Source organism: Streptomyces sp. NPDC005402 (assembly GCF_040606575.1).
Lineage (GTDB): Bacteria > Actinomycetota > Actinomycetes > Streptomycetales > Streptomycetaceae > Streptomyces.
Genome location: NZ_JBEXFB010000003.1, coordinates 388770 through 501487 on the forward strand (window position 1 = coordinate 388770; position 112718 = coordinate 501487).

At 70.4% G+C, this 112718-nt stretch carries 105 protein-coding genes and 1 riboswitch (1 of these 106 only partly in view); of the genes, 45 read left to right on the forward strand and 60 right to left on the reverse strand.

The window, feature by feature from the left end; genetic code table 11:
- From ABZT02_RS07780 to ABZT02_RS07790, 3 genes are all read right to left on the reverse strand, one after another.
- A partial coding sequence (locus ABZT02_RS07780; RefSeq protein WP_356015283.1) for an NADH-quinone oxidoreductase subunit C occupies positions 1–733 on the reverse strand: 733 nt, incomplete at its 3' end.
- On the reverse strand, positions 730–1401 hold the full coding sequence (locus ABZT02_RS07785) for an NADH-quinone oxidoreductase subunit B family protein (protein WP_356015286.1): 672 nt from the start codon (positions 1399–1401) through the stop codon (positions 730–732). The genes ABZT02_RS07785 and ABZT02_RS07780, both read right to left, overlap by 4 nt.
- The gene (locus tag ABZT02_RS07790; RefSeq protein WP_037720639.1) at positions 1392–1814 is read right to left on the reverse strand and encodes an NADH-quinone oxidoreductase subunit A; all 423 of its coding nucleotides are present in this window, start codon (positions 1812–1814) and stop codon (positions 1392–1394) included. The genes ABZT02_RS07785 and ABZT02_RS07790 overlap by 10 nt, the downstream gene beginning before the upstream one ends.
- A 221-nt stretch (positions 1815–2035) precedes the next feature.
- Between ABZT02_RS07790 and ABZT02_RS07795 the strand changes: the two genes are divergently transcribed.
- The 5 genes from ABZT02_RS07795 to ABZT02_RS07815 all read left to right on the forward strand — a co-directional run bounded on the left by ABZT02_RS07795 (position 2036) and on the right by ABZT02_RS07815 (position 9663).
- Positions 2036–3256, forward strand: a complete 1221-nt coding sequence (locus tag ABZT02_RS07795) for a sensor domain-containing protein (protein ID WP_356015288.1) — start codon at positions 2036–2038, stop codon at positions 3254–3256.
- A gap of 112 nt (positions 3257–3368) precedes the next feature.
- On the forward strand, positions 3369–4712 hold the full coding sequence (locus ABZT02_RS07800) for a sensor domain-containing protein (RefSeq protein ID WP_356015290.1): 1344 nt from the start codon (positions 3369–3371) through the stop codon (positions 4710–4712).
- Positions 4713–5671: 959 nt separating this feature from the next.
- Positions 5672–6376 (forward strand): response regulator transcription factor, encoded by a 705-nt coding sequence (locus ABZT02_RS07805; protein ID WP_356015293.1) that lies wholly within the window; start codon positions 5672–5674, stop codon positions 6374–6376.
- A 286-nt stretch (positions 6377–6662) separates the two neighbouring features.
- On the forward strand, positions 6663–8591 hold the full coding sequence (locus tag ABZT02_RS07810; protein WP_356015295.1) for a 2-oxoacid:acceptor oxidoreductase subunit alpha: 1929 nt from the start codon (positions 6663–6665) through the stop codon (positions 8589–8591).
- Entirely contained in the window at positions 8584–9663 is a 1080-nt protein-coding gene (locus ABZT02_RS07815) for a 2-oxoacid:ferredoxin oxidoreductase subunit beta (protein WP_356015296.1), read from the forward strand. The genes ABZT02_RS07810 and ABZT02_RS07815 overlap by 8 nt, the downstream gene beginning before the upstream one ends.
- Before the next feature lie 138 nt (positions 9664–9801).
- On the opposite strand, the gene ABZT02_RS07820 is transcribed toward ABZT02_RS07815, so the two are convergent.
- Entirely contained in the window at positions 9802–10197 is a 396-nt protein-coding gene (locus ABZT02_RS07820) for a helix-turn-helix domain-containing protein (RefSeq protein WP_356015297.1), read from the reverse strand.
- A 91-nt stretch (positions 10198–10288) separates the two neighbouring features.
- Here ABZT02_RS07820 and ABZT02_RS07825 point away from each other — a divergent pair, with 91 nt between their 5' ends.
- The 4 genes from ABZT02_RS07825 to ABZT02_RS07840 all read left to right on the forward strand — a co-directional run bounded on the left by ABZT02_RS07825 (position 10289) and on the right by ABZT02_RS07840 (position 14057).
- Positions 10289–11143 (forward strand): SDR family oxidoreductase, encoded by an 855-nt coding sequence (locus ABZT02_RS07825; protein ID WP_356015298.1) that lies wholly within the window; start codon positions 10289–10291, stop codon positions 11141–11143.
- Between the two features lie 196 nt (positions 11144–11339).
- A complete protein-coding gene (rarD, locus tag ABZT02_RS07830; RefSeq protein ID WP_356015550.1) occupies positions 11340–12287 on the forward strand; it encodes an EamA family transporter RarD in 948 nt (315 codons plus the stop codon).
- A 147-nt stretch (positions 12288–12434) separates the two neighbouring features.
- Positions 12435–12887, forward strand: coding sequence for a VOC family protein (locus ABZT02_RS07835; RefSeq protein ID WP_356015301.1), 453 nt, complete (start codon positions 12435–12437; stop codon positions 12885–12887).
- A gap of 219 nt (positions 12888–13106) precedes the next feature.
- Entirely contained in the window at positions 13107–14057 is a 951-nt protein-coding gene (locus ABZT02_RS07840) for a M28 family metallopeptidase (RefSeq protein WP_356015303.1), read from the forward strand.
- A 15-nt stretch (positions 14058–14072) separates the two neighbouring features.
- Here ABZT02_RS07840 and ABZT02_RS07845 read toward each other — a convergent pair whose 3' ends face one another.
- The gene (locus tag ABZT02_RS07845) at positions 14073–15590 is read right to left on the reverse strand and encodes a hypothetical protein (protein ID WP_356015305.1); all 1518 of its coding nucleotides are present in this window, start codon (positions 15588–15590) and stop codon (positions 14073–14075) included.
- Positions 15591–15720: 130 nt separating this feature from the next.
- On the opposite strand from ABZT02_RS07845, the gene ABZT02_RS07850 reads away from it, so the two are divergent.
- Genes ABZT02_RS07850 through ABZT02_RS07860 form a run of 3 tightly spaced genes read left to right on the forward strand, consistent with a single transcriptional unit; the run spans position 15721 to position 18207 of the window.
- The gene (locus ABZT02_RS07850; RefSeq protein ID WP_356015307.1) at positions 15721–16212 is read left to right on the forward strand and encodes a DUF6668 family protein; all 492 of its coding nucleotides are present in this window, start codon (positions 15721–15723) and stop codon (positions 16210–16212) included.
- Positions 16209–17570 (forward strand): amidase, encoded by a 1362-nt coding sequence (locus tag ABZT02_RS07855; RefSeq protein WP_356015309.1) that lies wholly within the window; start codon positions 16209–16211, stop codon positions 17568–17570. The genes ABZT02_RS07850 and ABZT02_RS07855 overlap by 4 nt, the downstream gene beginning before the upstream one ends.
- Before the next feature lie 46 nt (positions 17571–17616).
- Positions 17617–18207 carry an NAD(P)H-dependent oxidoreductase gene (locus ABZT02_RS07860; protein ID WP_356015310.1) on the forward strand — a complete coding sequence of 197 codons (591 nt, stop codon included), beginning with the start codon at positions 17617–17619 and terminating at the stop codon, positions 18205–18207.
- On the opposite strand, the gene ABZT02_RS07865 is transcribed toward ABZT02_RS07860, so the two are convergent.
- The 4 genes from ABZT02_RS07865 to ABZT02_RS07880 form a co-directional block, all read right to left on the reverse strand.
- Positions 18197–19120, reverse strand: a complete 924-nt coding sequence (locus tag ABZT02_RS07865) for an ABC transporter permease (RefSeq protein ID WP_356015311.1) — start codon at positions 19118–19120, stop codon at positions 18197–18199. The genes ABZT02_RS07860 and ABZT02_RS07865 overlap by 11 nt on opposite strands.
- A complete protein-coding gene (locus ABZT02_RS07870) occupies positions 19107–20111 on the reverse strand; it encodes an ABC transporter ATP-binding protein (protein ID WP_356015312.1) in 1005 nt (334 codons plus the stop codon). The genes ABZT02_RS07865 and ABZT02_RS07870 overlap by 14 nt, the downstream gene beginning before the upstream one ends.
- Positions 20112–20144: 33 nt before the next feature.
- Positions 20145–21398 carry a sigma-E factor regulatory protein RseB domain-containing protein gene (locus tag ABZT02_RS07875; RefSeq protein WP_356015314.1) on the reverse strand — a complete coding sequence of 418 codons (1254 nt, stop codon included), beginning with the start codon at positions 21396–21398 and terminating at the stop codon, positions 20145–20147.
- Between the two features lie 270 nt (positions 21399–21668).
- Positions 21669–22679 (reverse strand): polyprenyl synthetase family protein, encoded by a 1011-nt coding sequence (locus ABZT02_RS07880; protein ID WP_356015316.1) that lies wholly within the window; start codon positions 22677–22679, stop codon positions 21669–21671.
- 251 nt (positions 22680–22930) lie between these two features.
- Here ABZT02_RS07880 and ABZT02_RS07885 point away from each other — a divergent pair, with 251 nt between their 5' ends.
- Positions 22931–24925: a CocE/NonD family hydrolase gene (locus ABZT02_RS07885; RefSeq protein ID WP_356015319.1), complete on the forward strand. Its 1995-nt coding sequence runs from the start codon at positions 22931–22933 to the stop codon at positions 24923–24925.
- 270 nt (positions 24926–25195) lie between these two features.
- Positions 25196–25368, forward strand: a riboswitch (cyclic di-AMP (ydaO/yuaA leader).
- A gap of 4 nt (positions 25369–25372) precedes the next feature.
- Entirely contained in the window at positions 25373–25855 is a 483-nt protein-coding gene (locus ABZT02_RS07890; protein WP_356015321.1) for a transglycosylase SLT domain-containing protein, read from the forward strand.
- A gap of 3 nt (positions 25856–25858) precedes the next feature.
- On the opposite strand, the gene ABZT02_RS07895 is transcribed toward ABZT02_RS07890, so the two are convergent.
- The 5 genes from ABZT02_RS07895 to ABZT02_RS07915 all read right to left on the reverse strand — a co-directional run bounded on the left by ABZT02_RS07895 (position 25859) and on the right by ABZT02_RS07915 (position 31387).
- On the reverse strand, positions 25859–26671 hold the full coding sequence (locus tag ABZT02_RS07895; protein ID WP_356015323.1) for an HAD family hydrolase: 813 nt from the start codon (positions 26669–26671) through the stop codon (positions 25859–25861).
- Positions 26672–27123: 452 nt separating this feature from the next.
- Positions 27124–28152 (reverse strand): LacI family DNA-binding transcriptional regulator, encoded by a 1029-nt coding sequence (locus tag ABZT02_RS07900; protein ID WP_356015325.1) that lies wholly within the window; start codon positions 28150–28152, stop codon positions 27124–27126.
- A gap of 30 nt (positions 28153–28182) precedes the next feature.
- Positions 28183–29061, reverse strand: coding sequence for a carbohydrate ABC transporter permease (locus tag ABZT02_RS07905; RefSeq protein ID WP_356015327.1), 879 nt, complete (start codon positions 29059–29061; stop codon positions 28183–28185).
- Entirely contained in the window at positions 29058–30053 is a 996-nt protein-coding gene (locus ABZT02_RS07910) for a sugar ABC transporter permease (protein WP_356015328.1), read from the reverse strand. Before ABZT02_RS07910 ends, ABZT02_RS07905 begins: the two co-directional genes overlap by 4 nt.
- Entirely contained in the window at positions 30050–31387 is a 1338-nt protein-coding gene (locus ABZT02_RS07915; protein WP_356015552.1) for a sugar ABC transporter substrate-binding protein, read from the reverse strand. The genes ABZT02_RS07910 and ABZT02_RS07915 overlap by 4 nt, the downstream gene beginning before the upstream one ends.
- A 370-nt stretch (positions 31388–31757) precedes the next feature.
- Between ABZT02_RS07915 and ABZT02_RS07920 the strand changes: the two genes are divergently transcribed.
- Positions 31758–32897, forward strand: a complete 1140-nt coding sequence (locus tag ABZT02_RS07920) for an arabinogalactan endo-1,4-beta-galactosidase (protein WP_356015329.1) — start codon at positions 31758–31760, stop codon at positions 32895–32897.
- A gap of 744 nt (positions 32898–33641) precedes the next feature.
- Positions 33642–34046 (forward strand): hypothetical protein, encoded by a 405-nt coding sequence (locus tag ABZT02_RS07925; RefSeq protein WP_356015330.1) that lies wholly within the window; start codon positions 33642–33644, stop codon positions 34044–34046.
- 2 nt (positions 34047–34048) lie between these two features.
- Here ABZT02_RS07925 and ABZT02_RS07930 read toward each other — a convergent pair whose 3' ends face one another.
- Together ABZT02_RS07930 and ABZT02_RS07935 are read right to left on the reverse strand one after the other, a co-directional pair.
- Entirely contained in the window at positions 34049–35251 is a 1203-nt protein-coding gene (locus ABZT02_RS07930; RefSeq protein WP_356015333.1) for an FAD-dependent oxidoreductase, read from the reverse strand.
- Between the two features lie 96 nt (positions 35252–35347).
- The gene (locus tag ABZT02_RS07935; RefSeq protein WP_356015335.1) at positions 35348–36607 is read right to left on the reverse strand and encodes an ATP-grasp domain-containing protein; all 1260 of its coding nucleotides are present in this window, start codon (positions 36605–36607) and stop codon (positions 35348–35350) included.
- Positions 36608–36860: 253 nt separating this feature from the next.
- Here ABZT02_RS07935 and fahA point away from each other — a divergent pair, with 253 nt between their 5' ends.
- From fahA to ABZT02_RS07975, 8 genes are all read left to right on the forward strand, one after another.
- Positions 36861–38096 (forward strand): fumarylacetoacetase, encoded by a 1236-nt coding sequence (gene fahA / locus ABZT02_RS07940; protein ID WP_356015336.1) that lies wholly within the window; start codon positions 36861–36863, stop codon positions 38094–38096.
- Positions 38097–38250: 154 nt separating this feature from the next.
- Positions 38251–39192, forward strand: coding sequence for a M56 family metallopeptidase (locus ABZT02_RS07945; RefSeq protein ID WP_356015337.1), 942 nt, complete (start codon positions 38251–38253; stop codon positions 39190–39192).
- A 236-nt stretch (positions 39193–39428) separates the two neighbouring features.
- The gene (locus ABZT02_RS07950) at positions 39429–40214 is read left to right on the forward strand and encodes a GntR family transcriptional regulator (RefSeq protein ID WP_356015338.1); all 786 of its coding nucleotides are present in this window, start codon (positions 39429–39431) and stop codon (positions 40212–40214) included.
- A 31-nt stretch (positions 40215–40245) separates the two neighbouring features.
- Positions 40246–40473, forward strand: coding sequence for a ferredoxin family protein (locus tag ABZT02_RS07955; RefSeq protein WP_018568287.1), 228 nt, complete (start codon positions 40246–40248; stop codon positions 40471–40473).
- Between the two features lie 16 nt (positions 40474–40489).
- Entirely contained in the window at positions 40490–41827 is a 1338-nt protein-coding gene (locus tag ABZT02_RS07960; RefSeq protein WP_356015340.1) for an ABC transporter substrate-binding protein, read from the forward strand.
- Entirely contained in the window at positions 41824–42687 is an 864-nt protein-coding gene (locus ABZT02_RS07965) for an ABC transporter permease (RefSeq protein WP_356015342.1), read from the forward strand. The genes ABZT02_RS07960 and ABZT02_RS07965 overlap by 4 nt, the downstream gene beginning before the upstream one ends.
- Positions 42671–43459: an ABC transporter ATP-binding protein gene (locus tag ABZT02_RS07970; RefSeq protein ID WP_356015344.1), complete on the forward strand. Its 789-nt coding sequence runs from the start codon at positions 42671–42673 to the stop codon at positions 43457–43459. Before ABZT02_RS07965 ends, ABZT02_RS07970 begins: the two co-directional genes overlap by 17 nt.
- 11 nt (positions 43460–43470) lie before the next feature.
- Positions 43471–46287, forward strand: a complete 2817-nt coding sequence (locus ABZT02_RS07975) for a fumarate reductase/succinate dehydrogenase flavoprotein subunit (protein WP_356015346.1) — start codon at positions 43471–43473, stop codon at positions 46285–46287.
- 62 nt (positions 46288–46349) lie between these two features.
- On the opposite strand, the gene recQ is transcribed toward ABZT02_RS07975, so the two are convergent.
- A complete protein-coding gene (recQ, locus tag ABZT02_RS07980) occupies positions 46350–48365 on the reverse strand; it encodes a DNA helicase RecQ (RefSeq protein WP_356015554.1) in 2016 nt (671 codons plus the stop codon).
- A gap of 248 nt (positions 48366–48613) precedes the next feature.
- Here recQ and ABZT02_RS07985 point away from each other — a divergent pair, with 248 nt between their 5' ends.
- Positions 48614–49156, forward strand: coding sequence for a hypothetical protein (locus ABZT02_RS07985; protein WP_356015348.1), 543 nt, complete (start codon positions 48614–48616; stop codon positions 49154–49156).
- A gap of 74 nt (positions 49157–49230) precedes the next feature.
- On the opposite strand, the gene nuoN is transcribed toward ABZT02_RS07985, so the two are convergent.
- From nuoN to ABZT02_RS08055, 14 genes are read right to left on the reverse strand one after another with little or no spacing between them, the layout of a single operon-like run.
- Positions 49231–50880, reverse strand: a complete 1650-nt coding sequence (nuoN, locus tag ABZT02_RS07990) for an NADH-quinone oxidoreductase subunit NuoN (RefSeq protein WP_356015350.1) — start codon at positions 50878–50880, stop codon at positions 49231–49233.
- Positions 50877–52448, reverse strand: a complete 1572-nt coding sequence (locus ABZT02_RS07995) for an NADH-quinone oxidoreductase subunit M (protein ID WP_356015351.1) — start codon at positions 52446–52448, stop codon at positions 50877–50879. Before ABZT02_RS07995 ends, nuoN begins: the two co-directional genes overlap by 4 nt.
- A 5-nt stretch (positions 52449–52453) precedes the next feature.
- Positions 52454–54418 carry an NADH-quinone oxidoreductase subunit L gene (nuoL, locus tag ABZT02_RS08000; protein WP_356015353.1) on the reverse strand — a complete coding sequence of 655 codons (1965 nt, stop codon included), beginning with the start codon at positions 54416–54418 and terminating at the stop codon, positions 52454–52456.
- Positions 54419–54432: 14 nt separating this feature from the next.
- The gene (nuoK, locus tag ABZT02_RS08005; RefSeq protein WP_003974374.1) at positions 54433–54732 is read right to left on the reverse strand and encodes an NADH-quinone oxidoreductase subunit NuoK; all 300 of its coding nucleotides are present in this window, start codon (positions 54730–54732) and stop codon (positions 54433–54435) included.
- A complete protein-coding gene (locus ABZT02_RS08010; protein ID WP_356015355.1) occupies positions 54729–55586 on the reverse strand; it encodes an NADH-quinone oxidoreductase subunit J in 858 nt (285 codons plus the stop codon). The genes nuoK and ABZT02_RS08010 overlap by 4 nt, the downstream gene beginning before the upstream one ends.
- Positions 55583–56233 (reverse strand): NADH-quinone oxidoreductase subunit NuoI, encoded by a 651-nt coding sequence (gene nuoI / locus ABZT02_RS08015; protein ID WP_356015356.1) that lies wholly within the window; start codon positions 56231–56233, stop codon positions 55583–55585. Before nuoI ends, ABZT02_RS08010 begins: the two co-directional genes overlap by 4 nt.
- Entirely contained in the window at positions 56226–57602 is a 1377-nt protein-coding gene (gene nuoH, locus ABZT02_RS08020; RefSeq protein ID WP_356015357.1) for an NADH-quinone oxidoreductase subunit NuoH, read from the reverse strand. The genes nuoI and nuoH overlap by 8 nt, the downstream gene beginning before the upstream one ends.
- Positions 57599–60127, reverse strand: a complete 2529-nt coding sequence (locus ABZT02_RS08025) for an NADH-quinone oxidoreductase subunit G (protein WP_356015358.1) — start codon at positions 60125–60127, stop codon at positions 57599–57601. The genes nuoH and ABZT02_RS08025 overlap by 4 nt, the downstream gene beginning before the upstream one ends.
- Positions 60124–61476 (reverse strand): NADH-quinone oxidoreductase subunit NuoF, encoded by a 1353-nt coding sequence (nuoF, locus tag ABZT02_RS08030; RefSeq protein ID WP_356015359.1) that lies wholly within the window; start codon positions 61474–61476, stop codon positions 60124–60126. The genes ABZT02_RS08025 and nuoF overlap by 4 nt, the downstream gene beginning before the upstream one ends.
- Positions 61473–62333 carry an NADH-quinone oxidoreductase subunit NuoE gene (gene nuoE / locus ABZT02_RS08035; protein WP_356015362.1) on the reverse strand — a complete coding sequence of 287 codons (861 nt, stop codon included), beginning with the start codon at positions 62331–62333 and terminating at the stop codon, positions 61473–61475. The genes nuoF and nuoE overlap by 4 nt, the downstream gene beginning before the upstream one ends.
- Complete coding sequence (locus ABZT02_RS08040) at positions 62330–63658, reverse strand: NADH-quinone oxidoreductase subunit D (RefSeq protein WP_356015363.1); 1329 nt, start codon at positions 63656–63658, stop codon at positions 62330–62332. The genes nuoE and ABZT02_RS08040 overlap by 4 nt, the downstream gene beginning before the upstream one ends.
- Positions 63659–63713: 55 nt before the next feature.
- A complete protein-coding gene (locus tag ABZT02_RS08045; RefSeq protein ID WP_356015364.1) occupies positions 63714–64481 on the reverse strand; it encodes an NADH-quinone oxidoreductase subunit C in 768 nt (255 codons plus the stop codon).
- Complete coding sequence (locus tag ABZT02_RS08050; protein WP_007383964.1) at positions 64478–65032, reverse strand: NADH-quinone oxidoreductase subunit B; 555 nt, start codon at positions 65030–65032, stop codon at positions 64478–64480. The genes ABZT02_RS08045 and ABZT02_RS08050 overlap by 4 nt, the downstream gene beginning before the upstream one ends.
- Before the next feature lie 14 nt (positions 65033–65046).
- Positions 65047–65406 carry an NADH-quinone oxidoreductase subunit A gene (locus ABZT02_RS08055; RefSeq protein WP_007383963.1) on the reverse strand — a complete coding sequence of 120 codons (360 nt, stop codon included), beginning with the start codon at positions 65404–65406 and terminating at the stop codon, positions 65047–65049.
- Positions 65407–66139: 733 nt separating this feature from the next.
- On the opposite strand from ABZT02_RS08055, the gene ABZT02_RS08060 reads away from it, so the two are divergent.
- Entirely contained in the window at positions 66140–66946 is an 807-nt protein-coding gene (locus ABZT02_RS08060) for a C40 family peptidase (RefSeq protein WP_356015366.1), read from the forward strand.
- Between the two features lie 162 nt (positions 66947–67108).
- Positions 67109–67756, forward strand: coding sequence for a peptide deformylase (gene def, locus ABZT02_RS08065; protein WP_356015368.1), 648 nt, complete (start codon positions 67109–67111; stop codon positions 67754–67756).
- Between the two features lie 13 nt (positions 67757–67769).
- On the opposite strand, the gene ABZT02_RS08070 is transcribed toward def, so the two are convergent.
- On the reverse strand, positions 67770–69056 hold the full coding sequence (locus tag ABZT02_RS08070) for a geranylgeranyl reductase family protein (RefSeq protein ID WP_356015370.1): 1287 nt from the start codon (positions 69054–69056) through the stop codon (positions 67770–67772).
- Positions 69057–69177: 121 nt separating this feature from the next.
- On the opposite strand from ABZT02_RS08070, the gene ABZT02_RS08075 reads away from it, so the two are divergent.
- Positions 69178–69702, forward strand: a complete 525-nt coding sequence (locus ABZT02_RS08075) for a GNAT family N-acetyltransferase (protein WP_356015371.1) — start codon at positions 69178–69180, stop codon at positions 69700–69702.
- Positions 69703–69812: 110 nt separating this feature from the next.
- Positions 69813–70130 carry a PASTA domain-containing protein gene (locus tag ABZT02_RS08080; protein WP_356015557.1) on the forward strand — a complete coding sequence of 106 codons (318 nt, stop codon included), beginning with the start codon at positions 69813–69815 and terminating at the stop codon, positions 70128–70130.
- Between the two features lie 18 nt (positions 70131–70148).
- Here the strand turns inward: ABZT02_RS08080 and ABZT02_RS08085 are convergent, their stop codons facing one another.
- Genes ABZT02_RS08085 through ABZT02_RS08100 form a run of 4 tightly spaced genes read right to left on the reverse strand, consistent with a single transcriptional unit; the run spans position 70149 to position 74828 of the window.
- A complete protein-coding gene (locus tag ABZT02_RS08085) occupies positions 70149–70844 on the reverse strand; it encodes a demethylmenaquinone methyltransferase (RefSeq protein ID WP_356015373.1) in 696 nt (231 codons plus the stop codon).
- Positions 70841–72178 carry an acyltransferase gene (locus tag ABZT02_RS08090; RefSeq protein ID WP_356015376.1) on the reverse strand — a complete coding sequence of 446 codons (1338 nt, stop codon included), beginning with the start codon at positions 72176–72178 and terminating at the stop codon, positions 70841–70843. Before ABZT02_RS08090 ends, ABZT02_RS08085 begins: the two co-directional genes overlap by 4 nt.
- The gene (locus ABZT02_RS08095; RefSeq protein WP_356015378.1) at positions 72178–74478 is read right to left on the reverse strand and encodes a bifunctional polysaccharide deacetylase/glycosyltransferase family 2 protein; all 2301 of its coding nucleotides are present in this window, start codon (positions 74476–74478) and stop codon (positions 72178–72180) included. The genes ABZT02_RS08090 and ABZT02_RS08095 overlap by 1 nt, the downstream gene beginning before the upstream one ends.
- A gap of 17 nt (positions 74479–74495) precedes the next feature.
- Complete coding sequence (locus tag ABZT02_RS08100; RefSeq protein WP_356015380.1) at positions 74496–74828, reverse strand: hypothetical protein; 333 nt, start codon at positions 74826–74828, stop codon at positions 74496–74498.
- A gap of 366 nt (positions 74829–75194) precedes the next feature.
- Between ABZT02_RS08100 and ABZT02_RS08105 the strand changes: the two genes are divergently transcribed.
- Positions 75195–76214 (forward strand): chitinase, encoded by a 1020-nt coding sequence (locus tag ABZT02_RS08105; RefSeq protein ID WP_356015381.1) that lies wholly within the window; start codon positions 75195–75197, stop codon positions 76212–76214.
- Between the two features lie 78 nt (positions 76215–76292).
- On the opposite strand, the gene ABZT02_RS08110 is transcribed toward ABZT02_RS08105, so the two are convergent.
- From ABZT02_RS08110 to ABZT02_RS08130, 5 genes are all read right to left on the reverse strand, one after another.
- Complete coding sequence (locus tag ABZT02_RS08110) at positions 76293–76931, reverse strand: hypothetical protein (RefSeq protein WP_356015383.1); 639 nt, start codon at positions 76929–76931, stop codon at positions 76293–76295.
- A 7-nt stretch (positions 76932–76938) separates the two neighbouring features.
- Positions 76939–78138: a cyclic dehypoxanthinyl futalosine synthase gene (mqnC, locus tag ABZT02_RS08115; RefSeq protein ID WP_355747665.1), complete on the reverse strand. Its 1200-nt coding sequence runs from the start codon at positions 78136–78138 to the stop codon at positions 76939–76941.
- 71 nt (positions 78139–78209) lie between these two features.
- Positions 78210–78950: an A24 family peptidase gene (locus ABZT02_RS08120; RefSeq protein ID WP_356015385.1), complete on the reverse strand. Its 741-nt coding sequence runs from the start codon at positions 78948–78950 to the stop codon at positions 78210–78212.
- The gene (locus tag ABZT02_RS08125) at positions 78947–80749 is read right to left on the reverse strand and encodes a serine/threonine-protein kinase (protein ID WP_356015387.1); all 1803 of its coding nucleotides are present in this window, start codon (positions 80747–80749) and stop codon (positions 78947–78949) included. Before ABZT02_RS08125 ends, ABZT02_RS08120 begins: the two co-directional genes overlap by 4 nt.
- A 42-nt stretch (positions 80750–80791) precedes the next feature.
- Positions 80792–81640, reverse strand: a complete 849-nt coding sequence (locus tag ABZT02_RS08130) for a menaquinone biosynthesis protein (RefSeq protein WP_356015389.1) — start codon at positions 81638–81640, stop codon at positions 80792–80794.
- 285 nt (positions 81641–81925) lie between these two features.
- Between ABZT02_RS08130 and ABZT02_RS08135 the strand changes: the two genes are divergently transcribed.
- On the forward strand, positions 81926–82129 hold the full coding sequence (locus ABZT02_RS08135) for a cold-shock protein (protein WP_356015391.1): 204 nt from the start codon (positions 81926–81928) through the stop codon (positions 82127–82129).
- A 137-nt stretch (positions 82130–82266) separates the two neighbouring features.
- Here the strand turns inward: ABZT02_RS08135 and ABZT02_RS08140 are convergent, their stop codons facing one another.
- Positions 82267–82818 carry an XRE family transcriptional regulator gene (locus ABZT02_RS08140; protein ID WP_356015393.1) on the reverse strand — a complete coding sequence of 184 codons (552 nt, stop codon included), beginning with the start codon at positions 82816–82818 and terminating at the stop codon, positions 82267–82269.
- A 68-nt stretch (positions 82819–82886) separates the two neighbouring features.
- On the opposite strand from ABZT02_RS08140, the gene ABZT02_RS08145 reads away from it, so the two are divergent.
- From ABZT02_RS08145 to ABZT02_RS08165, 5 genes are all read left to right on the forward strand, one after another.
- Positions 82887–83555: an AzlC family ABC transporter permease gene (locus ABZT02_RS08145; protein ID WP_356015395.1), complete on the forward strand. Its 669-nt coding sequence runs from the start codon at positions 82887–82889 to the stop codon at positions 83553–83555.
- Positions 83552–83866, forward strand: coding sequence for an AzlD domain-containing protein (locus ABZT02_RS08150; protein ID WP_356015397.1), 315 nt, complete (start codon positions 83552–83554; stop codon positions 83864–83866). Before ABZT02_RS08145 ends, ABZT02_RS08150 begins: the two co-directional genes overlap by 4 nt.
- A gap of 31 nt (positions 83867–83897) precedes the next feature.
- Positions 83898–84536, forward strand: a complete 639-nt coding sequence (locus ABZT02_RS08155; RefSeq protein WP_356015398.1) for a class I SAM-dependent methyltransferase — start codon at positions 83898–83900, stop codon at positions 84534–84536.
- A 131-nt stretch (positions 84537–84667) separates the two neighbouring features.
- Positions 84668–85243 carry a CGNR zinc finger domain-containing protein gene (locus tag ABZT02_RS08160; protein WP_356015400.1) on the forward strand — a complete coding sequence of 192 codons (576 nt, stop codon included), beginning with the start codon at positions 84668–84670 and terminating at the stop codon, positions 85241–85243.
- Between the two features lie 372 nt (positions 85244–85615).
- A complete protein-coding gene (locus ABZT02_RS08165) occupies positions 85616–86239 on the forward strand; it encodes a LysE family translocator (protein ID WP_356015401.1) in 624 nt (207 codons plus the stop codon).
- Here the strand turns inward: ABZT02_RS08165 and kstD are convergent.
- Both kstD and ABZT02_RS08175 read right to left on the reverse strand, forming a co-directional pair.
- Positions 86191–87975, reverse strand: coding sequence for a 3-oxosteroid 1-dehydrogenase (kstD, locus tag ABZT02_RS08170; RefSeq protein WP_356015404.1), 1785 nt, complete (start codon positions 87973–87975; stop codon positions 86191–86193). The two genes, ABZT02_RS08165 and kstD, sit on opposite strands and share 49 nt — an antisense overlap.
- A gap of 522 nt (positions 87976–88497) precedes the next feature.
- On the reverse strand, positions 88498–88914 hold the full coding sequence (locus tag ABZT02_RS08175) for an ATP-binding protein (RefSeq protein WP_356015406.1): 417 nt from the start codon (positions 88912–88914) through the stop codon (positions 88498–88500).
- A 117-nt stretch (positions 88915–89031) separates the two neighbouring features.
- Here ABZT02_RS08175 and ABZT02_RS08180 point away from each other — a divergent pair, with 117 nt between their 5' ends.
- Both ABZT02_RS08180 and ABZT02_RS08185 read left to right on the forward strand, forming a co-directional pair.
- Entirely contained in the window at positions 89032–89886 is an 855-nt protein-coding gene (locus ABZT02_RS08180) for a helix-turn-helix transcriptional regulator (protein ID WP_356015408.1), read from the forward strand.
- Positions 89883–90104, forward strand: coding sequence for a DUF397 domain-containing protein (locus ABZT02_RS08185; protein WP_356015411.1), 222 nt, complete (start codon positions 89883–89885; stop codon positions 90102–90104). The genes ABZT02_RS08180 and ABZT02_RS08185 overlap by 4 nt, the downstream gene beginning before the upstream one ends.
- Here the strand turns inward: ABZT02_RS08185 and ABZT02_RS08190 are convergent.
- Entirely contained in the window at positions 90052–91428 is a 1377-nt protein-coding gene (locus ABZT02_RS08190; RefSeq protein WP_356015413.1) for an FG-GAP and VCBS repeat-containing protein, read from the reverse strand. The genes ABZT02_RS08185 and ABZT02_RS08190 overlap by 53 nt on opposite strands.
- Positions 91429–91590: 162 nt before the next feature.
- Between ABZT02_RS08190 and ABZT02_RS08195 the strand changes: the two genes are divergently transcribed.
- Complete coding sequence (locus tag ABZT02_RS08195; protein ID WP_356015415.1) at positions 91591–93192, forward strand: peptide-N4-asparagine amidase; 1602 nt, start codon at positions 91591–91593, stop codon at positions 93190–93192.
- Positions 93193–93196: 4 nt separating this feature from the next.
- Here ABZT02_RS08195 and ABZT02_RS08200 read toward each other — a convergent pair whose 3' ends face one another.
- Complete coding sequence (locus ABZT02_RS08200; protein ID WP_356015417.1) at positions 93197–95116, reverse strand: AMP-dependent synthetase/ligase; 1920 nt, start codon at positions 95114–95116, stop codon at positions 93197–93199.
- Between the two features lie 221 nt (positions 95117–95337).
- Positions 95338–96624 (reverse strand): acetyl-CoA C-acetyltransferase, encoded by a 1287-nt coding sequence (locus tag ABZT02_RS08205; RefSeq protein WP_356015419.1) that lies wholly within the window; start codon positions 96622–96624, stop codon positions 95338–95340.
- A gap of 89 nt (positions 96625–96713) precedes the next feature.
- On the opposite strand from ABZT02_RS08205, the gene ABZT02_RS08210 reads away from it, so the two are divergent.
- On the forward strand, positions 96714–97994 hold the full coding sequence (locus ABZT02_RS08210; protein WP_356015421.1) for a 3-oxoacyl-ACP reductase: 1281 nt from the start codon (positions 96714–96716) through the stop codon (positions 97992–97994).
- Positions 97994–98953, forward strand: a complete 960-nt coding sequence (locus ABZT02_RS08215) for a MaoC/PaaZ C-terminal domain-containing protein (protein WP_356015423.1) — start codon at positions 97994–97996, stop codon at positions 98951–98953. The genes ABZT02_RS08210 and ABZT02_RS08215 overlap by 1 nt, the downstream gene beginning before the upstream one ends.
- Here ABZT02_RS08215 and ABZT02_RS08220 read toward each other — a convergent pair.
- From ABZT02_RS08220 to ABZT02_RS08250, 7 genes are all read right to left on the reverse strand, one after another.
- Positions 98946–99620 (reverse strand): TetR/AcrR family transcriptional regulator, encoded by a 675-nt coding sequence (locus tag ABZT02_RS08220; RefSeq protein ID WP_356015425.1) that lies wholly within the window; start codon positions 99618–99620, stop codon positions 98946–98948. The two genes, ABZT02_RS08215 and ABZT02_RS08220, sit on opposite strands and share 8 nt — an antisense overlap.
- A gap of 46 nt (positions 99621–99666) precedes the next feature.
- Entirely contained in the window at positions 99667–99981 is a 315-nt protein-coding gene (locus tag ABZT02_RS08225; RefSeq protein ID WP_356015427.1) for a DUF4229 domain-containing protein, read from the reverse strand.
- A 96-nt stretch (positions 99982–100077) separates the two neighbouring features.
- On the reverse strand, positions 100078–100602 hold the full coding sequence (locus tag ABZT02_RS08230; protein WP_356015430.1) for a GNAT family N-acetyltransferase: 525 nt from the start codon (positions 100600–100602) through the stop codon (positions 100078–100080).
- A gap of 58 nt (positions 100603–100660) precedes the next feature.
- Positions 100661–101311, reverse strand: coding sequence for a UdgX family uracil-DNA binding protein (locus tag ABZT02_RS08235; RefSeq protein WP_356015432.1), 651 nt, complete (start codon positions 101309–101311; stop codon positions 100661–100663).
- Positions 101312–101682: 371 nt separating this feature from the next.
- Positions 101683–102846, reverse strand: a complete 1164-nt coding sequence (gene mqnE, locus ABZT02_RS08240) for an aminofutalosine synthase MqnE (RefSeq protein ID WP_356015434.1) — start codon at positions 102844–102846, stop codon at positions 101683–101685.
- A gap of 47 nt (positions 102847–102893) precedes the next feature.
- Complete coding sequence (locus ABZT02_RS08245) at positions 102894–103349, reverse strand: Lrp/AsnC family transcriptional regulator (protein ID WP_037720768.1); 456 nt, start codon at positions 103347–103349, stop codon at positions 102894–102896.
- 67 nt (positions 103350–103416) lie between these two features.
- Positions 103417–104100 (reverse strand): UbiX family flavin prenyltransferase, encoded by a 684-nt coding sequence (locus ABZT02_RS08250; RefSeq protein WP_356015437.1) that lies wholly within the window; start codon positions 104098–104100, stop codon positions 103417–103419.
- Positions 104101–104180: 80 nt separating this feature from the next.
- Here ABZT02_RS08250 and ABZT02_RS08255 point away from each other — a divergent pair, with 80 nt between their 5' ends.
- Positions 104181–104774, forward strand: a complete 594-nt coding sequence (locus tag ABZT02_RS08255; protein WP_356015439.1) for a rhomboid family intramembrane serine protease — start codon at positions 104181–104183, stop codon at positions 104772–104774.
- Between the two features lie 79 nt (positions 104775–104853).
- On the opposite strand, the gene mqnP is transcribed toward ABZT02_RS08255, so the two are convergent.
- From mqnP to ABZT02_RS08270, 3 genes are all read right to left on the reverse strand, one after another.
- Entirely contained in the window at positions 104854–105756 is a 903-nt protein-coding gene (mqnP, locus tag ABZT02_RS08260; RefSeq protein ID WP_356015441.1) for a menaquinone biosynthesis prenyltransferase MqnP, read from the reverse strand.
- The gene (locus ABZT02_RS08265; RefSeq protein ID WP_356015444.1) at positions 105753–107210 is read right to left on the reverse strand and encodes a menaquinone biosynthesis decarboxylase; all 1458 of its coding nucleotides are present in this window, start codon (positions 107208–107210) and stop codon (positions 105753–105755) included. Before ABZT02_RS08265 ends, mqnP begins: the two co-directional genes overlap by 4 nt.
- Before the next feature lie 61 nt (positions 107211–107271).
- Entirely contained in the window at positions 107272–107694 is a 423-nt protein-coding gene (locus tag ABZT02_RS08270) for a hypothetical protein (RefSeq protein ID WP_356015446.1), read from the reverse strand.
- An 89-nt stretch (positions 107695–107783) separates the two neighbouring features.
- Here ABZT02_RS08270 and ABZT02_RS08275 point away from each other — a divergent pair, with 89 nt between their 5' ends.
- Complete coding sequence (locus ABZT02_RS08275) at positions 107784–108173, forward strand: PLD nuclease N-terminal domain-containing protein (RefSeq protein ID WP_356015448.1); 390 nt, start codon at positions 107784–107786, stop codon at positions 108171–108173.
- 87 nt (positions 108174–108260) lie between these two features.
- Positions 108261–109652, forward strand: coding sequence for a cytosine permease (locus tag ABZT02_RS08280; protein ID WP_356015450.1), 1392 nt, complete (start codon positions 108261–108263; stop codon positions 109650–109652).
- A gap of 7 nt (positions 109653–109659) precedes the next feature.
- On the opposite strand, the gene ABZT02_RS08285 is transcribed toward ABZT02_RS08280, so the two are convergent.
- The 3 genes from ABZT02_RS08285 to ABZT02_RS08295 all read right to left on the reverse strand — a co-directional run bounded on the left by ABZT02_RS08285 (position 109660) and on the right by ABZT02_RS08295 (position 111993).
- Positions 109660–110487 carry a hypothetical protein gene (locus ABZT02_RS08285; protein ID WP_356015452.1) on the reverse strand — a complete coding sequence of 276 codons (828 nt, stop codon included), beginning with the start codon at positions 110485–110487 and terminating at the stop codon, positions 109660–109662.
- Between the two features lie 98 nt (positions 110488–110585).
- A complete protein-coding gene (locus ABZT02_RS08290) occupies positions 110586–111563 on the reverse strand; it encodes a 2-oxoglutarate and iron-dependent oxygenase domain-containing protein (protein WP_356015454.1) in 978 nt (325 codons plus the stop codon).
- Positions 111544–111993 carry a nucleoside deaminase gene (locus ABZT02_RS08295; RefSeq protein ID WP_356015456.1) on the reverse strand — a complete coding sequence of 150 codons (450 nt, stop codon included), beginning with the start codon at positions 111991–111993 and terminating at the stop codon, positions 111544–111546. The genes ABZT02_RS08290 and ABZT02_RS08295 overlap by 20 nt, the downstream gene beginning before the upstream one ends.
- A 93-nt stretch (positions 111994–112086) precedes the next feature.
- Here ABZT02_RS08295 and ABZT02_RS08300 point away from each other — a divergent pair, with 93 nt between their 5' ends.
- On the forward strand, positions 112087–112718 hold the start of the coding sequence (locus ABZT02_RS08300) for a PucR family transcriptional regulator (protein ID WP_356015459.1). Its footprint extends 682 nt past the window's final position; 632 of the gene's 1314 nt are visible here — the first part of the coding sequence; it begins with the start codon at positions 112087–112089; its stop codon lies off the right edge, out of view.

A 112718-nucleotide genomic window follows, 5' to 3' on the forward strand; every position in this document is an offset into this window, starting at 1 on the left:
CAGAGGTACCTTCCGTCCCAGCCGCCCCAGACCCCTCCGCCTGACTCGCCGACCCCTCCGCAGCCGAACGCGCCCGCCGCACCGGGCGGTCGCCCGTGGGTCGGGGGGTGCGTTCTCCCGGTGTGCGGGCCGGGCCGCGGGCCGGGCGGGTGGGGGCCGGGGGGAGTTGGCCCTTGAGGGGGCCCCATTCGTTCGGGTCGGGGACTCCCGGGGGGAGCATCTGGCGGCGCTTGGGGCCGCCGTGTTCGGACTCGCCCGGTTCCTTGGCGCCGGGCCAGGCCTTGGCGACGCGGGCGGCCAGGACGAAGTCCTTGCGGAGGGGGTGGCCCTCAAAGGTCTCGGGCAGCAGGAGGTGGTCCAGGGAGGGATGGCCCTCGAAGGTGACGCCGAACATCTCGTGGGTCTCGCGCTCGTGCCAGGCGGCGCCCGCGTAGATGTCGACAGCGCTGGCCAGTACGGGCGTGTCGTGGGGGATCGTCGTGCGCAGGAGCAGGCGTCGTACCGGCGAGAGAGCTGCCACGTGGGCGGCCACGCGGAAGCCGGTGCCGGGTTCGTCGACGGCGCTGAGCCAGTCGAAGTAGGTGCAGCCCAGTTCGTCGCGGGCGACGCGCAGGGCGGTGAGCCAGGTCGCGGGCGGGACGTCCACCGTCAGGACCTCGTAGGACTCCTCGGCGGTGGCCTCGGGGCTGAAGAGTTCCTCGGCGGGGGCGGGGAGCCAGCCGACGGCGGTCACGGTGCGTCCCCCTCACCTGAAGTCGCCGGCGGTTTGACCAGCCCGCTCTGTAGTGCGGCCGCCGACGGGCGTGCCCCGGGCGTGCCGTACCGCTCCCCCAGCGACTCCCTCGCGATCTTCTCCTGGAGCTTCAGGATGCCCTGGAGCAGGGCTTCGGGACGGGGTGGGCAGCCGGGGACGTAGACGTCGACGGGGATGATCTGGTCGACGCCCTTGGTGACGGAGTAGGAGTCCCAGTAGGGGCCGCCGCAGTTGCTGCACGCGCCGAAGGAGATGACGTACTTCGGCTCCGGCATCTGTTCGTACAGGCGCTTCACCGCGGGTGCCATCTTGTCCGTGACCGTGCCGGAGACGACCATCAGGTCGGCCTGGCGCGGGCCCGGGGCGAAGGGGATGACGCCGAGGCGGATGAAGTCGTGGCGGGCCATGGACGCGGCGATGAACTCGATGGCGCAGCAGGCGAGACCGAAGTTGAAGACCCAGAGGGAGTACCGGCGGCCCCAGTTGAGGATCACCTTCATCGGCTCGGGGGCGAGGCGGGCGAGGGCGCCGAGCCGTTTCGGCTCCGGGAGCAGAACGGGCTGCGTGGCAGCGAGGTCGGCTGCGGAGCTCGCAGCGGACCCGGCCGCGGACTCGGCAGCGGAGGCGGCAGCAGGGTTCACGTCCATGCGAGGACCCCCTTCTTGTACGCGTACAGCAACCCCACGGCGAGGAAGCCGAGGAAGATGAACATCTCGACGAGGGTCGTCGCGCCGTAGCCGGGGGCAGCGAAGATGGTGGCCCACGGGAACAGGAAGATCGAGTCGACGGCGAAGATGACGTAGAGGAAGGCGTAGACGTAGTAGCGGACCTGGGTGTGGGCCCAGCCCTCGCCGACGGGGTCGACTCCGCACTCGTACGTCAGGAGCTTCTCCGGCGTGGGGACCACGGGTCGCAGCAGCCGTCCGGCGCCGAAGGCGACCGCGACGAACAGCACGCCGACGACGGCGAGCAGTCCGACGACCGAGTACGACTGGAAGTAGTCCGCCGCGACGACGGTCGGATCGACGACGGTTGCATCGACGACGGTCGGTTCCGGCACGTCCGCCCCTCACTCCCTGTGAGCACGCTGAACACAGTGGTCACGCTGAACACCACTGTTCGACGATCTGTACGCACGGGAGTCTAGGCCCTGATAAAGGGACGGTAAGCAGCCCGTCACCCAAGGAAAGCCATCCGGAACGCCGGGGTGGGGTTTTCCCCAGCAAGCCGCGGCGGTCCGCCTCATGGCGCGCGGCGGTCTCGCCCGGCACGCTAGCCCATATGACCGAACGCCACTCGTCCCCTGGCCGTGCCGTGACCACCGGCAGAGACGGCCGAACCGACGACGGCCGGCCGCCGCCGGCCCGTTTCGCCTTCGACGCGCACACCTGGAAGGAGATCGCGCACCTCCTCGCGAATCTTCCGGTGTCGATCCTCGGCTTCACCTACGTCGTGACGGTGCTCTTCACCGGCTTCTGGCTGACCTTCACGGTGATCGGGTTCCCGCTGCTCGCGGCGGGTCTGCTGGGTGCGCGGCAGCTGGGCAAGCTGGAGCGGGCGCGGGCCCGGGCGCTGCTCGGAGTGCGCGTGGACGAACCGAGCCGCCTGCCGTGGCGCACCAAGAACGACGACGGCTTCTTCGCCCGGCTGTGGATGGGGGTGAAGGACCCCGTGGGCTGGCGGACGGTGCTGTACGACTTCATCCGGCTGCCCTGGGGTGTGCTCACCTTCGTCATTACTCTGACCTCGTTGTTCGTGCTGTGGCCGGTGCTGCCGTTCATCGCGCGGGGCCTCGCCAACGTCGACCGGGCGATGGTGCGCGGTCTGCTGTCGCCCTCCGACGAGCTGGAACGCCGTATCGCCGAACTGGAGTCGGACCGGGGCGTCGTGGTGGACGCGGCCGCGTCCGACCTGCGGCGCATCGAGCGGGATCTGCACGACGGGGCGCAGGCCCGGCTCGTCAACCTGGCCATGGGGCTCGGCCTCGCGAAGGAGAAACTCCTGGAGGACCCGGAGTACGCGCAGGCGATGGTCGCGGAGGCGCACGGTGAGGTGAAGCTGGCGCTCCAGGAGCTGCGGGATCTGGCGCGGGGCATTCATCCCGCCGTACTGACCGACCGGGGACTCGATGCCGCGCTCTCGTCGGTCGCCTCACGCTGCACGGTGCCGGTGAAGGTGACCGCCGACCTCGACTCGCGGCCGGTCCAGGCGATCGAGGGGATCGCCTACTTCACCGTCTCGGAGCTCCTGCAGAACGTCAGCAAGCACAGCGGGGCGCGGTCGGCGTCGGTCGACGTGTGGCGGTCGGAGAACCGGCTGCTCATCCAGGTGTGGGACGACGGTCGCGGCGGCGCCAGGCTCGATGGCGGCACCGGTATGCGCGGGCTCGCGGAGCGCCTTGACGCGGTCGACGGGCTGTTCGTCATCGACTCCCCGCCGGGCGGGCCGACGGTCGTCACGGCGGAGCTGCCGTGGCGGGACCGGGTCCCGGGCAGGAGGTAGGGAAAACCCCCCTTCCAAGAGGCCGACGGCCTCCATGGTCCGTTGAGCTGCGGCCCAGCAGGGTGGAGGTACGACACCACAGGCGCGGGACGAGACAAGAAGGACGACGTCGATGGCCACGGACTACGGGTACGACAGTGGGCTCGGGTTCCCCGAGACGGTACGGCGGCACCGGGTGCCGGCCGGGCTGCGGGCGCCGTTCGAGGGGCGGACCTGGCGGGAGTTCGGCTATGTGCTGCTGAGCCTGCCGATCAGCATCGTGATGTTCACGTACGCCGTCACGATGATCTCGCTCGGCGCGGGCCTGCTCGTGACCTTCCTCGGGATTCCGGTCTTCGCGGCCGGGCTCGCCGGGTGCCGCGGGCTCGGGGCGCTGGAACGGGCACGGGCACGGGCGCTGCTGGGTCTCGAGGTCGGCGATCCGGAGCCGCTCCGGATGCGGAAGTCCGGGTTCATGGCGTGGATCGGGGCGGTGCTCAAGAGCGGGACGTCGTGGCGGACGCTGCTGTACTCCGTGGTGCACCTGCCGTGGGCGATCTTCTCCTTCGCCGTCGCGGTGAACTTCTGGGTGTACGGCTGGGCACTGCTGACGTATCCGCTGTGGTTCTGGGTCTTCCCGGCGTACGTCGGTCAGGACGGGCTTCAGCTCTACGGTGACGAGACCCACCACATCTATCTGAACAACCCGTTCGAGATCGGCGTGACCGCGCTGGTGGGACTGCTGTTCACGCTGGCCACGCCGTGGATCGTACGGGCGCTGACGACGGTGGACCGGGTGATGGTGCACGGGCTGCTGGGGCCGACCCGGCTGTCGGCGCGGGTGGTGGAGCTGGAGTCGGACCGAGGGGTCGTGGTGGACACGGCGGCCGCGGATCTGCGTCGGATCGAGCGGGATCTGCACGACGGTGCCCAGGCTCGGCTGGTGGCTCTGGCCATGGATCTGGGGCTGGCCAAGGAGAAGCTCACGGAGGATCCCGCCGCGGCCGCGCGGATGGTGGACGAGGCGCACGGCGAGGTGAAGACGGCGCTCCAGGAGCTGCGGGATCTGGCGCGGGGTATCCATCCGGCGGTGCTGACCGACCGGGGGCTGGACGCGGCGCTGTCCTCCGTCGCCTCGCGCTGCACGGTGCCGGTGCAGGTGGAGGTGGATCTGCCGGCCCGGCCGGCGCCGGCGATCGAGGGGATCGCGTACTTCACGGTGTCCGAGCTGTTGCAGAACATCAGCAAGCACTCCCGGGCGACGTTCGCCGCAGTGGATGTGTGGCGGGTGGAGAACCGGCTCATGCTGCAGGTCGTGGACAACGGGGTGGGCGGGGCCGATGTGTCCTCCGGGTCCGGGCTCACGGGGCTGGCGGAACGGCTGGACGCGGTGGACGGGATCCTGGTGGTGGACTCGCCGGTCGGGGGACCCACACGGGTGACGGCGGAGTTGCCTTGGCGGGGGGAAGGGGTGTGACGGGTTCTGCGTGAGGGGGCGGTGGGGTTGTTTTCGCCCCCGCCGCCCCTTACCCGTTCCCATCCCCAGGGGCTGCCGCCCCTTCGACCCCGCGGGGGGCCTGTGCCGTGTGACTGCTGCGCGGGGCCGCGCCGCGACGACTCCGGCCAGGGGCTCGGCCCTCTGCCCGGTGGGCTGTGCCACCGAGGCTCCCCCCTGCGGGGGCTCTGCCTGCGAGGCGCGCCCGGCTTCCGGCGAGGCGTCCGACTCGTCCGGCGGACCGAAGAGTGGCGGCGCCCGCACCGTGCGCGAGGGGCCGGCACTCCTCAGGGGTGCGGCAACCCAGGGGATCCGACACCCACACGGGACCCGGCACCCGCTGGGGATCCAGCACCCGCACGGGGCCCGGCACCCACTGGGGATCCGGCACCCGCACGGGGCCCGGCACCCACTGGGGATCCGGCACCCGCACGGGGCCCGGCATCCGCAGGGGATCCGGCACCCCACGACGTCCGGCACCCACACGGGGCCCGGCACCCGCTGGGGATCCGGCACCCACACGACGTCCGGCACCCGCTGGGGATCCAGCACCCGCTGGGGATCCGGCACCCGCACAAGACCCAACACCCGCACCGAGCCCGGCGCCCCCGTCTTCAGCGGGAGGCATGTGCCCCGCAGAGGGCCGGCGTACCCCCTCCGCAAGGGATCAAGGCGCCCCCAACCTCCGCGAAAGGCCGGCGCCCCGCGAGGGACCGGCACCCACCCTCCGCGAAAGGCCGGCGCCCCGCGAGGGACCGGCGCACCCACCCTCCGCGAAAGGCCGGCTGCCCTCCGCCCCCGGCGGCTCCGCGCCCGCGAACCTGGCCGGATTCCGATCCCGACCCCCCGCTTTCGCGGCTTTGTTCGGATTCCTGGGGGCCTATTCCCGTTGCCCTCGCCCGCCCGCATCCGAATGCTGGAATGCTGGACTTGTTCAGCGGATGGGCAGGCAGTGGGCTGGGGGGCCGAGAGTCGTGGAGGACAGGGTGCGGGTGGTCATCGCCGAGGATTCAGTGCTGCTGAGGGAGGGCCTGACCCGGTTGCTGACCGACCGTGGGCACGACGTCGTGGCCGGTGTGGGTGACGGGGAGGCGCTGATCAAGACCATCGGTGAGCTGGACGCCCAGGGCGAGCTGCCCGACGTCGTCGTCGCCGATGTGCGGATGCCTCCGACGCATACGGACGAAGGCGTGCGAGCCGCCGTACAACTGCGCAAGGCACATCCCGGACTCGGGGTACTCGTACTGTCGCAGTACGTGGAGGAGCGGTACGCCACCGAGTTGCTGGCCGGGTCCAGTCGCGGGGTGGGGTACCTGCTCAAGGACCGGGTCGCGGAGGTGCGTGAGTTCGTGGACGCGGTGGTGCGGGTGGCCGAGGGCGGCACCGCTCTCGACCCCGAGGTGGTCGCTCAGCTGCTGGGCCGGAGCCGGAAGCAGGACGTGCTCGCCCATCTCACGCCCCGGGAACGGGAGGTCCTGGGACTCATGGCCGAGGGACGCACCAATTCGGCGATCGCGCGGCAGCTCGTCGTGAGCGACGGAGCCGTGGAGAAGCACGTCAGCAACATCTTCCTGAAGCTCGGGCTGTCCCCGAGCGTCGGGGACCACCGACGGGTGCTCGCGGTGCTCACCTATCTGAACTCCTGATCGTCTGACACCGTGTCAGATGTCAGGACGGCGGTCGACGGGCGGGGACAGAAGGGCCGCTCGGGGCCGCCGGGGACCGAGAACCGAAGAACGATGAGGGAGCGTCTTCAAGGAAAGCGCCGGGGGGCGAGTAAATCGTGACAAGTCAGGGCTTTGAACCGTCTCAAAACGACGTTCATCATGCGAATGGCCGAGGGAAGGCGACCCCCGCGGTCGTAGGGTTGATCCTGGGAAGGCCTGCGGGAAGGCCGCTCCCGAACAGCCGCCCAGAGGGAGGTCCAGTTCAGTGACCAGTCAGGTCAGCAGCCCAGCGGAGCAGGCCGACGAAACCGTCGTGGGAGAGCAGCGCAAAGAGGCAGGCGTGAAGGACGTCCGCCGCCTCGACCGGGTGATCATTCGTTTCGCGGGCGACTCCGGTGACGGGATGCAGCTCACCGGTGACCGTTTCACCTCGGAGACGGCGTCCTTCGGCAACGACCTGTCCACCCTTCCCAACTTCCCCGCCGAGATCCGGGCCCCTGCCGGAACCCTGCCGGGTGTCTCCTCGTTCCAGCTCCACTTCGCCGACCACGACATCCTCACGCCCGGCGACGCACCGAACGTGCTGGTGGCCATGAACCCGGCCGCGCTCAAGGCCAACATCGCCGATCTGCCGCGCGGTGCGGAGATCATCGTCAACACGGACGAGTTCACCAAACGGGCGATGCAGAAAGTGGGGTACGCGGCCTCGCCGCTGGAGGATGGCTCGCTCGACGGTTACAGCCTTCATCCGGTCCCCCTGACCACGCTGACCGTCGAGGCCCTCAAGGATTTCGACCTCAGTCGCAAGGAGGCCGAGCGCAGCAAGAACATGTTCGCGCTCGGCCTCTTGTCGTGGATGTACCACCGGCCCACCGAGGGCACGGAGAAGTTCCTGCGGACGAAGTTCGCGAAGAAGCCGGAGATCGCCGAGGCGAACCTGGCGGCGTACCGGGCGGGCTGGAACTTCGGCGAGACGACCGAGGACTTCGCCGTCTCCTACGAGATCGCCCCGGCGACGAAGGCCTTCCCGGTCGGCACCTACCGCAACATCTCCGGGAATCTGGCCCTGTCCTACGGGCTGGTCGCCGCGTCCCGCCAGGCGGACCTGCCGCTGTTCCTGGGCTCGTACCCGATCACGCCGGCCTCGGACATCCTGCACGAGCTGAGCAAGCACAAGAACTTCGGGGTACGGACCTTCCAGGCCGAGGACGAGATCGCGGGCATCGGCGCGGCCCTGGGCGCGGCCTTCGGCGGGTCCTTGGCCGTGACGACGACCTCCGGTCCGGGCGTGGCCCTGAAGTCGGAGACGATCGGGCTGGCGGTCTCCCTGGAGCTGCCGCTTCTCGTCATCGACATCCAGAGAGGCGGGCCGTCCACCGGTCTGCCGACCAAGACCGAGCAGGCGGACCTGCTCCAGGCGATGTTCGGGCGCAACGGCGAGGCGCCGATGCCGATCGTCGCCCCCCGCACCCCGGCCGACTGCTTCGACGCGGCGCTGGAGGCGGCCCGGATCGCGCTGACGTACCGCACCCCGGTGATGCTGCTGTCCGACGGCTACCTGGCCAACGGCTCCGAGCCCTGGCGCATCCCGGAGCTGGACGAACTCCCGGACCTGACCGTGCAGTTCACGCAGGGCCCGAACCACACCCTGGACGACGGCACCGAGGTCTTCTGGCCCTACAAGCGGGACCCGCAGACCCTCGCCCGCCCCTGGGCCGTCCCCGGCACGCCGGGCCTCGAACACCGCATCGGCGGCATCGAGAAGGAGGACGGCAGCGGGAACATCTCCTACTCCCCCGCCAACCACGACTTCATGGTCCGGACCCGCCAGGCCAAGATCGACGGGATCGACGTACCGGATCTGGAAGTGGACGATCCGCATGAGGCGCGCACGCTGGTGCTGGGCTGGGGATCGACGTACGGACCCATCACGGCGGCGGTACGACGGCTGCGGACGGCCGGTGAGTCGATCGCGCAGGCGCACCTGCGCCACCTCAACCCCTTCCCGCGCAACCTGGGCGCGGTGCTGAAGGCGTACGACAGGGTCGTCATCCCGGAGATGAACCTCGGGCAGCTCGCCACGCTCATCCGGGCGAAGTACCTGGTCGACGCGCACAGCTACAACCAGGTCAACGGCATGCCGTTCAAGGCCGAACAGCTCGCCACGGCTCTGAAGGAGGCCATCGATGGCTGAGACGTCCACGGAAGGCACGGGCACGATCGAGGCACTCTCGCTCGTCCCCAAGGCCGAGGCACGCCAGAGCATGAAGGACTTCAAGAGCGACCAGGAAGTCCGCTGGTGCCCCGGCTGCGGTGACTACGCGATCCTGGCCGCCGTGCAGGGCTTCATGCCGGAGCTGGGGCTGGCCAAGGAGAACATCGTCTTCGTCTCGGGCATCGGCTGCTCGTCGCGGTTCCCGTACTACATGAACACGTACGGCATGCACTCCATCCACGGGCGGGCGCCGGCCATCGCGACCGGCCTCGCGTCCTCGCGCCGGGATCTGTCGGTGTGGGTGGTCACGGGTGACGGAGATGCCCTCTCCATCGGCGGCAACCACCTGATCCACGCCCTGCGCCGCAACGTCAACCTCAAGATCCTGCTGTTCAACAACCGGATCTACGGGCTGACCAAGGGCCAGTACTCCCCCACCTCCGAGGTCGGCAAGATCACGAAGTCGACGCCGATGGGCTCGCTGGACGCCCCCTTCAACCCGGTGTCCCTCGCGATCGGCGCGGAGGCGTCCTTCGTGGCCCGCACGGTGGACTCGGACCGCAAGCACCTCACGTCGGTCCTGCGGGAGGCGGCCGCCCACCCCGGCACCGCGCTGGTCGAGATCTACCAGAACTGCAACATCTTCAACGACGGCGCTTTCGAGGCCCTCAAGGACAAGCAGCAGGCCGAGGAAGCGGTGATCCGCCTGGAGCACGGGCAGCCGATCCGCTTCGGGGCGGACCTGTCCAAGGGGGTCGTGCGGGATGCGGCGACGGGTGACCTGAAGGTGGTGCCGGTGACGCCGTCGAACGAGGCGCAGATCCTCGTCCACGACGCCCACTCGCCGTCCCCGACGACAGCTTTCGCCCTGTCCCGCCTGGCCGACCCGGACACCCTCCACCACACCCCGATCGGGGTCTTCCGGTCGGTGGACCGGCCCGTGTACGACACGCAGATGGCGGAGCAGCTGGACGCGGCGATCGAGCAGAACGGCAAGGGGGATCTGGGGGCGTTGCTCGCGGGGGGCGACACCTGGACGGTCGTGGGCTGAGCGGCGCACGGCATGCGGAGGGCCCGGACGCGACTCGGCATCCGGGCCCTTTCCCGTTGTGCGGCACCGTCATGACGCCTCACCCCCATCGGTCGAGCTCCGGCGTGCAAGCTCGGACCAACGGTGGAAAGGGAGCGCTCAGGCGCCATTCCTCGCCGCGTCGTACGCCTCGCGCGCCCCCTGCACCGCCCCCATCCGCCGCGCGGTCCACTCCGCGAGGCCCCGTACCTGTTCCGCCGCCTCCCGGCCCAGGTCGGTCAGGGAGTAGTCCACCCGCGGCGGGATCACCGGCTTGGCGTCCCGGTGGACCAGGCCGTCCCGTTCCAGGGTCTGGAGGGTCTGGGTCAACATCTTCTCGCTCACCCGGCCGATCGCCCGGCGGAGTTCGCTGAAGCGGTGCGGCCGATCCAGGAGATGCATCAGGACCAGGACGCCCCAGCGGCTCGTCACGTGCTCCAGGACGAGGCGGTGGGGGCACATCGCCTCGCCCGTCGCCGCCGCCTCCGTGAGGGTTCGCTCATTACTTACCGTCATGCCAGTACCTTACTTCAAAGTGGGTACTTTCGCAGAGTTAGCGCCTCCTCTAGGGTTAGTGCCAACGCACCCCACAAGGAGATCGCACATCATGAGCATCGTTGTCACCGGAGCCACCGGACACCTCGGCCGTCACGTCGTCGAGCAGCTGCTGGAGAAGGTTCCGGCCGAGCAGGTCACCGCCGTCGTCCGCACCCCCGAGAAGGCCGCCGACCTCGCGGCGAAGGGCGTGAAGATAGCGGTCGCCGACTACAACAGCCCCGAGACCTTCGACAGCGTTTTCGCGGCCGGCGACAAGGTGCTGCTGATCTCCGGCAACGAGTTCGACAAGGGCCGCCCCGCCCAGCACCAGGTCGTCATCGACGCCGCCAAGGCCGCGGGCGTGGCGCTCCTCGCGTACACCAGCGCACCCGGCACCCTGACCGCCGCGCTCGCCGACGACCACCGGGCCACCGAGGAGGCTCTGCTCGCCTCCGGTCTGCCCTACTCGCTGCTGCGCAACGGCTGGTACAACGAGAACTACACCGAGAACCTCGCCCCCGTCCTGGCGTACAACGCGGTCGTCCAGGCTGCCGGTGACGGCCGTGTCTCCACCGCCTCGCGCGCCGACTACGCGGCCGCCGCCGTGGCCGTACTGACCGGTGAGGGACACGAGAACACGACGTACGAGCTCGGCGGCGACGAGCCCTGGGGCTTCGCCGAGTACGCGGCCGAGCTGAGCCGGCAGACCGGCAAGGAGATCGCCTACAACGCCGTCCCCGTCGAGGCGTACATCGAGATCCTGACCGGTGCCGGGCTGCCCGCGCCCTTCGCCGGGATCCTCGCCGGTGTCGACGCCTCCATCGAGAAGGGCGAGCTGGTCGTCACCTCCGGCGACCTGGCCCGGCTGACCGGCCGTCCGGCCACCCCGATCTCCGCGTCGATCGAGGCCGCGCTCAAGGGCTGATACTCCCCTGCCCCTGCCCCAGCGGGCCCTCGGCGCCTCCACCCCCGCCTGTCATGACCGTATAGCGATACGGGCATGACAGGCGGGGGCGCTCGGCGTTACCTTCGTGCAGGCGAGGACAGTGCGAGGAGGAGAGTCCGTGAAGTCGAGGGGCGAGCGGCACATAGGTCTGCTGAACGGCTTCGCCGCATACGGGATGTGGGGGCTGGTCCCCCTGTTCTGGCCGCTGCTCAAGCCCGCCGGGGCCGCGGAGATCCTCGCCCACCGGATGGTGTGGTCGCTCGTCTTCGTCGCCGTCGCGCTCGTCGTCGTACGGCGCTGGGCCTGGGCCGGGGAGCTGCTGCGGCAGCCGCGCAAGCTCGCGCTGATCACCGTCGCCGCCGCCGTCATCACCGTGAACTGGGGCGTCTACATCTGGGCCGTCAACAGCGGTCATGTGGTCGAGGCCTCGCTCGGCTACTTCATCAATCCGCTCGTCACCATCGCGATGGGTGTGCTGCTGCTCAAGGAACGGCTGCGGCGGGTGCAGTGGCTGGCGGTCGGGGTGGGCGCCGCCGCGGTGGTCGTGCTCACCGTCGGCTACGGGCGGCCGCCGTGGATCTCCCTGACCCTCGCCTTCTCCTTCGCCACGTACGGCCTGGTCAAGAAGAAGGTGAACCTCGGCGGGGTCGAGTCGCTGGCCGCCGAGACCGCGATCCAGTTCCTGCCGGCGCTCGGATACCTGCTGTGGCTGAGCGGCCGGGGTGACCTCAGCTTCGCCTCCGAGGGCCCGGGGCACGCGGCGCTGCTCGCCTCGACCGGCGTCGTCACCGCGCTCCCGCTGGTCTGCTTCGGCGCCGCGGCGATCCGCGTGCCGCTGTCCACGCTGGGGCTGCTCCAGTACCTGGCCCCGGTCTTCCAGTTCCTGCTCGGCATCTTCTACTTCCACGAGGCCATGCCGCCCGAGCGCTGGGCCGGGTTCGCGCTGGTCTGGCTGGCCTTGACGCTGCTCACCTGGAACGCCCTGCGCACCGCACGGACGGTGAGGAGGCAGATCAACGTGCCCGGCACCGCCATGACCACGGGCACGGTCGGCGCCGTACGGACGGCGGAGAGCCTGGCCTCGGGTCCGGAGCCGCTGGACTCGCCCGCCGCCAGGCCGTAGACGGCCGTCACCGCCGAGATCCCGATCGCCGAACCGAACGGCTGCGGCTCACCGAGGCGCGCCGGGAGATCGACGGGGTCGGTCGGCGGATGCCGACACTGAGTATGAGCGGGGCCGCTGTCAGTGGTCGCCGCTATAAGTGACGGTATGACACCCGTGCACTGGAAAGTCGTGATCGACGCCGAGGACCCGCACGCCCAGGCCGACTTCTGGGCCGCCGCACTGCACTACGAGACCGAGGACAACGACGCCCTCATCCAGCGGCTCCTGGAGCTCGGCGCGCTGCCACGAGAGGCCACCGTCGAGTACCACGCCCGTCTGGCCTTCCGGGACCTGGTCGCCGTACGGCATCCGGACGACCCGTACGACAAGGACAGCGGGACGGGGCTCGGACGGCGGCTGCTCTTCCAGCGCGTACCGGAGCCGAAGACCGTCAAGAACCGGCTCCACCTCGACCTGCACCCCGGGGAGGGCAGACGTTCGGCCGAGGTGGAGAGGCTGACGGGACTCGGGGCGAGCGTGCTGCGCGAGGTGAGCGAACCGTCGGGGGCGTGGGTGGTGATGGCGGATCCGGAGGGGAACGAGTTCTGCGTCCACTGATCGTCGGCTGATGCCCGGTTGATCTCCGTTTGATCTCCGGTTGATCTCCGGTTGATCTCCGGTTGATCTCCGGTTGATCCTTACGGTCCCGGTATACGAACTCCCGTGACCGGATTCCGCCCTTGACGATGAGTCAACCTCAGCTTCACCATCCAGGCACCCATTCACTGTGGAATCCCTGTGCCTTCAGGGATTCCCACGGAATTCGGAGCCCCCCACATGAAGCTCTCGGTTCCCGGACGCGTCACGGCCACCGCCGTCGTCGCCACCGTCTCCCTCCTGGCCGGCGGATCCATAGCCGGCGCGGCCCCCGCGGGTCAGCCCGCGGTGGCCGCGGCCCCGGACATCCCGGTGGCCAACGTGAAGGCGCATCTGACCCAGCTCCAGTCCATCGCCACCGCCAACGGCGGCAACCGCGCGCACGGCCGCGCCGGTTACAAGGCCTCGCTCGACTATGTGAAGGCCAAGCTGGACGCCGCCGGCTTCACCACGACCGTCCAGCAGTTCACGTCCTCAGGGCGCACCGGCTACAACCTCGTCGCGGACTGGCCGGGCGGCGACACCAGCCAGGTGATCATGTCCGGCTCGCACCTCGACAGCGTGACGGCGGGCGCGGGCATCAACGACAACGGCTCCGGTTCGGCGGCAATCCTGGAGACCGCGCTCGCCGTGTCCCGGGCCGGCTACCACCCCACCAAGCACCTGCGGTTCGCTTGGTGGGGCGCGGAGGAGCTGGGCATGGTCGGCTCCCGCTACTACGTCAACCGCCTGTCCACCACGGACCGTTCGCGGATCAGCGGCTATCTCAACTTCGACATGATCGGCTCGCCGAACCCCGGCTACTTCGTCTACGACGACGACCCGGCCATCGAGAAGACCTTCAAGGCGTACTACGCCGGCCTCGGCGTCCCGACCGAGATCGAGACCGAGGGCGACGGCCGCTCCGACCACGCGCCGTTCAAGAACGCGGGCGTGCCGGTGGGCGGGCTGTTCAGCGGCGCCGACTACGTCAAGACGGCGGCGCAGGCGGCCAAGTGGGGCGGCACCTCGGGGCTGGCCTTCGACCGCTGCTACCACTCGTCGTGCGACACCACGGCCAACATCAACGACACGGTCCTGGACCGCAACAGCGACGCGGTGGCGTACGCGGTGTGGGAGCTGTCGCAGTAAGGGGCCTTCTCCGGGCTACTGGTCCGCGTTCCGGGCGCGTTCCGCGAGGCGGAGCATCCGGGTGCGGGCCGACTCCAGCTTGTCGACGTCCTCGGCCGCCGGGCCCTCCCCGGCGGCCAACTCCGTCCACAGGGTGAGCAGTTCGCGCCCGAGGGCCAGGCCCCGCAGCGGATCCCGTACGGCCTTCCACGCGGTGGCCGCGCTCTGCACGTTGCCGTAGGCCGCCTCGGCGTCTCCGGCGCGGTGGTGGATGTCGGCCAGGTCGAGGGAGATCTCCATGGCCTGGACGGGCTCGCCGCCCAAGTAGGCAATGTAGGCGGCGAGTTCACGCACCCGCAGCACATCGGGGTGTTCGGCGCCCAAGGTCTCGGACGCCTCGCCGACGACCCGCTCCGCCAACTCGGCGGCGACGTCGGTCCGTCCCTCCCGCACGGCCTCACTGATCCGCCCGACCGGCTCCGCGAGCACCGCGCTCTCGTCGACCACCAGCCCCTCCCCCAGGACGGCTTCGCCCACGGCGTCGAACCCTCGCACGGGCGTCGGCCTGGGACCGGGATCGTCCAGGAGCGGGACCGGGTCGATGAGGGGGGCGGCGGACCGCGGGGCGGGGGAGGCCGACGGAAGCGGCTGGGGCCCGACGGCGAAACCGGCCGACGGAAGGGGCATGGGCTCGGGAACGGGGCCGGGGGCCACTGGTTGCGGCGTCGGCGTCGGCGCGGGGCCGGTCTGCGGCGGGACAGGCGTATGAACCGGACCGGCCTGCGGGGCCGTCCGCGTCGGCGCGGGGCCGGTCTGCGGCAGGGGCCTGGGCGTGTAGGCGGGGTCGGTCGGTGAGAGCGGGGCCGGGGTGGAGGCCTGGCTCTCGTCCATCACGGGCGGCGGGCCGAACTCGCCCCTCGGGGGTACGGCCGTCCCCGGAGCGTGAACCGGGGCCGGGCCGGTGGCCTGGGGGTCCGGCAGCTGTCGTAGGACCTGGGTCGGGAACGGTTCGGCGTCCGTCGGCTGCGGCTCGGGCAGATCCCGCGGCCGGAAGGTGGGGACGGGATCCCGCGTGGCCTCGTCGAGTGACCGTAGGAGATGGGTGGGCCCCTCGTGCGGAGCGGAGGCCGCGGACGGCCAGACCGTCTCCGCCGGCTCCTCGCCCGCGTCGGACGGCATCGGCCATTCGCCCTGCTCGGACGGGATCGCCGTGGACGCTCCCTGCTCGGCGGCGGCAGGGGTCCGCAACGCCCCCTCCGGGGGAGCCATCCGTACCGGCTCCGCGGTGAAGCGGCTGGCGCCGTCCGTGGTGACTTCCAGGGGGACCACGTAGCCGATGCGGGCGTCGTGGATCGTGGCGTGGACGGGATGGCCGGCGGTGCGGGCGAGGTGGTGGAGGTGGGTCAGGACGGTCTGGTGGAGTTCCTCGCCGGGCGGCGCGGTGACCGGTGTTCCGGCCACCGTCGCGGACTCACCCGTCAGGGGGACGCGGACGTCGATCGGGGTCGCCCCCCGCTGCTGGTCCCGCTTCTTTTCGCGGCTGAGTCGAGACATCTCATCCCTCACGGTCGTGCACGTACTGTCGAGTCTCTCCGCTCGCCCCCGGTTCTCACGTCACCGTGATGTCACAGGCCTGTTCCAGGAGGTGCGGGGCGGGTGGGATGGCAGGGTCGGGGGCGCGGACATGCGAACCGACGTGCGGCGAGAGGTGGAGAGCGTGCAGCAGGGGCCGGAGATCTGGATCCGCGGGCCGGTGGCCCCGACCGGGAGGCGGTTCGCGTGGGTCGGCACGCACGGCGGCGCCGGCGTCTCCACGCTGGCCGCCGTCTACGGCGGCCACGACAGCGGACGTGACTGGCCCGGCCCCGGCGCACCGGCCTCCGTCCTGCTCGTCGCCCGTACGCACGCCGCGGGCCTGCTCGCCGCCCGCCGCGCCCTGGAGCTCTTCCGGCGCGGCGAGCACCCGCGGGGGCTCGACCTCGACGCGGTCGTCCTCGTCGCGGACGCCCCCGGCCGGCTCCCGCGCCCGCTCAACCAGCAGGTCAAGGAGATCGAGTCGGCGGTCGACGTGTACCGCGTGCCCTGGGTCCCCGCGTGGCGCCTCGGCGACCTGACCGGGGCCCCGCCCCGTGGAACCGAGGCACTGGTCCGCCTCACCCGAGCCCCTGCCCCGTGACGGCCACCGCCTCGCTCTCCGCCGTGGACCTGGCTTCGGCGGTACGTTCGCGCTCGCTGCGGGCCGTGGACGTGGTCGCCGCCGCCCTGGAGCGGATCCGGCGCGTGGATCCGGAGCTGTGCGCGTTCGTCGAGGTGTGGGAGGAGGAGGGGCTGCGGCGGGCACGTGAGATCGACCTCCGCGTCGACGCGGGTGAGCGGCTGCCGCTCGCCGGGGTGCCGATCGGGGTGAAGGGGCGGCACGGGCTGCGCGGTGCGGCACCGCTTGTCGCGGCCGGGTGCGTACCCGTCGGCGCGACCTCCGTGCCCGGTCCCGGAACTCCCTGGCAGACCTGGGGACTCGGCGCTCACGGCCGTACCGTCAACCCGTGGCGCGCCGACCGCACGCCGGGCGGTTCCTCGGCGGGCTCCGCGGCAGCGGTGGCCGCGGGACTCGTCCCGATGGCGACCGGGAGCGACGGGGCAGGGTCGGTACGCATCCCGGCGGCGTGGTGCGGGGTGATCGGCCTCAAGACCACGAACCCCGGCCACGGGGGCCGCCATGGCGTCGGACACAGCGTCGGACACGAGGGCGGGGGCGTCGAGCGCCTGGGCCGCCACGCCGACCACGACCGCACCGGCACCGACCCCACGCGGGCCGTCTTCCCTCGCCCCGGGCTCACCGCCCCCGGCATCCTGGTCCGCCACGCCTGTGACGCGGCCGCCTACTGGCAGGCGGTCTCCGACGACGGAAACGGGGACGGCGAGGACGGGGACGTGAGCGGCGGGAACGTGAGCTGCGGCGACGGGCTCGGAGGCGGAGGCCGCACCGAGCCGCCCCCCGCCCTTCCCCCCGCCACCCTCTGGTCCCCCGACCTCGGTTTCGCCGACCCCGACCCCGGGATCGTCCGGATCGCCCGCGCCGCGGCAGGGCGGCTGGCCGACGCCGGGGTCGTACGTCCGGCTCGGACCCGCACCCCGCCGCGCCTGCACGACCCCGCCCCCGCCTGGCTCGCCCTGCGTACCCCGGGCTCCGATCTGCGGGACGCCGACCGGATCCGGGCCGCCAACGACCGCCTCCTCGACGAGATCTTCGCCGGCACCGACCTGCTGCTGACGCCGACGACCCCCTGCCCGCCGCACGGCCACGAAGGCCCCGGCAACCGCTATTCCACCGCGCTCACCTGGGCTTTCAACCTCAGCGGGCACCCGGCGCTCAGCCTCCCGGCCGGCCTCGGCCCCGACGGCTGCCCGGTCGGACTCCAGCTCGTGGCCCGGCACGGCGGCGAGGCGCTGCTGCTGGAGGTGGCACAGGCGGGGGGCGGCGGCACAGGGGGGCGCCTGAGGCCCCCCTGGACAGATACTTGCGTACGCATATAATGCATGTGCGAGTACTTACCGTACGCCGATCAGCCAGGAGCTCCCCATGACACGCCGTTTCCTGTTCGTGCTCGGCAGCAGCCGCAGCGACGGCAACACCGAACTGCTGGCCCGCCGGGCCGCCGAGCAACTGCCCCCGGATGTCGAGCAGCAGTGGATCGACCTCACGGAGCATCCGCTGCCCGACTTCGAGGACCTCCGCCACGACACCGACCACGTGCGTCCGACGATCGGGAACACGGCACTGCTCTTCGACGCGACGCTCGCGGCGACGGACATCGTGATCGCCTCCCCGCTGTACTGGTACTCGGTCTCCGCGCACGTCAAGCGCTACCTCGACCACTGGTCGGGCTGGCTGCGCACGCCGGGCGTCGAGTTCAAGGCGACCATGGCGGGGCGCACGCTCTGGGGTGTCACCGCGTTGGCGCACCAGGAGTTCGAGGTCGCCGACCCGCTGGTCGGCACCCTCAACAACTCGGCCGCGTACCTGGGGATGCGCTTCGGCGGGGTGCTCCTCGGCAACGGCAGCAAGCCCGGTGACATCCTGCGGGACACCGATGCCCTTTCCCGCGCGAAGACCTTCTTCGACCAGGAGGCTCCGCTCGCGCGGTTCCCTTACGAGCAGGTCAGGCCGTGATGTCCCGCGTCGTGAACCTCGCCCACGCCGCCGAGCCGAACACCCCCGCGTACAGCGCCTGGAGGCCGAGGTTCTTCACCAGGTCGTCCCAGTAGACCGGCTCACGCATGAGGTCGGCGAAGGACAGCCAGTAGTGGGAGAAGAAGTACGGCTGGAGGGCGTGCAGTTGGGGGATCTGATCGAGGATCTGGACCGTGATCAGCAGGCCGACGGTCGTGGCCATCGCCGCGATGCCGCTGTTCGTGAGCGTCGAGACGAACAGGCCGAGGGCCGCCACGCCGGTCAGTGAGGCGGCCACGACCATGGCGATCAGCAGGGCCCTTCCCAGGCCCTCCGCGAAGGTGATCCGGGTGCCGGAGATCGTCGTCAGGTCGCCGAGCGGGAAGAGGACGGCCCCCACCGTCAGTGCCGAGAGGGCGACCACGAGGGTGGCGACCAGGCAGAACGTCATCACCGTCGCGTACTTGGTGAGGAGCAGCCGGGTGCGGCCCGCCGGGGCGACCAGCAGATAGCGGAGGGTGCCGGCGTTGGCCTCGCCCGCGATCGCGTCGCCCGCGATGACGCCGATGGACATCGGCAGGAAGAAGGGGAGGGTCGCGGCGAGGGCGGTGAAGACCAGGAAGAGGCCGTTGTTGGTGATCTGGGAGATGAAGGCCGGTCCGCCACCGCCGCCGGACGAGGAGCCGTCGCTGGTCTCGATCTTGACCGCGATGCCCACGAGGATCGGGACTGCTGCGAGTACGGCGAGCAGGGCGAGGGTGCGCCAGCGGCGGAATGTGGTGAGCAGTTCGTTGCGGAAGAGGGTGCCGTAGAAGGTCGTACGGCGGCTTGCGGTCTGTGGGGGCTGGTCGCGCCCCGCGGCGGAGCCGCAAATCGATACAGCCCCGCGCCCCTTCAGGTCAACCCGCGACATCGAAGCCCTCCCCCGTCAGTGCCACGAAGGCGTCCTCCAGAGAGGCCCTCTCCACTGCGAAGCCCCGCACCCGCACCCCGGCCCGCACCAACGCGGCGTTGATGTCGGCCAGTTCGCTGTCCGGAGGGTCGGAGGTGACCCGGTCCTCAGCCACCACCACATCGCCGACTCCCTGTTCCTTCAGGACCCTCGCCGCGTCCGTCGGGTCCGGCGTCGTCACCACCAGCCTCCCCCTCGCCCCCGCCGCCAGGTCCGCCACCGAACCCTGGGTGATCAGCCGGCCCCGGGCCATCACCGCCGCGTGGGTGCAGACCTGTTCGATCTCGTCGAGGAGGTGGGAGGAGAGGAAGACGGTGGTGCCGTCCGACGCCAGCTCCCGCACCAGGGAACGGATCTCACGCATGCCCTGCGGGTCCAGGCCGTTGGTCGGCTCGTCCAGGACCAGGAGTCTGCGGGGTTGGAGGAGGGCCGCGGCCAGGCCGAGGCGCTGTTTCATGCCCAGCGAGTACGCCTTCGCCTTCTTGCCGGCGGCGGCCGCCAGGCCCACCCGGTCCAGGGCCGCCGCCACGCGGGTGCCCCGGGTGCGCGGGTCGGCGGTCGGGTCCGCGGCGTCGTAGCGGACGAGGTTGTCGCGGCCGGAGAGGAAGCCGTAGAGGGCCGGGCCCTCGATGAGCGCGCCGACGTGCGGGAGTACGGCCCGGGAGGCGCGCGGCATGGGCCGGCCCAGGACGCGCGCGGTGCCGGAGGTCGGTTCGATGAGGCCCATCAGCATGCGGATGGTGGTGGTCTTGCCGGAGCCGTTCGGGCCGAGGAAGCCGAAGACGCTGCCCGCCGGGACGGTCAGGTCGAGACCGTCCACGGCGAGCTGTCCGCCGCGGTAGCGCTTGGTGAGGGCGCGGGTGTGGATGACGCTGCCGTCCGCACCCACGTCACCGCCTGCGCCGTCACCCGACCCCTTCGGATCCGGTTCCGTGGCGGACGGCTGGTCCATCGGCTCCCTCGATTCGTCGTGCCGCGCGGGGACCTACTTCGCCGCGTCGGCCGCCTTCACCAGCGTGTCCTTGGTGACCGCGCCGACGTAGACCTTGCCGTCGTCCGTGATCAGGGCGTTGATCAGGCGGGTCTTGAAGACGGTGCCCTTCCCGAACTCTCCGGAGACCTTGTCGCCGAGCGAGTCCAGGAAGCCGCCGACGTCACCGCCGACCTCGGAGCCGGACGGGACGCCCTGGCCGCCGGTGTCGAAGGTGGCGATGGAGTCCCAACCGTCCCCGATGACGTTCAGACCCTCGGGGCCGCCCTTGCCGAGTTCCTCGCCGGAACCCTTGCGCTGGTCCTTGCCCTGCTCCTTGCCCTGCTCCTTGCCGAAGCCCTCCGAGTGCCCGGGTGCCTTCGACGTGTCCCCCTCCTCGACCTTCGCCCCCTTCGGCGGGGTGAAGTCGAAGGTGGAGGCGGCCGGCCTGGTGAAGCTGACCTGGGTGAAGCCCGCGTCCACGACGGCCGCGCCGCCGCTCGCCGGCGTCAGCGTGAACTTCAGCGGCAGCCCGGTCTTCGAGTCCACGGCCACGGTGATCTGCCCGACCGTCGAGCCGTCGTCCTTGGGCTTGATGACCAGGCGGTAGGCGTCCCGGCCCGCGACCTGCGCGGTGCCCTCCACCGTCACCGACGTGGTCTTGTCGGCGGCCTTGAGGGCGTCCTCGGCGAGGTCCTTGGGCGTGGCCGGGAGCTCTTCCTTCTGCTTCCCGTCGCTCTCGGAGGCCGTGGTGTGGAAGACCGAGTTGGACTTGCTGTCGTAGCCCCAGACGTCCTTGCCGTTGTGGATGAGGCTGTACTCGGCCGCGTTCTCCAGCAGCGAGACCTTCTGCCTGTCCTCGCCGTCGGCCGCGACGCGCAGCGTGTGCGTGCCGGAGGCGAGTTCGGTGAGCTTGGTGGACGGGTCGGCGGACGAGCCGTCGCCCGATCCGGAGGGCCCGGCGGCGGAGCCGAGCGAGCTCTCCAGGCCGCCGAGGTCCGGCAGACCGAGATCCGTGGTGATCTTCACGGTGCCGGACAGCTGCTGTACGTCCGACGCGGCGATCTTCTCGATGAGTTCCTGTGCGCTGATCTTCGGCAGGTCGGGGTCGCCCGAGTCGGCGAGCGCCGGGACCAGCCCGATGGTCGCCGCCGCGATTCCCACCACCGTGGCCGGCACGACGTACCGCGCGGCCTTGCGCCGGCGCGCGGAACGCAGCTCTTCGGCGTCCGCGGCGGTCACGCTGTCGTCGGATTCGTACGGTGCCATGTGTGCCTTACCTCCGTCGTCGGCGGCGGCTGTCAACTCCCGTGCGTCCACCCGTAGCCGCCATTCTCACCCGAATCGGTGAGGATTGGTGTTTTCCGTGGTGTCCATCTGACCAAATCGGCCATGAGGATGCGTCAGCCCTCGGGGCCAACTCCGCGTACACCTGGGGTATGACACGACATGCGGACGCCCCCTACGACCCGTAGGGGGCGCAGCCGCCGATGAGCGGGCTCTTACCATCACGACGGCCACGCACAGTGACGCACGTCACTATCCGGCGCGGTGGACCACCGCGTCGCACAGCTCCATCAGGGCCGCCCGCGCGTCGCACTCCCGCAGCGGGGCCAGGGCCGCGCGCGCGTCCTCCGCGTAGCGCACGGTGTCCCGGCGGGCCTGCTCCAGCGCGGGGTGGGTGCGCAGGGCCGCCAGCGCCTGTGCGTGCCGGGCGTCGTCCGTGAGGTCGGAGTCGAGCAGCTCGCACAGGGCGATGTCCTCGGCCAGGCCGAGCCGGGCCGCCCGCTCCCGCAGCCGCAGGACCGGCATCGTGGGGATGCCCTCCCGCAGATCCGTGCCCGGCGTCTTGCCGGACTCGTGGGAGTCGGAGGCGATGTCCAGGACGTCGTCGGCGAGCTGGAAGGCGACGCCGAGGCGCTCGCCGTACTGGGTCAGGACGTCCACGACCGTCTCGTCGGCGCCCGACATCATCGCCCCGAAGCGGCACGCGACCGCGACCAGCGAGCCCGTCTTGCCGCCGAGCACGTCGAGGTAGTGCTCGACCGGGTCCCGGCCGTCCTGCGGCCCGGCCGTCTCCAGGATCTGGCCGGTGACCAGGCGCTCGAACGCCTCCGACTGCACCCGGACGGCCTCAGGCCCGAGGTCGGCCAGGATGTGTGAGGCGCGGGCGAACAGGAAGTCGCCGGTCAGCACGGCCACCGAGTTGCCCCAGCGGGTGTTGGCGCTGTCGACGCCCCGCCGGACCTCGGCCTCGTCCATGACGTCGTCGTGGTACAGCGTCGCGAGGTGGGTCAGCTCCACCACCACGGCCGACGGCACCACGCCCGGCGCATAGGGGTCACCGAACTGGGCGGCGAGCATCACGAGCAACGGCCGGAAGCGCTTTCCGCCCGCCCGCACCAGATGCTGGGCGGCCTCCGTGATGAAGGGGACCTCGCTCTTGGTGGCCTCGAGCAGTCCCTCCTCGACAGCCGCCAATCCGGCCTGGACATCGGCTTCCAGAGCCTGGTCCCGCACGCTCAGCCCGAACGGCCCGACGACGGTCACGAGGGGTCTCCTGTCTGCTGGTGTCTTCTGGCGGTCACGCGGAATGTCGATAGGTCGCTGCCCTCACTCAAGTCAGCGTATCCGGTCACCTTTGGATCACCGATAGCGCCCGCCCCGTCCATGCCAGGCGGTATCGGATCACGACCGGTATGTTTTTGATCACCTGAAAAGAACGGATATCTATCGATTTGTAGGGAAGTAGCCGCCCTCGTCGTGACACCCGGCGCACTGAAATCGACGGGACCCCACCGATGCGCATCCGTACGTCCTTCCCCCACGAGACGACCCACGACGACGTCCGCATCCCGCTCCCGGACGGGACGCTCCTGTACGCACGCGTGTGGCGACCCCTCACTCAGGAACCGGTACCCGCGATCCTCGAATACCTGCCGCACCGCCTCACCGACTGGACCGCGCCGCGCGACTGGCAGCGCCACCCCTGGTACGCGGGTCACGGCTATGCCTCCGTCCGGGTGGACGTGCGCGGGCACGGCAACAGCGAGGGCCTGCCGGGTGACGTGTACGCGGCGACCGAGCTCGCCGACGGGGTCGAGGTCGTCGACTGGCTGGCCGCGCAGCCCTGGTGCGACGGCCGGGTCGGCATGTTCGGCATCGACTGGGGCGGCTGCAACTCCCTCCAGATCGCGGCCCTCGCTCCCGAGCCGCTCAAGGCGGTCGTCACCGTCTGCTCCACCGACGACCGCTATGACAACGACGCGCACTACAGGGGAGGTTCCGTCCTCGCGGTGGACATGCACGCGTGGGCGGCGACGATGCTCGCCTTCGTCTCCCGGCCCCCTGATCCGCTCCATGTCGGCGACGCCTGGCGGGACAGGTGGCTCGAACGCCTCGACGCGGTCGAGCCTTTCGTCCACACCTGGCTCGGCCACCAGACCCGCGACGACTACTGGCGGCACGGCAGCGTCCGCGAGGACCACGGCGCGATCGGCGCGGCGGTCCTCGCGGTGGGCGGCTGGCACGACCCGTACCGCGACACGGTCCTCCGGCTCGTCGAGCACCTGCCGGCCGACCGCGTACGCGGACTGATCGGCCCCTGGTCCCACCAGTACCCGGACCGCGGCCTGCCGCCCGGCCCGGCGATCGGCTTCCTCCAGGAGACCCTGCGCTGGTGGGACCAGCACCTGAAGGGCGTCGACACCGGCGTGATGCGGGAACCGCTCCTGAGGGCCTACGTCAGCGACTCCCACCCCCCGGCCACGGCCTACGCCACCCTGCCCGGACGCTGGGTCGGCGAGCCGGCCTGGCCTTCCCCGCACGTGACGACGGTGTCGTACGGCCTTCAGGGTGCCCCCGTCCTGGTCCGTTCCCCGCAGCACACGGGGGTGGACGCCGGCCGCTTCCTCCCCGTCGGGAACGACGCCGACCTGCCGCCGGACCAGCGGGAGGAGGACGCCCGCTCGGCCTGCTTCGAGTTCGCGGTGGGCGAGGAGACGTGGGTCCTCGGACGGCCGCGGGTGCGGCTCAGGGTGACCTCGGAGGTGTCGCGCGGCCAGGTCGTCGCGCGGCTCTGCGATGTCGCCCCGGACGGCTCGTCAACCCTGGTCACGCGCGGCGTGCTGAACCTCTCGGCCCGTCACGGGCGGGACCGGGCGGTGCCCTGGGAGCCGGGGGCCACGCAGGAGGTGGCCTTCGAGCTGAACGGCATCGGGCACGCCTTCCCGCCCGGTCACCGCATCCGGCTCGCCGTCTCCTCCGCGTACTGGCCGTGGATCTGGCCGCAGCCCGGGTCGCAGGCGGGATTCACGCTGGAGCCGGCGGGCAGCTTTCTCGAACTGCCGGTACGCGCGCGTGAAGTGAACTCGGCCATCGCCTTCGAGGAGGCGGAGCAGTCCGGTCCGCTGGGGGCCAACTCCCCCGCCACCCTTGACGAGCCCCGCCCCGAGCGGCTGGTCGTCCGTGACGTGGCCAAGGGCGAGTGGCGTCTGGAGGTCGGCCCCCGGCACGGCGGCACGCGCGCGTACCCCGACGGTCTGGAGTTCACCGAGGACGCGCGGGACACGTACACGATCGACGAGCAGGACCCCCTGTCCGCCCGCACCCGCTCGGACTGGTCGATCCGGCTGCACCGCCCCGAGCTCGCCTGGGACGTGACCGTCCGGACCCGCTCGGAGATCACCTGTGACGGAACGGACTTCCTCACCTCCGACGAGGTCGTCTGCACCGACGGCGGCGAGGTGGTCTTCCACCGGACGTGGGAGAAGCGGATCCCACGGACGGCCGGTTGAACATGAGTTGAGCCTTCTTGCCCGTTTTACCCCTCTTGCGCTCGACTGTGATGTGGCCCACTCGTCCGGGCGGATCGGCATGAATGCGGAATCTGTCGATCCGCCTTTTGCTGTGCGCGAGTTGAGGCTTGGCGAACGCAAAGGATCAAGTGCCCCAAATGCCTCTTACCAAGGTCAATAGGCACGGCATGTGAATTCGCCACTTGTTCCGGACATGTGCTCTCGCATACGTTCCCGGCCTGTCGGGCGGACGCCGAATCCTGCCACCGCCCACAACACCCACCGAGAACCACGGCAGGAGCGGGGGAACCAGGTAAGTCGCCGGACCGGTCGTCTTCGGACATACCGGTACGGCTTGGGGTGAAGTCACGCCTTTCGTCGGCGTGGCCGGGCATCTCCCGCCCGAACCCGACAGCTCACCTCGCAGGCGACGGAGAGGAACTTCGCATGTCTGCTGCCGCTCAGCACCGCCGTACCCGTACCAGCCGTCTCGCCCGCAAGCTCGCCGTCGCCGGCACCGGAGTCGCCGTCCTCGCACTGCCGCTCATCGGCGCGACCAGCGCGTCCGCGGCCACCCCGACCGTGCAGACCGCCACCACGCTCGGCTACTCCAACACCCTCGACGGCTGGATCCGGGCCTCCCTCGCCGTCATGGCGGAGCACGGGATTCCCGGCTCCTACGACGGCATCTACCGCAACGTCATCCGCGAGTCCTCCGGCAACCCCTACGCCATCAACCTCTGGGACTCCAACGCGGCCGCCGGCACGCCCTCCAAGGGCCTGCTCCAGGTGATCGACCCGACCTTCAACGCGTACCACGTGGCCAACACCTCGTGGGACCCGTACGACCCGGTGGCCAACATCACCGCGGCCTGCAACTACGCGGCCCAGCGGTACGGGTCCATCGACAACGTGTTCGGCGCGTACTAGGGACTACGCCCGCGGGAAGAGTCTTTCGAGGACGACGGCGATGCCGTCGTCCTCGTTCGACAGGGTCACCTCGTCGGCCACGGCCTTGAGTTCGGGGTGGGCGTTGGCCATCGCCACGCCGCGGGCCGCCCAGTCGAACATGGGGATGTCGTTGGGCATGTCCCCGAAGGCGATCGTCACCTCGGGCCCCAGGCCCAGGTGTTCGGCGGCCAGCGCGAGGCCGGTCGCCTTGGTGATGCCGCATGGCTGGAGTTCGACGGTCCCGGGCCCCGACATGGTGACCGTCGCCAGTGAGCTCACCACCGAGCGCGCCGTGACCGCCAACTCGTCGTCGGACAGGTAGGGGTGGCGCAGCAGCACCTTGCTGATCGGCTCGCGCCACAGGTCGTCGCGCCGGCCGACCCGCACGGCGGGCAGCGTCGGGTGGGGCATCAGATAGCCCGGCTCGATGAGCGTGAGCCCGTCGACACCGTCCTGGTCCACGGCCGCGTACACCTGCCCGACCTCGGCCTCGATCTTGCCGAGCGCGGTCTCCGCCAACTCCCGGTCCAGGGTCACCGACCAGAGCAGACGGTCCGCGCCGGCGTCGTACACCTGCGCGCCCTGTCCGCACACCGCGAGCCCCGTGCTGCCGAGGTCGTCGAGGAGCGGCCGCACTCTGGGCGCCGGCCGTCCCGTCACGACGAGATGCCGGGCCCCGCTCGCCGCCACCCGCGCCAGCGCGGTCAACGACCGGTCGGAGAGCGTGTCGTCGGCGCGGAGCAGCGTGCCGTCCAGGTCGGTGGCGATGAGTGAATATGCGGGGGAGGCGGCCATGATCAGAGAATACGGATGGTTGGCCCCTTCGACTCGACGCGAACCGGACGGCTGCCGCTTTCACATCCGTTGACGGCAGTTCCGGTTCCGGGGAGTGTGGCGGACCGGGTGCGCCGCGGGCGCGCAGGCCCGATGCGGCACCTCGCCTTTGCCGGATGGCCTGTTGGGGCTCACGCCGCCGCAGCCGGCGAAACCCGCCGGGGCACCCCGTGGCGGGAGCTGCCTGTCGGGCCACGGGGCCGGAGGCGGCGAGTCATGATCGGCCACGCCACGACCGGGGATGCGCCCCCTGTGGACCGGGTGCGGTCGGGTGGTGCGCGGCGGTCGGGAATGGCCTCACCCCGGCACGGCGACCGGTCGGCCCCCGTCTGCCTCACGCCACCCGGGCCTCGCTCCCGGCTTCCCCGCTTCCCTGCTCGCCGGCTTCTTCGCTCGCGGGCTTCCGCGCAGCGCTACGCCGAGGCCCGGACCACCAGTTCCGTCGGCAGGATGACGCCTGCCGTGTCCTCGCCCGCGATCTGGGCGAGGAGCATGCGGACCATCTCGGCGCTGATGCGATCGAAGGGCTGGCGCATGGTGGTGAGGGCGGGGGCGATGGCGGTGGCCGCCGGGGAGTCGTCGAAGCCGCCGACGGCGATGTCATCGGGGACCGAACGCCCCGCCTGCTGAAGGACGTTCACAACTCCCAGGGCCATGAGGTCCGAGGCGACGAACACCGCGTCCATGTCCGGGGCCTGGGCCAGCAGGCGGCGGGCCGCCCGTTCGCCGCCGCTGCGCCGGAAGTCGCCCTCGACGACGAGCGCCGGGTCGTAGGGCAGGCCCGCCTCGGCGAGCACGTCCCGGTAGCCGGCCAGCCGGTCGGGGCCGCCCGGCATGTCCAGCGGCCCGGTGACCATGCCGACGCGGCGGCGGCCGCCCGCGAGGAGATGGCGGACCATGTCCTGCGCGCCCTCCCGGTCGGCGGCGGCCACGTAACTCACCTTGGTTCCGCGCCCTATCGGCTTGCCGCAGACCACCAACGGGATCCCGGCGTCGTGCAGTTCGGCCGCGACCGGGTCACCGCTGTGGTTGGAGAGCAGCAGCACGCCGTCGACGTGACCCGAGGTGATGTACCGGGTCAGCCGGCGCCGGTCGTCGTCGCTCTCGGCCAGCATCAGCAGCAGCGGGATGTCGTGCTGGGCGAGCCGCTCGGTGCAACCCCGCAGCAGGACGTTGAAGTTGGGGTCCTCGAAGAACTTCTCCTGCGGCTCGGTCAGCAGGAACGCCACCGAGTCCGACCGGCCCGTGCTCAGGCTGCGCGCATGCCGGTTGACCACGTACCCGGTCTTCTTGATGGCGGCCTCCACGGACCGCCGCGCGGCGGGCGAGACGTAGTGGCCGCCGTTCAGGAAGCGGGAGACGGTGCCCCGCGAGACGCCCGCCTCCCGGGCCACGTCGTGGATGGTCGGTGGCTTGCGGCGTCCGTTCGCGCTGGTGGTCATGTTCCTCGTTCGTGAAATCGGGTGCGGGCCTCAGGCCTTGACCGCGCCGCTCATCAGGTCCAGCGACCAGAACCGCTGGATGACCAGGAAGAGCCCGATCAGCGGCAGGATCGCGAGCAGGCATCCGGTGATGACCAGGGTGTAGAGCGCGGGCTGCGAGGCGCCCTGGGCGAGCAGGGTGTACAGGCCGAGGGTGATCGGGAACTTCTCGTCGTCGGCGAGCATGACGAAGGGCAGCAGGAAGTTGTTCCAGATGCCGACGAACTGGAAGAGGAACACCGTGATCAGGCCGGGCATCATCATCGGTACGGCGATCCGCGAGAAGATCCTCCACTCGCTCGCGCCGTCCATCCGGGCCGCCTCCATGAGCTCGGCGGGCACCGACGCGGCCGCGTAGATGCGGACCAGGTAGACGCCGTACGGCGACAGGATCGACGGCAGCAGCATCGACCAGTACGAGTCGGCCATGCCCAGCTTGGACAGCAGCAGGTACTGCGGTACGGCGAGCACGATGGACGGCACCAGGACGCCGGCCAGGATCATCTTGAAGATGGCCTCCCGGCCGCGGAAGCTGTAGCGGCCGAGCGCGTAGCCGCCGGCGGCGGAGACCGCGGCGGAGAGCAGGGCGCCGAGACCGGCGTAGAAGGCCGAGTTGGCCATCCACCTCCAGAAGATGCCGTCCCGGTAGTCCGTCAGGTCGCTCAGGTTCTGGAAGAACCCGGTGCCGGGGGCGAAGGTGAAGGTGGAGAAGAGCTCCGACCGGTCCTTGGTCGCCGCGATGACCACCCAGGCGATGGGGATCAGGCAGTACAGGGCGCCGAGGAGCAGGACGATCGTCGGCACCCAGGCCGTACGCCGTGTCTTGGCGGCCTTGCCGGTGGTGTCGGCGGTGAGGGTGAGGGGGGTCATGCCCGGTCCTCCCGGGTGTAGCGGTCGGAGATGCGCAGCAGGGTGAAGGAGAGGACGAACGTGGCCAGGGCCAGGACGACCGCGGTGGCGGAGGCGCCGTAGATGTCGGACTGGAGGAAGGCCTTGTCGTAGATGGCCATCAGGGGGCTCCAGGAGCTGGGCAGGCCGTTGGTGAGCGGCTTGAGGGCCATCGGCTCGGTGAAGACCTGGAGGGTGGCGATCACCGAGAAGAAGAAGGTGAGCACCAGCGAGGGCATCACGATCGGGATCTTGATCTTCAGGGCGATGCTCAGGTTGCTCGCACCGTCGATCCTGGCCGCCTCGTAGATGTCCGGCGGGATGGCCCTGAGCGCGGTGTAGATGACGATCATGTTGAAGCCGGTGCCGCCCCAGACCGCGATGTTCGCGAAGGAGAGGTAGAGGTTGCCGCCATCGAACAGGTCGGGCTGCGGGAGGCCGAACTTGTCGAGCAGGTAGTAGAAGGGGCTGACGTCCGGGAGGTAGAGGAAGCCCCACATGAGGGCGGCGATGATGCCGGGGACCGCGTACGGCAGGAAGATCATCAGCCGGGCGAAGGACGCGCTGCGGGCCCTCGGCGTGTCCAGCATCAGCGCGAACAGCAGCGCGAGGCCCAGCATGGTCGGGATGACGATCAGGCCGTATCCGAAGGCGCGCAGGACGCTGTCGCCGAACTCGGAGTCCTTCAGGACGTCGGTGTAGTTGCCGATCCCGTTCCAGACCTGTGAGCGGGCGCCCTTGCCGAGGCCGATGCCCTTGACCTGGACCCTGTGCAGGCTCAGCCAGATCGCGTACCCGATGGGCACGACGGTGAAGGCGGCGAAGAGGGTGAGGGTGGGCACCAGGAACCAGTACGGTGCGCCGCGGCCACGGCGGCGGGGGCGGCTGGGGCGGACGGACTGGGCGGTGCCGGTGCCGTCCGCCAAGGGCCCGGCCTCGATGAGGTCGGCGCCCTTGAGCGGAGCGCTGGTCATGCCTCGGTCACCTCGAAGCCCTGCTTCTTCATGTCGCCGAAGGTCTTCGACTGCATGGTGGCGAGGGCGGAGTCGAACTGGGTCTCCTTCTTCGCCTTGCTGGCCTTGCCGAACGCGTCCTGGAAGGTGGTGTACGCCGTGTTGACGTTGGGGCCCCAGGCCGCGGTGGCCGTGGTCGCGGCGATCTCGCCGGCCGTCGTGTAGAAGTCCGCCTGGTTGGAAAAGAATTCCGGCGTGGTCAGGACGTCGCCGGACTGGCCCTTCGTCGCGGCCGGGTAGATCGCGACCTCCTTGACCAGGGCGGCCAGCGCCTCCGGGTCGGTGTTCAGCCAGGTGGCGAACTTGGCGGCGGCCTCGGCGTGCTTGGAGTCGGTGGAGACACCGGTGGAGGAACCGCCCCAGCTGCCGGTGACGTTCTCGCCGGACTTCCACTGCGGCAGCGGGGCCATGCGCCACTTGCCCTTGGTGTCGGGGGCGGAGGAGACCAGCACACCGGGCGCCCAGACGGCGGAGACCCAGGCGAGGTGGGTGCCCTTGTTCAGGGCGTTGTTCCAGGCCGGGGTGTACATCGGCTGGTTGTCGATGACGCCCTCCTGCACCAGGCCGCCCCAGAACTCGGTGACCTGCTTGGTGGCCGCGTCGTCGATGCCGACGGTCCACTTGCCGGCCGAGTCGACGGTCCACCACTTGGCGCCGGCCTGCTGGGCGAGGCCCGCGAACAGACCGGGGTCGTTGGCGGAGAACGTGGTCAAGTAGGCGTCCGGGACGGCCTTCTTGGCGGCGCGGGCGGTCTCGGCGAACTCCGTCCAGGTCTTCGGGACGCTGAGTCCGTGCTTCTTGAAGAGGTCCTCGCGGTAGTAGAACATCAGCGGCCCGGCGTCCTGCGGGATCGCGTAGAGCGCGTCCGTGCCGAGGGTGACCATGCCCCACAGGCCCTCGGCGAAGTCCGACTTGGTGTCGCCCGCGTACTTGGTGATGTCGGCCAGGACGTCGTTGGAGACCAGGGTCGGCAGGGACTGGTACTCGACCTGGATGAGGTCGGGGGCGTTGCCGGCCTTCTTCGCGGTGATCAGCTTGGAGACGATCTCGCCGCCGCTGGCCTGCTTGGACACGGTCACCGTGATGTCCGGGTTCTTCTTGTTCCAGATCGCGGCGACCTTCTCCATGTTCGGCGCCCACGACCAGTAGGTCAGCTTGACCGGCCCGCTGCTCCCGCCGGAGTCCTTGTCGTCGGAACCGCCGCAGGCGGCGAGGGTGCTGGTGAGGCCGAGGGCTGCGGCCCCGGCAAGGATGTTGCGCCTGCTGATCTGGCGGCGGTTGATCGACATCTTCATCTCCCCTGACATGGAACCAGCCGGTCTCGAAACGTCCCGCGTTCGCGGCAACCGCCGTGGGGGGAGGTTCTGCGGACGTGACCGAGAGGGCTGTGCGCGAGGGCCGCGCGGCTCTGTGATCGTGCACAGTAGAGAATTGTTTCGGCCCCTTGTCAATGGCGGAAGCTTGGGGTTACCTACTTGTTGCTCGCCGATGACAGGGGTGAGGGGAGCTGTGCACGATCACAGAAAATGAGGGTTTTCTGTGGTCGTCCGGCGATTCGCCGGCTCCCCTCACCCCACTCCTCGACCTTCCCCCGGCCCTCCCCCGGCCGCCGAAGTCACCGCAGAGCCGGTATCTCCGTGACCGTCCGCGAAAGGACCCCTTGACATGCGCAGACGCAGTGTTCTCACCGCTGCCGGAGCCGCCGCGCTGGCCGTTCCCGTGCTGGGGGCGGCACCGGCCGTCGCCGCACCGGCCACCACGCGGCGCGGCTGTCTGGACATCCGGGGCGTGGACATCTCCTCGCTGCCGAAGAACGAGGACCACGGGGCGGTGTACCGCACCGCCGACGGCCACCGCGCGGACCCCGTCCGCCTGATCGCCCAGGCCGGCGTCACGCACGCCCGCCTCAAGGTGTGGGTGAACCCGGCCGACGGCTACAACAACAAGGCGCACATCCTGCCGCTCGCCCGCCGCCTCAAGCGGGCCGGTGTCGGCATCTGGATCGACTTCCACTACTCGGACAGCTGGGCCGACCCGGCGCACCAGACCAAGCCGGCCGCCTGGGCGGGCCTGGACGTGGCGGGTCTGGCGAGGGCGGTGTACGACCACACGGCCGACGTCCTGGGCGCCCTGAAGCGGCAGGGCACCCCGGCCCAACTGGTGCAGATCGGGAACGAGTTGAACGGCGGCCTGATCTGGCCCGAGGGCAACTGGGAGCACTTCGACAACATGACCGCCTTCCTCAAGGCCGGTCTGAGCGCGGCCCGCGACACCACCCCGCGCGTCCGCACGATCCTGCACCTGGCGAACGGCGGCGACAACGGGCTGTACCGCTGGTGGTTCGACAACGTGGTGTCGTACGGCGTCGCCTTCGACATCATCGGGCTCTCGTACTACCCGTTCTGGCACGGCCCGATCGCGGACGCGGCCGCCAACATGGCCGACATCACCGCGCGTTACGGCAAGCCCTGCGTGATCGCCGAGACGGCGTACCCGTTCACACTGGAGAGCGAGGACGACGTCAACGACATCATGAACAGCCCCTCGCAGCTGACCGACGGCTACCCCGCCACCCCCGAGGGCCAGGCCGCCTGGCTGCGCACGGTGGCCGACCTCGCCGCCGGTGTCCCGGACGGGCAGGGCCTCGGCTACTGCTACTGGGAGGGCCTGTGGACCTACCGCGCGGGCAACGGCTGGGACCCGACGGACCCCTCCTCGGGCAACGCGTGGGAGAACCTGGCGCTGTTCGACTTCCAGGACAGGGCGCTGCCGGGGTTGCGGACGCTGGGGCGTTATCGGTCGTAGGCGGGGACGGGAGCGGGGACCGGGGGGCGTGGGGGGTAGCGGAGGGTAGCGGGCTTCCGCGCCTTGCCGGTCGTAGGCGGGGATCGCGCGGAGCAGCGGGCCGCCCGCCCCGGGGCGCCGGGGCCTTGGCGCCCGTACGTGAGGGCCGCGGGGCGGCCGGGCTACCGGGTCGGGGACGCCTCGACCTCCGCACCGGCACACGAGCAGCGCGGAAGACAGCGGGCCATCCCTCGCAGGCCGCCGGGCCTCGGTGCCCGTACGCGAGCAGCGCGGGGTGTACCGGGCCATCCCTCACAGGACACCTGGGCCCGGCGCCCGCACACGAACACCGTGCGGGGGGTCCGCACCACCCGACCCGGGACGCCCCGACCTCGGCGCCCGTACGCAAGGACCGCGGAAGGTAGCGGGCATCCCGCACAGGACACCTGCGCCCGGCGCCCGCACACGAACACCGTGCGGGGAGACCGCACCACCCGACCCGGGACGCCGCGACCTCCGCACCCGCACACGAGCAGCGCGGAAGATACCGGGCCATCCCTCGCAGGACGCCGGGGCCACGGCACCCGCACAGCAGCACCGCACGGGGAGACCGCACCACCCGTCCCGGGACGCCCCGACCTCCGCGCACCGCGGGGTGTACCGGGCTACACCCCGCACACGCCGGGCAGCTCCCTCGTGGGTGTGGCCGGGCGGCGGAATCGTGGAGGGCATCGAATCCCGCCCCGAGAAAGGGTTGGCCACGCCATGCGCCGTCGCCGTAGCTTCACCATCACCACCGCCCTGACCGCCGTCGCCCTCACCGCCGTCCTCGCCACCGGCTGCGACCCGAAGGACGTAGACAACTCCCTGGACTGCGTGTCCAACGCCGACACCATCGCGGACAGCATCAAGGCCATCCACGAGGCCGGCTGGGACGCGGTGAAGGACCCCTCGAAGACCGACGACTCCATCGCCACGATCGACAAGAACGTCGACAGGATCAACAAGGTCCAGGACGACTCGGGCGACAGCGAGGTCGACCGGGCCGTCAAGGATCTCGACAAGGCGATCGAGGACTACAACAGGTCCATCCTCAACGGGGACACCACCCCCGACTCGGGCAGGATCGACGCGGCCGCGGACAAGCTGAAGGACGTCTGCCGCTCGTGAGGTCAGCCGTGGGCCGCCGCCAGGTGCTGGGCGAGCCTCGGGGAGGCGAACTCCGTGCCGCACACGAAGCGCATCACCGGGCCGTAGGACGCCGCCGCCGGCAGGCCGGTGAAGTACAGGCCCGGCACGGAGGAGACGTATCCCGCGCCGAGCCTGGGCGTGCCGCGGCTGACGGCGAGCGCGGTGCGCAGTTCGTGCCCGAGGAAGTCCATCGCGGCGAGGTCGACGCGGTAGCCGGTGGCAGCGATGACGTGGTCGGCGGCGAGGCGGTCCGTCGTGCCGGTGTGGGTGAGGACGTCCAGGGCCGGGTGGCCGTCGGTCGTGTCCGCCTTGAGGATCCGGTCCACCTCGGTGACCTGGACCTTGCCCTCGAAGCGGTCGCGCAGCCACCACGCGCCGAGCGGGCCGAGGACCCGTCGGACCAGGTAGTGGCGGGCGCCGGCCGGGAGCCGGCGGTAGGGGTGCGGGTAGTAGCTCAGGGCCCACAGCGACCAGGCGCGGCCGAAGGGCGACTCGGGGCGCAGCCTCGGCTGATTCCACGGCGGTGCGCCGAAGTCCACGCTGCCGCGCCCACGGGCGACCACCCTGACCTGGGCGCCCGCCTCCGCCGCGAGGGCGGCCGTCTCCAGCGCGGACTGGCCGGCGCCGACGACGATCAGCTCCTTGCCCGAGTAGCGGGTCAGGTCGTGGTGCTGGGAGCTGTGGGAGAGCGGGCCGTTGGGGGCGGGTCCGTCGGGTGCGGCGGCGGCCAGTTCCCGGGGCAGGTGGGACAGGCCCGACAGACCGGTGGCCACGACGACCGCCCGCACGGTGAACGACTCCCCGGAGTCGAGCTTGAGCTGGAAGCCGCCCCGTTCGCTGCGGTCCACGGACACGACCCGCACCTGTTCCAGCTCGGGCACCAGCTTCTGCTGGAACCACTGGCCGTAGGCGATGAAGGTCTCCACGGGGACGATGTCCTCGTCCGTCACCAGCCGGGGGATGCCCGCCGCGTCGCAGTAGTCGACGAGGGTGTGCCCGCGCTGGGGCGCGTCGAGGCTGGAGGCGGCCGGCGTCGACTTGAGGAGCATGCCCGCGGGCATGTGGTCGCGCCAGCTGACCATGGGGTCGCCGAAGACGCGCACGGGGATGCCGCGGGCCCGCAGATGGGCCGCGGTCGACAGGCCGAAGGGCCCGGCGCCGATGACTGCTACCGGTTGGATCACGAAGTCCCTCCCCAGGACGTTCACTTCGTCACTTCGTGGTGGTGCCGCTGGTCGTGGTGCGGCTGTTCGTGGTGCCGCCTTTCACGGTGCCGCTGTTCAACTGGTCGTGCTGCCGCGGCGGTTGGTCCGCCAGAGCTGGTAGAGATGCTTCGCGCCGGGCCGCACGAAACGCCCGAGCATGGTGAGGAACGGCAGCGGGTCGTCACCCGCGAACCAGGCCAGCTCGGTCCCGCTGGGCCGCGTCGGCGCGTGCGGGGTCGTATAGCCGCTGCGGCGGTAGGCGAGCAGGGCGGGCAGGTCGATGTTCTCCACGACATAGCGGTGACCGGCCCGCTGTTCCCCCTCCGGAACGGTCCGCCCGGTGAGGTCCAGGTGCATGGCGCGGACGACGTCCACCCCCGACTCGCTCTCGAAGAGCCGGAACTGGGCGCCCATGCGGGGGTTGAAGTCGAGCAGTTTGTACTGGCCGTCGCGCCGGTCGAAGCGCAGGTCGAGGTCGATGATGCCGGTGTAGCCGATCTGTTTGACGAAACGTGCGGCGAGGTCCGCGAGTTCCGGGTTGTCGACGACGTACGCGTTGGCCGTCATGCCCGCGTGCGGCGGCCAGGAGCGCACCTTGACGCCGGTGAACAGGGCCAGCGGGGCGGAGTTGGCGTCGAAGTAGGCGTGCACGATCCAGTCCTCGGCGTCCTCTCGTGGCAGGTACTCCTGGAGGATCACCCCGGGCCGCTCGCCCCAGTCACGGGCGAGGGCGAGCAGCCCCTCACGGGTGGCGATACGGGTGGTGCCGCCCACCGCGGGTCGCCGGCGCCGTACGAACGCCTCGCGGTTCTTGGCCACCACCGGGAAGCGGGCCTTCTCGGCGAAGGCCACGATGTCGTCGTACGACTGCGGGAAGGCGGCCTGCGGGCTCGCGATCCCGTGTTCCGCGCACAGTTCGTGCAGGCCCTGTTTGCTGGCCAGCCGGCGGGTGAGGCCGGGCTCCACGCGCGGGAAGAGGAACCGGCCGAAGAGGTCGTTCTGGTGCTCGGCGATCAGGACCGCGGCCTCCTCGTCGGTCGGCACGAGGACGGCGGGGCGGCCGATGCGGCGCCCGATCCGGATGAGTCCCTCGACCAGCCGGCCCGGGTCCTCGGTGCCGGTCGTCGGCCAGACGAACGCGCGGGTGAGGTACCGGGAGGCGGCCGCGGGCGTGTAACGGTCCTCCGTGATGGCGTACATGGGCACGCCGAGGCGCCCCAGACTGCGGATCGCGCCGACTCCGCCGTGGTGCAGCGGGTAGTCGCCGAACTTGACGATCAGGGCCGGTACCTCACGGTCGGCCCGGAACGGCACACTGCTCGCGCTTTTGGCCACGGTCCCCCCACGCGTCCCCCCACGGACGCGATCCCACCCATCCCGTCCGTGCTCGCAAAGGACGCTAAGCCGGAAGGGAAGCCTCCGACCATCCCTTACCGGGACATTGCTAACTCTTTAGCCACATTGCTAGCACTTTAGGCACTCCCGTGACCGGCGTCCCGCCCGTAACGTGTGGCGCGACCACCCGGACCGCACCGTGTGCCGCGACCACCTGGTCCGCCCGGCATGCGCGAGAGTGAGGCAGCACCCCATGCCCCCCTTCGATGTCCCCTTCGACGTGCCCGAGGGCGACCCCTTCGGCGCGCACAACCTTCCGTACGGCGTCTTCTCGCCCTCGGGCTCGTCCGACCGGACCGTCGGCGTCCGGCTCGGCGCCCACGTCCTGGACGCGGGCGCGGCGGCGGCCGCCCTCGGCTCCCCCTATGTCTCCCTGCTCGCGCAGCCTTCGTTGGGGCCCTTGCTGGCCGCCGGCCGCACGGCCTGGTCGGACGTGCGGCGCGCGCTCACCGCGTGGGTGACCGTGCCGGCGCACCAGGAGGCGATCGCGGGCTTGTTCCACCCGCTGTCCACGGTCGACCTCCATCTCCCCTTCGAGGTCGCGGACTACGTCGACTTCTACGCCTCCGAGAACCACGCCCGAAACGTCGGCCAGATCTTCCGCCCCGACGCCGCGGACTCCCTGACCCCCAACTGGAAGCACCTGCCGATCGGTTACCACGGCCGCGCGGGCACGGTGGTGGTGTCGGGGACGGATGTCGTACGACCTTCAGGGCAGCGGAAGGCTCCCGCCGACGCGGCTCCCGTCTTCGGGCCGTCCGTGCGGCTCGACATCGAGGCCGAGGTCGGCTTCGTCGTCGGGGCGCCGTCCGAGCCGGCCCGGCCGGTCGGGCTCGGTGACTTCCGCGAGCACGTCTTCGGACTGTGCCTGCTCAACGACTGGTCCGCGCGGGACATCCAGGCCTGGGAGTACGTCCCCCTCGGCCCGTTCCTCGGCAAGTCCTTCGCCACGTCGGTGTCGGCGTGGATCACTCCCCTGGACGCGCTGGAGGAGGCACGGGTGGCGCCGCCGACGCGGACGCACGAGCTGCTGCCGTACCTGGACGACACCGCTTCCGACGTGGAGCCGGGGGGCTACGACCTGCGGATCTCCGTCGCGATCAACGGCCACGTGGTGTCGGAGCCGCCCTTTTCCACCATGTACTGGACGGCGGCCCAGCAGTTGGCGCACATGACGGTGAACGGGGCCTCGCTCAGGACCGGTGACCTGTACGGCTCGGGGACGGTGAGCGGGCCATCGGCGGGCGAGCGGGGGTCGCTGCTGGAGCTGACCTGGAACGGACGGGACGCGCTGGAACTCCCGGACGGGAAGCGGACCTTCCTGGAGGACGGGGACGTGGTGACGCTGTCGGCGTGGGCTCCCGGTCCGGACGGGGTCCGGGTGGGGCTGGGGGATGTGGTGGGACGGGTGGTGTCCGCGGAGGTGTGAGGCGTCCGGTGCTGTTCGAGTCCTGCCGCAGGGCCTCCGCTCACGGCATACTGGCGGCGGGCGGCCATACGTGGGACGACGTGTCGACCGCCCAGCAGCGCCTCACCACAGCCCCACCCTTCCCTGTCTCCGATCAGGATGCGGAGCCCGTGGCATGACACTCTGCCTGCTCCTGCTGAGCACCGTCGCCCTGGCGGCCGCCGTGCCGGTGCCGCGCGCGCTCACCCGGGCCGCGTGGCCCGAACGGGAACCGGTGGTCGGGCTGTGGGTGTGGCAGTGCCTGGTCGCCACGGTGCTGCTGTGCTGCCTGACGGCGCTGGTCCTCGGGGCGGCGGCGGTCTTCCACACGGTCCGCGACCATGTCTTCGCCCCCGCGCCGCCGGCCGTGACGGCGGCGTACGACCTGTCGGCCGCGCCGGTCTGGGCGGTCGCGTCGACCCTCCTGCTGGCGGCCGGCGCGGCCTGGACCACGGCGATGCTGGCCCGTGAACTGGTCGAGGCGCGGCGGCGCCGGGGCTTTGCCCGCGAGCATCTGCGGGAGCGGGCGCCGGATCTGCCGGCCGGGCTGGGGACGGCGACGCGCGGTCCGCTGCTGGTGCTGGAGGACGAGTATCCGGACGCGTGGTGGATGCCGGGGAACCCGCCGCAGCTGATCGTGACGACCGGCGCGCTGCACCGGCTGACCGACCACCAGCTGGACGCCGTCCTCACCCACGAGCGCGGGCATGCGCGGGCCCGCCACGACTGGCTGCTCCACCTGTCGACCGCGCTGGCCACGGGGTTCCCGCGGGTGCCGCTCTTCGCCCACTTCTGTGACCAGACGCACCGGCTGGTGGAGCTGGCGGCGGACGACACGGCGTCGCGGCGGTGCGGGCATCTGACGACGGCGCTGGCGCTGATCGAGCTGAACCAGCACCGGGGGGTGCTGTCGTGTGCGTCCAGTCACCGGTTGCTGGGTGAGCGGGTGGACCGGCTGCTGGAGCCGCCGCCGCGGTTGCTGCGCAGGCAGCGGGCGCTCACGTCCGCGACGGCTGCGCTGGTGCCGTTGCTGCCGTTGCTGATCGTTTTTGGGCCGGGGTTGTCGGCGCTGGCGTAGGGGTCGTTCGTCGGCTGTCGGCCGGTGGGGGTTGGTCGCGCCCACGCGGCGGAGCCGCACATCGACACAGCCCCGCGCCCCTGAGCAGGTTCACCGATCCCTGCTTTTCCCGGCAGGTGGCACATGTCACCCCACGGCCAAAGAAACCGCAGGTCAGCCGCAATACTGTCACTCCGTCAGGTGGCGCAACAATTCAGCAACACACGTTTTCCTACCAAGTAGGTATGGTTCCAGCCATGCCAGCCACCGACCGCATCCCGGACCACGCCGGACAGGGCGCGACCACCGTCGCCGCCCGTGCCCGGCGCCGGCTGCGCGCGGACCAGGCACGACAACTCGCCGACCTCCTGCGCCACCAGATCCTCACCAGTGGCTTCGAGAACGGCACCCTCCCCCACGAGACGACCCTCGCCGCCGACTACCGCGCCTCCCGCAACACGGTCCGCCAAGCCCTGGACCTGCTCCGCGCGGAAGGCCTGGTCGCACGCCTGCCCGGCGTCGGCACCGTGGTCGTCGGCCAGAAATACCCCCATGGCCTGGACCGTCTGATGGGTCTCGCGGAAACCCTGCGCGAACACGGCACGGTCACCAACGAGGTCCGCACCATGGGCCCCGCCCCCGCCCCGCACCCGGTGGCCCGGCGCCTCCAGGTCGACCCCGGCACCGACGTGCTCTACATAGAACGTCTGCGCCGTCTGAACGGCCTCCCCCTCTCCCTCGACCTCACCTACATCCCGCTCGACCTCGGCACCGCCCTGCTCGGCGCCGACCTGGAGAACACCGACGTCTTCCGCCTCCTGGAGGCGATCACCGGCCAGGGCCTCGGCCACGCCGAGATCACCCTGGAGGCGGTGAACGCGGACGCGCACTCCGCCGCCGTACTGGAAGCCCCGCGCGGCGCGGCCGTCCTCATGCTGGAACGCCTCACGCACCTCGCCGACGGCCGCCCGGTCGACCTGGAGTTCATCCGCTTCCGCGGTGACCGCATCACCATGAGCGGCCTGCTGCACCGCTCCCTCTGACCTCTTTCCGAGCCGTTTCCTGGAGACAGCCATGCCCTTGGCGCCCCAGCGGGCCGACGTGCCCGTGACCATCGACGAGTCGAAGTGCATCGACGGCTGCACCCTCTGCGTCGACATGTGCCCGCTGGACTCGCTGGCCATCGACACCAGCAGCGGCAAGGCCTACATGCACGTCGACGAGTGCTGGTACTGCGGCCCGTGCGCGGCCCGCTGTCCCACCGGAGCCGTCACGGTCAACATGCCCTATCTGCTCCGGTGAGAGGTCCCGAACTCCCGTGAAACACAAACCAGTTGTCGCCGCTCTGCTGTTGCTGGCGCCGCTGACGGCCTGCGGCAGCGCCCAGGCGGGCGACGGCTCCACGGTCACCGTCACCGTCGGCTACCAGTCCAAGACCATCAACACGGTCACCGCCGGCACCCTGCTGCGTTCCCTCGGCTACTTCGAGAAGGAGCTGAACGCGCTGCACGACGGCAAGACGTACAAGGTCGACTGGCAGGACTACGCCACGGGCGCCCCCATCACCGCCCAGATGACCGCCGGGAAGATCGACATCGGCTCGATGGGCGACTTCCCGCTCCTCATCAACGCGGCCCGCGGCAAGCAGCTCGGCAAGCCCACCCGCCTGGTCTCGGTCACCGGCTACAACCTGCGCGGCGGCCTCAACACCATCGTCACCTCCCCCGGCTCGAAACTCGCCTCGCTCAAGGACCTGCGCGGCAAGAAGGTCTCCACGAGCGTCGGCTCCGCCGCCGACGGCACCCTCGTGCGCGCCCTTCAGCGCGCCGGCATCGACCCGGACAAGGGCATCGAGAAGCTCAACCAGCAGCCCGCGGTCGGCGCTTCGGCCCTGTCGGCGGGCAGCACGGACGCGCTCTCCCAGTTCGTCGCCTGGCCCGGCCTGCTCACCTACCAGGGCAAGGCGAAGGCCCTGTACGACGGCGCCGAGCTGGACCTGCCGACCTTCCACGGCGTCACCGCCCGCGAGGACTTCGCCAAGCAGCGCCCGGCGGTCCTGGAGGCGTTCCTGAAGGCCCAGGCCGAGGCCACCGACTATCTCGACGACCACCCGGTCGCCGCCGCCGAGTCGGTCGCGAAGGCCACCGGCCTGCCCGCCGAGGTCGTCTACCTCTACAACGGCGACCACGGCATCGCCACCTTCGACCCGGCGGTCAAGCCCCAGCTGATCTCCGCGCTCAAGCAGGACGTCTCGGTGCTGAAGGCGGCCAAGCTGACCGGCGACATCGACGTGGACGCCTTCGTCGACGACCAGTACGTCAGGAAGGCCCTCGGCGCGGGTTACGCGGCCCGCCTCGCCTCGAAGCCGTCCGCCTCCGCGAGCGAGGTCTGGCCCAAGGGCGCCTCCACGACACAAAGCTTCAAGACACCGACGGAGCTGCTGAAGTACGTCTCCGCGCACCGGACCGGCATCCGCGCCGCCTACGTCCCCGACGCCACCACCGGCACCCTCTGGTTCGCCGACAAGGCGGTCTGGGTGGCCGACGGCGACCGGCTCCTGCCCTTCGTCGCCCCGGAGACCGCGCGGGCGTACCTCTCCGCGCACGGCGGCGCCCGGGTCGTCACGTACGCCGACGCGCTGGAGCGGGCGTCGTGAGCCGGTATGCGCTGAGAGCGGCCTCGCTGGCGGTCGCTCTCGGCCTCTGGCAGTTGCTGACCAGCCTGAACATCGACCTGTGGCTGCGCTTCTCGCAGTTCCCCACGGTCGCCGACGTGGCCCGCGCCTTCGCCGACCGGGTGTCCGGCCCCGACTACTGGACCGACCTCACCGACAGCCTCACCCGCATCCTCACCGGTTTCCTGCTCGCCGCGGTGCTCGGCGTCGCCACGGGCGTGCTCGTCGCGCGCTCCCGCCTCGCCGAGGACCTGCTCGGCTCGGTCCTGGAGGTCGTCCGCCCGATCCCGGCGATCGCCCTGGTCCCCGTCGCGATCCTGCTGTTCCCCTCCAACGAGCAGGGCATCGTCTTCATCACCTTCACCGCCGCCTTCTTCCCCGTCCTGGTCTCCACCCGGCACGCGGTCCGCGCCCTGACGCCGGTGTGGGAGGAGGCGGTGCTGACCATGGGCGGCGGCCGGTGGCGGATCCTCGCCTCGGTCGTCCTGCCGGGCGCCCTGCCCGGCATCTTCGGCGGACTGTCCGTCGGCATCGGCGTCTCGTGGATCTGTGTGATCTCCGCCGAGATGATCTCCGGCCAGTACGGCGTGGGCTACCGCACCTGGCAGGACTACACCGTCGTCAACTACGCGGGCGTCTTCGTCGGCATGGTCACCATCGGCGTCCTCGGCTGGCTCACCTCCACGGCCGTGGAGCTCGTCGGCCGCCGCCTGACGCGGTGGCTGCCGAGGACGTCGTACGTCGCCGCGACCCGGCCCAGGACACCGCGCGCCGTAGCCGCACCCCTTCGTGAGGGACCTGAATCCGAGGCCCAGGAGGCACGCGATGAGCACCTCGTCTGACACCGTCGTCGATACGGCCACCCAGGCACCGTCCGTCCCGCGCGGCACCCGCCTCGTCCTCCGCGACGCCACCCTCGGCCGCCCCGGCGCCCCCGTGGTCACCGGCGTCCAGCTGGACATCGCCCCCGGCGAGATCCTCACCGTCGTGGGCTCCTCCGGCTGCGGCAAGTCCACGCTGCTGCGCACCCTGGCCGGCCTCCTCCCGCTGCTCTCGGGCGGCGTCTCCCAGGACGGCCGCCCCCTCACCGGCCCCGGTGCCGAGCGCGCCCTGGTCTTCCAGGAGGACGCCCTCCTGCCCTGGCGCACCCTGCGCGCCAACGTCGAACTCCCGCTGGCCATCAAGGGCCTGTCACGCACCGAGCGCCGCACACAGGCCGAGTCCTGGCTGGCCCGGGTCGGACTCGCCGACCACGCCCGGCAGTTGCCGCACCACGTCTCCGGCGGGCAGCGCCAACGCGCCCAACTGGCCCGAGCCCTCGCGGGAGCGCCCCGTGCCGTCCTCATGGACGAACCCTTCGGCGCCCTCGACGCCCAGACCCGCGCCGGCATGCAGGACCTGCTGGTCGAGGTGCTCCGGGGCACGGGCGCGACCGTCGTCTTCGTCACCCACGACGTGGACGAGGCCCTGTTCCTCGGCGACCGCGTGGCGCTCCTCGGGGCCGGCCGCCTGACCGCCGTACGCGACGTGCCGCGCCCGCGCGACCGTACGGCGCACGACGATCCCGCGCGCGTGGCCCTGCGGCGCGACGTCCTCTCCTCGCTCGGAACCTGAAAGGCCCTCCGGTGACCACGCCCTCCCCCAACACGCCGCTCGAGATCCCCGCCCTCTCCGAGGCCGAGGAGATCCGCTGCGACGTCCTCGTCATCGGCGGCGGCACCGCCGGAACCATGGCCGCCCTGACCGCCGCCGAGCACGGCGCGAACGTGCTCCTCCTGGAGAAGGCCCACGTCCGCCACTCCGGTGCCCTCGCCATGGGCATGGACGGCGTCAACAACGCGGTCATCCCCGGCCGCGCCGAACCCGACGACTACGTCGCCGAGATCACCCGCGCCAACGACGGCATCGTCGACCAGTCCACCGTCCGCCAGACCGCCACCCGCGGCTTCGGCATGGTGCAGCGCCTGGAGTCGTACGGCGTGAAGTTCGAGAAGGACGAGCACGGCGACTACGCGGTCCGCCAGGTCCACCGCTCCGGCTCGTACGTGCTGCCGATGCCGGAGGGCAAGGACGTCAAGAAGGTGCTGTACCGGCAGCTGCGGCGGCGCGAGATGCGGGAACGGATCCGCATCGAGAACCGGGTGATGCCGGTACGGGTGCTGACGGCTCCCGAGGACGGGCGCGCGGTGGGCGCGGTCGGCTTCAACACCCGTACCGGCGCGTTCGTCACCGTCCGCGCGGGCGCGGTGATCCTGGCGACCGGCGCCTGCGGCCGCCTGGGCCTGCCCGCCTCCGGCTACCTGTACGGCACCTACGAGAACCCGACCAACGCGGGCGACGGCTACGCCATGGCCTACCACGCCGGCGCCGAGCTGACCGGCATCGAGTGCTTCCAGATCAACCCGCTGATCAAGGACTACAACGGCCCCGCGTGCGCGTACGTCGCCAACCCCTTCGGCGGCTACCAGGTCAACCGGCACGGCGAGCGCTTCGTCGACTCCGACTACTGGTCCGGGCAGATGATGGCCGAGTTCGCGGCGGAGGTCGCCTCCGACCGCGGGCCGGTGTACCTGAAGCTGAGTCACCTCCCCGAGGAGTCGATCTCGTCCCTGGAGTCGATCCTGCACTCCACGGAACGGCCCACCCGCGGGACCTTCCACGAGGGACGTGGTCACGACTACCGCACCCACGACATCGAGATGCACATCTCCGAGATCGGACTGTGCGGCGGCCACTCGGCCTCCGGCGTCCGCGTCGACGACCACGCCCGTACGACCGTCCCCCGCCTCTACGCCGCCGGGGACCTGGCCTGCGTCCCGCACAACTACATGATCGGCGCGTTCGTCTTCGGCGACCTCGCGGGCGCGGACGCCTCCCAGTACACGCCGTACGAAGGGGAGTTGCCGCTCGACCAGCTCCGCGAGGCGCACGAACTGATCTACCGCCCGCTGCGCAACCCGGACGGTCCTCCGCAGCCCCAGGTCGAGTACAAGCTGCGCCGCTTCGTGAACGACTACGTGGCCCCGCCGAAGTCCGGCGCCCGTCTTTCGCTGGCCCTGGAGTCGTTCGAACGGATGCGGGAGGACATCGCCGCGATGGGCGCCCGCATCCCGCACGAGCTGATGCGCTGCGCCGAGGTCTCCTTCATCCGCGACTGCGCCGAAATGGCCGCGCGCGCCTCCCTGGCCCGCACGGAGTCCCGCTGGGGCCTCTACCACGACCGTCTCGACCACCCCCATCGCGACGACGCCTCCTGGTTCCACCACCTCGACCTGCACAAATCCCCCTCCGGTGCGATGGAGTTCACGGCCCGGCCCGTGGCTCCCTATCTGGTCCCGATCGACGAGTTCACCCCCGTTGGCGGCCCCTCCCGGCACATCGGCGAGGTGCACGCCGAGGAGGTGGCGACGGCGGGGGCACGGGACCGGGCGCCGGTGGCGGCCGGGGTGGGCGTCGGTGTGGGAGCGAACTCGCTGCCGACGGGGAGGGGGCCCCTCCCCCCTCCCCACCCCACCCCTCCCCACCCCACGCCCGAGAACTCCTCCGCCCGCCTCCTCGAACTCGTCGCCCTCGCCGAGGACGAGCCCGAACTCGACGCCCTGCAGCCCTACTTGGCCGACTCCGCGCCCGCCGTCCGGCGCGAGGCCCTGGCTGTGCTGACCGAGACCCTGCCCCCGGGCACCGGTCCCGCCCTCGCCGAGGCGCTCCGGGATCCCGCCCCCGAGGTCCGCGCCACCGCGGCCGCCTCACTGCGCGAGCTGGTGGAGACGCTCCCGGCCGAACCCGCCCTGCGCGACGGCCTCGCCGCCGCCCTGTCCGAAGCGGACCCCGTCGTCCGCGCCGCCGCCCTGGACGTCCTGCGGGCCCTGCGCCTCGGTGACACCGACCTGTTCGCCGGGGCCCTCGCCGACTCGGACATCGCCGTCCGCATCGAGGCCGTCCGCGCCCTCGTCTCGGTCGACGCGGTCGTGGAGCTCGCCCGCGCGGCCACCACCGACCCGTCCCGCGAGGTCCGCGTGACGATCGCCAAGGCACTGGCGACGGTGTCGGCGGAACGCCCGCTCGACGTCGCCCTCGACGCCCTGAGTCGTCTCACCGAGGACCCCGACGCCCTGGTGCAGGGGGCCGCTTACGGAGCACTGGGCACCACCGGCTGCCCCGCACCCCTCGCCGCCCGCGCGGTCACCGCGCTGTCGGCCTCCGCCTGGCAGGTCCGGTCGGGTGCCGCGACGGCGCTGTCCGCCGCCGATCCGGACGTGGCCGTGCCCGCCCTCGCCAAGGCCCTCGCCGACCCCAACGCCGACGTCCGCAAGGCCGCTGTGCTGGCCCTGACCCGGCACCCGGGTTCCGAGGACGCCCGCGCGGCGCTGGCCACGGCGACGACGGACTCGGATGCGGACGTCAGGGCTTATGCGGCGCGGGGGTTGCAGCACCCGTCGTAGCGGCACCCGCTGCGCCCCCGCCGCACCCGGCCGGGACGATCTCCGAATCGTCCCGGCCTCCTCTATATCCAGTCCTCCGGCTCGGGCTCGGCGTCCATCTCGGGCCAGTGGTCGTCGTCACCGGACGACGTGGCAGACCCCGCCGGTGCACCGGGCCCGGCCGGCGCAGTGTCTCCCGCCGGGCCGTCCAGGGAGGCCAACACCTCGATCACGCCCTCCCCGTACGTCACGAGCTTCTTCTCGCCGACCCCGCCGACGCTCCCGAGCTGCGCCACCGAGGTGGGCCAGACCGTGACGATCTCCCTGAGCGTGGCGTCATGGAAGATGACGTACGCCGGGACGCCCTGCTCACGGGCCTGCTCGGCGCGCCAGGCCCGCAGTGCCTCGAACGCCGGCACCAGCGCCTCGGGCAGCTCCGCCACCACGGCCTTGGCCTTGCCCCGCCCGGAGGTCGAAGTGCCGGACTTGGCACTCACCGGCTTCTTCGGTTCCTTGCGCAGCGGCACCTCGCGCTCCCGCCGCAGCACCGCGCCGCTCGCCTCGGTCAGCACCAGCGTGCCGTAGTCCCCCTCGACCGCGAGCAGCCCCTGGGCCAGCAACTGCCGTACGACACCGCGCCATTCAGCTTCGGAGAGCTCCTCGCCGATACCGAACACGGACAGCTGGTCGTGGTCGAACTGGATGACCTTGCCGCTGCGCTTGCCGAGCAGGATGTCGACGATCTGCACGGCCCCGAACTTCTGCCCGCGCTCCCGCTGCAGCCGCACGATCGTCGACAGCACCTTCTGGGCCGCGACGGTGCCGTCCCAGGTCTCGGGCGGGGTGAGGCAGGTGTCGCAGTTGCCGCAGCCCGCGGGGTCCGGTTCCTGGCCGAAGTAGTTCAGCAGCTGCCCGCGCCTGCACTGCGCGGTCTCGCACAGCGCCAGCATCGAGTCCAGGTGGGCGGCGGCCCGGCGCCGGAACGCCTCGTCGCCCTCGCTCGACTGAATCATCTTGCGCTGCTGTATGACGTCGTTGAGCCCGTAGGCCATCCAGGCCGTGGACGCCAGTCCGTCACGCCCCGCGCGGCCCGTCTCCTGGTAGTAGCCCTCGACCGACTTGGGCAGATCGAGGTGGGCCACGAAACGGACGTCCGGCTTGTCGATGCCCATCCCGAAGGCGATGGTCGCCACCACGACCAGGCCGTCCTCGCGCAGGAAGCGGGACTGGTGGGCGGCGCGGGTGCCCGCGTCCAGGCCCGCGTGGTACGGGACCGCCTCGATGCCGTTGCGGGAGAGGAACTCGGCGGTGGCGTCCACCGACTTGCGGGAGAGGCAGTACACGATGCCCGCGTCGCCGGCGTGTTCCTCCCGCAGGAACGCCAGGAGCTGCTTCTTGGGGTCGGCCTTGGGGATGATCCGGTACTGGATGTTGGGCCGGTCGAAGCTGGCCACGAAGTGCCGGGCTTTCGGCATGTTCAGCCGCTGGGTGAGCTCCTCGTGCGTGGCACGGGTGGCCGTCGCGGTGAGCGCGATCCGCGGGACGTCGGGCCAGCGCTCGCCGAGCACGGACAGCATCAGGTAGTCGGGGCGGAAGTCGTGGCCCCACTGGGAGACGCAGTGCGCCTCGTCGATGGCGAACACGGCGATCTTGCCGCGGGAGAGCAGGTCCTGTGTGGCGTCGAGGCGCAGCCGCTCCGGCGCGAGGTAGAGCAGGTCCAGCTCTCCGGCCAGGAACTCGGCCTCCACCACACGGCGCTCGTCGAAGTCCTGCGTGGAGTTCATGAACCCGGCGCGCACGCCGAGCGCCCTGAGTGCGTCCACCTGGTCCTGCATCAGCGCGATGAGCGGTGAGACGACGATGCCCGTGCCGGGTCTGACCAGGGACGGAATCTGGTAGCACAGCGACTTGCCGCCGCCGGTCGGCATGAGGACGACGGCGTCCCCGCCGGCCACCACATGCTCGATGATCTCTTCCTGCTCGCCGCGGAAGGCGTCGTAACCGAAGACCCGGTGCAGCGTGGCCAGTGCCTCGCTGTCGCTCGCGCCCGGTGTCCCGGTGATCCCTGGCATCTCGCTGATACCGCCCATCCCGCCCATAGTCCCGTCCCCCGTACGTCGTCCCTCGACCACTGCCTCCACGATAGGTGCCGGGACCGACAGCGTCGGAGTTATCCACAGGCCGACCCCGTGACGTTGCGTGGTCATCCGAACGGCCGATGCCGCATGGCGCACCCGTTCGAGGCGGGGACATGCTGCCGGGGCGGGCTGGGGAGGCCCGGTCCGCCCGACGGACGGCGCCTCACCCGCGCGCCCCTCCCGCCTCAAGCGCCTCAAGGAGAACCATTATGGCCCCTCGGCCTCTGAAGGCAGTGCTCACCGTCGCGGCGGCAGCGGCCTTCTCACTGACCGCCGTCCCGGCACAGGCAGCCGACCCGGACCCGTCCGTGTGGACGGAGCTGCTCGCGACGTACGGGGCCACCGGCATGTACGCCTACGAGCCCTACGCCGTCGCCGACGGCTTCGCTCCGACGCCCTGCGTGTCCGGTACGGGCTACCGCTACGTCAACCAGGAGAACGTCGGGCAGACCGACCCCGAGAAGCCCGCGGCTCTCCTCTACGAGGACGGCCCGTACGGGCGCAGGCTCACCGCGGTGGAGTGGGTCGTGAAGGCCGGGTCGGGGGCCGACGCGCCGACGATGTTCGGTCAGACGTTCCAGGCTCCGGTCGACCTGCCGGATCTGGGCTCCAGCTACACCTTGCGGGCCTGGATCTACAAGACGAACCCCAGCGGTCTCTTCAGCCCCACACACCCTGATGTGACGTGCTCGGCGGCGGCGGAGCCGGACGCGGACCCGGACCTGATGTCGGATCTGGACCTGGACCTGTGACCGCATGCGGTGGGCCCCGGCTCCCTTGGAGGGAGCCGGGGCCCACAGCGTGAACACGGTCCAGATACCGCAGGTCAGCGCACGAACACTCCCGCCTGGTTCGCCAGGTCCAGGAAGTACTGCGGCGCCACACCGAGGACCAGCGTGACCGCCACACCGACCCCGATCGCCGTCATCGTCAGCGGCGACGGCACGGCGACCGTCGGCCCGTCCGGGCGCGGCTCGCTGAAGAACATCAGCACGATCACGCGGATGTAGAAGAACGCGGCGATGGCCGACGAGATCACACCGACCACGACGAGCGGCGCCGCGCCGCCCTCCGCCGCCGCCTTGAACACGGCGAACTTCCCGGCGAAGCCGGAGGTCAGCGGGATACCGGCGAAGGCCAGCAGGAACACCGCGAACACCGCGGCCACCAGCGGTGAACGGCGGCCCAGGCCCGCCCACTTGGACAGGTGCGTCGCCTCACCACCGGCGTCCCGGACCAGCGTGACCACGGCGAACGCGCCGATCGTCACGAACGAGTACGCCGCCAGGTAGAAGAGGACCGACGAGACCCCGTCCGGAGTGGTCGCGATGACTCCCGCGAGGATGAACCCGGCGTGCGCGATCGACGAGTACGCCAGCAGCCGCTTGATGTCGGTCTGCGTGATCGCGACGATCGCACCGCCGAGCATGGTGACGATCGCGACGGCCCACATGACCGGCCGCCAGTCCCAGCGCAGGCCCGGCAGAACGACGTAGAGGATCCTGAGCAGCGCGCCGAAGGCGGCCACCTTGGTCGCCGCCGCCATGAAGCCGGTGACCGGGGTGGGAGCGCCCTGGTAGACGTCCGGCGTCCACATGTGGAACGGCACCGCGCCGACCTTGAACAGAAGGCCCATGACGATCATCGCGGCGCCGATCAGCAGCAGCGCGTCGTTGCCCATGGTGTCGGCGAGCGCCGGGTCCACGGTGCCGATGGTGCCGTCGACGACCTTCGCGATCGTGCCGTACGACACCGAGCCCGCGTAGCCGTACAGCAGGGCGATGCCGAACAGGGTGAACGCGGAGGCGAACGCGCCGAGCAGGAAGTACTTGACCGCGGCCTCCTGCGACATGAGCCGCTTGCGGCGGGCCAGCGCGCACAGCAGGTACAGCGGGAGCGAGAAGACCTCCAGGGCCACGAACAGCGTCAGCAGGTCGTTGGCGGCCGGGAAGATCAGCATGCCGGCGACGGCGAAGAGCAGCAGCGGGAACACCTCGGTGGTGGTGAACCCGGCCTTCACGGCCGCCTTCTCGCTGTCGCTGCCCGGCACGGAGGCGGCCTGCGCGGCGAACGAGTCGACCCGGTTGCCGTGTGTCTCGGGGTCGAGCCGCCGTTCGGCGAAGGTGAACAGGCCGACCAGGCCCGCCAGCAGGATCGTGCCCTGGAGGAACAGGGCCGGTCCGTCGACGGCGATCGCGCCCATGGCCGCGATGCCGGCCTTGGTGGTGGCGTATCCGTCGGCGGCCAGTGCGACGACCGCCGCGAAGGCGGCGCACAGCGCCACGACGGAGACGAACAGCTGGGCGTAGTAACGGAACTTGCGCGGGACGAAGGCCTCGACCAGCACTCCGATGAGCGCCGCGCCCACGACGATCAGGGTGGGTGACAATTGCCCGTATTCGATCTTCGGCGCGTCGATCTTGGAGATCGGGTCGGCCGCGGTTGTCCACAGGCTGTGGACGGCTACTGCGCTCACTTGGCCGCCTCCACCTCGGGCTTGGGGTCCTTCTTGTGTACGTCGGACATGGTCGACTTCACCGCCGGGTTCACGATGTCCGTGACGGGCTTCGGATAGACGCCCAGGAAGATCAACAGGACGACCAGCGGGGCCACGACCACGAGCTCACGCGCGCGCAGGTCGGGCATCGCGGAGACCTCCGGCTTCACCGGGCCCGTCATCGTCCGCTGGTAGAGGACGAGGGTGTACAGCGCGGCGAGCACGATGCCGAAGGTCGCGATGATGCCGATGACCGGGTAACGCGCGAACGTGCCGACCAGGACCAGGAACTCACTGACGAAGGGTGCGAGCCCGGGCAGCGAGAGGGTCGCCAGACCACCGATCAGGAAGGTGCCGGCGAGCACCGGGGCGACCTTCTGGACACCGCCGTAGTCGGCGATGAGCCGCGAGCCGCGCCGCGAGATCAGGAAGCCGGCCACCAGCATCAGCGCGGCCGTCGAGATCCCGTGGTTGACCATGTAGAGCGTCGCACCGGACTGGCCCTGGCTGGTCATCGCGAAGATGCCCATGATGATGAAGCCGAAGTGCGAGATCGACGCGTAGGCCACCAGCCGCTTGATGTCCCGCTGGCCGACCGCGAGCAGCGCCCCGTAGATGATGCTGATCACCGCCAGGACGAGGATCGCGGGCGTCGCCCACTTGCTGGCCTCCGGGAAGAGCTGGAGGCAGAAGCGGAGCATCGCGAAGGTGCCCACCTTGTCGACGACCGCCGTGATGAGGACGGCGACCGGGGCGGTGGCCTCCCCCATCGCGTTGGGCAGCCAGGTGTGCAGCGGCCACAGGGGCGCCTTCACCGCGAAGGCGAAGAAGAACCCGAGGAACAGCCAACGTTCGGTGTCGGTCGCCATGTGGAGCGAGCCGTTGGCCCGCGCCTCGGCGATCTCCTGAAGGCTGAAGTTCCCGGCGACGACGTAGAGGCCGATCACCGCGGCCAGCATGATCAGCCCGCCGACCAGGTTGTAGAGGAGGAACTTCACGGCGGCGTACGAGCGCTGGGCCGCCGCCTTCTCGTCGGAGCCGGCGTGGGCCCGGTCCCCGAAGCCGCCGATGAGGAAGTACATCGGGATCAGCATGGCTTCGAAGAAGATGTAGAAGAGGAAGACGTCGGTGGCCTCGAAGGAGATGATCACCATCGCCTCGACGGCCAGGATCAGGGCGAAGAAGCCCTGCGTCGGCCGCCACCGCTTGCTTCCGGTCTCCAGCGGGTCGGCGTCGTGCCAGCCCGCCAGGATGATGAACGGGATCAGCAGCGCGGTCAGCGCGAGCAGCGCCACCCCGATGCCGTCCACGCCCAGTTCGTAGCGGACCCCGAAGTCGGCGATCCAGGCGTGCGATTCGGTGAGCTGGTAGCGGGCGCCGTCCGGGTCGAAGCGGACCAGGACGGTGATCGCGAGGGCGAGGGTGGCGAGCGAGACGAGCAGCGCCAGCCACTTGGCCGCGGTGCGCCGAGCGGCCGGCACGGCGGCCGTGGCGATGGCCCCGATCGCCGGGAGCACCGCCGTCGCTGTCAGCAGAGGAAAGGACATCGGTATCAGACCGCCCTCATCAGCAGGGTCGCGGCGACGAGGATCGCCGCGCCGCCGAACATCGAGACCGCGTACGACCGCGCGTAGCCGTTCTGCAGCTTGCGCATCCGCCCGGAGAGACCGCCGACCGAGGCCGCCGTGCCGTTGACCACGCCGTCGACCAGGGTGTGGTCGACGTACACCAGGGACCGCGTGAGGTGTTCTCCGCCGCGGACCAGCACGACGTGGTTGAAGTCGTCCTGGAGCAGGTCGCGCCGGGCGGCCCGGGTGAGCAGCGACCCGCGCGGGGCGACGACCGGGACCGGGCGCCTGCCGTACTGGAGCCAGGCGATCGCGACGCCGATGACCATCACGGTCACCGTGGCCGCCGTGACCGTGGTCGCGCCGATCGGCGCGTCTCCGTGGTCGTGCCCGGTGATGGGCTCCAGCCAGTGCAGGAAACGGTCGCCGATGCTGAAGAAACCGCCCGCGAAGACCGATCCGAAGGCCAGCACGATCATCGGGATCGTCATGGACTTGGGGGACTCGTGCGGGTGCGGCTCCGCGTGCTCGCCGTGGTGCTCGGCGGCCGGCTCGGCGCTCGGGGCCTCCGGGGAGCGGGTGGGCCGGCTCTTCCAGCGCTCCTCCCCGAAGAACGTCATCAGCATCACGCGCGTCATGTAGAAGGCCGTGATGGCCGCGCCCAGCAGGGCACAGGCGCCGAGGATCCAGCCCTCGGTGCCGCCCTTGGCGAAGGCCGCCTCGATGATCTTGTCCTTGGAGAAGAAGCCGGACAGACCCGGGAAGCCGATGATCGCGAGGTAGCCGAGGCCGAAGGTGACGAAGGTGACCGGCATGTACTTCCGGAGGCCGCCGTACTTGCGCATGTCGACCTCGTCGTTCATGCCGTGCATGACCGAACCGGCGCCGAGGAAGAGCCCGGCCTTGAAGAAGCCGTGCGTCACCAGGTGCATGATCGCGAAGACGTAGCCGATGGGGCCGAGGCCCGCGGCGAGCACCATGTAGCCGATCTGCGACATGGTCGATCCTGCGAGGGCCTTCTTGATGTCGTCCTTCGCGCAACCGACGATCGCACCGAACAGGAGCGTGACGGCGCCGACGACGGTGACGACGAGCTGGGCGTCCGGGGCGAGGTTGAAGATGTTGGCGGAGCGGACGATCAGGTAGACGCCCGCGGTCACCATGGTCGCCGCGTGGATGAGGGCCGAGACCGGGGTCGGACCCTCCATCGCGTCCCCGAGCCAGGACTGCAGCGGCACCTGGGCGGACTTGCCGCAGGCGGCGAGCAGCAGCATCAGGGCGATGCCGGTGAGCGTGGCCTCGGACGCGCCGTCGACGAGTCCGGGCTTCTCATGGGTGCCGAGGACCGGGCCGAAGGCGAAGGTCCCGAACGTCGTGAACATCAGCATGATCGCGATCGACAGGCCCATGTCGCCGACGCGGTTGACCAGGAAGGCCTTCTTCGCCGCGGTGGCCGCGCTGGGCTTGTGCTGCCAGAAGCCGATCAGCAGGTAGGAGGCGAGACCGACGCCCTCCCAGCCGACGTAGAGCAGCAGGTAGTTGTCGGCGAGGACGAGCAGCAGCATCGCCGCGAGGAACAGGTTCAGATAGCCGAAGAAGCGGCGGCGCCGCTCGTCGTGCTCCATGTACCCGATGGAGTACAGGTGGATCAGCGAGCCGACGCCGGTGATCAGCAGCACGAACGTCATCGACAGCTGGTCGAGGCGGAAGGTGACGTCGGCCTGGAAGCCCTCGACCGGCACCCATGTGTACAGGTGCTGGATGAGCGTGCGGTGTTCGGCGTTCTTGCCGAGCAGGTCGGCGAAGAGGATGGCGCCGAACACGAAGGAGGCGGCGGCGAGGATCGTGCCGATCCAGTGGCCGACGGCGTCCAGCCGCCGGCCGCCGGTCAGCAGGACCGCCGCTCCGAGCAGGGGCGCCGCGATGAGCAGCGCAATCAGGTTCTCCACGATGCAGCGACCCCTTACAGCTTCATCAGGCTGGCGTCGTCGACCGAGGCCGAGTGGCGGGAACGGAACAGCGACACGATGATCGCGAGCCCGACCACGACCTCCGCGGCGGCGACGACCATCGTGAAGAAGGCGATGATCTGGCCGTCGAGATTGCCGTGCATCCGGGAGAAGGCGACGAACGCGAGGTTGCAGGCGTTGAGCATGAGCTCGATGCACATGAACACCACGATGGCGTTGCGCCTGATCAGTACGCCGGTGGCGCCGATCGTGAACAGCAGGGCGGCGAGGTAGAGGTAGTTGACCGGGTTCACTTCGTCGCCTCCTTCTTGAAGGTGGCCGGTTCGATCTCGGTCCGCTCCAGGCGCTCCTCGGCGCGCTGCTCCAGCGCCTTGAGGTCGTTGAGCGCCTCGGTCGAGACGTCACGGATCTGGCCGCGGTCCCGCAGCGTCTTGCTGACCGTGAGCTCGGACGGGGTGCCGTCGGGCAGCAGGCCCGCGATGTCCACCGCGTTGTGCCGGGCGTAGACGCCGGGGGCGGGCAGGGGCGGGACGTGCTTGCCCTCGCGGACGCGCTGCTCGGCCATCTCACGCTGGGTCAGGGCGCGCTCGGTGCGCTCGCGGTGGGTGAGCACCATGGCGCCGACGGCGGCCGTGATCAGCAGGGCGCCGGTGATTTCGAAGGCGAAGACGTACTTGGTGAAGATGAGGGTCGCGAGGCCCTCCACATTGCCGCCCGCGTTGGCCTGGGTGAGGCCGTTGAACTGCTTGAGGGAGGCGTTGCCGATGCCGGCGAAGAGCAGGATGCCGAAGCCGAGCCCGCACAGCAGGGCCAGCCAGCGCTGGCCCCTGATGGTCTCCTTCAGGGAGTCCGCCGCGGTCACGCCGACGAGCATCACCACGAACAGGAACAGCATCATGATCGCGCCGGTGTAGACGACGATCTGGACGACGCCGAGGAAGTAGGCGCCGTTGGCGAGGTAGAACACCGCCAGGATGATCATCGTGCCGGCGAGACAGAGCGCGCTGTGCACGGCCTTCTTCATGAAGACGGTGCACAGGGCGCCGATCACGGCGACGGTGCCGAGGACCCAGAACTGGAAGGCCTCGCCGGTGGAGGTGCCGGCGGCCAGCGTGGCTGTGGCGGCGAGCTGGAGAGGTGCGGTCATCGTCCGATCACCTTCCCGGACGCCGGTTCGTCCTCGCCGAAGGTCGAGTCGGCCTCCTGGACCACCTCACCCCTGGAGACGGCGACCTGGGGCACGGTGCCGGGCGCGGCCTCGGTGACCAGACCCCGGTAGTAGTCCTGCTCGTCGGTGCCGGGGTAGATGGCGTGGGGCGAGTCGACCATGCCCTCTTCGAGGCCGGCGAGCAGTTGTTCCTTGGTGTAGATGAGGTTGGCGCGGCTGCTGTCGGCCAGCTCGAACTCGTTGGTCATCGTCAGCGCGCGCGTGGGGCACGCCTCGATGCACAGCCCGCACAGGATGCAGCGGGCGTAGTTGATCTGGTAGACGCGGCCGTACCGCTCGCCCGGCGAGTAGCGCTCCTCGTCGGTGTTGTCGGCGCCCTCCACGTAGATGGCGTCGGCGGGGCAGGCCCAGGCGCACAGCTCGCAGCCGACGCACTTCTCCAGGCCGTCCGGATGGCGGTTGAGCTGGTGCCGTCCGTGGAACCGCGGAGCGGTGGTCTTCTCCTGCTCCGGGTACTGCTCGGTCAGCCGCTTCTTGAACATGGCCTTGAAGGTCACGCCGAAGCCGGCGACGGGGTTCATGAAGCCAGGCTTCATGGGCCCGGCCTCCTTGGGCTCCTCAGCCATCGGACGCCTCCTTTCCATCCGTAGAACCAGTCAACGGTCCGTCACTGTGAGTATCGGGCCCGCCACTGACAATCAGCTCCCGCTCCTGGCGCGAGCGGCGCCTGGGCACCGGCGGCAACTCCTGTCCGGGCAGCGGTGGGACGGGGAATCCGCCCGCCATCGGGTCGAATCCGGCCGGCTGTTCGGCGGGCTGTGCGGTCTCCTTCGACTTCTCGCGGAACATGTCGGCGACGAAGGAGAGCAGCAGCAGGACCAGGACTCCGCCGCCCACGTAGAGGGCGATGTCGGCGAAGTCGTAGTTCTCGTTGCGCAGGGTCCGCACGGTCGCGACGAGCATCAGCCACACCACGGAGACCGGGATGAGGACCTTCCAGCCGAGCTTCATCAACTGGTCGTAGCGGACCCGCGGGAGCGTGCCGCGCAGCCAGATGAAGAAGAACAGCAGCAGCTGCACCTTGATGACGAACCAGAGCAGCGGCCACCAGCCGTGGTTGGCGCCCTCCCAGAAGGTGCTGATGGGCCAGGGTGCCCGCCAGCCGCCGAGGAAGAGCGTGGTCGTCACGGCCGAGACCGTCACCATGTTCACGTACTCGGCGAGCATGAACAGCGCGAACTTGATCGACGAGTACTCGGTGTTGAAGCCGCCGACCAGGTCGCCCTCGGACTCCGGCATGTCGAAGGGGGCGCGGTTGGTCTCGCCGACCATGGTGATGACGTAGATGATGAAGGAGACCGGCAGCAGGACGATGTACCAGCGGTCCTGCTGGGCCTCGACGATCGCCGAGGTCGACATCGACCCGGAGTAGAGGAACACCGAGGCGAAGGCGGCGCCCATGGCGATCTCGTACGAGATCATCTGCGCGCACGAGCGCAGGCCGCCGAGCAGCGGATACGTCGACCCGGAGCTCCAGCCCGCCAGCACGATGCCGTAGATGCCGACCGAGGCCACCGCGAGGATGTAGAGCATCGCGATCGGCAGGTCGGTGAGCTGCATCGCGGTGCGGTGCCCGAAGATCGAGACCTCGTTGTCGGACGGGCCGAAGGGGATCACCGCGATCGCCATGAAGGCCGGGATGGCCGCGACGATCGGCGCGAGGATGTACACCACCTTGTCCGCGCGCTTGACGATGACGTCTTCCTTGAGCATCAGCTTGATGCCGTCGGCGAGCGACTGGAGCATGCCCCAGGGGCCGTGCCGGTTGGGGCCGATGCGCAGCTGCATCCAGGCGACGACCTTGCGCTCCCACACGATGGAGAACAGCACGGTCACCATCAGGAACGCGAAGCAGAAGACGGCCTTGACGACGACGAGCCACCAGGGGTCGGTGCCGAACATCGAGAGGTCTTCCGCGGCGAGGTACGGGCTCATGCCTCCACCTCCTTGGGAACTTCGGCTGCGAGCGTCGCCGGGCCGATGTGGACGAGGGAGCCGGGCACCACTCCGGCGTCGGAGGCGACGCCCCCGCCGCTGGAGTTCAGCGGGAGCCAGACCACGCGGTCGGGCATCTCGGTGATCTGCAGCGGCAGTTCGACGACTCCGGTCTTGCCGGTCACGGCGAGAAGGTCGCCCTCCTTGACGCCCACCTCGGCGGCCGTCGCGGCCGACACACGCGCGCGTGCCGCGTGCCGGGTTCCGGCGAGCGCCTCGTCGCCCTGCTGGAGGAGGCCCTGGTCGAGCAGCAGCCGGTGTCCGGCCAGGACGGCCTCTCCGGCGGCGGGCCGCGGCAACTGGGCCCCGGTCTCGAAGGGTTCGGTGCCGCGCGGTCCGTCCCAGGGGCCGAGCCGGTCGATCTCCGCGCGCGTGGTGCGCAGATCCGGCAGGCCCAGGTGCACGTCCATGGCGTCGGCCAGCATCTGGAGCACCCGTGCGTCGGTGGGGGCGAGGCGGCGGGTCATCTGGTCGGGCTTGAGCGCGGCTTCGAAGAAGCGCACCCTGCCCTCCCAGTTGAGGAAGGTGCCGGCCTTCTCGGCGACCGCGGCCACCGGCAGGACGACGTCCGCGTGCTCGGTGACCTCGCCGGGACGCAGTTCCAGCGACACCACGAACCCGACCTCCTGGAGCGCTTCACGCGCGCGTGCCGGATCGGGCAGGTCCGCGATCTCGACGCCCGCGACCACCAGGGCCTGGAGTTCGCCGGAGACCGCGGCCTCGACGATCTGACCGGTGTCCCGGCCGTAGCGGTGCGGGAGTTCGGCCACGCCCCAGACCGAGGCGACCTCCTCACGCGCGCGCGGGTCGGTGGCCGGGCGGCCGCCCGGCAGCAGCGACGGCAGCGCGCCCGCCTCCAGGGCACCGCGCTCACCGGCCCGCCGCGGGATCCACACCAGCTGCGCGCCGGTCGCGGAAGCGGCCCGTACGGCGGCGGTCAGTCCGCCCTTCACGGCGGCCAGCCGCTCGCCGACGACGATCACCGCGCCCGCGGTGCGCAGCGCGTCGGCGGCCCTGCTGCCGTCGTCCTCCAGGCCGACTCCGCCGGCCAGCGCGTCCAGCCACTCGGTCTCGGTGCCGGGGGCGGCGGGCAGCAGCGTGCCGCCCGCCTTCTCCAGACCGCGGCTGGCGTACGTGGCGAGCGAGAAGACCTTCTGACCGTGCTTGCGCCAGGCCTTGCGCAGCCTCAGGAAGACGCCGGGCGCCTCCTCCTCGGCCTCGAACCCGACCAGCAGGACCGCCGGTGCCTTCTCCAGCGCGGAGTACGTGACGCCCGTACCGTCTAGGTCACGGCCTCGGCCGGCGACCCGCGTGGTCAGGAAGTCGGCCTCCTCGCCGCTGTGCACGCGCGCGCGGAAGTCGATGTCGTTTGTGTCGAGCGCCACGCGCGCGAACTTGCTGTACGCGTAGGCGTCCTCGATGGTGAGGCGGCCGCCGGTGAGGACTCCGGCCCGGCCGCGCGAGGCGAGCAGTCCCTGAGCCGCGATCTGGAGCGCCTCCGGCCAGGAGGCCGGCACCAGCTCGCCCTCGGGGTTGCGCACCAGCGGGTGCTCCAGCCGGTCCCGCTGCTGCGCGTACCGGAAGGCGAAGCGCCCCTTGTCGCAGATCCACTCCTCGTTGACCTCGGGGTCGTTGGCCGCGAGCTTGCGCATGACCTTGCCGCGCCGGTGGTCGGTGCGGGTGGCGCAGCCGCCGGAGCAGTGTTCGCACACGCTCGGGGAGGACACCAGGTCGAAGGGGCGGGAGCGGAACCGGTACGCCGCCGAGGTGAGCGCGCCGACCGGGCAGATCTGGATGGTGTTGCCGGAGAAGTACGACTCGAAGGGGTCGCCCTCACCGGTGCCGACCTGCTGGAGGGCGCCCCGCTCGACCAGTTCGATCATGGGGTCGCCCGCGACCTGGTTGGAGAAGCGGGTGCAGCGGGCGCACAGCACGCAGCGCTCGCGGTCGAGCAGCACCTGGGTGGAGATCGGGACGGGCTTCTCGTAGGTCCGCTTCTTGCCCTCGAAACGGGACTCGGCCTGGCCGTGGGACATCGCCTGGTTCTGCAGGGGGCACTCGCCGCCCTTGTCGCAGACCGGGCAGTCCAGCGGGTGGTTGATGAGGAGGAGCTCCATCACCCCGTGCTGGGCCTTCTCGGCGACCGGCGAGGTGAGGTGGGTCTTCACCACCATCCCGTCGGTACAGGTGATGGTGCAGGAGGCCATCGGCTTGCGCTGGCCCTCGACCTCGACGATGCACTGGCGGCAGGCGCCGGCCGGGTCGAGGAGGGGGTGGTCGCAGAACCGGGGGATCTCGATGCCGAGCTGTTCGGCGGCCCGGATGACCAGGGTGCCCTTGGGCACGCTGATCTCGGCGCCGTCGATCGTCAGCGAGACGAGATCCTCCGGCGGGACCGCCGCCTCTCCCCCGCCTGAGGAGCGTTGGCCCGCGGCGGAGCCGCTATCAGACTGGCGTACGGTCATGCGTTCACCTCCGTGCGGGAGTCGGCCCAGGCCGTCGACTTGGCCGGGTCGAAGGGGCAGCCGCGGCCCGTGATGTGCTGCTCGTACTCCTCGCGGAAGTACTTGAGCGAGGAGAAGATCGGCGAGGCGGCGCCGTCACCGAGAGCGCAGAACGACTTGCCGTTGATGTTGTCGGCGATGTCGTTGAGCTTGTCGAGGTCGGACATGACGCCCTTGCCGGCCTCGATGTCGCGCAGCAACTGCACCAGCCAGTACGTGCCTTCACGGCACGGGGTGCACTTGCCGCAGGACTCGTGGGCGTAGAACTCGGTCCAGCGGGTGACGGCGCGGACGACACAGGTCGTCTCGTCGAAGCACTGCAGGGCCTTGGTGCCGAGCATGGAACCGGCGGCGCCGACGCCCTCGTAGTCCAGGGGGACGTCGAGGTGCTCGTCGGTGAACATCGGCGTCGAGGAACCGCCCGGCGTCCAGAACTTCAGCCGGTGCCCGGGCCGCATCCCGCCGCTCATCTCGAGGAGCTGGCGGAGCGTGATGCCGAGCGGGGCCTCGTACTGGCCGGGGCTGGCGACGTGGCCGCTGAGCGAGTACAGCGTGAAGCCCGGGGACTTCTCGCTGCCCATCGACCTGAACCAGTCCTTGCCTTTCTGGAGGATCGCGGGAACCGACGCGATCGACTCCACGTTGTTCACAACAGTCGGGCAGGCGTAGAGGCCCGCGACCGCAGGGAAGGGGGGACGGAGCCGCGGTTGTCCACGGCGGCCTTCGAGCGAGTCGAGCAGTGCGGTCTCCTCACCGCAGATGTACGCCCCGGCGCCGGCGTGCACGGTGATGTCGAGATCGAGGCCGCTGCCCAGGATGTTCTGTCCGAGGTAGCCGGCCGCGTAGGCCTCGCTCACGGCCGCGTGCAACCGCCGCAGCACGGGGACGACTTCACCGCGGAGATAGATGAAGGCATGCGAAGACCTGATGGCGTAACACGCGATGATCATGCCCTCGATGAGGCTGTGCGGGTTCGCGAAGAGGAGCGGGATGTCCTTGCAGGTCCCGGGCTCCGACTCGTCGGCGTTGACAACTAGATAGTGCGGCTTTCCATCTCCCTGCGGAATGAACTGCCATTTCATTCCGGTGGGGAATCCGGCGCCGCCGCGGCCGCGCAGACCGGAGTCCTTGACGTACGCGATCAGGTCGTCCGGCGACATCGCGAGCGCCTTGCGGAGCCCCTCGTATCCCTCGTGCCTCTTGTAGACGTCCAGCGTCCAGGACTCGTCCTCGTCCCAGAAGGCCGACAGCACGGGTGCGAGCAGCTTCTCGGGACCGGTGTCCTTCAGTTCGGGTGCCAAGGTCATCACTCCCCCTCCTCGGCGGCGGGCCCGGCCGGATGGGCCGGGTCGGAGGCCGACGTGTCCTGTGGCGCGTCGTGTGAGCTCAGGTGCTCCGACGGGGACGGCTCGTGGACGTCCCTGTCCTGCGACGCTCCTTCGCGCGGATGGACCACGCGCGCGGGTGCGGTCTCTCCCCTGGCCAGGCGGAGGCCCACCAGTGACGCGGGTCCGGCCCCGCCGCTCGCCTCGACGGCTCCTGGCCGCTCGTCGGGGAAGCCGGCGAGGATCCGCGCGGTCTCCTTGAAGGTGCACAGCGGTGCCCCGCGCGTGGGCTCGACCGGACGCCCCGCGCGCAGGTCGTCGACCATGCGCTTCGCGCTCGCCGGGGTCTGGTTGTCGAAGAACTCCCAGTTGACCATCACGACCGGCGCGAAGTCGCAGGCCGCGTTGCACTCGATGTGCTCCAGGGTGACCTTGCCGTCGTCGGTGGTCTCGCCGTTGCCGACGCCCAGGTGCTCCTGGAGCTCCGAGAAGATCGCGTCGCCGCCCATCACCGCGCACAGGGTGTTGGTGCACACCCCCACCTGGTAGTCGCCGGACGGCCTGCGCCGGTACATGGTGTAGAAGGTGGCCACCGCGGTGACCTCGGCCGTGGTCAGCCCCAGCACGTCCGCGCAGAACTGCATCCCGGTGCGCGTGACATGCCCCTCCTCCGACTGCACGAGATGCAGCAACGGCAGGAGCGCCGAGCGGGAGTCCGGGTAGCGGGCGATGATCTCGCGCGCGTCCGCCTCCAGCCGGGCCCGTACGTCGTCCGGGTAAGCGGGCGCGGGCAGTTCGGGCATGCCCAGGCTGACGCCCCGCTCGGAAGAACTCGTGGTCACCGGTCGACGCCTCCCATCACGGGGTCGATGGACGCGACAGCGACGATGACGTCGGCGACCTGGCCGCCCTCGCACATCGCCGCCATGGCCTGAAGGTTGGTGAAGGACGGGTCGCGGAAGTGGACCCGGAAGGGGCGGGTGCCTCCGTCGGACACGGCGTGCACCCCGAGTTCGCCCTTGGGCGACTCGACGGCCGCGTACGCCTGACCCGGCGGGACGCGGAAGCCCTCGGTGACCAGCTTGAAGTGGTGGATCAGGGCCTCCATGGAGGTGCCCATGATCTTCTTGATGTGGTCGAGGGAGTTGCCGAGCCCGTCAGGCCCCAGGGCGAGCTGGGCGGGCCAGGCGATCTTCTTGTCGGCGACCATGACCGGTCCCGGCTGCAGCCGGTCCAGGCACTGCTCGACGATCCTGAGCGACTGGCGCATCTCCTCGAGCCGGATGAGGAAGCGGCCGTAGGAGTCGCAGGTGTCGGCGGTCGGGACGTCGAACTCGTAGGTCTCGTAGCCGCAGTAGGGCTGCGCCTTGCGCAGGTCGTGCGGCAGGCCGGTGGAGCGCAGGATGGGGCCGGTGGCGCCGAGGGCCATGCAGCCCGCCAGGTCCAGATAGCCGACGTCCTGCATACGGGCCTTGAAGATGGGGTTCCCGGTGGCGAGCTTGTCGTACTCCGGAAGGTTCTTCTTCATCTTCTTCACGAACTCGCGGATGTGGTCCACCGCGCCGGGCGGCAGGTCCTGGGCGAGTCCGCCGGGGCGGATGTACGCGTGGTTCATCCGCAGGCCCGTGATGAGCTCGTAGATGTCGAGAATCATTTCACGATCACGGAATCCGTAGATCATGATCGTGGTGGCGCCGAGCTCCATGCCGCCGGTGGCGATGCACACCAGGTGCGAGGAGAGCCGGTTCAGCTCCATCAGGAGCACCCGGATGATCTCGGCCCGGTCGGGGATCTGGTCCTCGATGCCGAGGAGCTTCTCGACGGCGAGGCAGTAGGCGGTCTCGTTGAAGAAGGACGTCAGGTAGTCCATGCGCGTCACGAACGTGGTGCCCTGCGTCCACGTGCGGAACTCGAGGTTCTTCTCGATGCCGGTGTGGAGGTAGCCGATGCCGCAGCGGGCCTCGGTGACCGTCTCGCCGTCGATCTCCAGGATCAGGCGGAGCACTCCGTGGGTGGACGGGTGCTGCGGGCCCATGTTGAGGACGATGCGTTCGTCGTCGGCGCGGGCCGCGGCCTGGACGATCTCGTCCCAGTCGCCACCGGTGACCGTGTAGACGGTGCCCTCGGTGGTCTCGCGCGCCGAAGCGGCGGAGGCGGATGCAGTCATTACAGCCTCCCGAAGGGAATCGTTGAGGGGCGGTGGTCGGGCGACGGGCGGGCGCTCATGAGTACGACCTCCGCTGGTCCGGAGCCGGGATCTGGGCGCCCTTGTACTCGACGGCGATGCCGCCGAGGGGGTAGTCCTTGCGCTGCGGGTGGCCCTGCCAGTCGTCCGGCATCATGATCCGCGTCAGGGCCGGGTGACCGTCGAAGACGATTCCGAAGAAGTCGTAGGTCTCGCGCTCGTGCCAGTCGTTGGTCGGATACACCGACACCAGGGACGGGATGTGCGGGTCGGCGTCCGGCGCGCTGACCTCCAGGCGGATCAGCCGGTTGTGGGTGATCGAGCGCAGGTGGTAGACGGCGTGCAGCTCGCGGCCCTTGTCGTGGAGGTAGTGGACCCCGCTGACGCCGGTGCAGAGCTCGAAGCGCAGGGCCGGGTCGTCGCGCAGGGTCTGTGCGACGCGCAGCAGGTGCTCGCGTTCAATGTGGAAGGTGATCTCGTCGCGGTCGACGACCGTCTTCTCGATCGCGTTGCCGGGGAGCAGTCCCTGCTCCTCCAGGGCGCCCTCCAGTTCGTCGGCGACCTCGTCGAACCAGCCGCCGTAGGGGCGGGCGGCCGCCCCGGGGAGCCTGATCGAGCGGACCAGGCCGCCGTAGCCGGAGGTGTCGCCCCCGTTGTCGGCGCCGAACATCCCGCGCTGGACGCGGATCTCCTCACCGCCGTCGCCACGCTGGCCGGGGAGGTTGGAGGCGCCGAGGTCCTTCTCGGGGTTCACCCCGTTCGACGCCCCGCCCGCGCCGTTGCTCGTGCCGTTCGCGTCGCTCACCGCAGCAGCCCCTTCATCTCGATCGTGGGCAGGGCCTTGAGCGCCGCCTCCTCCGCCTCGCGGGCCGCCTCCTCGGCGTTCACGCCGAGCTTGGAGGACTGGATCTTCTGGTGGAGCTTGAGAATGGCGTCCATCAGCATCTCCGGCCGTGGCGGGCAGCCGGGCAGATAGATGTCGACCGGGACGATGTGATCGACGCCCTGCACGATCGCGTAGTTGTTGAACATGCCGCCCGAGGAGGCGCAGACCCCCATGGAGATGACCCACTTGGGGTTCGGCATCTGGTCGTAGACCTGCCTGAGCACCGGCGCCATCTTCTGGCTGACCCGGCCGGCGACGATCATGAGGTCCGCCTGGCGGGGTGAGCCGCGGAAGACCTCCATGCCGAAGCGGGCCAGGTCGTAGCGTCCGGCGCCCGTGGTCATCATCTCGATGGCACAGCAGGCCAGGCCGAAGGTGGCCGGGAAGACGGACGCCTTGCGCACCCAGCCCGCGGCCTGCTCGACGGTGGTCAGCAGGAAGCCGCTCGGCAGCTTTTCTTCGAGTCCCATGAGTTAAAGGCCCCTCAGTCCCATTCCAGGCCGCCGCGCCGCCATACGTACGCGTACGCGACGAAGACGGTGAGCACGAAGAGCAGCATCTCCACGAGCCCGAAAACACCCAGGGCGTCGAAGGTGACGGCCCAGGGGTAGAGGAAGACGATCTCGATGTCGAAGACGATGAAGAGCATCGCCGTCAGGTAGTACTTGATGGGGAAGCGCCCGCCGCCGGCCGGCGTGGGGGTCGGCTCGATCCCGCACTCGTAGGCCTCGAGCTTGGCCCGGTTGTACCGCTTCGGACCGATCAGCGTGGCCATGACCACGGAGAAGATCGCAAAGCCTGCCCCGAGGGCTCCCAGTACGAGGATGGGCGCATAAGCGTTCACCGCTCCTCGCTCCTCTCAGTCGGCACTGACTGCTGGCGATGGCATCGGACTCACACCCGACTCACACGTCCCTCTGACCTCCGTCCGTCTCGACGAAGATCGCGAACATGTGAAGCAGGTCACAAGCCCAACTGACCCGCATCTTATGCCTGCCGGTCTGTGATCTGCGACACGGGGTATTGCACAAGCTTTGTGATCTCCACCACCCGACGAAGGATCATGAAGCCGGATCGGCGGTGATCTTCACACGAGAAGCGTCCAAGTGATCACCAGAGGTGACATTTCCGCCAGTCGGCGCAGGTCGGGAGGGGCGTCTCCATATCAAGAGACTTCCGCTGCATGCAAATTGGTGCTGGACGCGACGGCTTGGTAGAGGATCGCGTTCACACATCAGAGGGAGGCGCGAGGACGGGTGTGGACGCGTGCACACATTCACGAGCACCGGACGCCTCGGACGCAGCCCTCGCCGTAACCGTTGCGTGACCTCCGCCACATCCATGAGAGATCCATAAGAAGGGGGCTTGGCCATCGGACCCAACCGATGGTAGCCGCGGGGCAATTCGGGCGTAACAGCGAAAGTCCATGATCACGGCCATGATCACGAGAGTCCGCAATGTCCGTTACGGCGTCAATAAAGAGCGCCCCACCCGGAATTCGGGCCACCGATTGAACAACTGTGGCGCAGCACACGTTTCTTGAAGGTATGGAGGAGCCCCTGATACCAGTTGGTCTCATGTCCCACACCGCTCACATACGCAGCCACCGGAAACCCCGCCGCAGCGCGACGACTTCGATCGCCGTCCGCGCCGGCGTCGCCGGTGGCGTGCTCAGCATGGCAGCGGCGGGCGCGTCGGCTTCGGCGTTCGCCGCCGAGTCGACGACGCAGACCCTCGAACTGCCCACCCTGTCGGCCGACCTGGGCAGCCAGGTCGCCGAGTCCGCCGACGCGATGCAGCAGGCGGCCGCCAACTACCAGCTGCAGGCCGAGCGTGACGCGGCCGCCGCAAAGGCCGCGAAGCAGGCCAAGGCGGACCTCGCGGAGGCCAAGAAGAAGGCGGAGGCCAAGAAGAAGGCCGAGGAGGCACGCAGGGCCGCCGCGGAGGAGGCCGCCTCGCGCAGCTCCGAGCGGACCACCCTGTCCGCCTCGGCGAGCGCCAGCGTCTCCACGAGCTCGTCCACGGCCACCGGTTCGGCCGCGGCCGTCATCGCCTTCGTGAAGGCACAGGTCGGTGACGCCTACGTCTCCGGTGGCACCGGCCCCAACTCCTGGGACTGCTCCGGCCTCGTGCAGGCCGCGTTCAGCCAGATCGGTGTCGACCTGCCGCGTGTCTCGCAGGACCAGTCGACCGCGGGCACCCAGGTCTCGCTGAGCAACCTCCAGCCGGGCGACATCCTGTACTGGGGCGGCGCGGGCAGCGCGTACCACGTGGCGGTGTACGTCGGCGACGGCATGTTCGTCGGCGCGCAGAACCCCTCGACGGGCGTCGTCGAGAAGCCGCTGTCCTACGACCCGCCGACCGGAGCGGTGCGGGTTCTCTGACACCGGAACAACTTGGCAGGGCCGCAGCCGCTCGGGGCTGCGGCCCTTCCGCCTTGTCCGAGCCCTTCTCCGGCCGATCTCACCCCCCGCCTGTTCCCGGGGCTGTTGGATGTGTTCCGCGGTCCACATCCGCACCATCCCTACGGGACAGGAGACATCACCATGCCCAGTGTGTTCGTCCAGGGCAGGCCCACCGACTCGTATCCCCGGCTCGCCCCCGAGGCCCGGCGCGGACGGGTGCGGCGCATCACCGAGGTCGGCGAGGAGGTGCTGCACAAGCCGTGCCGGGACGTGACCGAGTTCGGGCCCGATCTCGCCGCGCTCATCGACGACATGTTCCTGACGATGTACATCGCGGACGGCGCGGGACTCGCGGCGAACCAGGTCGGCGTCGGTCTGCGGCTGTTCGTGTACGACTGCCCGGACGACGACGGGGCCCGGCATGTCGGGCACATCGTCAACCCGGTGCTCGACCCGCTCGACCCGGCCGGGCGCAGGCTGCTCGACGACAGCGAGGGGTGCCTGTCGGTGCCGGGCGCCGTCATGGACGTACCGCGTCCGGACCGGGCCGTGGTCCGCGGGTTCGACAGGGACGGCGAGCCGCTCGTGATCGAGGGGACCGGATACTTCGCGCGCTGCCTGGCCCACGAGACCGACCATGTGAACGGGCAGGTGTATCTGGACCGGCTGTCCAAGCGGGAACGCAAGGAGGCGCTGCGGCAGGTGGCGGACCGGCGGGACGAGGTGTTCGCCCGCCGGACGGCCAACATCGAGGCGCTGAACGGCGCTCAGGGCCCGGTCGGCGCCTGAGGGCGGGCTCCCGTCACGCCTTCGGCGCCACCTTGCTCAACCCGTTGATGATCCGGTCCATCGCGTCGCCGCCCGTGGGGTCGGTGAGGTTGGCGAGCATCTTGAGGGTGAACTTCATGAGCAGCGGGTGGGTCAGGCCGCGCTGGGCCGCGATCTTCATGACCTTCGGGTTGCCGATGAGCTTCACGAAGGCGCGGCCCAGTGTGTAGTAGCCGCCGTAGGTGTCCTTGAGGACCCGCGGGTAGCGCTGCAGGGCGATCTCCCGCTGGGCGGGCGTCGCGCGGGCGTGGGCCTGGACGATGACGTCGGCGGCGATCTGGCCGGACTCCATGGCGTAGGCGATGCCCTCGCCGTTGAACGGGTTCACCATGCCGCCGGCGTCGCCGACCAGGAGCAGGCCCTTGGTGTAGTGCGGCTGGCGGTTGAAGGCCATGGGGAGGGCGGCGCCCCGGATCGGACCGGTCATGTTGTCCGGGGTGTAGCCCCACTCCTCCGGCATGGAGGCGCACCAGGCCTTCAGCACCTCGCGCCAGTCGAGCTCCTTGAAGGAGTCGGAGGTGTTCAGGACGCCGAGGCCGACGTTGGACGTGCCGTCGCCCATCCCGAAGATCCAGCCGTAGCCGGGCAGCAGCCGGTCCTCGCCGGGGCCGCGGCGGTCCCACAGCTCCAGCCAGGACTCCAGGTAGTCGTCCTCGTGGCGGGGGCTCTCGAAGTACGTCCGTACGGCGACGCCCATGGGGCGGTCCTCACGGCGGTGCAGGCCCATCGCGAGCGAGAGCCGGGTGGAGTTGCCGTCGGCGGCGACCACGAGGGGCGCGTGGAAGGTGACTTCGCGCTTGTCCTCGCCGAGTTTCGCGTGGACGCCCGTGATGCGGCCCGTGCGGTCGTCGACGATCGGGGCACCGACGTTGCAGCGCTCGAACAGCCGCGCCCCGGCCTTCTGGGCCTGGCGGGCGAGCTGCTCGTCGAAGTCGTCGCGCTTGCGGACGAGACCGTAGTCGGGGAAGGAGGCCAGTTCCGGCCAGTCGAGCTGGAGGCGTACGCCGCCGCCGATGATCCGCAGGCCCTTGTTCCGCAGCCAGCCGGCCTCTTCGGAGATGTCGATGCCCATGGCCACGAGCTGCTTGGTGGCACGCGGGGTGAGGCCGTCGCCGCAGACCTTCTCGCGCGGGAACTCGGTCTTCTCCAGGAGGAGCACGTCCAGTCCGGACTTGGCGAGGTGGTAGGCGGTCGTGGAGCCGGCCGGCCCCGCGCCGACGACGATGACATCGGCGGTGTTCTCGGACAGGGGCTCGGTCACGGCGGGATCTCCCCAGGCTCGGAATCAAGTTCGGAATCAAGTTCTGAATCCGCGTGCCGACCGGCACTGGACATGGGCAGTCTATTCAGCAGAATTGATCACCCGGCTGAAGGGCTGCCCCATGGACCGAGCTCTGCCCGTAGTACGGCTGCGTGTCCCCACCGACGAGGACGCCGTGGCGTGGCACCGGGTCTTCGACGACCCGGACGTCATGGAGTTCCACGGCGGCAGATCCGCGGAGCTGTACGTCTACGAGGAGCTCACCGCGCGACAGCGGCGGCACGACGCCGAGCGGGGTTTCTGCCTGTGGACCATGGTCGGCGAGAGCGGTCAGGTCATCGGCTTCACTGGCGCCCAGCCGTGGCCGCGGAACTGGGGGCCGACGGGTGAGATCGAGATCGGGTGGCGGCTCGGACGGGCGTACTGGGGCCAGGGCTACGCGACGGTGGCCGCGCAGATGACCCTGGAGCGGCTCAGGGCGGCGGGCGTGACGAACGTGGTGGCGATGGTCAGACCCGGCAACGAACGGTCGATCGCGGTCACCAAACGCCTCGGGATGGAACTCGCGGAGACCTACCAGCACCCCCTCCTCCAGGAAGAGGCGCTGTGCTTCCGGCTTTCCCTGCAAGACAGTTACTCAAAGTAGCGGTCTGCTACAGAAAGACACCCGGCACTTCCGGCCGCCACCGGGCCGGAGTTACCCTTCCGGTACCGCTGGGGGTGACATCTGTGCGCATAACACCCAAGACGCCCGAAGTGCGCGTACCGCGTCTGGTCGGACTCATGGCCGTCGACGCGCGCGAGACGGCCCAGGCGCAGGGCCTGTTCGTCAACGCGCCGGATCGCAGGGACTTCCACCAGGCCGTCGTCGACTATGTCGTACGCCAGTACCCGCAGGCCGGTGCGGAGGTGCCGCGGGACTCGGTGGTGTACGTGTGGTTCGACCTCGGCCCGGGTGAGGGCGGCGGGGGCAGCCGCGAGCCCCGCGTCCCCCACCCCCCGAGCGGCGGCCTCCAGCGCGAACTGGACGAGCCGGGCGATCCGTACGTGGTCCGCTGTGTGACGGGACTCTGACGTCCCGTCCCGAGCCGCTCAGCTCTCCTTGACGCCCCGGTGCAGGGCCACGATGCCGCCCGTCAGGTTCCGCCACGCCACCTTCGACCAGCCCGCCTTCTGGAGGCGCTCCGCCAGGGCCGGCTGGTTGGGCCAGGCGCGGATGGACTCGGCGAGGTAGACGTAGGCGTCCGGGTTGGAGGAGACCGCGCGGGCGACCGGCGGCAGGGCGCGCATCAGGTACTCGGTGTAGACCGTGCGGAAGGGCGCCCAGGTCGGGTGGGAGAACTCGCAGATCACGACCCGGCCGCCGGGCCGGGTCACGCGGTACATCTCGCGCAGCGCGGAGTCGGTGTCCTGGACGTTGCGCAGCCCGAAGGAGATGGTGACGGCGTCGAAGGTGTCGTCCTTGAAGGGCAGCTTCGTCGCGTCGCCCGCGGTGAACGGCAGCCAGGTGTGCTTGCGCTTGCCGACCTGGAGCATCCCGAGCGAGAAGTCGCAGGGCACGACATAGGCGCCGGTGCAGGCGAAGGGCAGCGACGAGGTGGCCGTGCCCGCCGCCAGGTCCAGGATCTTCTGGGCGGGGCGGGCGTCGACGGCCCTGGCGACCTCCTTGCGCCACACCCGGTCCTGGCCGAGCGAGAGCACGTCGTTCGTCAGGTCGTACCGTTCCGCCACGTCGTCGAACATCGAGGCGACTTCGTGCGGCTGCTTGTTCAGGGAAGCGCGGGTCACGTCCCCATTCTTGCAGGCCGCCCTCCCGGAAGAAGCTGCGGCTTCTTCTTGGCGGCCACGTCTTCCACCCATCCGCACACCAGCACGAACACGGCGATCAGGACCCACCCGATGCCGAACATGAACCACTGGCTCTCCAGCGGCAGCCACTTCTCGAACGCGGGCACGTCCCAGAACCGGTCGATCAGGGGCACGGCGAGGATCAGCGCGATCTCGTGCCACAGGTAGATCGTCACCGCGCGGGAGTTGAAGACCGTGACGAGGCGGTCGGTCCGCCGGAAGCGGGTGAGCCAGGCGAAGTCGATCCCGAAGGACGACTTGGCCCACATCAGCGGCATCACGTACCCGGCGGACCAGAAGGCCTGCGCGAGGGGGATGTCGTCGAGGTCGTACGACCCCGTCTCGGCCTGGTGGGTGAAGGCGTACCAGCCGCCGAACCCGATAGCGGCGAGCGAGAGCACGACGACGCCCGCCGGCTTCAGCCGCTCCAGGACCCCGTCCCGGTGGGCGAAGCCGAGGATCCAGCAGAACAGGAAGGTGGCGAGGTCGGTCAGCGCGCTGCCGAGGCGGTCGTCCGGCGGCTCCCAGAGGAACTGGAAGACCACGATCGGGGCCAGGGACAGCAGCAGGACCGGCACCGGAGCGAGCCGGAACACCTTCAGCAGCACCGGGGACAGCAGGACGAACCAGAGGTACGTCCGCAGGTACCAGAGGATCTCCCAGGCCTGCTCGCCCCACGCGTTGCCCGGTGGATCGCCGAGCGGCACGATCCAGTAGACGATCTGCCAGCCCGGCATCCAGTCGTGGACCAGCATCGCGAGGACCACGAAGACGCCCCAGAACCAGAACGGCGGCAGCAGCCGGCGCATCCGGCTCTTGATCACCTTGGCCGCGGGCCGCTCCATGGACTTCGCCATCAGCGTCCCGGCCAGGGCGAACATGATGCCCATGGAGGGGAAGACCATGCCGGCCCAGGCCCACCCGAAGGTGTGATAGGTGACGACCCGGATCAGGGCGACGGCCCGGAGGGTGTCGAAGTAGCGGTCACGGCCCGGGGGCCGAGACGGAGGCTTCTCCTCCTCCGCCTCGGCGTCGGTGGGAGCAGCGGGAGCCGGTGGCTCCGGTTCCGGCTCCATCACCGGCATGGGGGCTGTCGCGTCCGGTACCGGGTCCGCGCTCTGCCCGAGGTCGACGTACTGCTGCGGGTACGGCTGCTGTTGCGGATACGGCTGTTGCGCGTACTCCGGGTACCCGTACTCGGGCGCGTATCCCTGGCCGTATCCCTGCCCGTACCCCTGGTGCTGCTGCGGGTACCCCTGCTGCTCCCAGCTCATCAGCCGGCCCCCGCCGGGGTGCCGACCTCGCCGGTGCGCTTCAGCTTCTGCCAGCGCAGCCGACCCCCGGTGAGCGCGGTGATGCAGGAGTGGATGAGGACGAGGTACATCATCTGGCGGTAGGCCAGCTGCTGGAGCGGCATCATCAGCAGATAGCGGTACTGCTCCTTGTCCAGCTTGAAGGCGTACGCCGCGCACACGAGCTGGACACCGAGGACCGCGAGCCACGCGTACAGCGCCGCCTGGAAGTCGATGAAGATCATCGAGTAGGCGGTGAACACGTCGATCAGCGGGGCGAAGACCGGCGTGACGATCTGGAAGATCACCACCAGCGGCATGCCGACCCGGCCGAAACGGCCCGAGGGCCCCTTGTCGGTGAGCGACTTGCGGTGCTTCCACAGCGCCTGCATCGTGCCGTACGACCATCGGTAGCGCTGGGACCACAGCTGCTTCAGGGAGCCCGGCGCCTCGGTCCACGCGCGTGCGTGCTCCTGGTAGACGACCCGCCAGCCCGCGCGGTGCATCGCGATGGTGATGTCGGTGTCCTCGGCGAGGGTGTCCTCGCTCATGCCGCCGACCTGGAGGACCGCCTCGCGGCGGAAGGCGCCGATCGCGCCCGGGATGGTGGGCATGCAGCGCAGCAGGTCGTACATGCGGCGGTCGAGGTTGAAGCCCATCACGTACTCGATGTGCTGCCAGGCGCCGATGACGGTGTCGCGGTTGCCGACCTTGGCGTTGCCGGCGACCGCGCCGACCTCGGGGTTCGCGAAGGGCTGCACCAGCTGCCGTACGGTGTCCGGTTCGAAGACGGTGTCGCCGTCCATCATCACGACGATGTCGTGACTGGCGCTGCGGACGCCGTTGTTGAGGGCGGCCGGCTTGCCCGCGTTCTCCTGGCGGATCACCCGGACGTTGTTCATCCCGAGCTTCTCGGCCGCGGCCCGGGCGATCTCCGACGTACCGTCCGAGGAGCCGTCGTCGACGACGATGACCTCGATCGGATGGGTGCTCCTCGCCAGCGACTCCAGGGTGTTGGCGATGCACTCCTTCTCGTTGTACGCCGGGACGATCACGGTCACCGGCCGGGTGACCGTGGGTCCCCAGCTGAAGCGGCGCTTGTTGCGCTGCCGGTAGTGGCGGCGGGCGAGGATCAGCATCATCCCGAACCGCCCCATCACGGCCACGCCCACGATCGCGAGCCCGACCGAGAGTGTGGGCACGGTGTACTCGGCGACGGCGACGGCCATGACGAGCGCCTTGCCCTCGTAGAGGGTCGTGCCGGTGGCCTCGCGGTGCGCGGCCTGGAGGCGGTCGGTGCCGTTCCGGGCCGTACGGGCCGCGGAGCCGTTGCCGCCCTGGCCCTGTCCGCCTCCGGCGCCGGCCGACGCGTTCGCCTGTTGTCCGGCCCGGGCAGCCGAGTTCTGCGCCTCGATGACCCCGCTGATGGTGGTGAAGGTGTAGCCCTTCGCCCGCATCTTCTGGATGTACTGCGGCAGCGCCTTGATCGTCTGCTCACGGTCGCCGCCGGCGTCGTGCATCAGCACGGCGGCGCCCGAGGTCCCGGAGGGTGTGGCCCACTTGACGATCTTCGAGACGCCCGGCCTCTTCCAGTCGTCGCTGTCGGTGTCGACGAAGACGCTGGTGTAGCCCTCCTCGCCGAGTTTCTTGTAGACGGGCCAGCTGTAGTTGTCGATCGCGTCCGTCTCCGAGGAGTACGGCGCCCGGAACAGCGTGGTGGTGATGCCGGCCGCGCCGGCGAGGGCGAGCTGCGTCTGGGTCATCTCGCGCCGGACGCGGGCGTCGCTCTGGTAGGAGAGGTCGACGTGGGTGAAGGTGTGGATGCCCACCTCGTTGCCCTGGTCGACCATGTTCTTCACGATCCCCGGGTAGCGCGACACCATCGAGCCGACCAGGAAGAAGGTCGCCGGGACGTCGTACTTCTCCAGGATCTTCAGGACCTGGGGCGTGTACGTCGGGTTCGGGCCGTCGTCGAAGGTGAGCGCGATCGTCCTGGACGGCACGGAGGTCGTGGTCGCCCGGCCGCCCCGGAAGCTGATGATCGGCCCGCCGTTGAGGATCTTGTCGGGGACCTTGCTGGAGCTGGCGCCGTCGCGCACCCGCTGGTCGCCGCCGACCTCGGCGCGCAGATAGCCGTCGAGCAGCATCACGCTGGTCAGGCCGAGCAGGAGCAGCAGGGCGAGGATGACCCGCGGTTTCTGCAGCGCCGCGGCCTTGCCCGCCGCCCGCTCCATGCGGGTGGGGGCGCGCCGGCGGCCGCGGGAGGGCGTCGTCGTGGTCATGTGGTGGGCCGTTCCGGTCAGTTGGAGGCCGCGGTGGCGGAGGCGGTGGCGGAGGTGGTCGCGGTCGGGGCGGCGCTCGGCGGAGCGCCCGTGGCGGTGCCCGTGGGCGGAGTGCCCGAGGGCCTCGACGGCGGGGTGCCGATGCCGCCCTGCGGCCGGATGCCGCCGGGGCCGGAGTTCGAGGAACCGCCGGGACCGCCGCCCGCGAAGGGCAGCAGCGTCGTGCTGGAGACGCCGATGCCCATGAAGGCCAGGCCCAGCACGACGGCGTAACCGAGGGACAGAAGGCCGAGGAGAAGGCCGATCCGGCGCAGCAGCTTGGAGCGGCGTCCGGAGTTGTCAACGAACACGGGCCCCTCGGCGGACCCGTTACTACCGCTTTTGCGGCGGCGACCGCGCGACTCGGCGCGGTTTTCGGTGGCAGGCTCGGAATGCATTCCCCAGACGTTAGGCAGTCTTTATGTGTCCACCTTTGGCGTTGTTGTGAGGTGCATATGAGAAACGTCTTATGCTGTCTGTTTCCTGAGAGGTCCCCAGAAACTCCGCACGCCTCTCCGGGAGGTGAAGGGGGCCGAATGTCCGCCGCGCGTGACCGATTCGCTCTTTACCACCCACCTCGTCTGTGAGAGGGCTGTTCAAAGACTGTCCTCATGAACCTCAGGCGGGTGTGAGACATTCGCGCTCCAGAAAGCGACACGAGAGCGGGTGCATGTGAAATGCGGAGTTTCCTGAAACCGATGGCCGGGCTCACCTGTCTGTTCGCCCTGGCCACGGCGGGGTGCTCCTCCGCAGCGGACAGCACCTCGGACGCGGACCCTCCGGATCAGAGCGGCGCGTCACGGTCGGCGTCGTCGGTGGTCACTTCGTACGCGCCCTACGTCAGCGCGACCGAGGCCTCCGACAACGACTCCGCGGGCTCGCCCTCGGTGTACAACCTCGCCTTCGTGATCGCCGACGGGAGTGACTGCACGCCGTCCTGGAACGGCACGTCGGCTGTCGGCGACTCCTCCGTCACGTCCCGGATCAGCGCGCTCAAGGAGGACGGGGCGCGGGTGCGGGTGTCGTTCGGCGGGGCGTCCGGGAAGGAGCTGGCCGAGACCTGTTCCAGTGCGGCGAAGCTGGCCGCCGCTTATGGGAAGGCGCTGGATGCCGCCGGTTCCTCGCTCGCCGACTTCGACATCGAGGGGGACGCGCTGACCGACTCCGACTCGGTGGATCTGCGGTCCGAGGCGATCGCGTTGCTCCAGGAGGAACGGAGCGGTCTCACCGTGTCGTTCACGCTTCCCGTGATGCCGTCCGGACTCGACGACGACAGTGTGGCGTTGCTGGAGTCCGCGAACAACAAGTCGGTGCAGGTGTCGACGGTCAACATCATGACGATGAACTACGGGCAGTCCTACGACGGGGACATGGGGAATTACGCGATCACTTCGGCGAAGGCGGCACAGTCGCAGTTGAAGTCGGTCTTCGGTACGTCGGACGCCACTGCGTGGCGGGCTCTTGCGCTCACCTCGATGATCGGGACGAATGACGTGGCCGGGGAGACGTTCACGTTGTCCGACGCCGCGCAGGTGAGGGAGTTTGCCGCTTCGAAGGACGTGGCGTGGGTGTCGATGTGGTCGACGTTTCGGGATCAGGAGTGCGAGGAGGGAAACCCCGAGGAGGATGACGCGCTGACCGATTGCAGTGGTGTTTCCCAGTCGGCGGGGGCGTTCGGGGAGGCGTTGGCCGGTTGAGTCTCGGGTGCGGCTCGGTGGGGGCTGGTCGCGCCCGCGGAGCCGCACAACGACACCGCCCCGCGCCCCTGAAGGCCCTTACCTGCGCCGGTGCAACAAGCGGCCCTTGATCACCGTCGCCACGCAGGCCCTCGCGCCGCTTTTCGTCAGCGCCCCCTCGTCCGGTACGTCGAAAACCGCGAAGGTCGCGTCCACGCCCCTGCGCGGCAGCAGGGGCATCAGGATCGCCTCTGCCAGGCTCCGCCCGACCAGCGGGTCGAAGACTGGCGGGCCGGGACGGTCCTCGAAGCGCTCCTCACTCGTCATCCCCACCCGGTACACAGCGTCCGCCACCGCCGGGCGTAGCAGATCACCCGCCACCGCCACCACCCCGTGCGCCAGCATCCGCTGTACGCCCCGCCTGGCGCTCGCGCCCCATCGCGCGTCGGTCATGTCGAGGCCCGACAGCGCCGCACCCGTGAGCGGCTCGCTGCCCAAGTCCTCCCGGGGGTCCGGGTGGTAGCACTGCTCCAGCAGCTCCGGGCCGTACGGATTCACCAGGCCCGGGGTGAGAACTCCCGGCCAGCGGCGCACCCGTGCCGTCGGGTGGGCGGCGGCCAGGTCCTCGTACGCCTCCACGGCCGCGATCCGCCGGCCCTCGACGAGGACCGCCCCGCCCGGCAAGGACGGCCGACCGTCCCCGAAGAGCACCAGGTCGGCGGTGTGGATCGTCAGCAAGGCGGGCCTAGTTGGACGCGAGGATCTTCAGCTCGGGATGTGCCGTGCCGCCCTCGATCGCCGTGGAGGAGATGTGGGACACCACGCGCGCGTCGACCGGGTCGTCGGCCGGGTCGTCGTGGACGACGAGGTGTTCGTACGTCGTGGAGCGCTGGGCCGGAACCCGTCCCGCCGTACGGATCATGTCGATCATTTCCTGGAGGTTGGAGCGGTGCTTGGCTCCGGCCGCCGAGACGACGTTCTCCTCCAGCATGATCGAGCCGAGGTCGTCCGCGCCGTAGTGCAGCGTCAGCTGGCCCGCGTCCTGGCCGGTGGTCAGCCAGGAGCCCTGGATGTGGGCGATGTTGTCCATGAAGAGCCGGGAGATGGCGATCATCCGCAGGTACTCGAAGATCGTGGCCTGGGTGCGGCCCTTGAGGTGGTTGTTCATCGGCTGGTAGAGGTACGGGATGAACGCCCGGAAGCCGCCCGTGCGGTCCTGAACGTCACGGATCATCCGCAGGTGCTCGATGCGCTCGGCGTTGGTCTCGCCGGTGCCCATCAGCATGGTGGAGGTGGACTCCACGCCCAGGTTGTGCGCCGTCTCCATGATCTCCAGCCAGCGCTCGCCGGACTCCTTGAGGGGCGCGATGGCCTTGCGGGGGCGCTCCGGGAGCAACTCGGCGCCGGCACCGGCGAAGGAGTCGAGACCGGCGGCGTGAATCCGCTGGATCGCCTCCTCCACGCTCACCTTGGAGATCCGGGCCATGTGCTCGACCTCGGACGCGCCCAGCGAGTGGATCACCAGCTGGGGGAACTCCTTCTTGATGGCCGCGAAGTGCTTCTCGTAGTACTCGACGCCGTAGTCCGGGTGGTGTCCGCCCTGGAACATGATCTGCGTCCCGCCGAGTTCGACGGTCTCCGCGCACCGGCGCAGGATGTCGTCCAGGTCGCGGGTCCAGCCCTTGTCCTTGGCCGTGGGCGGGGCGTAGAAGGCACAGAACTTGCACGCCGTGACGCACACGTTCGTGTAGTTGATGTTCCGCTCGATGATGTACGTCGCGATGTGCTCCGTGCCCGCGTACCGGCGGCGGCGCACGGCGTCCGCGGCGGAGCCCAGCGCGTGCAGTGGGGCGTCGCGGTAGAGGTCGAGCGCCTCCTCCGGAGTAATACGCCCGCCTTCGGCGGCACGGTCGAGGACGGACTGAAGGTCGGCCTTCTCGGTCACCGGGGCGTGCCTTTCGTCAAGGGTTCGGGCGGTCTGGGCCAGCCTACGCCAGCCCTCCGACAGGCCGGATGTCAGGCCGTGTACGCCCCGATCAGCAGCCCCGCGTACGCCCCCGCGATCAGGAACGGCCCGAACGGGATCGCGGTCTTGCGCCCCGCCTTGCCCACCAGGACCAGGACACCGCCGTAGAGCGCGCCCAGCAGGAAGCCCGCGAAGGTGCCCAGCAACACGGTGTCCCAGCCGTACCAGCCCAGGACCGCTCCCGTCCCGAGCGCCAGCTTCACGTCGCCGAAGCCCATGCCGCCCGGGTTGACGCGCCACAGCATGTAGTAGCCGACACCGAGGGCGAGGGCGCCCCACAGGGCGTTCAGCCAGGTCCCGGTGTGCTCCGGCACGAACGAGACGGCCCCGAGCAGCGCGAGCGCGGCGGCCGCGAGAGGGAGGGTGAGCGGGTCGGGCAGCCGTCGTACGCGCAGGTCGATGACGGCGAGCAGGACGCCCACGGGGGCGAGCAGCAGCCAGACGGCGAGCTCCGGGCGGGTGCCGGTGGCGGCGGCGAGGGCGGCACAGGGGAGGGCGGTGACCGTGGAGAGGAGGGCGGTCCCGGGGCCGTACGACAGCCGGGGGCGGCAGGTTCCGCACGTCGCCCAGCCCAGCCAGCCGCCCAGTCGGCCGGCCAGGGGATGCCCGTCCGGGCACGTCCGGCGCCACGGTTCCCCGGGCGGGACGGAGAAGCGGTAGGCCGCGCGTGGCAGCAGCGCACCCGCCGCCGCTCCCCACAGCGCGGCCACGACGACAAGCAGTCCGGTCACCGCCCGACCTTCGACATCCGTGCCTCGGGGTATCCCTCGGCCTCGCTCTCCGAGGCGTACTTCAGGTCGTCGCCCACCGTGGTGAGGCGGACGGTGTGGGCGGTGGGGTTGCAGCCGGCGTGGTTGTCCTCGGCGCCGACGGCCGTGGTGACGAGCTCCGTGTCCGTGACCTTCTTCAGGGTGAGGACGTCGGTGCAGACCGCGCCGATCGCGTCGGTCTGCTGCAGGCGGCCCAACTCCTCGCCGACGTTCACCTTCTTGACGGTGATCCGGAAGGTCCCCATCGGCAGGCTCCCGCCGAGACCCGTGCCCTGGCCCTCCCAGGTGCCGAGATAGCGGGCGGGGACCTCGGCCGGTCCGCTGGACGGCTCGCTCGACGCCTCGTCCGACAGCGACGGGGAGACGGAGGGGGAAGCCGCCGACGGTGCGGAGGCCGACGGTACGGAGCTCGGAGCCGAGGAGTACGCCTCGTTGCCGGGCTCGGAGCTCGCCGAGTCGTCCTGGCCCCGCCCCGGCAGCAGGTCGAACACGAACACCGACCCCACGGTCACCGCGGCCAGCGCCCCCGCGACCGCGAGCGCCACGGTGCAGCTCAGGCGGCGGCCACGGCCGTTGTCGCCGGGGGCGGAGGTGGCGGCCACGGAGACGGACAGGCGGCCCGGGTCGAAGCCGGACCGCCGGTCGGAGGGCACCACCGTGTCCTGCGGCACCGCGTCCCGGGCCGAGGGCAGGCCCGACGGTGGCGTGACCGGAAACGCCGCAGGCCCGGCCGCGGGAGCCGGAGGCGCCCCCGGGGACACCGCCGGCATCACGGGCGGTGGCCCGAACGCGCCGACCGGATCCGCCGGACTCCCGCCCACCGAAGGAGTGCTGAACCCCACCGGCCCGGACGCCTGCTCCCCCACCGCCTCAAGGTTCAACAGCTGTACGGCACTACGCCCCACCTGCTCGACCAGCGCCCCCGGCAGCCACCCGGCCGCCACCAGCCGCGCCGCGCCCCGCGGAGCCAGCCGCCGGGCCACCTCGCCCGGAGTGGGCCGTTCCTGCGCCGACTTGGCCAGGCAGAGCTCCACGACGTCCCGCAACTCGCCGTTCAGCGATCCGAGTTCCGGCTGTTCGTGGACGACCTTGTAGAGGAGGGAGGCCGAGGAGTCCCCGGGGAAGGGCGGTGCCCCGGTGGCCGCGAACGCCAGTACCGCGCCCAGGGAGAAGACGTCCGCCGCACCCGACACCCCTTTGCTCAGGATCTGTTCGGGGGACATGTAGCCGGGCGAGCCGATGGAGACACCGGTCGAGGTGAGGGACGCGGTGCCGTCCGTGGCGCGGGCGATACCGAAGTCGATGAGCAGCGGGCCGTCGACGGTGAGCAGGACGTTGGAGGGCTTCACGTCCCGGTGGACGAGCCCCAGTTCGTGCACGGCGGCGAGCGCCTCGGCCAGTCCCGCGCCCAGGACCCGTACGGAATGCTCCGGCAGCGGGCCCCCGTCCGCGACCGCCGAGGACAGGGAAGGGCCCGCCGCGTACCCGGTGGCGACCCAGGGCACCGGCGCCTCCGGGTCGGCGTCGAGGACCGGCGCGGTCCAGGCCCCGCCCACCCTGCGCGCCGCGTCCACCTCGCGGCGGAAGCGGGCGCGGAACTCCTCGTCGAGCGCGAAGTGCGGGTGCACGATCTTGACCGCGACCGTGCGGCCCCCGGCGCTGCGCCCGAGATACACCCGGCCCATGCCGCCGGCCCCCAGGCGGCCGAGCAGCCGGTAGGGGCCCACGGCGGTGGGCTCGTCGACGCCGAGCGGCTGCATCCTGCCTCCCCCGTAAGTCCCCCGTAAAGGTACGGATGCAGGTTACGGCTGAAGCAGTTCCACCTTCACGTCCCCGGGGAAACCCGTTGTGGGCCCCACCCTTCGCGCGAACTCCGTGACCGCCGCCAACTGCGGGGCCCCGAACCGGAAGTCCAGCGTCGTGAAGTACGTCTCCAGGATCTTCTCGTCGAAGGCCTCCCAGCGGGCCGCCTGCTCCGCGACCTTGCCGACCTCTTCGAGGGAGAGGTTCCGGGAGGCGAGGAAGGCCTCGTGGACCTTGTGCGTGATGACCGGCTCGCGTTCGAGATAGTCGCGGCGGGCGGCCCAGACGGCGAAGACGAACGGCAGCCCGGTCCACTCCTTCCAGAGCGAGCCGAGGTCATGGACCTCCAGGCCGAAGCGCGGCCCGTCGAGGAGGTTCGCCCGCAGGGCCGCGTCCCCGATGAGTACGGCCGCCTCGGCCTCCTGCATCATCAGGCTGAGGTCGGGCGGGCAGGTGTAGTAGTCGGGCCGCACGCCGTAGCGCTCGGCGAGGAGGAGCTGGGCGAGACGGACGGAGGTGCGCGAGGTCGACCCGAGGGCCACCCTGGCGCCGTCCAGCTCGTCCAGCGGGACCTGCGAGACGATGACGCAGGACATGACCGGGCCGTCGCAGCCGACGGCGATGTCGGGGAAGGCGACCAGGTCGTCCGCGTTCTTGAGGAACTCGACGAGGGTGATGGGCCCGATGTCGAGATCTCCCTGCACCAGCTTCTCGCTGAGCTTCTCCGGGGTGTCCTTCGTGAGCTCGAAGTCGAGGAGCGTGCCCGTCCTCGCGAGCCCCCAGTACAGGGGCAGGCAGTTCAGGAACTGGATGTGGCCGACGCGCGGCCGGGTGCGAGAATTGTCCACATCGCGACACTAGACCCCTTCGGGTACGCTTCGGAGTTCGGCCCCAGGGTCAACCTCGCCGCGATCTTCAAACATCCGAGTGACGTGATCTTTGCCTCTATTGCTTTCGGCTGCCCGCGTGCTAGGCTCGCCGCAAGTTGCAGTTTGGTTTCCCTTGCAGTACAGAGCCTGCGGAGCATGTAACCGCAGGCTCTAGTCGTTTTCAGAAGAATGCAGTTGTGCGGCACTGTTTTCACACTTGCAGGTTCTGGAGCAGGGCAACCCTTTTGGGCCCAAGGAGGGCTTATGGCTACCGGAACCGTGAAGTGGTTCAACGCCGAAAAGGGCTTTGGCTTCATCGCCCAGGAGGGCGGCGGCCCCGACGTCTTCGTCCACTACTCCGCGATCAACTCGAGCGGCTTCCGCTCGCTGGAGGAGAACCAGGCGGTCTCCTTCGACGTGACCCAGGGCCCGAAGGGCCCGCAGGCGGAGAACGTCACCCCCGTCTGAGCGATCCCGTCTCATAGTGATCCCGTCTCATAGGCGCTCCAGCCTCTGATCCGGACCTGAATGCAGTACCCAAGGAGCCCCGCGCCGCACGGCAGCGGGGCTCCTGCCTTTTGCGTTCCCGCCTCCACATGTGCTGTTCACACGTGCTGCATGACGAGCACGAACGTCGTGCCGGGGTCGAGCGCCTCGTAAGAATGGGCCACATCCCCGCGATACGTCATGTAGTCGCCGGGACCCAGCTCGACCTCCTCCCCCGCCGGTCCGGCCTTCACCCTGCCCGTGCTCACGATCAGGTGCTCCACGGACCCCGGAATGTGCGGCTCCGATTCCCGTACCGCCCCCGGCTCGGCCCGCAGGTGGTAGATGTCCCGCCGCGCTCCGGGCGGGCTCGCGGACAGCAGGGTGGCCGCGTACTCGGCCCGCTCCGAGGCCACGGTCGGACCCTGCCCCGCCCTGACCACCTGCACGGACGACACCGGCGGCTCCACCAGCGTGCTGAACGGCACCCCGAGCGCCACCCCCAGCGCCCACAGCGTCTCCACGCTCGGGTTGCCGCTCGCCGCCTCCAGCTGGGACAGCGTGGATTTGGCGATGCCGGCGCGCTTGGCCAGCTCGGAGAGCGAGAGTCCGGCACGCGTGCGTTCACGGCGGAGCGCGGTGGCAATCCAGTCCAGGGGGCGTTCGGGCATACTGTTCGCTCCATCGGTACGATCGTTCGCCTTGACGAACACGACTCCTCCCGTGCAGTCTAGTGAACATGCGTACGGCAGAGCGAACAGCCTTGGTCCGTGACAGTGCGCTCGTCTGGCTCGCGAGCGGGGTGGTGGGCGTCTCCTTCGGCGCGATCGCCGTCACCGGGGGCCTTCCGGTGTGGGTGCCCGTGGTGATGTCCGTGGTCGTCTACGCGGGCTCCGCCCAGTTCAGCGCGGTCGGCGTCCTGCTGGCCGGGGGCGGTCCGGTCGCGGCGGCGGCCACCGGCCTGCTGCTCAACACCCGTACGGCGGCCTTCAGCCTGGCCGTCGCCGACCTCCTCGGCCCGGGCCGCCTCACCCGCCTCCTCGGCGCCCATCTCGTCGCCGACGAGCCGGTGGCCTTCGCGCTCGCCCAGACCGACCCCGCCCGCCGCCGGGCGGCGTTCTGGATCTGCGGGGCCGGCCTGTTCGTCGTGTGGAACACCACCGTCCTGCTGGGCGCGCTGGTCGGCAGCGCCCTGGGCGACACCGGGACTTACGGCCTGGACGCGGCCTTCCCCGCCGTCCTCGTCGCCCTGGTCCTGCCGACCCTGCGCGAGGACTCCGCCGTACGGCGCTCCGCGCTGCTCGGTGCCGCCCTGGCCCTGGCGGTCACCCCCGCGGTCCCGGCGGGAGTGCCGGTGCTGGTGGCGCTGGCGGGCCTGGTCGTCCACGGCGGCAGGAGGCCGGTGTGAGCGCGACGGTCGTCATGATTCTGGCGCTGGCGGTGGGGACGTACGCCTTCCGGCTGGTCGGGCCGGTGCTGCACGGGCGGGTCGACATCCCGCCGCGGGTCCAGGAACTGCTGTCGGCCGGAGCGATCGCCCTGCTGGTGGCGTTGCTGGCGACGGGTGCGCTGACGGAGGGCGGCGGGTTCGCGGGGTGGGCGCGGCCGACCGGGGTGCTGGTGGGGGCCGTGCTGGCGTGGCGCAGGGCGCCGTTCGTGGTGGTGGTGCTGGGGGCGGCGGCCACAACTGCCGTACTGCGGGCGGCCGGTGTGGGGTGAGTGTCAGTGGGGGCCGCTAGGGTACGCGGCCATGACCGACACCGACTTCGTGACCGCCACCCGCACGTTCTACGACAGCGTCGCCGAGGACTACGCCGCCCAGTTCCGGGACGGGCTCGCCGAAGCGCCCCTGGACCGGGCGGTGATCGCCGGGTTCGCCGAACTCGTGGGCGGCGGCGGGACGGTGGCCGACCTGGGCTGCGGGCCCGGGCGGCTCACCGGACACCTGGCCTCCCTGGGGCTGTCCGTCTTCGGGCTCGACCTGTCGGAGTCGATGCTGGCCATCGCCCGCCGGGAGAACCCGGGGCTGCGGTTCGAGCGGGGCTCGATGCTGGAACTGGATCTTCCCGACGGGGCGCTCGCCGGTGCGGTGTCCTGGTACTCGTCCATCCACACCCCGGTGGACGAACTCCCGCGCCTGTTCGCCGAGTTCCACCGTGTACTGGCGCCGGGCGGGCACCTCCTCGTCGCCTTCCAGGCCGGCGACCAGGACCGGCACCACGACCGGCCCTGGGGGCGCCCCGTCGCGCTCACCTTCCTGAGGCGGCAGCCGGAGCAGATCATCGACTTGCTCCGGGCGGCCGGGTTCACGCTCGTCTCGCGGACAGTGCGCGAACCCGGCCCCGAGGAGGTGTCGCATCAGGCGGCTCTGATCGCCCGCCGCGACTGACGCTCAGCCCACCGTGCATCCGTCAGGGGCTACCGGAGCATCGCGTCGGCCCCAGAGCCGACACGCGTGGAACCACCTGTGCAGGTTCTCGTATGCTGGCACTGCAGGAGGCAACCGGCTGAGGTGGTTTCATGGCTGTGGTGCATTTCCCCGAGTTCCGTACCGGCAAGGTGCTGGCGACCCGCTTCACGGGAACCCTTTCGGAGCGTTACGGCGAGGCGCTGGAGCGCATTCCTGTGCCCTCCCGGCTCGCGGACTGGCTGTCGGACAACGGACTCGCCGTCGACTCGTGCAGCCAGGCCCAGCTCGCCCACGCCCGGGAGCTGCGGGAATCGATCCACGCAGCTGCCACCGCGGTCGCGAACCAGGACCCGATGCCCCCTTCGGCTGTCAAGGTCATCAATGAGTGCAGTGCTCACGGCCAGGCCTCCGCGATCTTGACGCCGAGCGGCAGCCGGGAGTGGCGGCTGGGTTCGGCTTCCGTGGACGACGCGCTCAGCGTGATCGCCGCCGACGCGATCAGCCTCCTCGCAGGAGAACTCGAGGGAAAGATCTCGTTGTGCGCGTCGCCGACGTGTCGAGCCGCGTTCGTCGACACCAGCCGCGGGCACACCCGCAGATGGTGCGACATGAACACGTGCGGGAATCGTGAGAAAAAGGCACGCTTTCTCGCCAACAAGCGCAACAAGTCGACCCGCGCCGACTGACCGCCCTGTCCGATCGCCGTTCACCGTTAATCGAATCTCATCATCCTGCTCATATGTGCGGAGAGCTGACCGCAGACCCTCACCGCTACGCCGTCAAGGCGGGAACCGATCCCGCCGACTCTCCCCGACACGCAGATCGGTCATCCGCGCAGCCGTCACCGAAAGAGCCACGGCTGCCTGACTCCGGAAACACGGGCGCGAGGAAACTGCCGATCACATTCAGCCCTCTGCAAGATCGCCCGTGCCCACCAGGAGCCACGTGTGTACGATGGAACCATCTTAGGTGGTTCCGCCTCGACCGGAAGATCGCATGCCACCCCCCAAGGCCGGCGCGGTTCCCGTATGCCCCACCAAGGCTGGAGGTCGCTGACGATGGTGGATTGGACGGTGCTGCCGGGCTATGTGGGAGTGATCCTGCTCTTCCTCGGTCCCCCCGGGCCCGATATGGCCTACATGCTCGCCGTGGGCCTCGAAGGCGGTCGCCGGTCCGCGGTGAAGGCCATCCTCGGCATCGGAACCGGCATGAGCGTCTACGCCACCGCCGTCGTCGCCGGAATGGGGGAAATCGCCCGATCACACCCATCGGTCCTGAATGCGATCAGGATTTTTGGTGCGGTGTATCTGCTGTGGTTGGCGTACGTCACGATGCGTCACGCACGTCGTGCGATCAGTGGGCACAGTGATGTTCCGGCGGGTCGCTGGTATCTGCGAGGCATCTTGGTCAGCATCACGAATCCGAAGATCATTCTCTTTTTCCTTGCGGTGCTCCCGCAGTTCATCGGAAGCGCGGAGAACCCGGGATTACAGATGGCGATCCTTGGTGCGATCAACGTTCTGATGGAGGTCATCCTTTACGGATGCATCGGAGTTCTGGCGGGCTTCTTTCACGCACGTCTTGTCGACTCGACCAAAGCCACGGCCGTGCTGAACTACATGGCGTGCACCGTTTATGTGGTGCTGGCCGGAGCAATCACCGGCGAGGTCCTGCTGGCTTGACCGGCCTGGAGCACCCCGGCGATGTCCCGGGCCGCGATGTACCCGAACGTCATCGCGGGCCCGATCGTCGAGCCCGCGCCCGCGTAACTGTGGCCCATGACGGCCGCGCTGGCGTTCCCGGCGGCGTACAGGCCGGGGACGACGGAGCCGTCGGGCCGCAGGACGCGGGCGCGGGCGTCGGTCACCAGGCCGCCCTTGGTCCCCAGGTCTCCCGGGACGAGCCGGAAGGCGTAGTACGGGGGCAGCCAGAGCGGGGCCAGGCAGGAATTCGGGAGGACGGACGGGTCCGTGTAGTAGTGGTCGTAGGCGCTGTCACCGCGTCCGAAGTCCGGGTCGTCGCCCTTGACGGCAAGGGAGTTGAAGCGGTCGACGGTGGCGCGCAGGGCCCCGGCCGGGACGCCGATCGACGCGGCGAGGGCGTCGACCGTCCAGGCCTTGTGCGCGGCGCCCGAGCCGTACCAGTCGTCGGGGAGGACGAAGGTCGGCGCGATGTCCTTGAAGAGGTACCGGTTGCGGTAGTTCTGGTCGACGATCAGCCAGGACGGGATGTCGGGGTCGCTCGGGTTGCGGTCGTACATGGTGTGGACGACGTCGCTGTAGGGGGCGGCCTCGTTGACGAACCGCCGGCCGGCCGCGTTCACGACGAGCCCGCCGGGGAGGGTGCGTTCGGCGAGACAGAAGTACGGGTCGCCGGGGAGCGGGATGGCCGGTCCCCACCAGGCGTCGTCCATCAACGCCAGGTCTGCGCCGACCCGTTGGCCCGCCCGGATGCCGTCCCCGGTGTTCTCCTTCGCGCCGACCGTCCACTCCGTGCCGATGGGCTGTCGCTGGTACTGCGCCCGCATCGCCGCGTTGTGCTCGAAGCCGCCCGAGCCGACGATCACGCCCCGGCGGGCACGGAAGAGTCCGGCGGGGGTCACCGCTCCGGCGACGGCGCCCTTCTCGACGTAGAGCTCGGTGAGGGGCGTGTTGAGGCGTACGGCGACTGAGGCGCCCTGGAGTCCCTTCCGCAGCCCGGCCGCCAGTGACTGTCCCATGGTGAGCGGCGTCTGCCCGAGCAGAGCCGCCTTCGTGCCGCGCGCCAAGCACTCGGCGGCGACGGCGGCGCCCTTGACGCTCACGGCGGACAGGGCGAGCCACTTGTAGTCGGCGCTGAACACGACCAGTCCGGCCGGGACTTCGAGGTACGGCGGGTTCAGGTGGGCGAGTTCGGCGCCGAGGATGGTGCCGTCGAGCTGGTCGGGCTCGATGGAGCGGCCGTTCGGAAGGCCGCCCGGGAGCTCCGGGTAGTAGTCGCTGTACCCCTCCATCCAGCGGAAGCGGAGAGGGCTGTTGGCCATGACGAAGGAGATCATGGCGGGTCCGTGCCGGAGGAAGGCCTGCTGCCGGGCGGCGGGGACGTCCGGCCCTACGACGGCGGCGAGGTAGGCCGCCGCCTTGGCGGGGGTGTCCGGGACACCGGCGGCGAGGATGACGGGATTGTTGGGGATCCAGATCCCGGCTCCGGAACGGGCGGCGGATCCGCCGAAGGTGGGCGCCTTCTCGAGCACCACGGTGCTCAGGCCCTGCTTGGCGGCGGCGAGCGCGGCGGTCATGCCGGCGGCGCCGGAGCCGATGACCACGACGTCGTACGTCCCGATGGTCGGCAGGTCGGCGGCGCTCGCGCCCTGTTGCACCCCGGCGGCGACGGCCGCCCCGGCACCAGCGGCCAGCAGGTGTCTTCGAGTCACGCTCATGGTCGGGTCCCCCCTGCGGTTGGTATGGACGAAGAGGTCCGGAACGTCGCGCGGGGGTCTTGAGAAGTCAAGGGGTGTGGAGGACAGCTCAGAATCCGGGAGCGGGGAGGATGCCGGGCCACCACGGTGGTACGCCGCTGGGGCATTCGTACGTGGCACCGCCCCAGAAGAAGGAGACAGCACACCAGCACAGAGCGGGGAGCACCACCGTGAGGGCGAGTGCATGGAGGAGGGCCAGTCTCCCCAGGACAACTCCCACCATCACCCAACTCAGGGTCAGAAGGCCCCAGAGGGACGGGATGAAAAGAACGATGAGGAACGTACCGTTCGCCGCACCGTTGACGCCGGCGTCGCAGGCGCTCAGCGCTCTACCGAGAAGCATGGCGGTGAGCACCGCGAGAGCAAGCCCCAGCACCGTTCCCAAACATCCGTGAAGCCGCCGCTCAGGCATGGATCTCCTCATCTCGTCACCACTCCTTTCCCCGCATCCCAGCGCGCACGCTGTGTCCGGAGCCCCCCTCGTCACCCGAGTCCGATCTCGGCCCACACCGTCTTGCCGACGTCCCGCTCCGTGACGCCCCAGGTGTCGGCGAGGAGGGTGACGAGGATCAGGCCGCGGCCGTGTTCGCCGTCCTCATCGTTGATGTACCGGAGCCGCCGGTCGCCTCGCGCGTCGCTCACCTCGATACGGAGCGTGTTCTCCGGGAGCCGGAGGAGGCGCAGCTCGAAGTCCCTTCCGGGTACGCGGCCGTGGGTCACCGCGTTGGCGGCGAGCTCGGCGACGAGGTGCTGCGCGGTGTCGTTCACGTCGGTGTCGTGGGGGTGGCCCCATTCCGCGAGCTGGGTGGCCGTGAGTCGGCGGGCCAGGCGGGCGCCTCGCGGGGTGGCGCTCAGACGCTGGGTCAGTTCGTCGGTCGGGGTGGAGATTTCGGCGTTCACGTCACTGAGCGTGCTGGGTTCTCTCTACGCTGACCAGGTGCGACTCGGCGACGCTGAGTAGCTGTACGGGTGCGGTCGGTTCGGTGTACGGGTTGTCGCGTGGGAGGGGTGAGGCACGTGGGTGAGCGGAGGCCGGAGACGCCTGCGGAGGCGGACGGTACGGCGGGGTTGTTCGTCGCGCTGGGCAAGATGGTGAAGCTGCTGCGGGAGCGGAAGGGGCTGACGCAGAAGGAGTTCGGGGAGTTGGTGGGATACGGCCCGGACGCGGTCTCCTCCATGGAGAGGGGCGTGCGGACACTTCGGCCCGAGGTCCTGATCAAGGCGGACGAACTCCTTGACGCCGGGGGCCTGTTGAAGGAGGTCCTCCCCGAGGTCGAGGAGGCGATGGCGAAGACCCGGACCCGGCATCCGGAGTGGTACAGGAGCTACGCCGGGCTGGAGGCGGAGGCGGTGTCCCTCTACGACTACAGCACGATGGGTGTGCTGGGCCTGCTCCAGACCGAGGACTACGCCCGGGCCGTGTTCACGCAACGCCACCCACCGCTCGACGAGGAGACCATCGAGAAGCGTGTCGCCGACCGGCTCTCCCGTCAGCAGCTCTTCGAGAAGTGGCCGCCGCCGGAATGCAGCTTCGTCCTCGAACAGGCTGTACTGGAACGGCCGATCGGCGGCCCCGCCGTGCACGCGGGTCAGCTTCGACGGCTGCTGCACATCGGGCGGATGCGCAATGTGCAGCTTCAGGTGATGCCGACGGGGCGGGACGAACACCCCTGCCTGGACAACTCGTTCACCCTGCTCACCCCCAAGGGCAAGGAGCAAGTGGTGTACATGGAGAGTCAGGGGTACCCACGGCTGATCACCGGCCGGGAAGAGGTACGCATCCTCGCCGCCCGCTATGGGATCATCCGAGCTCAGGCCCTCAACCCGCACGAGTCCCTGGACTTCATCGAGAAGATGTTGGAAGAGCGATGACCATAGAGAAGCTGAACTGGTTCAAGTCGAGCTACAGCAGCGGCGAGGGCGGCCAGTGCCTCGAAGTCGCCGTAACAGCCCACACCATCCGCCTCCGCGACTCCAAGAACCCCACCGGCCCTCACCTCACCCTCTCCCCCACGGCCTGGTCGGCCTTTCTCTCCCCTACTGCGGGAACGCGGCCACCACGTTCAGGTCCCGGGCGCCGGTCCCTGTGATGCCGGAACCCGTGCCGGGAAGCAGCACACCCGGGTCGTAGTAGTCGCTCGACACCAGCAGGTCCTTGTCGCCGTCGCGGTCGATGTCGCGCAGGCGGACGAGGGAGCCGAAGTTCTCGTACTGGCCCGGGCTCCCGGGGACGCCCGCGCTCGCGCGCGTGAACCACTGGGAGTTCTTGCCGGTCAGGCCGGACTTTCCGCCGCGCAGGACGTGGACGCCGCCCGCGTCCTTCACCGTGCCGACCTTCTCGTAGGGCACGCCGACCGCCAGGTCCTGGTAGCCGTCGCCGTTGGTGTCCCCGGCGGAGAGGTCGGCGCCGAAGTACTCGCGTGTCGTGGCGGCCGTGGCGACGCCCGAAGTGGACTGCGTGAGCCGGTACTTGGTCGTGGGGCCGGTGCTGCCGCCGCGCCAGACGACCACCGAGCCCGCGTTCTTGTTGTACCGGGTGTCGCTGACCGCGAGGTCGCCGTAGCCGTCCTTGTCGAAGTCGGCGACGACGCCGGTGGGGCTGTAGTCGGGGGTCGAGGCGTTGACGACGGTGACCTTGCCGGACCTGATGGTGGAGCCGCCCCGCAGGAACCACGCGTCCTGGGTCATCTTGTCGCTGTGGTAGCCCTGGCCCAGGAGATAGAGATCGGTCGCCTTGTCCTTGGTGACCTTGCCGGCGACCAGGCCGGTGGGCTCGAGGATGTCGTCGCGGGTGTGCTTGGTGACCTTGCCCGTCGTGCCGGACTTGGTGAAGCCGCCGCGGTAGACGTAGACGGAGTCGATGGCGTCGGCGATGGCCAGGTCGGCCTTGCCGTCGCCGTTGAAGTCACCGGCCTCTATCGCCTTCCCGAAGCCCTGGTCGGAGCGGGCGGTGACCTTGAGGCGGGTGGCGTCGGTACCCGTGAGGCCGGTCTTCCTGCCCCACAGGACGGTGACCGCGCCGGAGCCCGCCTTGCCGCCCACCTTCTCGGTGAAGTCGGCGACGGCGAGGTCGGCGTAGCCGTCGCGGTTGAGGTCGGCCGTGGCGATGTCCTCGCCGAACGCGTCCCCGTAGCCACCCGCGTCACCGGCGGTGCCCGGGACACCCGCGCTGGACTGGGTGAACGTCTTGGTGGTGGTGCCGGTGCCGGTGGCCGTCCCGTAGGTCACGGCGAGGTCACCGCCGAGGCCGGGGACGGCGTAGTCGCGGTAACCGTCGCCGTTGAAGTCGTCGGCGTACTTCGCCGGGGTGGCCGCGCTCGCGGTGCTCAGGGAGAGGGTGAGCAGCAGTCCGCCGGTCAGGGACACGGCCGTGGCCGTGGCCAGTGCCAGGCGGAAGGTTCTTCGGGTGGACATGGGTCTCCTGCGGTGATCAAGGGTTGGGCCAGGAGGAGACTCGCCGCGGCGGGTAATGGTTGTGCCAAGTACCGGGTACCAGGTCAGCGATCTGGCCGGAATTGGTCAAGACCTCCTCAGGTCCTCTGGTCACGCGCGGGGTACGCGGGTTCACTGCGCCGCATGAGACGACCTCTCCCCCACGTCCCGCGGCGCACCGCCGCCCTCCTCACCGCCGCCCTCGCTTCGCTGACCCTCGCGGCGGGCACGGCGGTTGCCGACACCCCCGTGCCCGTCGAGTTCGGCACCGACTACCACGACCCCGTCACCGCCGCCCCGCCGATCAGCACCCCGCACACCAAAGCCTGCGAAGTCACCGTTGCGCAGGCGCAGTTCAAGGACTTCACGCCGTACACGGGGACGTACACGCCTCCGACCGGCTGCGGCACGCCCGGCCGGTGGTCGAAGGTCGTGCTGCGGATGGACGGCAGCGTGAAGGGGCGGCAGTACGACCGGCTCGGCTATCTGGACATCGGCGGGGTGCAGGTCTTCCGGACCTCGACGCCCGAGCCCTCGCAGGACGGGATCAACTGGTCCGTCCAGAAGGACGTCACCGAGTACGAGAAGACGCTGAGCAGCGCGCAGTCCGTCGACATGCTCATCGGCAACGTCGTCAACGACACCTACACCGGCGTCCTCGACGTCAAGGTGACGCTCACCTTCTACGCTTCGGTGCACCACCGCGGCGCGGACGCTCCCGACCAGGTCATCCCCCTCAGCAACGGCGACAGCGTCACCACGGGCGCCTCCCTCACCGTCCCCCGCAACTCCGAGCGCGTCCTCGCCGAGGTGTACGCCACCGGCTCGGGCGGCGGGTGTGAGGAGTTCTGGTACTCGGCCACGACCCCGGACGCGTCGTACTCCTGCCAGGGTGGGGACGCCGGGCCATACCGCGAGGTGCGGGTGAGCGTGGACGGGAAGGTCGCGGGGATCGCCTCGCCCTACCCGAACGTGTGGACCGGCGGCTGGTCGCCCTACCTGTGGTCGGTGATTCCCTCCCCGACCGCCTTCGACGTACGTCCGCTCACCTTCGACCTGACCCCGTTCGCGGGGCTGCTCAACGACGGCAAGGCGCACACCGTGGACGTCGAGGTGGCCGGAGTGCCGGCCGGGCAGACCGGGTGGAGCGCGCCGACCGACGTCCTGGTGTGGCAGGACGCCCACAAGTCGGTGGTGACGGGGGCCATGACGTCGTACGAGAAGGACGCTCCCGCGGTGGGCAGCACCTTCACCGACGACTCGCTGCGGCACCTGGTGACCTCCGGCCGGGACCACCTGAAGGTCAGCGGGTATCTGAACACCTCGCACGGCCGGGTCACCACCACCGTCGAGCGGACCCTGACCACGGCGATCGACCACCAGTGGACGCCCGACGAGAACACGGACAACCAGACCGGCACCTGGACCGATCGCCAACTCGTCACGTCCAACGGCCACTTGACCCGCGCCGACCGCACCTACAGCCTCGACGGCCGCTCCACCATCGACAGCGCGAACCGTCTGCGGGTCGTCATGTCCCTCGCCGACCGCGCCCGCCTCGGCGCCACCCGCATCGACGACACCTATCAGGGCGACGCCACCTTCACGCTCGGCGTGGCCCGGGAGGACCGGCACGCGGTCGCGACGACGAGTGAGCGGTACCGGCTGAGCGGGCCCGGCACGTGCTACGACCACACGCTCGCCACCGAGCAGGGGGTGCTGACGAAGGACGTACACCGCTGCTGACGGGTCACTCCCTCACGTACAGCCCCTCGATCTCCCCCGCGAAGTCCCGCATGACGACCTCCCGGCGCAGTTTCATCGACGGGGTCAGATGGCCGGCCGCCTCGGTGAGGTCGGTCGGCAGGACGGTGAAGCGGCGGATGGACTCGGGGCGGGAGACCATCTTGTTCGCCTCGTCCACAGCGCGTTGCAGAACCTGCCTCAACTCCTCGTCGTTGACGAGCAGTTCGGCGGGGACGGGGTGCTTGCCGTTCATCTGGCGCCAGTGGTTGACGCCGTCCATGTCGAGGCTGATCAGGGCCGAGATGTAGGGGCGGCGGTCGCCGAGGACCATGCACTGCGAGATCAGGGGGTGGGAACGCAGCCAGTTCTCCAGCGGGGCCGGGGCCACGTTCTTGCCGCCTGCCGTGATCAGGATCTCCTTCTTGCGGCCCGTGATCGTCAGATAGCCCTCGTCGTCCAGCTGTCCGATGTCACCGGTCGGGAACCAGCCGTCGGCGGAGGCGGGGGCCACCCCCTCGCCGTACGGGTCCCAGTAGCCGCGGAACACCTGACCGCCGTTCAGCAGGATCTCGCCGTCCGCCGCGATGCGCACCCGCGTGCCGGGCAGCGGCCAGCCCACCGTGCCCAGGCGGGACTTGAGCGGGGGTGTCACCGTGGCCGCGCCCGTCGACTCCGTCAGGCCGTAGCCCTCGTAGATCTCCATGCCCGCGCCCGCGTAGAAGGCCGCGAGGCGGCGGCCGAGCGGGGAGCCGCCGGAGATGATGTGCCGGATCCTGCCGCCCATGGCGTTGCGGATACGGCGGTACACCAGCGGGTCGTAGAAGGTGCGGGCCGCCTTCAGGGCCGTGCCGGGGCCGGAGCCGGTGCCGGCGTGGCGGGCCTCCGTCGCCTCGCCGTAGCGCACGGCGACGTTGGTCGCGCGGTCGAAGACGGTGACCCGGCCGCCGCTCTCCGCCTTGGCGCGGGCGTTGTTGAAGACCTTCTCCAGCATGTACGGGATCACGAGCAGGAAGGTCGGCTTGAAGCTGGCCAGGTCGGCCAGCAGGTCGTCGGCCTGGAGGCTCGGCGCGTGGCCGAGGCGGACGCGGGCGCGGACGCAGGCGATGGCGACCATGCGGCCGAAGACGTGCGAGATGGGCAGGAAGAGCAGGGTCGCCAGGTCGGTGTCGTCCGACTTCGACTTGAAGACCGGGTAGAGGAGTTCGATCGCGTTGTCGATCTCGGAGAGGAAGTTGCCGTGGCTGAGCACACAGCCCTTGGGGCGGCCGGTGGTGCCGGAGGTGTAGACGACGGTGGCGACCGTGCCCGGGCCGAGCATGCCCCGCCGTACGCCGATCTCCTGCTCGGGGACGGCCTGGCCGAGCTCTCCCAGGCGCTCCACATGCCCCTTCTCCATGATCCACATGTGGCGCAGGTCGGGGAGCCGGCTGAGCTCGGGGCCGAGGGCGGCGGCCTGGGCGGCCGTCTCCGTCACCAGGGCGACCGCGCCGGAGTCCTGGAGGATGAACCGGGTCTGGAAGACGGAGGACGTGGGGTAGACGGGGACCGTCACCAGACCCGCGGCCCAGGCGGCGAAGTCCAGCAGCGTCCACTCGTACGTCGTGCGCGCCATGATCGCGACCCGGTCGCCCGGCATCAGGCCCTCGGAGATCAGGCCCTTCGCCACGGCCAGCACCTGCTGGGCGAACTCGGCCGCCGTGAGGTCGACCCAGTGGCCGTCGTCGGTACGGCGGCTCATCACCCGCTGTTCCGGCGCCGCCTCGGCGTTGTCGAACGGCAGGTCGGCGAGCGAGCCGTGGGTCACCGGCGGGACCAGCGGCGGCACCGACACCTCGCGGACCTCACCGTCCAGCCGCACGATCTCTGGTTCCACGAGCACGGGTGCGCCGTCGTAGTCGTGGCCGGACACGTACGAGAGGGACATGGTCAGCTCCTGGGACGTGCAGCTCGGTACCGCTCCGCTGCATGAGGTACGCAGGGGACGTACCGGGGCGTTCACCCGCGAGTGCGCCGGGATGGGTTACCAGGGGTTAGGACGGTGATCCTAAGTGGCTCAAGTGATGAGCCTGTGCGGGTTCGTCGATGGTCCGGAGCCGGGACTGTGCAGTCTCGACCGCAAAGTGAGACTTTGTCAGCTATCTGGTCCTACGGGCGCTCCAGAATCGCCGTGACCCCTTGCCCGCCCGCCGCGCACACCGAGATCAGGCCGCGCCCCGGGCCCTCCCGCTCGGACAGCAGCTTCGCGAGCGTGGCCACGATCCTCGCACCGGTCGCCGCGAAGGGATGCCCGGTGGCGAGGGAGGAACCGGTGACGTTGAGCCGGCCCCGGTCCACCGGGGCCAGACCCCGCTTCTCCCAGGCCGCGAGGGTCGCCAGGACCTGGGAGGCGAAGGCCTCGTGGATCTCGACCAGGTCGAAGTCATCCATGCCGAGCCCGGCCCGCTCCAGCATCCGGGGGACGGCGTGGGCGGGGGCCATGAGCAGCCCGTCCTCGCCCTGTGCGACATCCCCTCGCACGAAGTCCACGGCCGCCGTCTCGTACGCCGTGAGGTACGCCAGCACTTCGAGGCCGCGCGCCTCGGCCCACTCCTCCGACGCGAGCAGCACGACCGCCGCGCCGTCCGTCAGCGGGGTCGAGTTCCCGGCCGTCATGGTCGGGGCGGGGTCCTTGAGGCCGAACACCGGCTTGAGCCCGGCGAGTTTCCCGGCCGTCGAGTCGGGGCGGAGGTTCTGGTCGCGGGCCAGGCCCCGGAAGGGGACCACCAGGTCCCGGAAGAAATCCCGCTCGTACGCCGCCGCCAGCCGCTGGTGACTCGTCGCCGCCAGCTCGTCCTGCGCCTCGCGCGTCACGCCCCACGCGCGGGCGGTGACGGCCGCGTGCTCCCCCATCGACAGACCGGTGCGGGGTTCGGCGTTGCGCGGGATGTCGGGCACGAGGTGGGTGGGGCGGATGCGCGCGAGCGCCTTGATGCGGCCGCCCGCCGATTTCGCGCGCCGGGCCTCCAGCAGGATGCGGCGCAGGTCGTCGTTGACGCCGAGGGGCGCGTCGCTCGCGGTGTCCGCGCCGCCCGCGATCGCCGACTCCGTCTGGCCCAGGGCGATCTTGTTGGCGGCGGCGATGACGGCCTGGAGACCGGTCCCACAGGCCTGCTGGATGTCGTACGCCGGAGTGCGCGGGTCCAGCTTCGAGCCGAGGACCGTCTCGCGGGCGAGGTTGAAGTCGCGGGCGTGCTTGAGCACGGCACCGGCGACGAACTCCCCCACGGCGCCCGGCTCCTGGAGCCCATGGCGCTCGACGAGGGCGTCGAGGGCGGCGGTGAGCATCTCCTGGTTCGAGGCGGTGGCGTACGGGCCGTCCGCGCGGGCGAAGGGGACGCGGGTACCGGCGACGATCGCCACGCGCCTGGCGACCGGCGGATTCAGGGGGCTCATCTCCACCAGCTCCTCACCTCGGAAAATCGACTTACCTACGGTAACCTTACTCCAGAGTAAGGACTTTGCGACCGACCCGGGAGATGGACATGGCCGACCGCTATCTGAGCTTCACCGGCACCGCGCCGGGTCGGTTCCTCACCAGCCGCCTCGGGCTTCCCCAGCCGGCGGTGCTGCGGCGGTGGTCGCGGGAGGCACCGGAGTTCGAGGGCGGGGTACTGCTGCTCACGGCGGGCAAGTCGGAGCTGTCCGGCCTGGAAATCCCCGCCCCGTCGGACACGCCCGCCGCGGTCCTCCTCGACGCCACCGGTGTCCGGGACGTCGAGGGATTCGCCGAGGTGCATGCCGCTCTGCACCCGGTCGTGCGGTCGGTCGCCGCGAGCGGGCGGGTCGTCGTCCTCGGGGCGCCGCTCGATCCCGCCGACCACCACCAGGCCGCCGCCCAGCAGGCGTTGGAGGGGTTCACCCGCTCGCTCGGCAAGGAGATCGGGCGGGGCAGAACGGTCAATCTCGTACGGCTGAGAGACGCGTCCGCGGCCGAGTCGACCCTGCGTTTCCTGCTCTCCCCCAGGTCGGCGTACGTCAGCGGTCAGGTGATCGAGATCGGGCAGGCCCAGGAGGCCGACGTCGACTGGTCCCACCCCCTCGCCGGACGGACGGCCCTGGTGACCGGCGGTGCGCGGGGCATCGGTGCGGCGGTCGCCGAGACGCTGGCGAGGGACGGGGCGCGGGTGGTCGTACTCGATGTGCCGGGGGCGTCGGAGGATGCCGAGAGGCTGGCCGCGCGGCTCGGGGGCAGTGCCCTCGCGCTGGACATCACGGCCCCGGACGCGGGCGCGCGGATCGCTCAGGCGTTGCCGGACGGGCTGGACGTACTGGTCCACAACGCGGGCATCACCCGGGACCGGCGACTGGTCAACATGCCCGCGGAACGCTGGAGTTCGGTGCTCGACGTGAACCTCGCGAGCGTGCTGCGCACGACGGACGCGCTGCTGGAGACGGGCACGCTGCGGCGGGGCGGGCGGATCGTCGCCACCGCGTCCATCGCGGGGCTCGCCGGGAACGCCGGACAGACGAACTACGGCGCGAGCAAGGCCGGTGTCGTCGGGCTGGTGCGCTCCCTGGCACCCCGGGCACTGGACGACCACGGGGTCACGGTGAACGCGGTCGCCCCGGGGTTCATCGAGACGGAGATGACGGCGGCGATCCCGCTGTTCATCCGGGAGGCGGGGCGGCGGATGAACTCCCTCGGACAGGGCGGGCTGCCCGTCGACGTGGCCGAGACGACGGCGTGGCTGGCGCATCCGGCGTCCGGCGCGGTGAACGGGCAGGTCGTGCGGGTGTGCGGCCAGAGCTTGCTGGGGGCGTAGTGGGGATGTACGCGGACGACACACAGGCCGAGGGGTCGAACGGCGAGGGCGGACGCGCCGCGGGCTCGGGGTCCGCGGGGCCGGGCTCCGATGGTCCCCGGACCGTCCTCACCCGGTCCCCCTCCCTCGTCCCCCTCCTGGCCGCGGGCGCTCTACGCTCCCCCTTCAAGCGGCCCGCCGCGACCTCGGCCTTCCCCCGGACCCGGCTGGTGCTGCCCGGGCTGCGGGTGGACCTCGCGCGGCTGGCCGCCTACGAGCGGGTGTGCGGCTTCCCGACCGGGGAGGACGCGCTTCCGGTGACGTATCCGCATGTGCTGGGCTTCCCCCTGGCCATGAGGCTGATGAGCGGGCGGGACTTCCCGCTGCCGCTGCTCGGGCTGGTCCACACGTCGATCGAGATCACCCGGTACCGGGAGCTGGCCGCGTCGGGCGAGTACGAACTCACCGTCCACGTCGACGGGTTGGCGCCGCACCGGCGCGGCACGGAGGTCGCGGTCGTGACCGAGCTGCGGGTGGGTGAGGACGTCGTCTGGGAGTCGGTGAGCACCTATCTGGCGCGGCACCGCACGGAGAAGACGGGCGGCGAACGGGAGCGGGAGAAGCACGGGCCGCTGCCCGGGGTCGCCGAGTGGCGGCTGGCCGGGGACATCGGACGCCGTTACGCCGCCGCGTCCGGCGACCGCAACCCGATCCACCTGCACCCGCTCACGGCCCGCCTCTTCGGCTTCAAGAGGGCCATCGCGCACGGCATGTGGACGGCAGCCCGCTGTCTGGCGGCGCACGGCACACCTCAAGCGGTGCTGGTACGCGCCGAGTTCAGGGCGCCGGTGCTGCTGCCGGGCACGGTGACGTACGCGGCGGACGGAGAGCGGTTCGAGCTGTGCGGCGGGGACCGCGTGCATGTGAGCGGGGGCGTGTACGCGCTGCCCGGGCACGATCCGGAAGGCGCTGTCAGCTGACCTGAAGCGGTGCGCTCCCGGACGTCGTGTCCTGGAGGGTCCACGGCCGGCCCTCCATGAGGTTGCCGAGTCCGGCCCACGCGAAGTTCATCAGGGTCGCCGCGGACTGCCTCGCCGTCACGCCCTCGGTCGCGTTGGCCCAGGCGGCGAGGGACTCGGCGGCGCCGACGAGCGCCTCGGCGAGGCCGGCGACCTCACGCTCGGGCAGATCGGGATCGCGGTGCGCCTCGCGGGCCGCGACCACGATCAGATGGGTCACGAACGCGACGATCTCCTCGCGCATCGCGGTGACCTCGGCGGCGAACGCCTCACCGTGGATACGGGCCTGGAGATGCAGCACGGACCAGGCAGGCGGGTTCTGCGAGGTGTGCGTGAAGAACGCCAGCAGTCCGTCCCAGAGCTGACGGTCCGCGGGCAGGTCCGTCCGCACGCCCGTCCGCACGGCCTCGGTGAGCGCGGCCGCCTCCCGGCGGATGCACGCGGTGAAGAGGTCTTCCTTCGAGTTCAGGTACAGGTAGACCAACGGCTTGGAGACACCGGCGAGTTCGGCGATCTCGTCCATCGAGGCGGCCATGTACCCGCGCTGCCCGAAGATCTCCACGGCGGCGTCCAGCATCTGCTGCTCCCGCACCGCACGCGGCATGCGCTTGCTCTTCACGACACCCATGCCCAAAGCGTACGGTCACGCGGGCACGGCAGCAGGGGCGTTGACGTCAGGAGGTCTGCGGGGCCTGGCCCTGGGAGGGGGCGGCGGCCTCGTCGGCGGCCTCGTCCTCCTGGCTGCGGTTGGCCTCCAGGTTGGCCTTCATGCGGTCGACCCGCTGCACGACCTGGATGGAGGCGCGGTCGCGTTCCTTGCGCAGGACCACGAAGCTGATGGGGGCCGAGAGCAGCAGGGAGAGCAGGACGATCCACATGCCGTTGGAGTCGCCCAGACCGCGCGGGGCGAGGCCGGAGTAGACGAGGCCCCAGACGACCACGAGGCAGCCCACCAGGATCCCGAGGCGCATCAGTGTGTAGCGGAGCATGTCAATCCACTCTTCCGTATCCGTATCGAACGGCCTGAACACCCCAAAGGGGCACTGTCCAGTGAAGCACGCCGGGCACCCGGTCCTCGACGCGGGTCAGGTGAGGGGCAGCAGCATGATCACGTCGTCCCGGTCGTCGCCCGGTGCGACCCGGATGGCGTCGGGGATGCGGCCGACCTCCTTGTAGCCGCAGGAGCCGTAGAAGCGCTCCAGGCCGAGGCCGCCGCGGCAGGTCAGTCGTATCGCCTCGATGCCGTCGAAGGTGCGGGCCGCGTCGGCCGCCGCCGCGAGGAGGTCGCGGCCGTGGCCCCGGCCCTGGTGACGGGGGTGGACCATCACCGTGTACAGCCACACCCAGTGGGTCATCAGGCGGTGCGTGTTGAAGCTGAAGAAGGCGGTGGCGGCGACCCGCCCGTCCTCCTCGTGTCCGACGAGCAGCCGTGTCCGTCCCTCCGCCATGCCCGCGAAGTGCTTCACCAGCTCGGGGCGGATCGTCTCCCGCTCCACCGGCGCGACGAATCCGACGGCGCCACCGGCGTTGGAGACGTCGGCCCACAGGTCGAGGATTCCGTCGCGGAGGGCGGGGGTGACGGCCGGGTCGAGGGTGAAGGTAAGGGGCATGAGGCGAGGCTAGACATTACGTCTCCGTCGCCTCAAGTGGGTTCCGGCGTCACGTACGTCACCCGAGCGCCCGAGCCGCCACCTCCAGGTCCGCCACCAGGCCCCGGTAGGCGGCATCCCTGTCCTCGGCCCGCAGCACCGCCGAGGGATGCACGGTCGGCACGAGCCGCTCCCGCCTGCCGTGGATCTCCTCCTCCAGCACGGTCCCGCGCACCTGCGTCACCCGGAACGACGATCCGAGCAGCGCCTTGCCCGCGGTGGCGCCGAGCACGACGATCAACTCCGGTGCGACGAGCTCCAGCTCCCTGGCGAGCCAGGGTCCGCAGGCCGTCATCTCCCGCAGGCTCGGCGCCTTGTGGATACGGCGTTTGCGCGGCTCGGCCTGCGTGAACTTGAAGTGCTTGACGGCGTTGGTGACGTAGGCGTCCACCGGCTCGATCCCGGCCTCCGCGAGCGCCCGGTCGAGGAGCTTCCCGGCAGGCCCGACGAACGGCTTCCCCTGCCGGTCCTCCTGATCACCGGGCTGCTCCCCCACGAGCATCACGCGCGCGTGTGCGTCGCCCTCGCCGAAGACGGTCTGGGTGGCGTCCCGGTGGAGAGGACAGCCGCGGCAGCCGGCGGCGGCCTTGCGGAGGGCGGTCAGGCCGCCACGGTCCGGGAGGAAGGGTTCGGCTGTGTAGGCGTCCTCAGGTGCCTTGGCACTCACCATGCCGGCCGAGTACCCGTGGGTGCGGGCGGTGAACGAAGGAGGGCCCGGCCATCAGTCCCGGGTGCGGGCCGGTGGGGGTTGAGCGCGCAGTTCCCCGCGCCCCTGACCGCGTTCACGTGCCCCGCAGGTGCCAGCGGTGAACGAAGGGGGCGCGGCCATCGGTCCCGGGTGCCGGCCGGTGGGGGTTGAGCGCGCAGTTCCCCGCGCCCCTGACCGCGTTCACGTGCCCCGCAGGTGCGGGAGGTGAGCGAAGGGGGCGCGGCCATCAGTCCCGGGTGCGGGCCGGTGGGGGTTGAGCGCGCAGTTCCCCCCGCCCCTGACCGCGTCCGCCGGGCGTCGGCTTTCACGCCTGGCCCGCCTTCCGTCGTCGCTCAGAGCCGCATCGGCTGGGGCGCCTCGCGGCGTCCCGCGTCCGGGCCGTCGTACTCGCGGATGATCTCGTAGCGCGTGTTCCGCTCCACCGGGCGGAAGCCCGCGTCGCGGATGAGGTCGAGGAGGTCCTCGCGGGTGAGTTTGTTCGGGGTGCCGTAGTTGTCCGCGTCGTGGGTGATCTTGTACTCGACCACCGAGCCGTCCATGTCGTCCGCGCCGTGCTGGAGGGCCAGCTGGGCGGTCTGCACGCCGTGCATGACCCAGAAGACCTTGACGTGGGGGACGTTGTCGAAGAGCAGCCGGGAGACCGCGAAGGTCTTCAGTGCCTCGGCGCCGGTCGCCATCTGGGTGCGGGACTGGAGGCGGTTGCGTACCTTGCCGTCCTTCACGTCCACGAAGTCGTGCTGGTAGCGCAGCGGGATGAAGACCTGGAAGCCGCCGGTCTCGTCCTGGAGTTCACGCAGACGCAGAACGTGGTCCACGCGGTGGCGGGGTTCCTCGATGTGGCCGTACAGCATGGTGCTCGGGGTCTTCAGACCCTTCTCGTGCGCCAGGCGGTGGATGCGGGACCAGTCCTCCCAGTGGGTGCGGTGGTCCACGATGTGCTGCCGGACCTCCCAGTCGAAGATCTCCGCGCCACCGCCGGTGAGGGACTCCAGACCCGCGTCGATCAGCTCGTCGAGGATCTCCGAGGCCGACAGCCCCGAGATCGTCTCGAAGTGATGGATCTCGGTCGCGGTGAAGGCCTTCAGGGAGACGTCCGGAAGCGCCGCCTTCAACTCGCGCAGCGACCGCGGGTAGTAACGCCACGGCAGGTTCGGGTGCAGGCCGTTGACGATGTGCAGCTCGGTGAGGTTCTCGCCCTCCATCGCCTTGGCGAGCTTCACCGCCTCCTCGATGCGCATCGTGTACGCATCCTTCTCCCCCGGCTTGCGCTGGAAGGAGCAGTAGGCGCAGGACGCCGTGCACACGTTGGTCATGTTGAGGTGCCGGTTGACGTTGAAGTGGACCACGTCGCCGTTCTTCCGCGTCCGCACCTCGTGCGCGAGACCGCCCAGCCAGGCCAGGTCGTCCGACTCGTACAGCGCGATGCCGTCCTCACGGGTCAGCCGCTCACCGGCCCTGACCTTGTCCTCCAGCTCGCGCTTGAGCCCGACGTCCATGCTCACACCTTCCTCCGACACCCCGAACGACTCCGACCACCGTACGTCTACGCCTCTTCGGGCAGCTCGCCGACCCGGTTCTCCCACTTCGTGGAGAGGACGATCGTGGTGCGCGTCCGGGAGACCCCCTCGGTCCCGGACAGCCGCCGGATGATCTTCTCCAGACCGTCGACGTCCGGCGCCCGGACCTTCAGCATGTACGAGTCGTCGCCCGCGATGAACCAGCAGTCCTCGATCTCGGTGAGGTCCCTGAGCCGGCGCGCCACGTCCTCGTGGTCCACCGCGTCGGACAGCGAGATGCCGATCAGCGCGGTGACGCCGAGGCCGAGCGAGGCGGCGTCGACGGTGGCGCGGTAACCGGTGATGACTCCGGCCGCCTCCAGCCGGTTGATGCGGTCGGTGACGCTGGGTCCCGACAGACCGACGAGGCGCCCCAGCTCCGCGTAGGAGGCCCGGCCGTTCTCCCTCAGGGCCTGGATGAGCTGCCTGTCCACCGCGTCCATGGGATCGAAGCCTTCCGCTGAAAAGTGCCTGAAGTGATGAGAGGTACTGCCCGTACTGCCACTTGCCCTACTGACCCGACGTGCCGCCGCCCAGTTCGCCCCGCCAGCGCCGGTACAGGTCGTGCGTGACACCCGCCGCGTCCAGCACCCGCCCGGCGACGAAGTCCACCAGGTCCTGGATGTGGGTGGCGCCCGCGTAGAAGCCCGGCGAGGCCGGGACCACGCTCGCGCCGGCGTCGTCGAGCGCGACGAGGTGCCGGAGGGTCTGCCCGTTCAGGGGAGTCTCCCGTACGGCCACGACCAGCGGCCGCCGCTCCTTCAGCGTCACGCTCGCGGCCCGCTGCAGCAGGTCCTTCGAGAGGCCGAGGGCGACTCCGGCGACGCAGGCGGTGGAAGCGGGGACGATCAGCATCCCCTTGCTCGGATACGACCCCGAGGACGGCCCGGCGGCCAGGTCCCCGGCGGGCCAGTACCGTACGGCGTCGGTGTCGACGTCGAAGGTGCCGGGCTTGCCGTCGGCCCCCCGGGCCAGCCATTCCCGCAGGTCCTCGCGCCAGTGCGCGTCCCGGAACGAGATCCCCGTCTCGTCGAGGAGGGTGAGCCGCGAGGCACGGGAGACCACCAGGTCGACGCTCTCACCGGCGGCGAGCAGCGCACGCAGCACGGACGCGGCATACGGGGTGCCGGAGGCGCCGGACACCCCTACGATCCAAGGCGTACGCCGCGTCTCTCCTGGCTTGACTGGGTTCACACCCCCGAGCCTATCCGGCGTCACAGAGTGGGAACCGGCCAAGGGGGTCGGGCGTTCTTCTGAGGGGGAGGGGGATTGCCATGACGGGCAAGGAACTCGAGTGGTCGCGCGGTGATCGTGCGAAGGCGGCGGCCAAGCTGATGGTCGGCTGGGTCGCGCTGCTGTGGCTGCTGGAGGTGGTGGACATAGCGCGCGGCCACGCCCTCGACGGCCTCGGCATCACCCCACGCACCCCGTCCGAACTGGTCGACATCGTCCCGGCCGCCTTCATCCACTTCGGCTTCGCCCACGTGGCCGCCAACAGCATCCCGCTGCTGGTCATGGGCTTCCTCGCGGCCCTGGGCGGCCTGCGCCGGTTCGCCGCCGTCTGCGCCCTGATCATCGTCGCCGACGGCCTGGGCGTCTGGCTCATAGCCCCGGCCCATACCAACACGGCCGGCGCGTCGGGCCTGATCTTCGGCCTGTTCGGCTACCTCGTGGTGAGCGGTCTCGTGGAGCGCCGCCCGCTGGGGGTGCTGGTGGGGCTGCTGGTCGCCGCGGTCTGGGGCACGTCGATCGTGGTGGGCCTGGCGCCGACACAGTCCGGGGTCAGCTGGCAGGGCCACCTGCTGGGCCTGGTGGCGGGGGTGGCGACGGCGTTCGCATTCAAACGCCGAGGGCCTGTACTTACTTAGGGCCGCGGGGAACTGCGCGAGCAACCCCCACCGGCCCCCAGCCGGGGTCCGACAGGATGACCCTGTTCAGTAGCCGTACTCAGACCGTCAACCCGCGCACCAGCAGATCCAGCAGCGCACAGACGAACAACGCGATCCCGATGAACCCGTTGACGCTGAAGAACGCCCGGTTCAGCCGGGACAGATCATGCGGGCGCACGATCGAGTGCTCGTACACGAACGCCCCCGCGACGATCATCAGCCCCACCCAGAAGAACCCACCCGCCTCCGTGGCGACGGCGTACCAGACCAGCAGCCCCATGGTCAGCGCGTGACAGACCCGCGCCCCCCAGATCGCCGCCGGGATGCCGAAGCGCGCCGGCACCGACATGACGCCGATCTCGCGGTCCGTCTCCACGTCCTGGCAGGCGTAGATCAGGTCGAACCCGCCGATCCAGATACCGACGGCGAGGCCGAGGACGACCGCGTCCCAGGACCACTCCCCGGTGATCGCGAGCCAGCCGCCCACCGGCCCCATCGCCTGGGCGAGACCGAGTATGGCCTGCGGGAAGTTCGTGAACCTCTTGCCGTACGGATAGACCACCATCGGGATCACCGCTACGGGGGCGAGGGCCAGGCACAGCGGGTTCAGCAGTGCCGCCGAGCCGAGGAAGACCACGACCGCGACCAGCGCACCGGTCCAGGCGTGCTTCACGGACATCGCCCCGGTGACCAGCTCCCGCTGTGCCGTCCGGGGGTTCCGCGCGTCGATCTCCCGGTCGATGATCCGGTTGACCGCCATCGCGAAGGTGCGCAGGCCGACCATGCAGATCGTCACCAGGAGCAGCCGCCCCCAGTGGATGTTCCGGTCCCACTCGAACATCGCGGTCAGCGCGGCGATGTACGCGAAGGGCAGTGCGAAGACCGAGTGCTCGATCATCACCAGCCGCAGGAAGGCTTTCGTGCGTCCCGGTTGCGGGATCGCGGCGGATGCACTGCTCACAGGCCGTACTCCTTCCACCGGCGGTCGACCTTCGCCGCCGTCTCCGGGTCGGACAGCACCATGTCCGGCCAGCCGCCGTCTCGTGTGTAGCCCTCCTCGGGCCACTTCTTCGTCGCGTCGATGCCCGCCTTGCCGCCCCAGAACTGCTGGTAGGAGGCGTGGTCGAGGTGATCGACCGGTCCCTCGACGACGGAGAGGTCACGGGCGTAGTCCGTGTTGCCCAGCGCCCGCCAGGCGACTTCGTGCAGATCGTGCACGTCGCAGTCCGCGTCGACGACCACGATCAGTTTGGTCAGCGACATCATGTGTGCCCCCCAGACCGCGTGCATCACCTTCTGCGCGTGCTTCGGGTACTTCTTGTCGATCGAGACGATCGCGCAGTTGTGGAAGCCGCCCGCCTCGGGCAGGTGGTAGTCCACGATGTCCGGCACGATGATCTTCAGCAGGGGGAGGAAGAAGCGTTCCGTGGCGCGTCCCAGCGGTCCGTCCTCGGTCGGGGGGCGGCCCACGACGATCGACTGGAGCAGCGGCCGCTTCCGCATCGTCACGCAGTCGATCTTCAGCGCCGGGAACGGCTCCTGCGGGGTGTAGAACCCGGTGTGGTCCCCGAAGGGCCCCTCCGGCAGCATCTCGCCCGGCTCCAGCCAGCCCTCGATGACCACCTCGGCCTGCGCCGGCACCTGGAGCGGGACGGTCTTGCAGTCCACCATCTCGATCCGCTTGCCCGCGATGAACCCGGCGAAGAGGTACTCGTCGATGTCCCCGGGCAGGGGGGCCGTGGAGGCGTAGGTGACGGCGGGCGGGCAGCCGAAGGCGATCGCGACCGGGAGGCGCTCGCCCCGCCGGGCGGCGACCTGGTAGTGGTTGCGGCTGTCCTTGTGGATCTGCCAGTGCATGCCGATCGTGCGCTTGTCGTGGCGCTGCAGGCGGTACAGACCGAGGTTGCGGATCCCGCTCTCCGGGTCCTTGGTGTGGGTGAGTCCGAGGTTGAAGAAGGACCCGCCGTCCTGCGGCCAGGTGAAGAGGGCCGGGAGCTGGTCGAGGTCCACGTCGTCGCCGGTGAGGACGACCTCCTGGACCGGGGCGCCCGCGGACTTCACCTTCTTCGGCGGGACGTGTGCCATCGCGCCGAGCTTCCCGAAGGCCTCGCGCACGCCCACGAAGCCCTGTGGCAGCTCGGGACGCAGCAGCCCGCCGATCTTGTCGGAGATGTCGCCGTACGACTTCAGGCCCAGGGCCTTGAGCAGCCGGCGGTCGGTTCCGAAGACGTTCATGGCCAGCGGCATGGCGGATCCGCGGACGTTCTCGAAGAGCAGCGCGGGGCCGCCCGCCTTCTGTACGCGGTCGACGATCTCCCCGACCTCCAGATACGGGTCGACCTCGGCCTTGATCCGCTTGAGGTCTCCCTCGCGTTCCAGTGCCCTGAGCAGGGAGCGAAGATCGTCGTAAGCCATGCCCCCCAGTATCGCCGAGTCCGCCGAAGCCCCGACGCCCGCCCCACCCACGCTTCCGCGCTCAGCTCCGGGCCCGCTCCAGCTCCGACTCCCGTCGCCGCAGGCTGTCTCCGGCCAGGCCTGTGGCCAGGAGCGCGCCGCCGGCCGTGGCGAGAGGGACGGCCAGCACGAGGGCGGCCACGGGCCGCGGCCAGTCGCGGGCGGCGGCACAGCGCCGCGCGTCGGCGTCGCGGTCGACGTACACGTCGTCCCGGTCGGCGAAGGCCGGGGCGGTGCAGTCCGCCTTGCCGTACGTGCCGTAGTCCACCTCGTACGGCGTGAACAGCTGCCAGGCCGCGTAGCCCCACAGAAGCGCGGCCAGACCGAGCAGCCCGATCCCCCAGCCCCGGACGCGGTCGGTTCGGGCGCGGAAGCGTTCTTCGACGAATGCCGGATGCAAGGTGTCCTCCCCCGTGAGTTCGCCGACGACGACCGCCGACGACACGTCGTGGGTATTTTGCCAAGCCGCTACCCTGACCCCCTCAGGGGCCTGCCACAGGCTCCACACCACGTTCCCTGGGGGGCCAAAAGCACATGTTCCGGCTGCTGATGTACCTGATTCCGCTGGCGCTGACGATCTACGCGTTCATCGACTGCCTCAACACCCCCGAGGACGAGGCGAAGCATCTTCCCAAGATCGCCTGGGTCTTCATCATCCTGCTCTTCTGGATCGTCGGTCCGGTCGCCTGGCTCGCCGCGGGCAAGCTGCGCACCCCGCCGACGGGCGGCCGCACCCCCTCCGAGTGGCACCGCAACCACCGCATGGAGTACGTCGCCCCCGACGACAATCCCGAGTTCCTGAACTCCCTCAAGGCCGAGGCCAAGAAGGACGAGGCCCTGCTGAAGGACTGGGAGGCGGACCTGCGCCGCCGCGAGGAGGAGCTCAAGCGCCGGGAGCAGGGCGAGGGCCCCAAGGACGCCTGAGCCGTACACCTTGTACGCCGTGGAGCCCCTACGAGCGGACATCGCGCCCCTGGGCGGGGCCCGGCGGGAGCCGGACACTTACCTTGCATGACGACAGCTCCCGCCGACTCCGCCGGCACCCTCGCTCCCGCATACGGTGACAAGGTCATCGCCGTCGAGGCGGCGGGCTCGGAACCCATCCCCGAGGCCGAACGCCACGGTGGCCCGCTCCAGCTGCTGTGGACCTGGGCCTCCCCGAACATCGAGTTCGCGACCGTCTTCATCGGCGTGATCGCGGTCCTCTTCTTCGGCCTGAGCTTCTGGCAGGCCACGGCTGCCATCGTGCTCGGCACCGCCCTCGGCGCGCTCACCCAAGGTGTCCTGTCCCTGGACGGGCCCCGGTTCGGGGTGCCGCAGATGGTGATCGGCCGCCTCTCCTTCGGCCACCGCGGCAACATCCTGCCCGCGGCGGCCAACGGCCTGGTGGCGGGCGTCGGCTGGTTCGCGGTGAACAGCGTCAGCGCGGCCTTCGCGCTCAACACCCTGACCGGGTTGCGCCCGCTGCCGTCCCTCCTCGTGGTGGTGGCCGCCGAGATCCTGATCGGCTTCATCGGCCACAACTTCGTCCACGTCTTCGAGAGGTACGCCTTCCCCGCCCTCGCGGTGATCTTCCTGCTCGCGGGGGTGTGGACCTTCAAGGACGCCGACCTCGGCGGGGGCGGCACCGGCGGCGGCATCGGCGGCTTCCTGCTCGCGTTCAGCGCGGCCTGGGGCTACGCGGCGGGCTGGAACCCGTACGCCTCGGACTACTCGCGCTATCTCCCCCGTACCGCGAACAGGTTCAGGACGATCCTCTACCCGGCGCTCGGCCTGTTCCTGTCGGTCACCGTGGTGGCCGTGATCGGCGCGGCCTCGGCGACCATCATGGCCCCGAAGGACGCTTCCCCGACGGCGGCCTTCACCGGTCATCTGCCGGGCTGGCTCGGCGATCTGGTTCTGCTCGCGATCATCCTGGGCGCGGTCTCGGCCAACGCCCTCAACGTGTACTCCGGCGCCATCTCGATCGCCTCCTTCGGCCTGGACCTCCCCGCCTGGCTGAGCCGGAGCGTGCTGGTCGTGGTGTCCGGGGTCGCGGGTACGGCGGCGGCGTGGGCCTCGCTCTCCGACGCGGGGTCGGCCTATGAGGCGTTCCTGCTGGTGATCGCGTACTGGGTGGCGCCCTGGCTGGGCGTCGTCCTGGTCGAGAGAGGCCTGCGGTCCCGGATTCCCGACGAGGCGCTGTCCGCCCGCCTGACCGACCGTGCCTTCACCAACCGGCCCGGTCTCGCCGCCTTGTTGGTCGGCGTGGCGGTCTCCGTGCCCCTCTTCTCCAACCAGGAGGACTACGTGGGCTACGTACCGGAGCACTGGCCGTCGTTCGGGGACGTCACGCCCGTGGTCGGCTTCGTGGTGAGCGCGGTGCTGTACGCGGCGCTGCGGCGTCGGTCGCCGGCCGGGTGACGGCCGTTCAGCCCGCCTTCGCCGGATCGGTGCCGTACAACGCGGAGGCGGTGACCGCCTGTCGGGCCCGGCAGGTGTGCTGTTCGTCGGCCGGGGCGGTCCACAGCGGGACCAGGCCGGTGGCGAAGGACGCGGAGTCCATGCGCAGGTAGTGGCAGACGCCGTTGACGCGCAGGGCGACGGCGTAGACGCCGGGGCCGGCTTCCTTGCCGGAGAGTTCGGTCACCGTGTCCTTGGCGGAGACCAGGCGCTTGTCGGTGAGGAACCGTGTGGCGCCGTCGGCCGTGTGGTCGTAGCCGGCGGCCGACATCTTGCGGTAGGTGCTCGCGCCAACCGGTTGCCGGGCGAGCAGTGCGCCCAACTGCGCGGCGAGGCTGCCGGGTTGCCCGTCGGCCTGGGTGGCCGGGCAGGTGAAGGTGGTGCGCTGCACGCTGTGGGCGCCGAGGGCGAAGGTGAGGCGGTAGCAGCGCGCCGGGTAGGCGTCGGCGTCGACGGTGGTCCCGGCGGGGGGCACCAGCCCGAGCATCACCTCGGCCGTGTGGGTCAGGCCCGCGGACCGGACGCTCAGCAGCGCCCCGCCGTGTTCCTCGGTCTGCGCGACGAGCGTGCCCTCGGTGAACTGCCCGCCGTAGGTGCCGCCGCCCGCCGAGTAGAAGCCGGCGGTCAGGTCCTGGCGCAGATCCTGGGCGAGGGCGGCGGCCTGCGCGTCGACGGCCGAGGTGTCGTCGGGGCCGGTGAGCCGCTGGTAGAGCAGGGTGCCGCCCACTCCCGCGGCCCCGGCGACGAGGGCGGTCGCCGTGACCAGCAGTCCCCCCAGGGCGGTGCGCTTCCTCATGTCTCCCCCAGCTTCGACGGCCCCCGGAAAAACGGCCGTCGAACTGTATCCCCCGTGGCCGGAGGGCCCACGGGGGACCCTCGCCCACCGCGCTGTCCTCAGGTGACCGTGATCGAGTCCAGCTTCGCCCGCAAGTAGGCGTGGGAGTCGACGGGTTCGTACGCCACCCGGCCGACCGGTGCCGGGACGGACTCGACGGTCGTGCCCGGGGTGCACTCGCCGAAGTAGACGAGGGACATCAGCTCCTCGGCGGGCGCGTCGGCCGGCGGCGGCAGCACCCGGTGCCGTCCGGACCGCCAGCGGTCCCCCGTCCAACGGGCCAGCAGGTCACCGATGTTGATGGTGAACGCGTCGGGCTCGAAGGGGGCGTCCTCCCAGCCGCCGTCGTCCGTGAAGACCTGGAGCCCGCCCTTGCCGGCCTGCCGGTCGAGGATCGTCACCGTGCCGAAGTCGGTGTGCGGGCCGATGCGGAACTGCCCGGGCTGCGGCTCCCCGATCACCTCGGTCCCCGGATACCAGTTGATGTTGAAGCCGTACGTCGGGTGGTCCATGTGCCGGGAGAAGAAGTCGGGTTCGAGCCCGAGGGCCTCACCGAGGAGGGAGAGCAGCCGCTTCTCCAGCTCGCCCATCCGCTCCAGGTACTCCTCGCACAGCGTCCGCAGTTCCGGCACCTCGGCGGGCCAGACGTTCGGCGCGTACCACTCCGCGTTGACGACCGGGTCCTCGAAGGGCTCGTGTGTGGCGAAGGTCAGGGACTCCTTCAGGTCCGGCGGGGTCTTGGTCCCCTCCGAGTAGCCGTTGGCCTCGGCGCCCGGACCGAGCCAGCCCCGGCCGCCGACCTTCGCCTCGTACGCCGTCTTCGTCTCCGCGGGGAGCCGGAAGAAGGTCCGCGCCGCCTCCCGGATCCGGGAGCGCAGGGCGGGGTCGACTCCGTGCCCGGTGACCAGCAGGAAGCCGGCCGTCCGGAGCGCCTCGTCGACGGTCCTGGCGATCGCCGCGCGGGCCTCGGCGTCGCCGTCCACCCAGGGGCGCAGGTCGATGGTGGGGATGCGGGGCTCACTCACCGATGTCCTCATTCCACAGTGCCGGGTTCTTCTCGATGAAGTCGGTCATCATCCGGACGCACTCGGGATCGTCGACGAGCACGATCTCCACCCCGTGCTCGGCGAGCCAGTCATGGCCGCCGTGGAAGGTGGTGGCCTCCCCGACGACGACCCGCCCGATCCCGAACTGCCGGACCAGACCGGAGCAGTACCAGCAGGGCGAGAGAGTGGTCACCATCGTCGTACCGCGGTACGACCGCTGCCGTCCCGCCGCCCGGAAGGCGGCCGTCTCCGCGTGCGTGGAGGGGTCGTCGTCCTGGACGCGCCGGTTGTGGCCGCGCCCGAGGAGGGTGCCGTCGGCGCCGTAGAGCGCGGCCCCGATGGGGATGCCGCCCTCGGCGAGCCCGGCGCGGGCCTCCTCGACGGCGGTGGCGAGCCACTGGTGTGCCTGTGCCTGATCCATGTCTCCCACTCTCCTGTGGCCGAAACACGAGGGCAACGTGCGGAAAGTACTCTCCCGGCAGCCCACAGCCGGACGAACTGTCGGGAGGCGCGCATGCCCGCACTCACCCTTCGCGAGATCCTGGCCCTCGATCCCGTCCGGGCCGCCGAGCCGGAGCTGCTGGCCGGACACACCGCGCTGGACCGCCCGGTGCGCTGGGTGCACTCGAGCGAGGTCTACGAGGGAGCGAACTTCCTGGACGGTGGCGAGCTCCTGCTCACCAACGGTTTCGGGCTGGCCGACCCCGACGAGGAGGTCCGCCGCCGGTACGTCCGCGAGCTGGCCGCCCGAGGCGCCGCCGGGCTCGCGGTGGAGGTCGGCCGGTCCCTGCCGGTGATGCCCGCCGAGGTGGTCGACGAGGCGCGCCGCCGTGAGCTGCCGCTGCTGGCGATGCACCGGGTCGTGCCCTTCGTACGGATCACGGAGGCCGCCAACCGGGCGATCGTCGCCCGCGGCCTTTCGGGCCGTGCGGTGGTACGGCCGTGGGGCGACGACCATACGGCGGCCCTGCTCGCCGACCTCGCCGACCGGGCGGCGCTGAACCAGCCGGAGGTGGAGGCGCGGGCGGCGCTCGCCGGGTTCCATCCGGGGCCGGGGGCCCGGCTGATCGGGGTGTCGCTGCACGGCACCCGGGACGTGAGCACCGTCGACCGCGCGGTACGGCTGCTGGGCGGGGCCGGGGTGAT

Excerpts from the sequence above, each read along its gene's own strand:
- ABZT02_RS08145 (WP_356015395.1), top strand. The coding sequence starts at position 82,887 with ATGCGTACGGCAGAGCGAACAGCCTTGGTCCGTGACAGTGCGCTCGTC.
- ABZT02_RS07815 (WP_356015296.1), top strand. The coding sequence starts at position 8,584 with ATGGCTGAGACGTCCACGGAAGGCACGGGCACGATCGAGGCACTCTCG.
- ABZT02_RS08185 (WP_356015411.1), top strand. The coding sequence starts at position 89,883 with ATGACCATAGAGAAGCTGAACTGGTTCAAGTCGAGCTACAGCAGCGGC.
- ABZT02_RS08090 (WP_356015376.1), bottom strand. The coding sequence starts at position 72,178 with ATGAGCTGGGAGCAGCAGGGGTACCCGCAGCAGCACCAGGGGTACGGG.
- ABZT02_RS08245 (WP_037720768.1), bottom strand. The coding sequence starts at position 103,349 with ATGGACGCGGTGGACAGGCAGCTCATCCAGGCCCTGAGGGAGAACGGC.
- ABZT02_RS07885 (WP_356015319.1), top strand. The coding sequence starts at position 22,931 with ATGCGCATCCGTACGTCCTTCCCCCACGAGACGACCCACGACGACGTC.
- ABZT02_RS07895 (WP_356015323.1), bottom strand. The coding sequence starts at position 26,671 with ATGGCCGCCTCCCCCGCATATTCACTCATCGCCACCGACCTGGACGGC.
- ABZT02_RS07825 (WP_356015298.1), top strand. The coding sequence starts at position 10,289 with ATGAGCATCGTTGTCACCGGAGCCACCGGACACCTCGGCCGTCACGTC.
- ABZT02_RS07905 (WP_356015327.1), bottom strand. The coding sequence starts at position 29,061 with ATGACCCCCCTCACCCTCACCGCCGACACCACCGGCAAGGCCGCCAAG.
- ABZT02_RS07805 (WP_356015293.1), top strand. The coding sequence starts at position 5,672 with ATGGGCAGGCAGTGGGCTGGGGGGCCGAGAGTCGTGGAGGACAGGGTG.
- ABZT02_RS07945 (WP_356015337.1), top strand. The coding sequence starts at position 38,251 with ATGACACTCTGCCTGCTCCTGCTGAGCACCGTCGCCCTGGCGGCCGCC.
- ABZT02_RS08060 (WP_356015366.1), top strand. The coding sequence starts at position 66,140 with ATGTCCCACACCGCTCACATACGCAGCCACCGGAAACCCCGCCGCAGC.
- ABZT02_RS08075 (WP_356015371.1), top strand. The coding sequence starts at position 69,178 with ATGGACCGAGCTCTGCCCGTAGTACGGCTGCGTGTCCCCACCGACGAG.
- ABZT02_RS08040 (WP_356015363.1), bottom strand. The coding sequence starts at position 63,658 with ATGACTGCATCCGCCTCCGCCGCTTCGGCGCGCGAGACCACCGAGGGC.
- ABZT02_RS07950 (WP_356015338.1), top strand. The coding sequence starts at position 39,429 with ATGCCAGCCACCGACCGCATCCCGGACCACGCCGGACAGGGCGCGACC.
- ABZT02_RS08280 (WP_356015450.1), top strand. The coding sequence starts at position 108,261 with ATGACGACAGCTCCCGCCGACTCCGCCGGCACCCTCGCTCCCGCATAC.
- ABZT02_RS07860 (WP_356015310.1), top strand. The coding sequence starts at position 17,617 with ATGACACGCCGTTTCCTGTTCGTGCTCGGCAGCAGCCGCAGCGACGGC.
- ABZT02_RS08290 (WP_356015454.1), bottom strand. The coding sequence starts at position 111,563 with ATGAGGACATCGGTGAGTGAGCCCCGCATCCCCACCATCGACCTGCGC.
- ABZT02_RS08140 (WP_356015393.1), bottom strand. The coding sequence starts at position 82,818 with ATGCCCGAACGCCCCCTGGACTGGATTGCCACCGCGCTCCGCCGTGAA.
- ABZT02_RS08205 (WP_356015419.1), bottom strand. The coding sequence starts at position 96,624 with ATGAGCCCCCTGAATCCGCCGGTCGCCAGGCGCGTGGCGATCGTCGCC.
- ABZT02_RS07900 (WP_356015325.1), bottom strand. The coding sequence starts at position 28,152 with ATGACCACCAGCGCGAACGGACGCCGCAAGCCACCGACCATCCACGAC.
- ABZT02_RS07995 (WP_356015351.1), bottom strand. The coding sequence starts at position 52,448 with ATGTCCTTTCCTCTGCTGACAGCGACGGCGGTGCTCCCGGCGATCGGG.
- ABZT02_RS08195 (WP_356015415.1), top strand. The coding sequence starts at position 91,591 with ATGAGACGACCTCTCCCCCACGTCCCGCGGCGCACCGCCGCCCTCCTC.
- ABZT02_RS07920 (WP_356015329.1), top strand. The coding sequence starts at position 31,758 with ATGCGCAGACGCAGTGTTCTCACCGCTGCCGGAGCCGCCGCGCTGGCC.
- ABZT02_RS08265 (WP_356015444.1), bottom strand. The coding sequence starts at position 107,210 with ATGGCTTACGACGATCTTCGCTCCCTGCTCAGGGCACTGGAACGCGAG.
- nuoH (WP_356015357.1), bottom strand. The coding sequence starts at position 57,602 with ATGAGCCCGTACCTCGCCGCGGAAGACCTCTCGATGTTCGGCACCGAC.
- ABZT02_RS08210 (WP_356015421.1), top strand. The coding sequence starts at position 96,714 with ATGGCCGACCGCTATCTGAGCTTCACCGGCACCGCGCCGGGTCGGTTC.
- ABZT02_RS07800 (WP_356015290.1), top strand. The coding sequence starts at position 3,369 with ATGGCCACGGACTACGGGTACGACAGTGGGCTCGGGTTCCCCGAGACG.
- ABZT02_RS07785 (WP_356015286.1), bottom strand. The coding sequence starts at position 1,401 with ATGGACGTGAACCCTGCTGCCGCCTCCGCTGCCGAGTCCGCGGCCGGG.
- ABZT02_RS07840 (WP_356015303.1), top strand. The coding sequence starts at position 13,107 with ATGAAGCTCTCGGTTCCCGGACGCGTCACGGCCACCGCCGTCGTCGCC.
- ABZT02_RS08200 (WP_356015417.1), bottom strand. The coding sequence starts at position 95,116 with ATGTCCCTCTCGTACGTGTCCGGCCACGACTACGACGGCGCACCCGTG.
- ABZT02_RS08155 (WP_356015398.1), top strand. The coding sequence starts at position 83,898 with ATGACCGACACCGACTTCGTGACCGCCACCCGCACGTTCTACGACAGC.
- mqnE (WP_356015434.1), bottom strand. The coding sequence starts at position 102,846 with ATGGACGTCGGGCTCAAGCGCGAGCTGGAGGACAAGGTCAGGGCCGGT.
- ABZT02_RS08225 (WP_356015427.1), bottom strand. The coding sequence starts at position 99,981 with ATGCTCCGCTACACACTGATGCGCCTCGGGATCCTGGTGGGCTGCCTC.
- ABZT02_RS08285 (WP_356015452.1), bottom strand. The coding sequence starts at position 110,487 with ATGAGGAAGCGCACCGCCCTGGGGGGACTGCTGGTCACGGCGACCGCC.
- ABZT02_RS08220 (WP_356015425.1), bottom strand. The coding sequence starts at position 99,620 with ATGGGTGTCGTGAAGAGCAAGCGCATGCCGCGTGCGGTGCGGGAGCAG.
- ABZT02_RS08010 (WP_356015355.1), bottom strand. The coding sequence starts at position 55,586 with ATGACCGCACCTCTCCAGCTCGCCGCCACAGCCACGCTGGCCGCCGGC.
- recQ (WP_356015554.1), bottom strand. The coding sequence starts at position 48,365 with ATGGGCGGGATGGGCGGTATCAGCGAGATGCCAGGGATCACCGGGACA.
- ABZT02_RS08230 (WP_356015430.1), bottom strand. The coding sequence starts at position 100,602 with ATGCCCCTTACCTTCACCCTCGACCCGGCCGTCACCCCCGCCCTCCGC.
- fahA (WP_356015336.1), top strand. The coding sequence starts at position 36,861 with ATGCCCCCCTTCGATGTCCCCTTCGACGTGCCCGAGGGCGACCCCTTC.
- ABZT02_RS07910 (WP_356015328.1), bottom strand. The coding sequence starts at position 30,053 with ATGACCAGCGCTCCGCTCAAGGGCGCCGACCTCATCGAGGCCGGGCCC.
- ABZT02_RS07915 (WP_356015552.1), bottom strand. The coding sequence starts at position 31,387 with ATGAAGATGTCGATCAACCGCCGCCAGATCAGCAGGCGCAACATCCTT.
- ABZT02_RS07955 (WP_018568287.1), top strand. The coding sequence starts at position 40,246 with ATGCCCTTGGCGCCCCAGCGGGCCGACGTGCCCGTGACCATCGACGAG.
- ABZT02_RS08190 (WP_356015413.1), bottom strand. The coding sequence starts at position 91,428 with ATGTCCACCCGAAGAACCTTCCGCCTGGCACTGGCCACGGCCACGGCC.
- ABZT02_RS07970 (WP_356015344.1), top strand. The coding sequence starts at position 42,671 with ATGAGCACCTCGTCTGACACCGTCGTCGATACGGCCACCCAGGCACCG.
- nuoI (WP_356015356.1), bottom strand. The coding sequence starts at position 56,233 with ATGGCTGAGGAGCCCAAGGAGGCCGGGCCCATGAAGCCTGGCTTCATG.
- ABZT02_RS07865 (WP_356015311.1), bottom strand. The coding sequence starts at position 19,120 with ATGTCGCGGGTTGACCTGAAGGGGCGCGGGGCTGTATCGATTTGCGGC.
- ABZT02_RS07875 (WP_356015314.1), bottom strand. The coding sequence starts at position 21,398 with ATGGCACCGTACGAATCCGACGACAGCGTGACCGCCGCGGACGCCGAA.
- ABZT02_RS07890 (WP_356015321.1), top strand. The coding sequence starts at position 25,373 with ATGTCTGCTGCCGCTCAGCACCGCCGTACCCGTACCAGCCGTCTCGCC.
- ABZT02_RS08255 (WP_356015439.1), top strand. The coding sequence starts at position 104,181 with ATGACGGGCAAGGAACTCGAGTGGTCGCGCGGTGATCGTGCGAAGGCG.
- ABZT02_RS07820 (WP_356015297.1), bottom strand. The coding sequence starts at position 10,197 with ATGACGGTAAGTAATGAGCGAACCCTCACGGAGGCGGCGGCGACGGGC.
- ABZT02_RS08235 (WP_356015432.1), bottom strand. The coding sequence starts at position 101,311 with ATGGTGAGTGCCAAGGCACCTGAGGACGCCTACACAGCCGAACCCTTC.
- ABZT02_RS07835 (WP_356015301.1), top strand. The coding sequence starts at position 12,435 with ATGACACCCGTGCACTGGAAAGTCGTGATCGACGCCGAGGACCCGCAC.
- ABZT02_RS07845 (WP_356015305.1), bottom strand. The coding sequence starts at position 15,590 with ATGTCTCGACTCAGCCGCGAAAAGAAGCGGGACCAGCAGCGGGGGGCG.
- ABZT02_RS07850 (WP_356015307.1), top strand. The coding sequence starts at position 15,721 with ATGCGAACCGACGTGCGGCGAGAGGTGGAGAGCGTGCAGCAGGGGCCG.
- ABZT02_RS08165 (WP_356015401.1), top strand. The coding sequence starts at position 85,616 with ATGGTGGATTGGACGGTGCTGCCGGGCTATGTGGGAGTGATCCTGCTC.
- ABZT02_RS08025 (WP_356015358.1), bottom strand. The coding sequence starts at position 60,127 with ATGACCGTACGCCAGTCTGATAGCGGCTCCGCCGCGGGCCAACGCTCC.
- def (WP_356015368.1), top strand. The coding sequence starts at position 67,109 with ATGCCCAGTGTGTTCGTCCAGGGCAGGCCCACCGACTCGTATCCCCGG.
- ABZT02_RS08105 (WP_356015381.1), top strand. The coding sequence starts at position 75,195 with ATGCGGAGTTTCCTGAAACCGATGGCCGGGCTCACCTGTCTGTTCGCC.
- ABZT02_RS08295 (WP_356015456.1), bottom strand. The coding sequence starts at position 111,993 with ATGGATCAGGCACAGGCACACCAGTGGCTCGCCACCGCCGTCGAGGAG.
- ABZT02_RS07870 (WP_356015312.1), bottom strand. The coding sequence starts at position 20,111 with ATGGACCAGCCGTCCGCCACGGAACCGGATCCGAAGGGGTCGGGTGAC.
- ABZT02_RS08125 (WP_356015387.1), bottom strand. The coding sequence starts at position 80,749 with ATGCAGCCGCTCGGCGTCGACGAGCCCACCGCCGTGGGCCCCTACCGG.
- ABZT02_RS08275 (WP_356015448.1), top strand. The coding sequence starts at position 107,784 with ATGTTCCGGCTGCTGATGTACCTGATTCCGCTGGCGCTGACGATCTAC.
- ABZT02_RS08135 (WP_356015391.1), top strand. The coding sequence starts at position 81,926 with ATGGCTACCGGAACCGTGAAGTGGTTCAACGCCGAAAAGGGCTTTGGC.
- ABZT02_RS08050 (WP_007383964.1), bottom strand. The coding sequence starts at position 65,032 with ATGGGACTCGAAGAAAAGCTGCCGAGCGGCTTCCTGCTGACCACCGTC.
- rarD (WP_356015550.1), top strand. The coding sequence starts at position 11,340 with ATGTGGGGGCTGGTCCCCCTGTTCTGGCCGCTGCTCAAGCCCGCCGGG.
- ABZT02_RS08095 (WP_356015378.1), bottom strand. The coding sequence starts at position 74,478 with ATGACCACGACGACGCCCTCCCGCGGCCGCCGGCGCGCCCCCACCCGC.
- ABZT02_RS07985 (WP_356015348.1), top strand. The coding sequence starts at position 48,614 with ATGGCCCCTCGGCCTCTGAAGGCAGTGCTCACCGTCGCGGCGGCAGCG.
- ABZT02_RS07795 (WP_356015288.1), top strand. The coding sequence starts at position 2,036 with ATGACCGAACGCCACTCGTCCCCTGGCCGTGCCGTGACCACCGGCAGA.
- kstD (WP_356015404.1), bottom strand. The coding sequence starts at position 87,975 with ATGAGCGTGACTCGAAGACACCTGCTGGCCGCTGGTGCCGGGGCGGCC.
- ABZT02_RS07925 (WP_356015330.1), top strand. The coding sequence starts at position 33,642 with ATGCGCCGTCGCCGTAGCTTCACCATCACCACCGCCCTGACCGCCGTC.
- ABZT02_RS08160 (WP_356015400.1), top strand. The coding sequence starts at position 84,668 with ATGGCTGTGGTGCATTTCCCCGAGTTCCGTACCGGCAAGGTGCTGGCG.